Consider the following 106,349-nt stretch of genomic DNA (forward strand, 5'->3'; position numbering starts at 1 on the left):
TGTAGTGGTTCAATGATTCCGGACACCAACGTAGGTGGTAATATCGCCACCATAAACGAGGTGTCTGATGACCAGAAAGCGACGTTCTTTTTCTCCTGAGTTCAAACAGGAAGCAGCCAGCTTGGTGCTGGATCAAGGTTACACGATTCCCCAGGCGAGCGTGTCTCTGGGAATTGGTGAAAGTGCTATCCGGCGCTGGGTTAACCAATTGACCGAGGAGCGTGACGGTGTCACCCCGAAGGGCAAGGCGTTAACCCCGGAGCAGCGCCGTATTCAGGAGCTGGAAGCCCGCTGCAAGCGCCTTGAACAGGAGAAAGACATACTAAAAAAGGCTACCGCTCTCTTGATGTCGGACGACATGAATCGTACGCGCTGATAGACCAGTTGAGTGAGCGAATACCTGTTGAAATGGTCTGCAATGCGTTTGATATCAGTCGTTCTAGTTACTACGAATACCGCCAACGGCGGAACCGTGTGGATGTTGAGCGTCTGGCCCTGAAGGCCCAGGTAAACCGGCTGTTCACGAAGAGCCGCAGCTCTGCCGGCAGCCGGACAATAAAGGGCTTACTCAGCGAAGAAGGCATTGTCGTCGGGCGCTTCAAGGTTCGACGTCTGATGAGCGAGTTGGGGCTGATCTGTAAGCAGCCAGGCCCTCACGCTTACAAGCAGGCCACGGTCGAACGACCGGATATCCCGAACCACCTGGCCCGCGAGTTCACGGTAGACCGGCCCAATCAGGCTTGGTGTGGTGACATCACCTACGTCTGGAGCGGCCAGCGGTGGAGTTATCTGGCTGTCGTGCTGGATCTGTATGCTCGCCGCGTTGTTGGTTGGGCGTTGTCATCCAGTCCGGATGCAGATCTGGTCGTCAAAGCTCTGGACCACGCCTGGGAACTGCGCGGTCACCCAGAGAAAGTTATGTTCCATTCGGACCAGGGAAGCCAGTATGCAAGCCGTAAGTTCCGTCAGAGACTATGGCGCTATCGAATGACACAAAGCATGAGCCGACGTGGCAACTGCTGGGACAACGCACCGATGGAGAGGCTGTTCAGGAGCCTGAAATCTGAGTGGATACCGGCCTTGGGATATCGGAACCTGCCTGAGGCCAAAAAAGATGTTGGTGGCTATCTGATGGACTACTACAACCGGCAACGACCTCACACGTTCAACGGTGGTATTTCTCCCGTTGCCGCTGAGGAAAACCTTAAAATACTGTCCGGGATTAGTTGACCACTACACGGCCTCATAAAACTGCGCTCACAGCTTAGTACACAACGAGTTTCTTCGGCGTATTTGAATGCGGCTTGGCAATCGGAGTCTTTGAACGAGGCTTCACGGTATTTTTCGTAGGCTGCCAAAGACTCGAAGGTGAATAACGCGATAGCAATATTGTTGGCACCCTCGGACGGCAGAAAATACCCATGATGCTGACCGCCGAATTTCTGGACCAAGGGTATCCACATTTTCGAGTAGCGCTCGAACTCGGCGGCTTTGTAGGGATCTATAACGTACTTTAAGTAGCAGGTAACCACTTGAACTACCTTTCAGTTGACCTTGTAACGCCAACGTTTAGCGGCGCCCATGTAGCGCAGCGAAATGGGCGTCCGGTGGAGGGCCAAAGGCCCGGAACGAACTACAACGACTGGTTATGCTTTTAAATCTGAGCTTAACGTGAGGTGGTAAATTTCTATTCGCTACGGAAACGCGCCTCAAATGCCTTTGACCCCATGCCAAGCGATACTGAAAAATAAACAAAAGCTAAAAGAGAGGCTAAAGCGTAATCCTCAGAAAATATCGTTTTCCCGACAGCAATCGCCATCACCGCAGTAAATATTCTTACCCATGGCCTCGAAACGAGGACTCCACCACAAGTCTTGCACTGATAATCCTTTACTACATAAGGCCGGATGGAGAGTTTGGCATGACAATTCGGGCACTTCATAAAAGTCCTTAGCAAAATTTGACTCGCAACTCAAGCAACCGAATTACCCTCTCCTAATCAATCGGCAGCGGTCACGAAAGTTCCCCGTTAGTATTTTGTGCATAACGCTGGCGTAACGGGCCGATTTGTGGAGCGGCAGCGGAACAAAGCGGTCCCGTTGACGCGCTTGGTTATGTGGTGACTTACTCCCAACCTCAACCGATGACGGACAATTACCAGCCATCAATCGGTATACCGTGCTTCTCAATATAATCTCGACTGTCACGATTATAGCGTTCAGTGATTTCACGGTAATGCTCTGGGTGTGTTTCTATTTCTGAGGCCTCGTAACGCCCCACCTCAATCGCATTTTCCGCGCCGTTCATGATCCAGACAACCACCGTGCCGCCCGGCGCCAGACCAAACGTCAGGTCGTTGAGAGGCATGTCAAAGGTTTTACCGTAGCGTTCAATCGGAGCGATTTCTTTCATTTTCTCCTCAATCTCGCGGGCATTCTCAAGCTGGATCAACGCCCGGTAAGATTGCTGCTCAGCAAACGAGAACCACTTGATGAGCACAAGCCCCGGCATTGCCTGCCACTCCGCGTTTTTGCCCGACGGATGTTTCCAACAGCAGGTGATTATCCCGATAGGTGCCCGCCAACCGATTTCCCCCGATACCGATTCCAGGATAAAGGTCTCAACCCACGCATCGTAGTGCTGAGGTACGACAACGGAGATACTTCGGTAAGTAGGGTCTGGGCCATACGCTGGTCCTTCCGATTTGCTCTGATCCGAACACCCCAGTAGCACCAGAACACAGAAGCTAATGGCAAGCGTTTTAACACTCATGGTATTGCCCCTCACTCCATTGCCCTTTATTCGGATGGACAGTTCGACGGCCATACTTGCCGGGCTTGAAAGGGTACAACGGGCCAAGCTGCAGATAGTGATCGGAATGATGAATATATCGCTGTTTCAGTAGCGCGTTAGATTCCGGAGTCATCAATAGCGGGCTGCCATGCCAGACGTGGGCCGCGAGATTTCTGGCGATAGTCATTAGTTCCGGCGGCAAAACCAGCTGAGGGCTTTCCGTAGGTATAGGATCGAATGGCACACCAGCATCCACCGCCAATTTGTGCATCAGATACAGCGGAATACGGGAGTACTCACTAAGAACCTCGCGGTCCAGCCAAAGGCGAAGCGTAATGTCGCCACCACGCAAACCGGGTGGGCGTTCCTGTTCAATTTCAAGTGTGGCGAGTGGGTTCAGTGGCCCGATCCAACCCTCGTGTTTGATCAGCGCACGTTCCTGCAACATGCGGGAGAATTCAAAACTGGCTTCGGGATTGCGGCGATCCTTTCCTTTGACAACCAAGGGCGGACGAACTTCAACCCGTTCTCGAAAGCGATCCGGGTAACCGCCGCCAATATCAGAGTGAACACCCGGAAGCACCCATTCGCTGAAGTGCTCCGGCAAATCGCCGGATTCACCTCGCAGGCTGTTCAGTGAGAAGTTGTGCCGGCGCTCATCCCGCGCGGCAAACTGAACCACCCGTTCAGCATCCTCCGGCCGCAGGTTGACGTTGATGCGTCCGGTTTCTGCATCGTGTGCAGAGAAGTCCAAATTGCCGAGATCGGCAATCCCCGCAACGGTATCGAAAAGACCTACAAAGCGAACGGTGATCTTCTTCGCCCAGGGTATGCCCTGCTGTTTAAACGCGGCGGCCAGCGCACCGCCTTCATCCTGAACTTCCCGGCTGATGAAATGGCGGGCCGTAGCCGCGCCACGGCTGAAGCCGAAAACGTCAAGCACGAGTTCGTCGATGGGGTCACTCACAAAACGGATGATATCAGCCGCCAGCGCCTCGCTGCCTTGGTCAATTTTCTTGAGTATGCCTTGCTCACCAAGTCCAAGCCCCATGCTGGGACCATCATCCGATTCGCCGGACTTGGTGCCAACACCGGAAACGTAGGTCGAGATGCGGTGAGCTTCCTTCCATTCCTCACTCTGGAATTGACCCTGCTGATACATTCGCTCCAGCTTGGAGACATTGGTTTCCGCACTGAGGTAACTGCCTTCCATCACCTGCGACAGTTCGGCACTGCACTCGTCCTCGGAGATGGCCCCAGCCGCATTGGCCGTAAGACAATCGTCCATCTGTCGCTGGTACGTCTGTGTGTTATCGCGGTTGTTGCCGGTGCCATCGAAAAAGATGCCAGCCTCCACCCGGACCTTAGGACGGTTCTCTTCTTCGGGCGAATCCTCTGGCGATTCGTCAGAAACACCTTCGTCAATCAACGCGCCTTTCTGCGCAGCTTTGCGCACAAACTCCTGCGGATCTTTGTCCAGCAACTCTTTGGCGGCAGGGGTAAGCTGGCCTTTGTCATCCAGCGCACCAGCCATGGCGAAGTCCACAACCGGTGCCGTATTCGTGGCGACACCCAAAATCACTCGTGGATTACCGCTGACAATGGAACCACCATGACTGGTGGGGCTGCCAAGGTATGCCACCGGCATACCATCGGCTAACGCCAACGGGTAGCCTTGAGTAATAACCGCACCACAGCCGGTGACATCACCAACGCGAGCGATAGGTTTACCTTCAACAAGGATGCTGGAGCCGTTTGGCATGATGGGGGAAGAGCCGTGCCCTTTGATCGGGCAAACGTGCATATCGCCGACGCAGGCGGCAATCAGATTGCTCATGGTGAGAGTTCCTTTCTGTGATAAGTAGCGTCCTGGCTATCCGTGATTAAACATTGTTCAAAACCGGCAATTTTAGCATGGTTGGCACCACATAACGCCCGGCTCACGCGCCGGTTTGGAGCCGCGAAGCGGCGGAAAATCGGTCGCTGTGCAGCCGCTGGTTATGCCCTATGTCCGATTTCGGATACAGCAGTCCACGGACGAATATTCTTCAACTGATCCTCTAGGGCATCTTCGGCAATCTCAGTGTCATAGGCTGCCTGAGCTCGCAACCAGTAGCCGTTAGACAAACCAAAGAAACGACAGAGCCGCAGGTCCGTGTCGGCGGTAATCGAACGTTTTCCCGCAATGATCTGGCCTATTCTCTGGGCAGGCACCCCGATTTCTTTGGCCAGGCGGTACTGAGAAATGCCCATCGGCTCCAGAAAATCTTCTTTGAGCAACTCGCCTGGTGTAACAGCGTCAATGTTGCGCATGAGCCACCTCCTAATGGTAATCAACAATTTCGACATCTTCCGCGCCGGCCTTGGTCCAGCGGAAGCAAACCCGGAACTGCCTGTTGATTCGAATGCTGTGCTGACCTTGGCGGTCACCATGCAATGGCTCCAACATATTTCCGGGCGGTACTTTGAGATCATCCAGCTGGCTTGCAGCCTGAAGTTGCCGAATTTTCCTCAAGGCAACTCGCTCAAAATTGACGAAGCGTCTGACGCGGCGTCCGCTTGCTAGCTTCTCAGTATCCTTACACTTGAACGATATGATCATGGCTCAATAATGACGGGGTGCGTTATTAACGTCAAGCGTCATTATCTGGCAAATAGATCTGGAGAAAGGCATAACGCTGAGGTAACCGGTGCAGGAGCGCCAGCGGAGGGAACCAAAAGCGGTACGCTTTTGGCGTCCGGTTGACCGCCTTGTTAATGGCCGTTCACCACCGTGGTTGAGCCTGACACCCAGGCCGCATGCCCTCTCCCGGACAGCTTGCACCAACTCGACGGATGGCGAAAGGAACCAGAACGCAAAGGCTACCCGCCCGATTACCGTTTGAGACGGACGGCCCCAAAACTGGGGCACGCCATGAATACCAACACCGCTGGCCATTGTGGCAACCAAACCAGACAGCGAATTTTCCGGCCTTGGCGATCACCAGAGTGAACGAGCGTTGCAACCAAACCCGGTGCCAAGGCCTTTGCACCGCACCCGCCAAAAACTCACAAATGCCGGGCCAATAACAGCTAATTATACGAACGCGTTCGTATATCACCCGTTCGTAAAACTCCATTCGAAAATACTCAAGAAAATACGAGTTTGTTGAATAAAAACAAGCTCTTGAGCGCCACTTACCACGGCTACCGCCGGAGTTATACGCCCCCTCTTGAGCCACTCCTGCTCCCGCCATAGGCGTATAACTCCGCCATTATTTTTCTAACTTCTCAACCCTATCAGATAGTTACCGTCATTTCTCATGTGATTTTTGGAGTTTTGCGAACGCGTTCGTATAACTCCGCCAACATCACTCTCTTGACTTCAACCCAAACCGAAGTACTGTATATAAAAACAGCACTAAAGGATGAATGGATATGGATATCCCCACCCCGATACCTGCACAACCAACCCGTTTTTTGGACAAGGTTCGGAGCTTCATACGCCTGCGGGGCATGGCGTATAAAACAGAGAAAACCTATCTGTTCTGGATTAAACGTTTCATCCGTTTCCATGGCCTCCAGCACCCTGAAGCCATGGGCTCTGGAGAAGTCGAATCGTTTCTGTCTCATCTGGTTTTGCAGGCAAACGCAAGCGCTTCAACCCAGAGAGTCGCTTTGAACGCCTTGGTATTTTTATACCGTGAATTCCTTGGCCAACCTTTGGACGACCTGAAGTTCGAACAGTCCAGAAAGCCGGTGAAGCTTCCAACGGTATTCAGTAAGGAAGAAGCCAGCTCTGTGATTCGCAACCTGGGCGGAGATTACAAGCTTGTTGCCATGCTCCTCTATGGGTCTGGTCTGCGTATCAACGAAGCCCTGCGCCTAAGAGTCAAAGATGTTGATTTTGATATGCAACAGTTGATTGTTCGAGGCGGCAAAGGCTCTAAAGATCGGATTACACTGCTACCGGATCGCCTCATCGAACCGTTAAAGCAACAGATCGATTCCGCGCTGTATTTGCATCAGGCGGATCTCTTGAAGGGATTCGGCTCGGTTTATCTTCCGGCAGGCCTGGACCGCAAATATCCAGGCGCCAGTCAGGAGCCCGCCTGGCAATACATCTTCCCAGCGCAGGAGCTTTCGCGAGATCCTCGCTCTGGCACTCGCCGGCGGCATCACTTGCTCGACCGAACTGTTCAGAAGCACTTTCGCCGGGCTATTCAGGCGGCAGGTATCCGCAAACTCGCGGGTAGTCATACCTTTCGTCATAGTTTTGCTACCCGTTTGCTTGAGGCCGGCTATGATCTCCGCACTATCCAGAAGCTGCTTGGCCACTCGGATGTACGCACTACAGAAATCTACACCCACGTTGTTCGCAAGGGCGGTTTTGGTGTGCGCAGTCCGGTTGATGAAGGCTTCTAGACTCAGGAAGGACCGCGGCGGAAGGCGATTCCGCCGCGTATGAGGTTATTGCATGTCGTTGAAAGCAGCGTCGGTTCTCGCTGCCAGGATGAAGTCGTTCTTGTGCAGGCCGCCGATTTCGTGGCTCCACCAGCTCACTGCAACTTTGCCATATTCCAGAACAACCACCGGGTGATGGTCTTCTTCTTCGGCAAGTTCGCCAATCTTGTTGGTGAACTCCAGGGCCTTCAGAAAGTTTTTAAGTTTGTAGACCTTATGAAGCTGTTCTTCCCCGTCAATTTCCAGAATTTCCCAGTCTGGGACCTCTTTATGCAGCTGCTGCTTTTCTTCCTCGGTCGCCTTGCTTGCGTTCGGGCTGCAAGCTTCACAGCTGTGTGCTTTCAGGTCACTCATTTCAACCTCCATGGTTGATGGCTGTATTACAAGCGTGGGTCGTGCCCTTCGCTTTATCAACCCTTCTCTTGAAATCCGGCGGCTTTCCGAATACTGTATATTTAAACAGTATTTTGAGAGTTTTCATCATGAGCGAGCTTCTGAACACGCTGATGCAGGATGCCCGTGTCTGGCAGGGGCACCGCCACACCCAGACCACACAGCCTGCGCAATCAACCGGTTACCAGGTGCTGGATAACCAGCTCGGAGGCCTGGGCTGGCCCCGGGGTGCCTTGAGCGAATGCCTGCTGGATGCACCGGGTATTGGTGAGCTGCATTTGCTTCTGCCGCTGATGCAACGGGTGTGCGAAGAGGGCAAAAGCGTGTTCTGGCTGAACCCGCCGCATACGCCCTATGCCCCTGCCCTGGCCCGGGAAGGCGTCAACCTGGACCAGGTGGTGCTGATCCATACCGATGATGAGGGCGACTTTTTGTGGACACTGGAGAACTGCCTGCGCTCACCAGTAACAGGCCTGGTAATGGCCTGGCCGGGCAAGCTGGCCTCACGGGAAGTCCGTCGCCTGCAACTGGCCGCCGAAGCCGGGAGCAATGTGTGTGTGCTGTTCCGGGAACGACGTTACGCCGGGCAGAATTCTCCGGCTGCCCTGCGGCTGGAGCTGGAACCGGGGGAGCAGCAGGATCTCAAGGTGAATGTGCTCAAGCGCCGGGGTAGCTGGCCCGGGCAGCGCTGTTCACTGGCCATGGCCCAGCGGGCCGATCTCTCCTTCCGTGAAACCACCCGGGTTGTCCGGGGCCCCTGGTCGGGTTCAACCGGGTAATAACGCTCCATGCTCTGGCTGTATCTGCATTTCCCGCACCTGGTGCTGGACCATATTCGGCGCACCCGTGAAGATGAGGGCGCCCTGGTGGTGGTTGAAGGCTCTGGCCAGAAGGTGATCCAGGCCTGCCCGGACGCCAGGAGCCAGGGTATTCGTAGCGGCATGCGCCTGAAAACCGCCATCAGCCTGGCTCCGGATCTGGGCATGGTGCGGGCCGATGAAACCCAGGAAGCCAGGATTCTGGAAGATCAGGCCCGCTGGCTGTACCGCTATGCGGCCCATATTGTGTTGGTGCCGCCCGATGGTCTGCTGGCCGAAATTGGCAGCCTTCAAAAACTGTATGGCGGGCTGCCCGCCGTTTGGCAAACCGTGGAACAGGGGCTGAATGAGCGCCAGCTGAATGCCTGGATCGGTATTGGCTATACCCCTCTGGCGGCCCGGCTGATTGCCCGCGCCGGCAAGGGGGAATGCACGGCAGACAAGGGCCACATTCTTCGAAGCCTGAGCCAGATGCCCCTGCTGGCAGCGGAATTCAACGAAAAAGCCTGTACCCGGCTGCAGCGCCTGGGGCTGAACACGCTGGGGGAGGTGTTTGATTTACCGCCCGGGGAACTGGCGCGGCGCCTGTCTCCGGAACTGCTGGCTTACATCCAGAAAATCCAGGGCACCCGGCCGGATCCCCGCACACCCTGGCAACCGCCCCACTCGTTCCGGCAACAGGCGGATTTTGTGCAGGAAATAGAACACACCCAGGGGCTGCTGTTTCCGCTCCAGCGCATGCTTGTCGAACTGGAAGAGGATCTGTGCTGGCGCCAGCAGGATACCGACAGCCTGCGGCTGGTTCTGAAGCACCGGCATGCGGAACCAACCCGGCTGCAGATTCGCACATCCGGGCCGGAGCACCGGGCCGATCATTTCTTGAACCTGGTTCGTCTGCGGTTGGAGCAACATTCCCTGAGCGCCCCGGTTATCTCCATGGTTTTGCTGGTGAAGCGTTTCCTGTCACGGGAAGCACCCTCCGGGCAGGATCTGCTGGGTGAAACCCAGGATCTGAATGAAGCCTGGCATACCCTGATCAGCCGGCTGCAGGCGCGCCTGGGCGATCAGGCTCTCAGGCAGCTCTCGCCCCAGGCGGATCATCGTCCCGAACGGGCCTGGTCGGCCTCGGAAGTTCTGCGTAAAACCGGAACGCCGCCAGTACCGGCAGCAGAACTGCCCAGGCGGCCGCTCTGGTTATTGAAAGGCCCGCAACCGCTGACCGAGGCGCCCGTTACCTGGTTTTCCGGGCCTGAGCGCATCAGCGGTGGCTGGTGGGATGGCCAGCGCGTGCACCGGGATTATTACATTGCCCAGTTGAGCAGCGGCCAGTTGGCCTGGGTCTTCCGGGATGCCCGGGAAGGCTGGTTTGTGCATGGGTGGTTTGGCTGATGTCCGGGCAGCAGTATGCAGAGCTGTTTTGCTTCAGCAATTTCACCTTCCTCACCGGGGCCTCTCATCCCCACGAACTGGCTGAGCGAGCGCATGAGCTGGGCTACACCGCCCTGGCCATCACCGATGCCTGCTCCGTTGCCGGCATTCCCCGGGCCTGGGCGGCGCTGGCAGAAAGTCCTGTAAAACTCATTACCGGCAGCTGGTTTGAGTTGTCGGATGCCCCCACCGGCGCCGCTTCTCCTCGCTTTATCCTTCTGGCCCGCACGCGCAAAGGCTATGGCCAGCTTTGCCAGTTGATCACTACCGGCCGCCGGCGGGCTGAGAAAGGCCATTACCAGCTGTATTACCGGGACATTGAAACCCACACCCTGGATGACTGCCTGTGTCTGTGGCTGCCCCCATCGCCTACCGAAGCGGATTCCGATCAGGCGCTGGCCTGCGGCGAGTGGCTGGCCCGACTGTTTGACCCCCGGATCTGGATTGCCGCGGCCCGCACCCTGGAATCCGGCGAGGAGCAGCGGCTGGCACGGATACACTGGCTGGCCGATCAGCTGCGCATTCCCGTGGCTGCCGTGGGCGAGGTGCACATGCACAGCCGGGAGCGCCAGCCGCTGCAGGATGTACTGACAGCCCTGCGCAATCACACCAATCTGGAGAATGCCGGCCACTGCCTGTTCCAGAATGGCGAGCGATACCTGCGCCCCCTGCCCGTTCTGCAACGGCTGTTTCCGGAAGCCTGGCTGCATGAAACCCTGACCATTGCCAACCAGTGCACCTTCGAGCCCGGCAGCCTGCGCTATGAATACCCGCCAGACCTGGTGCCGGAGGACGAGACTCCGGCCGGCTACCTGAAACGGCTGACCCGCGAAGGCGAGCGCCGGCGTTACCCGGATGGCACACCACTGCAGGTTCAGAGCCTGATCCGCAAGGAGCTGGGCCTGATCTCGGAGATGAACTACGAGCATTACTTCCTCACCATCCACGATATTGTCGACTTTGCCCGCAGCCGGGGGATTCTCTGCCAGGGGCGGGGGTCGGCAGCAAACTCTGCGGTTTGTTATTGCCTGGGCATCACCGAGGTGAACCCGGCCCGGGTGGAACTGCTGTTCGAGCGGTTTATTTCCAAAGACCGAAACGAACCGCCCGATATCGATGTGGATTTCGAGCACGAACGTCGTGAAGAGGTTATCCAGTATATCTACCGGCGTTATACCCGTGAGCGCGCCGCCCTGGCTGCCACGGTGATCCGTTACCGGCCCAAAAGCGCCATTCGGGATGTCGGCAAGGCCCTGGGGTTTGATCCGGCCCTGGTGGAACAGCTGCTGGAAGGCATCGACTGGCGGGACAAGGCCACCAACTGGCGCCAGCAGATTCTCGACAAGAAAATCACCCGCAACCCACAGGTGGCGGACCAGTTCTTCACCCTAGTGAATACCCTGCTGAGCTTCCCCCGACATCTGTCCCAGCACGTGGGCGGTTTCGTGATCAGCGCCGGGCCACTGGCCGAACTGGTGCCAGTGGAGAACGCTGCCATGGCCGACCGCACCGTAATCCAGTGGGACAAGGACGACCTTGAGAGCCTGGGGCTGATGAAGGTGGATGTGCTGGCCCTTGGCATGCTCTCCGCCATTCGAAAAGCGCTGGAACTGATCAGCGATGAAAAAGGCCAGCCTTTCCGGATACAGGACATTCCCCAGGAAGACCGTGACACCTACGCCATGCTTCAGACAGGCGACAGCATCGGCGTATTCCAGGTGGAATCCCGGGCCCAGATCAACATGCTGCCCCGCCTGAAACCGGAAACCTATTACGATCTGGTGATTGAGGTGGCCATCGTTCGGCCGGGCCCCATCCAGGGTGACATGGTGCACCCGTACCTGCGCCGAAAGCACGGCCTGGAGCCGGTGGATTACCCGAACGATGCCGTGCGCAAGGTGCTGGAGCGCACCCTCGGTGTGCCCATCTTCCAGGAACAGGTGATCAAACTGGCCATGGTGGCGGCCGGCTTCTCCGCCGGCGAAGCCGACCAGTTGCGCCGGGCCATGGCGGCCTGGAAATCCCACGGCGACCTGACCCCGTTCCGGGAAAAGCTAGTCACCGGTATGCTCGAACGTGGTCACGATGCCGACTTCGCCGAACGGCTGTACCAGCAAATCTGCGGCTTTGGCGGCTATGGCTTCCCCGAATCCCACGCCGCCAGCTTTGCCCTGCTTGTCTACGTCTCCGCCTGGATCAAACGGCACTATCCGGCGGCCTTTTACTGTGCCCTGCTTAACAGCCAGCCCATGGGGTTCTATTCGCCTTCACAACTGGTGCAGGACGCCCGCCGGCACAATGTCACCGTGCTGCCGCCGGATGTAAATGCCAGCCAGTGGGACCACAACCTGCAAGACGAAGACCGCCATCTGCGACTGGGCCTGAGGATTATCCAGGGTCTGTCCGTTAGCGGCGCCGAGCGTATCCACCAGAACCGGCCAGCCGAGGGCTACCGCTCTGCCAGCGAGCTTCGCCGCCTGGCCACCCTGAACCAGCGGGATATGGAACTCCTCGCCGGCGCCAACGCCATGCCGGGCTTCACCGCCAACCGCCACCAGGCGTACTGGCAACTGCTCGACCATGAACAACCTGCGGAGCTGTTCGCTCAGGAGACGGCGGTCGATTATCAACCGGACTACTGTGAGCAATTGCCGGAACCCTCCGAAGGCCAGAACGTGCTGGCCGACTACGCCAGCCAGGGCCTCACCCTGCAGCGTCATCCGCTAGCGTTATTGCGGGAACAGGGCCACCTGAAGTTCTGTCTCAGCGCCGAACAGCTCAAATCCACCAAAGCCGGCATCCCTGTCCAGGTCGCCGGCCTGGTCACCGGCCGCCAACGTCCCGGCTCCGCTTCCGGCGTTACCTTCGTCACCCTGGAAGACGAAACCGGTAATGTGAACGTGGTGGTGTGGCTGGAAACGGCACGGCGACAGCGCAAGCCGTTACTGACTGCCCGATTGCTGCATGTGATGGGAGTGCTGGAGCGACAGGGGGACATTGTGCATGTGATGGCAGGTCGGCTTTCGGACCTCAGCCACCTGATTCAGTCGTTACCCGTGAATTCCAGGAATTTTCATTAGACACAAAAAAACCCCGCACAGAGGCGGGGTTTTTTGTACTGCGGTGAACAAATCAGCCAAGAAGCTTGATCATTACACCCGCAGCAACCGCAGAGCCGATAACGCCAGCCACGTTCGGGCCCATGGCGTGCATCAGCAGGAAGTTCTGCGGGTTGGCTTCCAGGCCCACCTTGTTGGAGACCCGCGCTGCCATCGGCACCGCAGATACACCGGCAGAACCGATCAGCGGGTTGATCTGCTCTTTGCTCAGCTTGTTCATCAGCTTCGCCATCAGAACACCCGAGGCAGTACCCACACCGAAGGCCACGATACCCAGGCCCAAGATACCCAGGGTCTGGGCGTCCAGGAACTTGTCTGCCATCAGTTTGGAACCAACGGACAGGCCAAGGAAAATGGTCACGATGTTAATCAGCGCGTTCTGGGCCGTGTCGCTCAAACGCTCGACCACGCCACATTCACGCATCAGGTTACCGAAGGTGAACATACCCAGCAGCGGCGCTGCATCCGGCAGGAACAGAACGACCGCAATCAGAACCACCAGCGGGAAAATGATCTTTTCCTGCTTGCTGACAGGGCGCAGCTGCGTCATCTTGATCTTGCGCTCTTCAGCGGAGGTCAGTGCTTTCATGATCGGCGGCTGGATCATCGGCACCAGTGCCATGTAAGCGTAGGCAGAGACCGCAATGGCACCCAGCAAGTGCGGGGCCAGAACACTGGAGACATAGATGGAAGTCGGGCCATCTGCACCACCAATGATACCGATAGCGGCGGCTTCCAGAATGTTGAACTCCAGAACACCGGTCCAGTCCAGCAGCGCAGCACCAATGACAGTACCGAAGATACCGAACTGGGCAGCGGCACCCAGCAGCAGGGTCTTGGGGTTAGCCAGCAACGGACCGAAGTCGGTCATCGCGCCCACACCCATGAAGATCAACAGCGGACCAACCGTACTGCCAATGATCACGGAGTAGAAGTTATAGAGCATGCCATTGCCGTAACCGAAATCCTGGGCCAGGGAGTTGGCCATCGCCATTTCGGAGTAGCTGGCCTCTTTTACGGCCACCTTGAAGGCGTCTTTCAACTCTGGCGTCACCGCCTGCCCGACCTGGTAGGCCACATCCAGAGGTGCGGCCAGAGCAGCCAGAATCTGAGTTGACTCTTCCTTCAGGGCAAAATGGATGGCATTTTCCGCCGCAGTCAGGGCAAGGCCTGCCTCCGGAATATTCGCCAGGATGCCGCCGAACCCGATGGGTACCAGAAGCAACGGCTCAAATTTCTTGTTAATCGCAAGATAGAGAAGCAAGAGGCCGATGGCGATCATGATCACCTGGCCGATCTCGATGTTGAACAGGCCACTACCTGTCCAGAGTGTCATTAATTTATCCATGGAATGCTGGCCCTTATGCGATTGTCAGCATTTCGTCATCAGGGGAGACGGCATCACCGACCTTGATGAAGACTTCGCCGATTGTGCCGGCTTTTGGCGCGCGAACCTCGGTTTCCATTTTCATGGCCTCGAGGATAATCATCACATCGCCCTCTTCCACGGTGTCACCCGGAGAAACCAGAACCTTGAAGATGTTGCCGCCCAGCGGTGCAACCACAGGCTCGCCTTCACCCGCTGCAGGTGCCGGAGCCGAGGAAGCAGCCGGTGCGGAAGCGGCACCGCCCTCGCCCTGGATCTGGCTGATCTCGCCACCTTCGGAAACGGCAACCACAAACTTCTTGCCATTCACTTCAACGGTGTAGGTCTCAGGGCCTTCAGATTTCGCGGCCGGAGCAGCGCTTTCAGCGGTCGGAACCGGCTCGAACGCATCCGGGTTGTCACGGTTTTCCAGGAACTTCAGGCCGATCTGCGGGAACAGCGCGTAGGTGAGAACGTCGTCTTCAACGTTGTCAGACAGTTTGATACCCTTCTCGTCGGCCAGCTTCTTGAGTTCGTCAGTCAGCTTGTCCATTTCCGGCTCAAGTAGATCCGCCGGACGACAGGTCACAGGCTCTTTGCCATCCAGAACACGCTCCTGCAGTTCCTTGTTCATCGGCGCCGGTGCAGCACCGTACTCGCCTTTCAGGATCGCAGAGGTTTCTTTGGAGATGGACTTGTAGCGCTCGCCGGTCAGAACGTTCAGTACCGCCTGGGTACCGACGATCTGGGACGTCGGGGTTACCAGCGGGATGAAGCCCAGGTCTTCGCGAACCTTGGGAATCTCGTCCAGAACCTGGTCGAACTTGTCGCTGGCGTTCTGCTCACGCAGCTGGTTTTCCATGTTGGTGAGCATGCCACCCGGTACCTGGGCAATCAGGATGCGGGAATCGGTGCCACGCAGGCTGCCTTCGAATTTCGCGTACTTCTTGCGCACCTGGCGGAAGTAGCTGGCGATTTCCTCAAGCAGGTTGAGGTCCAGGCCGGTGTCACGGTCTGTACCCTCCAGGATCGCAACCACGGCTTCTGTGGGCGAGTGGCCGTAGGTCATGCTCATGGAGGAAATGGCCGTATCCACGTTATCGATACCGGCCTCCGCAGCCTTGATGGCGGTAGCGGTCGACATGCCGGTGGTGGCGTGACACTGCATGTGGATCGGAATATCCAGCTCTTTCTTCAGACGGCTGACCAAATCATAGGCCACGTAAGGCTTGAGGATACCGGCCATGTCCTTGATCGCAATGGAATCCGCACCCATGTCGGCAACTTCTTTCGCCAGCTCTACCCACATCTCGATGGTGTGCACCGGGCTGGTGGTGTAGGCAATGGTGCCCTGGGCATGCTTGCCGGTCTTGCGGACGGCTTTAATGGCACGATCCAGGTTACGGGGATCATTCATCGCGTCGAAAATACGGAATACGTCAACGCCATTTTCAGCGGCACGTTCACAGAAACGGTCCACCACATCATCCGCATAATGACGATAGCCCAGCAGGTTCTGACCGCGCAGCAGCATCTGCTGCTGGGTGTTGGGCATGGCTTTTTTCAGCTCGCGGATGCGCTCCCAGGGATCTTCGCCCAGGTAGCGAATGCAGGAATCAAAGGTAGCGCCGCCCCAGGATTCCAGGGACCAGAAACCGACCTTGTCGAGTTTCTCGGCAATTGGCAGCATGTCATCCAGCCGCATACGGGTGGCAAGCAGGGACTGGTGGGCGTCACGCAGGATAACGTCCGTAATCCCCAGCGGTTTCTTTGTGTCAGTCATCGTGTCAGCCTTCTGTTTAAAGGTTCTAGTCTTTTACCGGTTCACTTCTTGTGGCGGGACCGGAATTGTGCAATCGCCTTCTTGATGGCCTCGGCGGTGTCAGGGTCAACCGACGCGGGCGCCTTCGGCTTGGCACGTGGCGTTTTGGCCGGGGTTGCCGGCTCTGGCGGCGCAAACCGTCCTATGAGCTTGGACATGAGGAGTGTCGCGAACACCAGAATAATGAGGAACACGAATACAAACCCCATTCCGGCAATCATCAGATCGACGGCTTGTGACATCAGGTCATTCATATCGAACAGCTACCTGTATTGATTTATATTTCTCCCGATCTGTGCCCGGACTGACCAGTTAGACTAAGGTCTAACACGCTTCCGCGACAATTCGGGGGGCAAAATCCTGCGTAATTTACCGTTTTCAGGGTGCCCGGGCAACCTGAATGCAAAAATCTATACGGGGTTTCCGAGCGTCGCGGTCCGAAAAGACACGCATTTATACAGACGAAGCAATTCTCATTCAGGCATATCGAACGCGTATTTTCCGCCCCTTGACCTTGCCACTTTCGAGCCTGGCCAATGCCTTAGCTGCAAGCGACTTCTCTACCGCGACAAAACACTGATGATCAAACAGATCAATCTTGCCGACAGCTTTGCCAGGCAGGCCTGCTTCGCCCGTCAGGGCACCCAGGACATCGCCGGGACGAACCTTGTCTTTGCGACCACCGGCAATGCACAGGGTCTTCATGGCGGGCACGACCGGTTTCAGCGGCGTCGCCAGGAGTTTCTCTGTGTCTCCCCATGTCACGCTGCGGCCTCTTTCGGACTCGATGCGGGTAATCTTGTGCCCCTGGGCCGGCGTGCAGAAGGTAACAGCATGACCCCGCTCCCCTGCCCGGCCGGTGCGCCCGATCCGATGGGTATGCACTTCGGGATCCCGCGCGGGCTCGGCGTTGATAACCAGGGGCAGAGACTTTATGTCGAGGCCACGGGCAGCCACGTCGGTGGCAACCAGGATGGAGCAGCTCTGATTGCCAAAGCGCACGAGCACGCTGTCTCGATCCCGTTGCTCCAGATCGCCATGCAAAGGCAGCGCAGAGAAACCCCGCTCACCGAGTTCCGCCGCCATGTCGTCGCACTGCTGTTTGGTGGTACAGAAAACGATGCAGGACTCGGGCTGACGCTCGGAAAGCAGCGCTACGATGGCATCCGATTTGGACTGTGGCGACACTTCGTAGAACAGCTCTTCAATGTCCGGGTTGTCACCGGTGTCCTCGGCCCGAACGTCTACCGGGCTTTTCTGGTACTGCTTACTCAATTCACGGATGGGCGCCGGCCAGGTCGCCGAAAACATCATGGTCTGGCGTGATGGCGGAGTCTGGGACAGGATGTCTTCCATCGCTTCCTGAAAACCCATATCCAGCATTCGGTCCGCCTCATCAAGCACCACGGTTTTAAGCCGCGCCAGCGAGAGGGTCTGCTTGCGCAGGTGGTCCTGAATCCTGCCCGGGGTACCCACAACAATATGAGCGCCATGGCTCAGGGACCCGATCTGGGGACCGATGGCAACACCGCCGCACAAAGTCAGCACCTTGATATTGTCCCGGGCCCGCGCCAGCTCACGGATAGCTTTGGCGACCTGGTCTGCCAGCTCGCGGGTCGGGCACAGCACGAGCGCCTGAACCGCAAACAGTCGGGGATTGAGCCGCTCAACCAGGCTGATGCCAAACGCCGCCGTTTTTCCGCTACCGGTTTTGGCCATAGCAATGATGTCTTTTCCCGCCAGCCCAGGGGCAATGGCCTTCGCCTGAATCTCCGTGGGTTGGGCAAACCCCAGCTGGTTAAGGTTCGAGCACATGGCGGTAGACAGGCCAAAGTCGTTAAAAGAAGACATAGAAGAAAATCCCGGATTCAGCGGAAGCTGGTTATGAAGGCAATAATGAGGGCGTATACTAGGCCGAAATGATACCAGAATCTGCAACGAAAGAACGGAGTTACTGATGGCATCCCTGCAGGATCAATTGCTGAAGGCCGGCCTTGCCGACGAGAAAAAAGCCAAGGCCATTCGCAGCGAAAAACGGAAGAAAAGAAAGCAGCAACCCAAGGGTGCTGTGGAAGTTAACGAGGCCGAGATCCGTGCACGTCAGGCCCGTGAGGAAAAAGCAGAGCGGGATCGCCAACTCAACCTGGAGCGCCAGCGCGCTGCCGAAAAGAAAGCCATCCAGGCCCAGATCCGGCAATTGGTAGAAACCAACCGGCTGGACCGAAGCCGCGGCGAAACCTCCTATCAGTTTGTTCATGACAAAAAGATCAAGAAGCTCTTCGTAGACGACACTATGGTCGATCAGCTATCCCGCGGCCGCCTGGCAATTGTTTTCGTGAACGATAACTACGAGATTGTGGCGGAAGGTGTTGCCCGAAAAATCATGGAGCGGGATGAGAGCGCCGTGGTGGTACTTCATGATCGCAAACAGGACGATGCAGGCGAGGATGATCCTTACGCAGGCTACGAAATCCCTGATGATCTGATGTGGTAACGCACTACTCAACCGCAGATACACCCTTTTGGTACTACATGCACCCGGGAAATACATAGGTACTACTCATAACCCCAAAACTTCTGACTTGGCCTATACTTTAGTTATATCCATAGAACGAAGGGGATTAACCATGAGAGTGAAAAAATCATTGAGCTTGATAGCTGGCGCCACGTTACTGGCGTCTTTGGCCAGTATGCCGGTTGCCGCCCAATCGGACGACCAGGTTTTCGGACGGGAACTGATGACCCAGCAAGAGCTGCAACAGCACCGGGAAACCATGCGCAACCTGAACACCGACGCCGAGCGTGCGAAGTACCGCCAGCTGCACCATGAACGGATGATGGAACGAGCCAGAGAGCGTGGCGTTGAGCTCAGAAACGGCATGGGACAGGGTTCCGGACAAGGCATGGGTAAAGGCCAGGGCATGGGCCAGGGTATGGGGCAGAAAAACGGCCAGGGTATGGGCCAGCAAAATGGACAGGGCGCCGGGGGTGGCGGTAACGGCAAGAATCAGCAGTATAAGATGAAAGGCTCGAACAGCCAGTAGTCGGACATTGCTGTTCAGGGCCACAAAAAAATCGGGGCTGATTGTCAGCCCCGATTTTTATTTGCGCCTTTTACCTCGAGATTATTCAGGCATTGCGTAGACGCTTACGCGCCCACAAGCCGCCCATCGCCATCAGCACCAGGCCCGGCAGAACCGGATCGAACGGAGCACCTGGTTTGCCTGCGGTGCAACCAAAGATGGTACCGCCGCCACTACTGGACGCTGCAGTGGGCTCTTCAGGCTCGGGTTCAACCGGAGTATCTGGAATCATCGGATCATCAACTGCACCATTCAGACCGGTAACCCTGAACGTGAAGCTACAAGTCGTACTCACACCATCACCGGTACAGGTTGGCCAATTGGCAGCCGCGCCCACTGAAATTGTGGGGTTGATATTGACGTTGGCGAGATCTTCAATCGGGCCTTGAACATAACCGGCAACGCGTTCATATGCCGCTTCATCAGCCAGAATCGTCGCGTTTACAGCCTCAACAGTTTCGAACGAACCGTCTGCCAACTCATACAACCCATCCTCACCCTCATCAGACCTCCATGTAGCGTAGAGGGAGCCGTCTGAAGTATTGAGCACTTTCGGAGGTTGATTAGCCCACTCGGCGAAGGCATCAATGGCTACAGCCTCGCCATCGATCAGGACTTTGAAACCCTCGCCCGTATTGTTGTAATCGGCAACATACAGGCCAGCAGCAGAAGACTGATTCAATGAAATTGCATCAGGTACAGTATCTTGGGCATCCCCCTCACCCAAGGTATCCACAATTGGCCCTACATCGTCGGCTACGCTCGGGTCGAAGTTAATGCTGTTGGGATCCCATCGATCAGCGAGAGTATCTACCGTATTGTCGCCATTGGCATCTACCTCAACTGTCGTACTAAAGACTTTTTCATAAGTCTGCCAATCCGGCGCGGAAGCCGTTCCGGCGTTATAAGCCAGAAGGATCGAGTCGTTGGCCGGATTACCATCGTGATCAATAAACCATCCCGTGGGCGTTTCGCTCAGCGTCCGCCAATCACCAAACAAAGAACTGTACTGCGTGGCAATGGTGCCATTGGTTTCAAGCACATCTCCATCATCAGCCGTAGCAAGCGATTCAGTAAATGGAGCAACCTCGGTGCTGAAGAAAGGCAATCCCTCAACTTTACTACCGCCGAAAAGGCCGCCGGGGTACTTACCAACAGGCCCGATACTCAGTTTAGCGCCATCTGCAAAGCCGAAACCCAGACCATCACCAACAGATGAACGCATAAACTCGCTTCCAACCCCAAAACCGAGCTCGAAACGGATCGCATTCAAATCACCGCCAACCGAATTGGAGGCGTCGGTAAGATTGGAAAACTTGCCAATCACCCGATAGAGACTTACCGAATCATCGGCTGACACATCGACAACAATGTCGATGGGACCATTGGTTTCGGTTGTTTTAAGCTTGAAACGCTTTCCGGAATCAGGCGGGGCTGTACAGTTGTCGCCGGGGGCACGATCGGGCTGAGCCATCAGGCAACCGGCAAAATCGTATGTCTGCAGGGCGGTGAACGGCTCGTTATAGACCTTGATCCCCAACCCTACATTGCCAAAATCGTTAACCGGATCGAGCCACCCAAAGCTGGCAGTTCCCTCTGTATCGGTATACACCAAGGTTTTACCTTCAACCGGTGGAACCGCAAGGTTTTCTTCGTTCACTCCCTCCATCGTTGCCGCAACAGCCACACACGGCAGGCCAATCATGGAACAAAACACGGCGCTAGCAAGTCGATGTCTCGCAAAATCATTTTTTTAGTAGTCATAATGCTTTCCCTAATGCAGTTCAGAAAATCCAAAACATAGAGCAGTTCAAGATTACCGTTCATTCACAATCGTAAAGCACAAAAACCGATAAGCAAATGCTTTTTAGTTACAACTAGTAGAACAATCTAGCACGAACAGTTCTCATGCTTTTGCCAGAAGCGCAAAGCTGCAACATCGCGATCGGCCGTATACCCAGCCATGAGGCGCCCACGAACAGGAATCTCAAGACAATTACCTGTGAAAGAAAACTCCATTACACCGCTCGCAGTTGCAGCCAGTCGTTCCTGTCTAGCCACCGAATCGATAGGTGTGACTTTTTGTCGCACCCTCAAAGCCGAGCAGACCTGAATACCAATCAGGCAGTGTTCACCTTCGAGTCCTTGTAGGCTCACTGCTTAATGATTTTATATTTCGGAGAATTGCTGCATTTCCGTATCAAATAAACTCGTCCAGAAACTATCTGTTACGGTATGCCTCTGGATTCTTTTGATAAAAGCGGCCTTAATAGCTGCAAATAAAAGATTCCAAATTTCCTCGGTGTATCAATTTCGTTTGCTGCCTCGCGCTAAAAATGAGGCAAAACCACGCTTTGATGCTGCCCTCAAGCAAGTAAGGAAAACCATGACAGTCTCGAGCTTCCTCACCAACATGACCATCCGGACCAGATTGGCTGGCGGCTTTGCGGTTCTCCTGCTGCTGACCATCGTAGTGGGATTGGTAGGTGATCGGGCCCTGGAGAGCTATGGCCAACGTTCGAACATTGTTGCCATGCTCGGGCAGGTAAACACCAACCTGACCGAAGCCCGGGTTGAGGAGAAGAACTTTCTGCTGACCGGTGAGGCGCAGGCTGTTGCCCGGACTCAGGCCCAGGGCGACCGGGTTCTGGAGCTGACCAATGAGATCAAGCCGCTGCTCGCAGTCGCCAAGGATATTGAAACCTTGGGCCAGATCCAGGCAGACGTAAAACAATACCAGCGGCTCATGGGCGAGGTTGAAACCAACATTGGTGAACGGGAGGCAGCGCTCGAGCGCCTTGAAACCAGTGCCCGCATCTTCGGATCTTCTTTGAAGGCCCACAGCTCTCTGTTCTTCGCTTCAGCCATTTTCGAGGATATGCGTCGCTCTGAACGCAAGTTCCTGATCGAACATGATGACGCCAGCGTCAAGGCTTATCTCGATGATGCGAAAAGAGTCCAGGGCCCGCTGAAATCAGCGGCGATCACGACCGAGGAAAAAGACCAGATCAATGCTGCGCTGAAGACCTATGTCAATGAATTTCAAACGGTCGTGGATCTCACCAACTCCGGAAAACAGCTGTCGGATGATATGGTCAGCACAGCTCGCAGTGCCATCGAATCGGCAAATAACCTTCGGGCACTTCAGACTGAGAAAATGGAGGCTGATCGTGAGCAGGCTTCCTGGTTGATCTTCGGCGCGACCGGTATCGCCCTTATTCTTGGCATCCTGATGGCCCTACTCATTACCCGCGCCATCGTCTCCCCTGTTAACCAGGCAGTGAGCATCGCCTCCGAGGTGGCTTCTGGCAACCTGACCGTGGATATCAAGGCCAGCGGTACCAACGAGATCGGACGACTGATGGCTGCCCTGGCTACCATGGTGACCAGCCTCCGGGAATTGGTAAGAAGTATTGAGTCGGGGGCCTCCAATATTGCAGCCTCGGCAGAAGAACTCTCAACTGTTACCAGCCAGACCAGCGATGGCATCAATCGTCAGAAGCAGGAAACCGATCAGGTTGCTACCGCCATGAACGAAATGACCGCAACCGTTGGTGAGATCGCCCGCAGCGCCGAACAGGCCTTTTCCGTGGCCGCCGATGCGGCCAGCCAGGCCAGCGACGGTGAGCGGGAAGTCCGCGCGACCGTAGATCAGGTCAACAATCTGGCACGGGAAGTCAGCCAGAGCATGGAGACCATCCAGGGACTCCAGAAAGAAACCGCGAACATCGGCACCGTTCTGGATGTGATCAAATCCGTCGCCGAGCAGACCAACCTGCTGGCGCTGAACGCCGCTATCGAGGCAGCGCGGGCTGGTGAGCAGGGTCGCGGCTTTGCCGTGGTGGCCGACGAGGTGCGCTCTCTCGCACAGCGGACACAATCATCGGCCCAGGAAATCGAGACTCTGGTAACGTCACTTCAGAACAGCGCCGGTGACTCGGTGTCCGCGATGGAGTCCAGCACCACCATGGCCTCGAACACCCTTGAACGTGCCACGGCAACCGGAACGACCATTGAGCGCATTGCCCGTGCTGTAGAGGAGATCAAACAGTACAACAGTCAGATTGCCACAGCTTCCGAACAACAGACTTCGGTGGCCGAGGAAATCAACCAGAACATTACCAGCATTCGGGATGTTACGGATCAGTCCGCCGCCTCATCGAACCAGACCGCCAGCTCGAGCAGCGAACTGGCAAGGCTGGGCAGCGACCTGCAGAACCTTGTTTCACGTTTCAGGCTGTAATTGAACAGCCTGCTGCCTAATCATCCCGATTCCAGTACACCCGAACGAGGTTCGATTCCTTGGTGTACTGGATGTCCAGATTACGGTCGTACGCTCGCTCAATAGCCTCCCCGGTGCCCCGGGGTAGATGCAGATCGGTGAATTTCACCACCAGCTCTCCCTCTGGACCGTCTTCCACACTCATAAGACGTTTCATCGGGTGCTCGAGCTTTTCTTCCTGGACCTTGTTGTGGATGAGTTTCAGGATTGCATCTCGATGCTTACCCAGAAAGCCCCCGGAGAGAGTCAGTATTCCAGCTGGCATATTATCCCGGATTCGCTCACAAGCCGGACACATAAGCTCGTTAAGCTCGCCTGCGGGTGGCGTTGCCCACTGCCAGCGCCCTTTATGGAAAGCTGCACCGCACTCGGAGCATATCGCTGGCTCCTTGGGCTTGGATCTGGCTACGTATGGATCGTGAATCTCTTCTTTGAGAAGCCGGTCATCCCGTCCGTGGCCAGCTGCAACACTGTCTTTGCCGCTCATGCCCTCACTCCTTTCCCTGATGACGGAATCTGGTCGTTCATTGCAGCCCGTGACGGTCAAAAATTTCCCTGACCTCACGTTCGGTCTCTGCAGGCACGATGACCTTGACCAGCTTGGCGTCTTCGTCGATGTAGATGTTATCCCGGGGAATGCCGGTCGCAATCAAGTCATCCCAGGTATTCTTGGCCTGGTCGCGATCCCGATAGGCGCCGTTTACTGTTTTGCTCATGAGTGAAACCTCCTGTTTGATTTCGATTTCCTTACATCTGAAAGAATAGGCAGGGAGGGTGGAGCTGTGCAAATATTGATCAACCGGAAATTGACGGAGAGCAAGACTGGAAGGCTAAAGCAAAACGCCCCAGCCTGTGGGGTGCACAAACTGAGGCGCTTTGGACTTTATTTGGCACGGCTGGGAGGATTATTCGGGCCTTTGGCCCTCACCCCTTCGGGGTCGCCGTCGCATTGCTCCGGCGTTCCTCAACCCACTGCGTGGGTTTCGGTCGAACCTCTTATCGGTTCAAATCCTCCCAGCTATACAAAGCAAAACGCCTCAGCCTGTGAGGTTCACAAACTGAGGCATCTTGATCTTAATATGGCGCGGCTGGGAGGATTCGAACCTCCGACCGCCTGGTTCGTAGCCAGGTACTCTATCCAGCTGAGCTACAGCCGCTTAAAACTTGTGGCAGGTTGATCGATGGCGCGGCTGGGAGGATTCGAACCTCCGACCGCCTGGTTCGTAGCCAGGTACTCTATCCAGCTGAGCTACAGCCGCACATTGATCACTTGCTGTGGTTGAGTGCTACTTCAACCTGTCTCTCTTTCCTCAAAAAGGAAATGGCGGAGAGGGAGGGATTCGAACCCTCGGTACGATTGCTCGTACGGTTCCTTAGCAGGGAACTGGTTTCAGCCACTCACCCACCTCTCCTTGAGAACGGGGCGTATACTACCATAATTTTTCTGTTTTCATAGGGTTGACACGAGATTTTTCGGGCCCGTTTCCCCACACCATCAAAAAAGCCGTTCAGGTTTCCCTTGAACGGCTTTCTGACTCTCAGCTGTTGCCGGGCTCGGGCTCTTCAGAGCCTTTTTCCGACTGAATCCGCTGGTAGATTTCTTCACGGTGTACCGCGACTTCTTTCGGGGCATTGACGCCAATGCGCACCTGATTGCCTTTCACTCCCAGGACGGTGACGGTGATATCGTCGCCGACCATCAGAGTTTCGCCCACGCGGCGAGTCAAAATCAACATATCCCTTACTCCCTATCCAGAGCTACCTGTTCCGATAAATGGTTTTTTGATCTATTTATTGCTTTTATAGTGGGATCACTTACTGATCTGTAGACGCACATTCCCTTATACGGTGCACGTTTGTCATAGGCTCAGTATATGACGCCCTTTTTTCGGAGGCCCCGCAGACCGACCTTTTATCTGCGGTTTTCAGGCCTCTTCCGATACCGCGGGCTTGTCCAGTTCAAATGCACTGTGAAGTGCGCGAACCGCAAGCTCAAGGTATTTCTCGTCGATCACCACGGAAATCTTGATTTCTGATGTGGAGATCATCTGGATATTGATTCCCTCGTTGGACAGCGCCTCGAACATCTGAGTGGCCACACCAGCGTGAGAACGCATACCGACACCCACGATACTGACTTTGGCAATCTTGCTGTCACCGGCCACTTCACGAGCACCCAGTTCGTCAGCAACACGCTGAAGCACTTCTTTCGCACGCTTGAAATCATTGCGATGGACGGTGAACGTGAAGGCTGTGCGGTTATCCTCACCCACGTTCTGCACGATCATATCCACTTCGATATTGGCGTCACTCACCGGCTTCAGAATACGCAGCGCGCTGCCCGGGGTATCCGGTACGCCGGCAATGGTCAGTTTGGCTTCATCACGGTTAAAAGCGATGCCGGAAACAACCGGTTGTTCCATGGCGTTTTCATCCTCAAGAGTAATCAGGGTGCCCTCGCCTTCCTGGAAGCTGGAAAGAACCCTTAATGGAACGTTGTATTTACCTGCAAATTCTACAGAGCGGATCTGGAGCACTTTCGAACCCAGACTCGCCATTTCAAGCATTTCCTCGAACGTAATCCGTTCAAGCCTGCGCGCAGTGTCGACAACCCTTGGGTCGGTTGTGTAGACACCGTCAACGTCAGTGTAGATCTGGCATTCGTCTGCCCTGAGCGCTGCCGCCAGAGCCACCGCTGTGGTATCGGAGCCGCCACGCCCGAGCGTAGTGATGTTTCCACTCTCGTCTATGCCCTGGAATCCGGCAACCACAACCACTCGACCAGCATCCAGATCTTCGCGCATGCGCTGCTCATCGATCTGTTTGATCCGCGCCTTGGTATGGCTGCTGTCGGTCAGGATGCGCACCTGAGAACCGGTGTAGGACCGTGCTTCACAACCGAGCTTCTGCAGCGCCATGGACAGGAGCGCAATGGTTACCTGCTCACCAGTGGATACCAGCACATCCATCTCACGCGGTGTCGGCTCCTCCATGATGTTGTTGGCCAGGGCGATCAGCCGGTTGGTTTCACCGCTCATGGCGGAAACCACGACAACAACATCATGACCTTCCTTCCGAAAACGGCTCACCTTCTCGGCTACCGCTTCAATACGCTCGGTTGTTCCAACCGATGTGCCACCAAATTTCTGAACCAACAGAGCCATTATTTTCCCAATATCCGAAACGGGGACTCACAGCGGAGTGACACTCCGCCACTAAGAAGAAACGGGCGGGATTATAAACCCCAGCCCGCCGACAAAAACAGTTGCTTAAGCGATATTTTTCTCGACCCAGCCGGCAACACCCGCCAGGGCATCCTCCAGCTTGGATGGATCGTTGCCACCACCCTGAGCCATGTCGGGTCGCCCCCCGCCCTTGCCATCGACCTGCGCGGCCAGATGCTTCATGAGGTCCCCGGCCTTGATCCGGCCCGTGGCCGATTTTGTAACACCGGCAACCAGAGTCACCTTGCCATCTTCCACGCTGGCCAGAACCACAACGCCCTCGCCCAGCTTGTTCTTCAGCTGATCGGCCGTTTCCATCAGGGCCTTGCGGTCAGCACCTTCCAACTCGGAAGCCACCACCTTGAGCCCGCCGACGTCGACAGCGGTGCTGGCCAGATCGGTACCGGCCGAGGAAGCAAGTTTTGCCTTCAGCGCGCCCACTTCCTTCTCAAGCTGACGGTTGCGGTCAATCGTCTGCTGGACCTTTTCAATGACCGACTCGCGGGAGCCTTTCACCAGACGGGCCGCCTCGCGAAGGGTACGCTCGGTGCCGTCGATCCAGTCCAGCGCGCCCATGCCGGTAACGGCTTCGATACGACGGACGCCGGATGAGATGCCACTTTCAGAGGTAATACGGAAAAGGCCAATGTCCCCGGTACGGGAAACGTGCGTACCACCACACAGTTCAACGGAGTAATTGTCGGTACCCATGCTGAGTACCCGAACCACATCCCCGTACTTTTCCCCGAACAGCGCCATGGCACCCTTTTCCTGGGCCTTTTCCATGTCGGTAATTTCGGTCTGGACCGGGCTGTTTTCCAGGATCTGCTCGTTCACCTGGCGCTCAATCTCGCGAAGCTGCTCCGGAGTAACGGCCTCGAAATGGGAGAAATCGAAACGCAGTTTATCCGGGTCCACCAGTGAACCTTTCTGGCTAACGTGCTCACCCAGTACCTTGCGCAGGGCCGCGTGCAGTAGGTGCGTAGCGGAGTGGTTACGCTTGGTTCGCTCGCGACGGGCGTGATCAATCCGCGCATCGACTTCCAGCCCCGGAAACAGCTCGCCCTCGATCAGGGTGCCAAGGTGCAGGTGGTTATCCCCCTCCTTGCGGGTATCCGTTACCTTGAACCGGCCGCCGCTCCAGGTCAGCAGACCAGTATCGCCGACCTGGCCACCAGACTCGGCATAGAACGGCGTACGTTCGAGCACCACAACGGCCTCATCACCGGCTTCGGCGGTCTTTTCCTCGCCGTTCACGATGACTGCACGGATTTTCTCGTGGCCGTCAATGTGCTCGTAACCGGTGAACTCGGTCTTGCCCTCAAGCTGCAGGCCCGCGGCGTTGTAGTCGATGCCGAATTTGCTGGCTGCCCGGGCGCGCTCGCGCTGACCTTCCATCGCCTTCTCATAACCTTCGTAATCCAGCGTCAGGCCTCGTTCGCGAGCGATGTCGTTGGTCAGGTCGACCGGGAAACCATAGGTGTCATAAAGCGTGAAGATTGTCTCGCCCGGAATCTCGGCACCCTTGAGTTCGGCAATGTCCTGCTCAAGCAGACGCAAACCCTTGTCCAGCGTCTTGGCAAACTGCTCCTCTTCCTGCAGCAGAACCTTTTCAATCTGTTTGCGGCTGCTGACCAGCTGCGGGAAGGCCTCGCCCATCAGCTCGCACAGTGCACCGGTGAGTTTGTAGAAAAACGGCCCGGTTGCACCCAGCTTGTTGCCATGGCGTGCCGCGCGGCGAATGATACGGCGCAGCACAAAACCGCGCCCCTCGTTTGAGGGCATGACGCCGTCCGCGATCAGGAAGGCGCAGGAACGGATGTGGTCCGCGACCACACGCAAAGATGCTTCCGTGGTTGCGGCACCGCCCAGAATCTGTGAGGCGGCTGCCAGCAAATCCTGGAACAGATCAATTTCATAGTTGCTGTGAACACCCTGCAGAACCGCCGTGATGCGCTCCAGACCCATGCCAGTGTCAACAGACGGCTTGGGCAGCTTCAACATCTCACCGTCAGCGGTGCGGTTGTACTGCATGAACACCACGTTCCAGATTTCGATGTAGCGGTCACCGTCCTCTTCCGGTGATCCGGGGGGACCACCAGCAACATCCGGGCCGTGATCGTAGAAGATTTCGGTGCAGGGACCGCAGGGACCGGTGTCCCCCATCTGCCAGAAGTTGTCTGAGGCGTAACGGCCGCCTTTGTTATCGCCGATACGGACGATACGGTCTGCCGGCACGCCGATTTCCTTGTTCCAGATGTCGAAGGCTTCGTCGTCTTCCGCGTAAACGGTAACCCAGAGTTTCTCCTGGGGCAGGTTCAGCCAGTTCTCGCCTGTCAGGAATGTCCAGGCGTAGTTGATGGCTTCCCGCTTGAAGTAATCACCGAAGCTGAAGTTGCCCAGCATCTCGAAGAAGGTGTGGTGACGGGCGGTGTAACCGACGTTTTCGAGGTCGTTGTGCTTGCCGCCAGCGCGGACACATTTCTGGGACGAGGTTGCCCGGGTGTAGTCGCGCTCTTCACGACCCAGGAACAGGTCCTTGAACTGGTTCATTCCCGCATTCGTAAACAACAATGTGGGGTCGTCCGCAGGTACCAGCGAACTACTTGGAACAATGGTGTGACCTTGCTGCTTGAAATAATCGAGGAATGCCTGTCGCAACTCTGCGGTTTTCATAGCCCTTTGATACCTTTCCAGAAACCCGACGGAAATGCCGCCCGGTCCGCGATTGAATACGGATACTTACATGCTTGTGCAAATCCGCTACTCTAGCACACGCCGAGAACAGGAAAAACGTGAAACATCACAGGAGATTCCATGCCCCGACGCTTCCATGACGCCGAGGAACTATTCCCACCAGCCACCGCCCTCAAACGTGCCCTTGCCATTATTTACGACGGTTTGATCAGCATTGCCGTGCTGCTTGTCGCTACCTGGGGATACACCATGGTGGCTGGCTGGATCACCGGCTGGGACAGGTACGAACAGATGGCCGAGGCAGGCCAGCTTTCCGGGGACCCGGGGCTGACGTTCACGTTGTTCCTGATCCTTTACCTTTTCTTTGCCTATTTCTGGACGCGCATTGGCCAGACCCTGGGGATGCAGGTCTGGCGGATTCGAATTGAAAACATTGATGGTACTTCGGTGAGCTGGAGCAAGGCGCTCAGGCGTTACGTGACGGCGGCGGCTGTGATCTTCCTGACACTTCTGGGCAGCTACTACCTCGGAGCTGCCACCCTGTTTCTGGGTATCCCGGCTATTGTTGCGCTGTTCTATCCGATCAATGGTCTGTCAATTACCGACCGCCTCTCTGACAGCGTGGTTGTATCCATACCCAAAGAAGCGACCAAAAAGTAATGGTTTAGCCGGCGGGATAGCAGGCCTGGTCAACCAGCCCGCCGCATCAGGATGCCACCAGCCACGGCGCTTACCGCGATGGGCACCAGCACCGCAAGCATTGGGTTGAACCCGTATACAAGGCTCATTGGCCCAAGAAAATCCTGCATATATTTGAACAGAAGCCCCACCAACAGCCCGGTAAAAACCCGGAATCCCATGGTGACCGAGCGCAATGGCCCAAAGATGAAGGATATTGCCACCAGCACCATGACCGCCGTTCCCAGAGGCATGAGCGCCTTCTTCCAGAACGCCAGCCAGTAGCGGGAGGCGTTCAGGCTTTGCTCGCCAAGATAGGTGGCGTATGTGTAGAGTCCGGTCATCGAAAGATTCTCGGGCTTCACGATCAACACGCTGAGAACGCCGGGCGAGAGGCCGGTTTCCCAGCGCAGGGTCCGTTCGTCAACGCGTACTGTCCGATCATCCTCGAAGCTCGTGGTGCGAACATTCTCCAGCAACCAGTAGTCGCCCTGATAAATCGCTCGCTCCGCAAAACTTGCGGCCAGCAGCTGCCGATCATCATCAAACTGGAAACGCGATACCCCATGCAGGACGCCATTCGGTTGCACGGCATTCAGATGGATGTATGAATCCCCTTCCTTGTGCCAGACCCCCGAAGCCGACGCCACGTTGCTACCGGCGCCCAATGCCACCGCCTTGTAACTCTGGGCCACGCGCTCGGCAGGCGGAGCCAGATATTCACCTATCAATACACCCATAACCACGATAACCAGCGCCGGCTTCATTGCGGACCAGACAATACGCTTGAGCGATACGCCGGCAGCCCGCACAACCGTCAACTCCGAGGAACTGGCCATAGAACCCAGGCCCACCAGGCAGCCCATGAAGGCACCCAGCGGCAGATAATCGTAGATTCGTCTTGGCAGGGTCAGAAAGACATACCAGAGTGCGTCCAGGATCTGGTAGTTGTTGCGGATGTCATCCAGTTCAGCGATGAACGCAAAAATGAGATCAAGGGACAACACCACCATCATCACGAGGAACATCGCGCCGCCAACCGAGCGCATTACATACCCGTCAATCTTGCGCACGAGCACCCCCATCCCGAATCAGGCGCCGGCGGTACAACCACGCTGGGCCGAACTGAAGCCATAGCCCAAAGCCGAGGAACAACGCGTGGACCCAGAGCATGCCCAGCCATTCCGGGACCTTGCCGGCCGCCAGCCAGTCCCGGGCTACAATGAGTAGGCCCAGATAAGTTATGTAGACAAGCATTGCCGGTAACAGATGAAAGAACCGGCCCTGGCGTGGATTCACGCGGCTCAGCCTCACTGCCAGCAACGTTACGATTGGCACGATGAGCGGCAGCGAAAATCGCCAGTGCAGCAACGCACGATCTTCCAGGCGGTCTGACTGCATCAGGCTCCAGGTACTGGCGCCCTCTTCCCGCTGCTTGGTGCCAGCCTCGCCGCCCTCGATCTTCAGACCGTAGGCTTCGAAATCGATCACATTGTAATTCAACTGGCCCGCGGCGCCCTCAAAGCGACCACCGTTTTCCAGAATGAGAAAACGGCTGCCGGTTTCCGGATCGATCAGCTGGGAGCCGGAATCTGCGGTTATGATCGTCAGGCCACGCCCGTCCGGTGCGTACTCGGCGATAAAAACGCCCTGCAACTGGCGTTTATCTTCACTCAAAGCCTCGGTGTAGGTCACCCGTCCGCCAGAGGAAAAATCCTGGAAGCGCCCGGGCGCAAGCATTTCAAACTCGGTTGCCTTTCTTTGTTCGTTCAGAATTTCCTGAACCTGATTCATTCCCCAGGGCGACACGTAAAGACTCATGGCACCGACAATGATCATCACTGGCAGACTGCCCAGAAGCGTTTTTCCCAACAATGCCTTGTCACTCACCCCACAGGCGGACAGGACCGTCATTTCGCTTTCGAGATACATACGCCCATAGGCGAGCAGGATGCCGATGAACAGCCCGAGGGGCAGAATCAGCTCAAGAAAACCCGGAAACCGGAAGGCCATGATCTCCAGCAGCACACCGGCCGAAATGCTGCCCTGGGCCGCACTGTCGAGATATTTCAGGAAACGGCCGCTCATGAACACCAGCAGCAGGATGCCCGAAACGGCAACCATGCTGATCATGATCTGGCGTATGAGGTAACGGAAAATGATGCTCAAATCGGTCTCTCTGGCGGTATCCGCTGAAACGTGGAGGTCGCTGGGAACTGCGCGTATTCTATGTAACCTTGGTGCCGAATGACAGAGTAGCGGTATTACACCGGCATGAAGGCACAGACAGGCACGGAAGCGGCGCCAATCGCTTGATAATTTCCCCGCAAGCCCCAATGCTAGACTAGATCACAATCAAGAACGATTCCCGCCGCCGGCGGGAGCCTCGTGAACAATCAACAGGAGTTGCCATGAATTTCAGCCTGAGCAGTAAAGCCATCGCCAGCACCAAAGCAGACTGTCTCGTAGTTGGCTTGCCTGAGAAAAGCACCTGGCCCGATTCGACGAATCAGGCCGATGAGGCTCTGGGCGGGATGATCAAGACACTCCAGAAGGCCGGTGACCTGTCCGGCAAGAATGCCACGACGCTGACCATTCCCCTGACCGATCAGCCCTGGACTCGCCTGCTTGTGGTTGGCACTGGCAAGGATGAAGATCGCAGCCCCGCCAACTACCGTAAAGCGTTGATCGCGATGATGACCGCGCTCAAGGACGGTCCGTCCAAAAGCGTCGCGATCGCCCTCGCAGATACCCCTGTAACCGGCGAAGAAGCTGTGAGTTCTGAAGCAGCCCGCCTCAGCCTGATTGGCCGGACCCTTGAAGATCAGCTTTACACCTTCAGCGACTTCAAGAGCGAAAAACCCGCCGCCCGGAAGCTCAACAAAGCTATTGTGCATGCCTCCAGTGCCGGCAAGGCCCTCAAGGATGCCTTCAACCTCGGCCTGGCCACCGGCCGTGGTATGAATCTCACCCGGGATCTGGGCAACACCCCGCCCAACATCTGCCACCCGGAATGGCTGGCTCAGCAAGCCAAGAAGCTGGCCAAGGATTACGACTGCATCAAGACCGAAGTGCTTGACGAAAAGCAGATGGAAAAGATGGGCATGAACACCATCCTGGCCGTGGGCAAAGGCAGCACCCAACCGCCGCGACTGATCGTGATGGAATACCGTGGTGGCAAGGCCAAGGACAAGCCCCACGTACTTGTGGGCAAAGGTATCACCTTCGACACCGGCGGTATCAGCCTCAAGCCCGGCGAGGGCATGGATGAAATGAAGTACGACATGGGCGGCTCCGCCAGTGTCTTCGGCGCCATGAAAGTGCTCGCCGAAACCCAACCCAAGATCAACGTGGTGGCTGTGATTGCCGCAGCAGAGAACATGCCGGATGGCGGCGCTTCCCGCCCTGGCGACATCGTGACCACGCTCTCCGGCATGACTGTTGAAATCCTCAACACCGACGCCGAGGGGCGCCTGGTATTGTGCGATGCCCTCACCTACGTGAAGAAGTTTGACCCGGCCGCCGTCATCGATCTGGCGACCCTGACCGGCGCCTGCATCATTGCACTTGGCAATCACGCCACCGGCCTGCTGGCCAACAACGATGAACTTGCCAACGAGCTTCTTGCCGCCGGCGAGCGTGCCGGTGACCGGGCATGGCGCCTACCGCTCTGGGACGAATACCAGAGCCAGCTCGACAGCAACTTTGCCGACATGGCCAACATCGGTGGCCGCCCTGCCGGGACCATAACAGCGGCCTGTTTCCTTTCCCGCTTTGCCAAGGACTATCGCTGGGCGCACCTGGACATCGCCGGCACCGCCTGGCACTCCGGCAAAGCCAAGGGCTCATCCGGTCGCCCGGTGCCCATGCTGGTCGACTACCTGATGTCCCATGCAGGAAAGTAAGCCCTCCAGCTCCTCGGAGACCGGCAGCCCAGCTGCCGGCCACTCCGGACAGGAAGACCGGAACCAGCGCTACTGGTTTCACATCCTTGCCCAGAACACGCCCGCCGCCCGCAATCTCCACGCTGCAAAACTCGTGGACAAAGCCTGGCAGCAGGGCGACCGCGTGTGCGTCGTGTGCGATACCATGCAACACGCAGAAGAGCTGGACGACCTGCTCTGGAACTTCAGCCCGGACGCATTCATCCCCCATAGCGTTGTTCCGGACTCTGCCACAACCTGCTCCGATCCCGTTGGCATTCTGCTTTGCCCGCCGGCGCCAGAGGATTGGGATACCGTGATCATTCTCTCCGCAACCTTGCCGGCGGATGCCGACCGGTTCAAGCGACTGGCCCTGGTTGCCCATAACGACCCGAATGTTCTTAATCAGGCGCGGTCACACTTCAAGCAATTGCGGGCACTGGGGATTGAACCCCGGGTGCATGATCAGAGGAAGCGTTAGGTTCGCCGCAAACAGGGCGACCATGTATAATCGTGCGTCTCAATTTTCCCTTGTGAATCAACCAACGGTCACTGCAGAACCCCATGGAAAAAACCTACCAGCCAGAAAACATCGAGCGCCAGTGGTACGAAAACTGGGAATCCAAAGGGTACTTCCGCCCCAGCGGTGAAGGCCAGTCCTACAGCATCGCGATCCCGCCGCCCAACGTAACCGGCAGCCTGCACATGGGCCACGCGTTCCAGCACACCATCATGGACACCCTCACCCGCTTCAAGCGCATGCAGGGCCGTAACGCACTGTGGACGGTTGGTACCGACCACGCCGGCATTGCCACCCAGATGGTGGTTGAGCGCAAACTCGCTGCGGAAGAGGACAAGACCCGCCACGATCTAGGCCGGGAAGAATTCATCAAGCGCATCTGGGACTGGAAAGAGCACTCCGGGGGCACCATCACCCGCCAGATCCGCCGCCTTGGCAATTCCGTGAACTGGGACAACGAACGCTTCACCATGGACGACGGCTTCTACAAAGCCGTTCAGGAAGTGTTTATCCGCCTGTACGACGAGGGACTTGTCTATCGCGGCAAGCGGTTGGTGAACTGGGACCCGAAACTGCACACCGCCATCTCCGATCTGGAAGTGGAAAACAAGGAAGAAAAAGGCTTTTTCTGGCACCTGCGTTACCCGCTGGCTGACGGCACGCAAACCCAGGATGGCAAGGATTACCTGATCGTAGCCACTACCCGGCCGGAAACCATGCTCGGTGACACGGCCGTGGCCGTGCATCCGGAAGACGAGCGTTATCAGCACCTGATTGGCAAGCACGTGATGCTGCCGCTGGTGAACCGCCGTATCCCCATCGTTGCCGACCATCACGCCGATCCGGAGAAAGGCTCCGGTTGCGTGAAGATCACCCCGGCCCACGACTTCAACGACTATGCCGTGGGCAAGCGCAACAACCTGCCGATGATTAACGTCATGACCCAGGACGCCAACATCCGGGACGTGGCCGAGGTGTTCAATGCCGACGGCACCGAAAACACCGAACTCGACGGCACCATGCCGGGCGCCTACGCTGGCCTGACCCGCGAAGCGGCGCGCAAGCAAATTGTTGCCGATATGGAGGCCGAGGGGCTGGTCGAGAATATCGAGGACCATGTGCTCAGCGTCCCCCGCGGTGACCGGTCGGGCCTGATTATCGAGCCCATGCTCACCGACCAGTGGTTTGCCGATGCCAAGACCCTGGCCAAGCCGGCCATTGAAGCGGTGGAAGACGGTCGTATCCAGTTCGTACCCAAGCAGTACGAGAATATGTACTTCGCCTGGATGCGCGATATCCAGGATTGGTGTATCTCGCGCCAGCTCTGGTGGGGCCACCGCATTCCGGCCTGGTACGACGCCGACGGCAATATCTACGTGGGCCGCAGCGAAGATGAAGTGCGCCAGAAGCACAACCTGGACGCCAATGTCGCCCTCGAGCAGGATGAAGACGTTCTTGATACGTGGTTCAGCTCTGCCCTGTGGACGTTCGGCACCCTGGGTTGGCCAGAGATCACCGAGCGCCTGAAAACCTTCCATCCGACCGACGTGCTGGTCACCGGCTTCGACATCATCTTCTTCTGGGTAGCCCGGATGATCATGATGACCATGCACTTTATGAAGAACGAAGACGGCACCCCCCAGGTACCCTTCCATACCGTCTATGTCACCGGCCTTATCCGTGATGAGCACGGCGACAAGATGTCCAAGTCCAAGGGTAACGTGATCGACCCGCTGGACATGATCGATGGCATCAGCCTGGATGACCTGCTGGAGAAACGAACCGGCAACCTGATGCAGCCCAAGCTGGCCGAGAAAATCGGCAAGCGCACCAAGAAGGAATTCCCGGAGGGCATCACCGCCCACGGCACCGATGCCCTGCGCTTCACCCTTGCCGCCATGGCAACGACCGGCCGCGACATCAACTGGGATATGAAGCGCCTGGAAGGCTACCGCAACTTCTGTAACAAGCTCTGGAACGCAGCCCGCTACGTGTTGATGAACACCGAAGGCGAAGACTGTGGCGTGAATGACGAGCCCGTGGAACTGTCTCTGGCAGACCGCTGGATCATCAGCGAGCTGCAGAGCTGCGAGCAGGACGTGATCCGTCACCTGGACCAGTACCGCTTCGATCTGGCGGCCTACGCGCTCTATGAGTTCATCTGGAACGAATACTGCGACTGGTATCTGGAGCTGTCCAAGCCTGTGCTCAGTGATGAAGACGCCAGTGCCGAAGCCAAACGTGGCACCCGTCGCACCCTGGTGCGCGTACTGGAATCCGTTCTGCGCCTGGCGCACCCGATGATGCCGTTTATCACCGAGGAAATCTGGCAGCGGATCGCGCCCCTGGCCGGCAAGACTGGCGACAGCATCATGCTGCAGGCCTACCCGCAACCGGATGCCACCAAGCAGGATTCAGCGGTTACCGCTGATATTGAATGGCTCAAGGGGGTGATCGTTGCCGTGCGGAACATCCGGGGCGAAATGAACATCTCGCCGGCGAAGAAGATCCCGGTATTGCTGCGTGGCAAAGACGCCGAGGATCAGCGCCGCATGAATGACAATCGCCAGTTCCTGAGTTCCCTGGCCAAGCTGGAGAGCCTGGACTGGTTTGAGGGTGACAAAGCCCCCATGTCTGCCACCCAACTGGTGGGAGACATGGAAGTACTGGTTCCCATGGCCGGCCTGATTGACAAGGAAGCCGAACTCAAGCGTCTGGACAAGGAGCTGGAACGCCTGCAGAAAGAGATCGGTCGCCTGGAGGGTAAACTGGGTAACGAGAAGTTCACGGCCAAGGCTCCGGCCGAGGTGGTCGAGAAGGAACAGGAAAAACTCCGGGACGCCCAAAGCAGCCAGGCCCGCCTGAGCCAGCAAAGGGCCGATATCGAGGCCATGTAACCGGCATGATCGGTATTCTCGGTGCAGGCTCTCTGGGAAGGCTCTGGGGCGCAATGCTACCCAACGGTTGCGTTGCCTTCGTCGCCAAACCGGGCGAGCCCACCGACTCAAGCGTCGATTACCGTTTCCGGCCCTTTGAGGGGCCGGAATCCTCCATACAGATTCCCTTCCTCACGACCGGCGACACGCCGGACCTGATGCTGGTGACAACCAAGGCCGGTGATACCCTGAGCGCTGTAGCAGGCGTGATCGACCAATTACCCGTTGATATCCCCATCCTGCTTTTCCAGAACGGACTGGGCAGCCAGCAAGCTGTCGCCGAGCGGTGGCCGGAGCGCCCGATCCTGGCCGCAACCACCACCGAGGGCGCAAATCGACCTGAACCGGGGCTTCTCGTCCATGCCGGTACCGGCGATACCTGGGTGGGTCCGCTGACGGAGCAGGCCAGATTCTCGGTGGACCGCGCGGTCGCCATGCTGGAAGACTCCGGCCTGGCCATCCATCGGGAGCCGGCCATCCTTCAGCGACTCTGGCAGAAACTGATCGTCAATGCGGGCATCAATCCCTACACCGCCATCCTGAACTGCCCCAATGGCGACATCCTGTCTGCAGGGCTATATCAGAACACCATCGACGAGCTTTGCCGGGAACTATCAGAGCTGATGAGCGCCGCCGCCCAGATCACGGAAACACCGGATTCCCTGCGCCAACGCATTGAACAGGTCGCTCAAAACACCGCGGGTAACACATCGTCCATGCGTGCCGATGTTCTCCGCAAACGCCAAACCGAGATAGACTTTATCAACGGGTATCTGGCAAAACTAGGAAAAGAACTCGGTATCGACACGCCGGTGAACCAAATGCTGACCGAACGGGTACAACAACTGTCGTCACATTAACAGGAGCAGACTGATGGGCAACCGCCTTTCCAAGATTTACACCCGTACCGGAGACGATGGCTCCACGGGCCTGGCCGATGGCAACCGGATTGCCAAGAATGCCCAGCGAGTTGAAGCCATGGGCACCGCTGATGAACTCAACTGCCATATCGGGTTGCTAATCGAAACCCTGGACAGCGACGACGAACTGGTGGAGAGCCTGCGCCGCATTCAGCACCATCTGTTTGACCTGGGGGGCGAATTTGCCATCCCCGGCAGCCGTGTGATTGGTGACGAACACATCGAATGGCTGGAGGGCACCCTGGACCGGCACAACGAAGGCCTGCCACCGCTGAAGAATTTTGTCCTGCCCGGAGGCAGTCCCGGCGCCGCCCAATGTCACCTTGCCCGGGCGGTCTGCCGTCGTGCAGAGCGGGTTGTCGTCGCCCTCGGCCATGAGGACTCTATCAACACCGCTTCCCGACACTACCTGAACCGTCTATCGGATCTGTTGTTTGTCATCGCCCGCGTACTGGCCCGGCGCGAGGGTGGCGAAGAGATTCTCTGGGAACAAAAAAAATCCGGCCTCTAAGGGCCGGATTTTTTATGCGCCTGATCGCGCGCAAAGGTCGCACCGATCAGACCTTGAAGGCTTCCACCAGACGCTGAAGCGACGCTGTCAGTTGCGACATTTCTCTGGAAGAACCCAGGGTTTCTTCAGCATTGGCGGCGGTTTTCTGGCCCAGCTCGCCAATCTGCTCAACGTTCGAGTTCACGTTTTTCGCGACGGCAGACTGCTCTTCGGCGGCCTGGGCGATCTGGTGACTCATATCCACGATCACGGAGATGCCCTTGGCGATTCTATCCAGGGCCTCTGTCACCTCTCCGGACTTCTGCACCGTTGCCTCGGTCACGTCCCGGCTGTTGGTCATGGCCGACACCGCGTCTTTGACGCCGCTCTGGAGCCGGGAAATCATGCCTTCGATTTCTTCCGTCGATTTGTGCGTGCGCTGTGACAGCGAGCGAACCTCATCGGCAACCACCGCGAAACCACGCCCCTGCTCCCCGGCCCGGGCCGCCTCGATCGCGGCGTTCAGGGCGAGCAGGTTGGTCTGCTCGGCGATGGCCTTGATCTCGACCAGCACCTGACTGATGTTGTCACTGTCCTTGCTGACCCGGTTGATCACTTCCACCGCGCCTGAGATTTCACCCGCCAGCTTGTTGATGGTTTCAACCGTGTCGGCCACCACGCCCCGGCCGGTTTCTGTGTCCTGTTCGGCATTGCTCGCGCTGTCCGCAACCCGGTGCGCGCTTTCGGTGACTTCATGAACCGCCTCAACCATCTGGTTCATGGCTTCATTGATCTGGCCGCTTTCTTCCATCTGACGCGCAACCGCTTCGCTATTGGCCGCAGCGGTGTCATTGACCCGGGTGGCCTGCTGGTCTACGTCCGCCGTCGTCCGGCTGACAGAGCGGATCAGCTCGGCAATCCGGTCGGTCATGTTATTGAATTCCGTCGTCAACTCGCCCAGCTCATCGCGGTTGCGCAAACTGATGTGCGTGGTCATGTCGCCGGCGGCAACGTTCCGTGCGGCTTCGCTGAAGCGGTTGATGGCGGTACGTACGGACATGAAGAAGCCGATGTAGAGATAGACAACCACAAGCAGCACGGCGATCAGGGCAACCACAATCAGGCGACGCTGGTTGATCTCACTCTCGAGCCGTGCGCGCAGGTTCGAGTCGACCACGCTGAAGGCAGCCGTCTTGACGTCGTCGTAGTGGGCCAACTGCCTGGACATCAGATCGTCGTATTCGGTCCAGGGCATTTCCAGACGCATTGGCGTTATCACGTTCAGATCCAGATGATCCCGAACCACCATCAAACTCTCGTCAACCCGTTGAATGGCGTTGCCCGCCTGATTGGCGAGGGCCGGCGATGCTTCAGAAGCAAGAGCCAAGGCCGGCGAAAGCAAGGAGGTGCGATTGGTCAACTGGTCATAGATTTCGTTCAGGGTTTCGCTCAGGGCGTAACCTACCTGCCCCTCGACCAGTGCGAAGATTCCGTAGGATTTTGCCCGACCGATCACGGTGCGTGCAGCCGGGAGAGAGTCCTGGACCAGGCCCAGAATCAACTGGTTTTCTCTTGAGGCCCCCTGCCCCAAACCAGAGATTTCAATGGTGGCCGAAAGCAGCGCCTGTGCCTTCTGGACGAATTCCTGATAATACTTGAACTGAGGATCGAAGCTGCCCTGATAATTGTCATCGGCCCGCAATGCTTCCCACTCCTGGCGAAGGCCTTCAACCTGATCGGCCCAGGAGCCAGTCGTATCGAACGAGCGCTCTTCTGCGGTCAGAGCCGCCAAAAGGCTATCAATCTCAGTGGCCGCTTCTTCGGAAACTGCGGTAATGGCACTCTCATCCTTGATGATCGCCGGTGAGCGATAGTCTCGATAATCCATCGCCGCATCCACCAGCCGATCCACTTGCTGGAGTTGCTCCAGCCCCTCGACACCCCGGGTCATGGTCTGAACCGAGCGATTCAGCTCGGAAATGGCAAGCCAGGACAGCCCGCCAATTGGTAAAAGGAACAGAATGCTGATGAGACTGAACTTGTAGACCATCGGCAGCCGGTTCATCAGGGCAATGGCAGGATTAATGAGTTGCTTCACAGGGACCCTCGTGCTGGCAAATAACCACTGAACGTTAATTCTTTTCTTCTATTGCCGCCTAAAGTCTTAAAAACTTAAGCTTTATTTGTTGTTAAACTGTAATGTTTTATAAAATCCGGGCTAAACGACGCCGGAAATAACCAGCAGGGCGACTATGCATATCCATACCAGCATGCTTCTGTTCAGCAGATCCCTTACCGCTCGCAGACTCCTTCCCCCAAACGCTGTCCACTCATCCGGGTGAATCCGGGAAAACCTCGCTGGATCCAGTGCATACCCGGTTAACGACCCGTTGGCCGAAATCATGAGTACCTCGCCCGCTTTTTTGGAGATTCCGGTCAGAGTCTGGCGAGTTTCACGCAGCCAGCCGGCCAGATCTCCGGCAATTCCGAACGTTAACGACAAAAGCCTGGCAGGAATCCAGCCGGCAAGGTCGGACATTTTTGCAAACCTGGGCCTGGCCGGCGCCTGCGGCCATTGCTCGGCGAGCGCTACCAGCCCACGCGCCAGGACCGCGAGACCGATACCGCCAACCACATACCAGAAAGCCACCAGAAAAAAGCGCTGGAACACCGAAACCATCAGTGCCTTGGACAGGGAGAGGTGCATGGCCTCGGGAGACACTGCGGCTCCCCGTTCATCGGCCGGAAGAAGGTCTTTCACATGATGCCAGGCCGACTGCATGTCTCCCCGGTGCCACGCCTCCGCATAGGCCCGCAGTACCTGTCGCCAGCCCGGCGTTCCCATAAGGACGACCAGCACCAGGAACTCCAGCGGGTAAGCCGCCATTCTCCAGCCAGAAGACACCAGCAGGTATTCCGCAAGCCCCAGTATCAGGGCCGGCAACAGGACCAGTGCCAGCCCGGTCGCTATCCCCGATTCATGGCCCGCCCTGACCCGGCTGCCGTAGCGGAACCAACGACGCCAGACCTCATCGCCAGACAGCATGTCCAGGGAATCCAGACGCCTGCGTACCATGTAGGCCAGAAGAAACACAACAAATACCATTCAGACGTTCCTCCCCGATCCTCGGACTATTTCCAGGGCTGACCGGAAATACCGCCAGTCAAAAGCCGGGCCGGGATCGCTCTTCCTGCCGGGCGCAATGTCGCAGTGCCCGGTAATCCGATTGGCCGTGATATCCGGCCAGGCCGTCATAATCAGGTCCGCCACTTTCGCCAGCATGCGATATTGCTCGGTGGTGTAAGGGGTGTCGTCGGTCCCTTCCAGCTCAATCCCGATGGAAAAATCATTGCATTCCTCCTGCCCTTCAAAACACGATCGGCCGGCATGCCAGGCCCGATCAAGCAGGCTGACAAACTGCACCAGCGCGCCATCGCGGCGAATCAGCAGGTGCGCAGACACCTGGACGCCCTCGATAGTCTTGAAGTAGGGGTGCGCAGAATGGTCGAGTTGGTTGCAGAAGAAGTCTTCTATTTCGCGGCCACCAAACTGGCCCGGAGGCAGGCTGATATTGTGGACGACCAGAAGAGAGATGCCCGCTCCATCCGGACGAGGCCCGAAATTCGGCGAAGGGGTCCAGCGGGCGAAGGAAATCCGCCCGGTTTCGCGAAGCGAATTTCCATCGATACCGGAGGCGGTAGGGCGTTCGGAAAAAACGTCTGAATCGGGCAAAGTAATTCCAAAAGTTTCAGAGCATTACAGCCTCTGATTGAATCACAAAGTTGCCACGGTTGCTACGAATCAGTCCTTGCGGCTGCTGCGCAGGTTGTCGATGATCGACTCCAGTGCCCGGTCGAAGATCAGACCATCATCCAGCATGCTGATTTTCCCGGATTCCATGTCGGCGGCCAGTTCCTGACGCAGATACTCTGCCACCTTCGCGCCACTGCGATTCACAAAGATATATTTGCCAGTAGCCTTGATAAAGGCCGCAAGCTTACAGCGCACCCGGGTTTCGTCGCGGGTAAGTTCAATCCAGGAACCCACACGCAGGCTTTCGGCCTTTGACAGCCACTCTGGAGATACTGAAGCAGTCTGCGTTTCAGCGTCCGCCTGGGAGGCAGCCTCGCTGACCACAGAAACAGGCACTTCAGGCTCGGCCGGCGCGGGCGTTGCTTTGACAGCGTCTTCGGCCGCCGGCTCAGGGGGCTCGACGGGCTGCTCAGCAGCGGGTTCCGGAACGAGCAGATCCTCTGGTTCCGAAGGTGATTCCGGCCTGGACGGAGCCGTCACCAATCGCTGGAAAACGTCCACATGGGCAAGTTCAAGGTCGCGAATGGCCGCATCGGTGGCAAACGGGTCCCAGGAAATATCCTGCAGTGCCTTGCGAAGGTCGTCCACAATGGCCGGTATTGCCCTTAGCAGATCTGACCTGGTGGTATCAGTGACCGGGCGCGGATCCACACTCCAGACCAACTGCTCGGTCAGGTTCCGGGCGTGCTGCCACCGGTCGCTTTCCTCGCCCTCCCGGAGGACAACCCATTGCAGGTACCGGGTCCAGGCTTCGCTCAGGAGGCCGGCAACCGGTTCGGGTACGTCCCGCTGCTCTGTCAGCTCCTTAACCAGGCCTTCCGCCGCCTGGGACGCCCGCTCCTGTCGAGCCCGCCCTTCTTCAGCATCCCGAAGACGTTGCTCGACGAGCTCACGACGTCGGCGATCGAGATCCATGAAGTGGCTGAAATCTTTCAACAACTCCTCAAACAGAGAGACGTTGGTAGTGAACTCTGTCAGAACCCGATCTACCACCGATTCGATTTTGTCCCGAAGCGGGTCTCTTTGCCCGGCCTTCTTCTCGGTCCAGCCAATGGCCGAAAGTGCCAGCTCGTTAAGCAGTTTTCGAACCGGGTGACCGCCCCGGTTGAAAAAGTTCTTGTCACTAAGCGCCACTTTCAGCACCGGAATCTGCAGGCGCCCGATCAATGCTTTCATCACCGGATGCAGTTGGCGATCTTCCAGAATAAAGTCGAACAGCATGGAAACCAGATTGATCACGTCACTGTCGACCTGCCCAACGCTCAGGCTATTGCCATCGCCGGAACGCAGGATGGGTTGAAGCTGCTCGTTCAGAGGTACAACGGTACCTTCACCCCATTGCCTGCTGCTCGACTGCGCTTCAGTCAAACGGGCCATGAGCCTGTCGGTATCAATGTAGCTTTCGCCGACCGGGGATCCGCCAGTGACAGCATTGGACTCACCGCGATGCAACAGCGCGCTGAGCTCCGAGAAAGTAGCCTGTGACTGAGACATACCCTGACCCTGGCTGGCAGAATCCGCCCGGCCGCTGGCACTGGTCGGCACTGAACTCTCTCCTGACCCACGCTGACCGGAGCGGGAGGGCACCTTGCCGGTGGGCGGTCGTTTCATGTCAGGCATTACGCCTTCACTGATCAAGGTGCGATTGGCTTCTTTGTAGAAATCACCGAGGGTATCGGCAAGCAGGCGATCAAACAGCTTCAGAACCACCAGCTTGGCCCGGATATCAATGTCGAGGTCTGCACAGGCCTCGGCAACACCGCCACAGATGATTTCAGGGCTCAGCGGCATTTGTGCGTCTTTCAGCTCGATGCCCGGCACCAGATGCCCGACCCGGACGGTAAGCAGACGGATCTGTTCGGTATAACGGTTCCGGAGTTTATTTATGAGATTGTCGACTGCCACCTGCTGCTCAAGCTGGGAATGGTCAACGAGGCTGAGAGAGTCCTCGTCAACTTCATCCAGGGACCTGGCACTTTGCTGGGGCTGGAACCTGCCGATTTCATTGAAAGCCTGGCTGACATACTGGAGGATCGAGACCACCATGGCCTTGCGACGAAGCCTGAGCTCCCGCATGGCATCAAAGTAGGCGGTCTGGTCGAGGTTGGAGCCGGCTCTGTCGGCGAGTTCAAACAGGGCATCATCGGCACGATCGAAAAAACTGGCAAGAACGGACTTGAGGGACTGACCCGATGCGTCACGCAGGCGCACAAGGGACGCAGGCAAAGAAAACCGGGCGGGCGGTTTCTGGCCTGAAAAGCTGACAACCTTGTTATCGTGCACCATCTCGCTGCTCCGCCTTGTATTACACAATTGCCTGTTTATTTCTCCACTTCACATGATACGAGCTGCCCACGTCAGGTTGTGTCAGAATTTGTCACCTTTTGTGTAGACCTGACGTGCATCACAGTTTAGCAGCCCTGCCCCAAGAGTTTGGCGATTCACCAGCGGCGCTTTAGAATTGGCAGCCTGAAACGCCGACAACCCACTGCACCGGACTTTTTGCCCTATGATTGCCCCTGAACTCCTCCGCCAGGCCAGAATTGAAAACGTTGCCCAGAGTCTGCGGGAGGACATCGGCGATGGCGACATCACGGCCAGACTGATACCCGCCGACAAACAGGCAACAGGGCGGGTAATTACGCGGGAAACCGCCATCGTCGCGGGCAGGGAGTGGGTGGACGAGGTTTTCCGACAGGTGGATCCGGCCGTTGAGCTCGACTGGCAGGTTGCCGATGGCGAGACCGTGTCGCCGGATCAGGTGCTGTTTACCATGCAGGGTTCGGCACGAAGCCTGCTAAGCTCCGAACGCGCGGCTCTGAACTGGCTCCAGTCCCTGTCTGGCGTTGCGACCGCCTGCGCAGGCTATGCCGCCCGGGTTGCACACACCGGTGTTCGACTGCTGGATACCCGTAAAACCCTGCCCGGTCTGCGCCTGGCCCAGAAATACGCTGTAACCTGTGGCGGCTGCTTCAATCACCGGATCGGGCTGTGGGATGCCTTCCTGATCAAGGAAAATCACATTGCCGCCTGCGGCTCCATTGCCCTGGCCATTGAAGCCGCCCACCGGATTGCACCGGGCAAACCGGTGGAGGTGGAAACCGAGAACCTTGACGAGCTGGAACAGGCCCTTCTAGCGGGTGCAGACATCATCATGCTGGATGAGTTCTCACTTGAAGACATGCGGACCGCGGTCGCTACCACGGGTGGCAAAGCAAAGCTGGAAGCATCCGGGGGAATCAATGCCGACACCTTGGTGCCGATCGCCGAAACCGGCGTGGACTTCATCTCGATTGGCGCGCTGACCAAGGATTTGAAGGCTGTCGACCTGTCAATGAGACTGGACTGATCACTCCCCGCTAAGCAGGCGGTCGATCACCTCCAGCTCCCGAACCAGCCTGCTACCGGACTCCGGTCGCCCCCGGAAATGCTCTTCGGCCATCGGCGCTATGCCGGAGGCCGAGGGCAACGGGTGGTCATTTTCGATAATGATCTTCATTCTTTCCACAAAAACAAATTGCAGCCACTGGGTAAATTCCAGCGTATCGATGCAAAAGGGCTGCGCACTCTGGAACGCCTCGTCCGGTGGCGGCTCTGACTCCCAGAGCCCCAGCTGCCGCAACTCCATCTCAATGTTCAGAAGGCAGTCCGCAACCTGCCCGACCGGGTTACCGGATTCGGTCATATCAGTCTCGCTTCAATCGTTAAGCGGCTCAAGCTCCACGGTTTCGCCATGCAGAACCCGGAACAGGTCCTCGTACTGGCGCGTCAGCGGGTGCTTGGGTGCCATGTGAATCAGGGGCTGCCGGCTCTGGTGGGACTCTTTCATCTTCACGGAACTCGAGAGACGCACAGGCAAAACCGGCAAGCCCTCCTCGGTAAGCTCCCTGACCAGCTGCTTGGGCAGGCTGGCCCGCGGCTGGAACTGGTTGGCAACAATCCCTTCGACAACAAGATCCTCGTTGTGGTCTTCCTGCAGATCACGAATCTCGTTGAGGATGTTGTACAGCGCCTGACGGGAAAAATCGTCACAGTCGAAGGGTATCAGGCAGCGCTGGGCTGCAATCAGGGCAGACCGGGTATAGAAATTGAGCGCCGGCGCGGTATCGATGTAGATCGCATCGAAGGATTCACCCAGTTTTTTCAGGGCTTCCCTCAGCTTGTATATCTTGTGCTTGGCCTCCAGCTTGCGCTCGAGAAAATCCAGCTCCGGGCTGGAGGGCATCACAAACAGGTTCTTGAACGGTGAGGCATGGACAAATTCGTCCGGACGGCGATTGAACACGGTAAAGGCCACCGTCTGCTCCAGCATATCCGCCACGGTGTCCTTGAGCTCGCTGGCAGGCTTGCCCAGCAGATAATGGGTGGAGTTTCCCTGCGGATCAAGATCCACGACCAGGGTTCGCTTTCCACGAGCGGCGCTGATAGCTGCGAGATTGCACGTGATACTGGACTTACCGACACCGCCTTTCTGGTTGAATACCACCCGTCTCATTTTGCCTCTCCCTTGATGAATCCGTTATCGATTTCTGCCCTGCGATGAACCCATTCCAACTCACCACCCCATCACTGTCTTCACAAACGGGATAGTAAGCCGTCGCTGTGCCTGAAGTGAATTTTCATCCAGTATATCCAGAATCCCCAGCAAATCACCGAGCCTTCGGGGCGCCCGACGCATTATATAGCTGGCCACATCATCCGCCATCACCAGGCCACGTTTCTCGGCACGGGCTCTGAGAATGGTCAGGCGATCCTCATCCCGGTAAATACCCAACTGGATGATCAGCCCGTGACTGAGTCTGGAGACCAGATCCGGCAATTCAAAAGGCAGACTGGCCGGCAAATCGGCCAGACTCACCACCAAAAGGCCGCCTCGATCGAGAATCCGGTTATAGAGATGAAAAATGGCCTCTTCCCAGAACCGCTGGCCTGCGATGCGGTCGACATCGTCAAGACAGACGATCTCATGAGTCTCAAGCCCCGACAAGGCATCGGGACCAAAAGGCTCTAGCTCTGCGATGCTGATACACACCGCTGCTCTGCCCTGCTTTTCGCCCAGGTGGCACACTGCCTGTAGAAGATGGCTCTTGCCGGTATCGGCATCACCGCACAGAACAACGACAGGCATATCATCAGGTTGCTGACAAACGCTTTCAAGACGCTGGGCTGCGCTCGTGTTCCGGTCGCCATGGAAATTGTCGAATCGGGCGTCGTCACGCAGCTTGACCCCGAGCACCAACTGGGATGCGGTCATGGCCGGGTAGCCCTCCAGGCCCGCAAGCCCCACACAAACAGGTAATGCCCCCCGCTGAACACAGTGGAAACAGCCACCAGGATAATGCCGGCATCCACCACCCAGGGCTGCATCGGCAGGTCCGCCAGAAGCACGATGATGGCCAGGGCTACAAGAATCTGGATAAACGTATTGATCTTGCCGGGAATGCTGGGCTCCATATCGTATCGACCAACCTTGTAGTGGTAGGCCAGAGCGCCGACCACAATCAGCAGGTCACGCCCCAACACCAGCAGAAACAGCCACACGGGCAGAACAGCAGTGAGAGTAAGCATCAGGTACGCGGTGATCAACAAGGCCTTGTCGGCGAGAGGATCTGCAATTGCACCAAGCCTGGAACGCCAATTGAAATGGCGGGCAAGGAAGCCGTCAACCGCGTCTGTGCCGGCGGCCAGAAAGAATATCAGCAACGCTCGGCGATAATCTCCGATCAGTAACGCTCCCGCGAAGGGAGCGATCAGAAGAATGCGCAGGAACGTCAGGGCATTGGGAATCCAGCGCCAGCGGTGCAAATTCAAAAGACTCCCTCCGGTTACACCTTATTCGCCGCCATCGCTCCCGATGACAGAAGACGGTTGCCAACGATAATACAGAACCTGGTACAGGGATTCGAACGCCTCCCTGGCATCTTCCTCATCGACGGGCACCGGCTGATAGGTAAACAGGGCAGTCTCTTCAGACGCCTCCGCAGAGGTTTGCTGATCCGGGCCAGCCGGCTGCGATTCCTTGCTCTCGGGCGCCTCTTGCGGGTTCGGCCCAGGCGAAGCCACCTGGCCCTCTGCTGTACGGGCGGTAACCGGAGGTTCTGCCGGAACGTCGGCCTCCATTGGAACGAAGCGCGGATCCAGGGCGATGTACTCCCGCAGCTGGTCCAGCTCACCGGAGAAAGCCACCCGCAGGGTCAGTTGTTCGTCCCGTACCCGATGGGCACCAACGCTAACCACGGGGGTCAGTCCTTCCAGCACCTTATTGGCGCCGGCATAGTCTTCAAGCGACGTAACGCCACGAAGCACAATGTCCACCTGGGGCGAATCGCCCACTTCCGATGCAGCAACCGCGTATCGGCTGGCGTATAGCTCCGCCCAGCGGTTTATCGTCGCCTCCGCCAGCGCTTCCGGGGTATCGGCGGTTACCGACTCTTCCCCGGCATTCATGGCCATACCATCGAAGACCCAGCCGGCACGCCATTGCCCGCCAGCACGGCTGACCCGCACCAAAGCGAGCACATCATGGTCCAGATTCCCGGATGCAGACTTCACCCGACCAATAAACTGCCCCCAGATATCCGAGAGCAATTCGCGGTCAGAGCTGAAATCTGACGGGGGCAGCGCCACGGGCAAGCCACGCTTTCTGGCCGCCTCATCGAACGCAGCCCTCCAGGCTCCTGCGTCTTCCTGACCAGAGCCGGCCCCGGGCCGTGTTACGAGTGTTCTCGATCCACGATCCTCGGCAGCAATCCAGGCCAGCGTGAGCGGTCTGTTGGCACCCCACACCGGCGCATCAATTGCAGCCAGCGCGCGATTCACGCCAACCGCTCCGAAGGACATGCTCAGAACACTCTGCCCGGACTCGCCACGGGCAACCTGATAGGAAAGCAGTAACGACTCGGCATCGGACAGCAGGGCTTCAACGCCCTCCATCGCCAGTACGTCTCGGGTACCGGAAACCCTTACCAGTACCTGGCTCAGCCCGTCTGCATATCCCTGGGCGAGTTGACCCGGCGAGGACCCTTCCACTGGCACCTTTGCCGAATAGAGACCGGAAACCGTCACGGCACTCGCCTGAGCGGAAAACCCAGACAGCAGAACGGTGAACAACGCAACTACCCACGTCCCGGATAAAGACCTGTGTGCCGGCTTTTGCCCTGATACTGACATGAAACACCCTGCAATTCGCATGAATGGCGCATAGGATACACCATGCCCCAAGGTGTGAGTAGCGGCCCCGGATTTCGGAAAAGCAATATACATTTGGAGCGCCACACCGCACCTGTTAAAATCCGCCGCCTGACCCACTGGCCAACGGTTAAGTACACCATGAGCGAACAGAAGCCCTCCCTGACCTACCGCGATGCTGGCGTTGATATTGATGCCGGCAATGAACTCGTCAGCCGAATCAAGGACACCGCCGCGCGCACCCGCCGCCCCGAGGTTCTTGGCGGTCTCGGCGGCTTCGGCGCCATGGTCTCCATCCCCGCCGGATATAACGAACCGGTTCTGGTTTCCGGCACCGACGGAGTGGGCACAAAGCTCAGACTGGCCATGCAACTGGACAAGCACGACAGCATCGGCATCGATCTGGTCGCCATGTGCGTGAACGATCTGGTTGTCGGCGGCGCTGAACCGCTTTTCTTCCTCGACTACTACGCGACCGGCAAGCTGAACGTAGACGTTGCCACACAGGTGGTTGCCGGGATCGGCGAGGGCTGCGAGCAGGCTGGCTGTGCGCTGGTCGGCGGCGAAACCGCTGAAATGCCGGGCATGTACGAAGGCGACGACTACGATCTGGCTGGCTTCTGCGTAGGCGTTGCCGAACGCAGCGAGATTATTGACGGCGGCCGCGTCCAGGCCGGAGACGTGCTGATTGCCCTGGGCTCTTCCGGCCCTCACTCCAACGGCTACTCCCTGATCCGGAAAATTCTGGAAGTCAGCAACGCTGACCTCGAGCAGCCAATGGGCGATACCACCCTGGCCAACGCCTTGATGGCACCGACTCGAATCTACGTAAAGAATCTTCTGCAGCTGATTCGCGAAGTCGACGTTCGTGCCCTCTCCCACATCACTGGTGGTGGCCTGCCGGAAAATATTCCCAGGGTGCTGCCGAACGGCACCATCGCTGCCATCGATACCAACAGCTGGTCATTGCCCCCGGTATTCCAGTGGCTCAAGGACAACGGCGGCGTTGCCAGTGAAGAGATGTACCGCACCTTTAACTGTGGTATCGGCATGATTGTCTGCGTGCCTGCCAACCAGAAGGAGCTGGCCCTGGATACCCTGAAAGCACTGGGCGAACATGCCTGGCAGGTAGGCCTGATCGAACGTGCCGATGACGAACAGGCAGATGCCTGCGTTCGCTATGCACCGGGGCTGCTGTCGGCATGAAGGCAGATCAGACCCCGTTACCGAAAATCCTGGTGCTCGCATCCGGAAGCGGCACCAACCTTCAGGCACTGATTGACGCCAGCCGGGAGCGGGATTTTCCCGGGCAGATCATTGCCGTTGGCTGCAACCAGCCCGGCGCGTTTGCCCTTGAGCGCGCGGCCCAGGCAAATATCGAGACCTTTGTGGTAAACCACAAGAATTTCGAATCCCGGGATGAGTTTGATGCCTCCCTGATGGCGGAAATCCTCCGATACAATCCGGATCTGATTGTCCTGGCAGGCTTCATGCGCATTCTGACCACGGATTTTGTTCGGGCATTCCGGGGTAAGATGCTGAACATTCACCCGTCCCTGTTGCCGAAGTACACCGGGCTGAATACTCACCGTCGTGCACTGGAAGCGGGCGATACCGTACATGGCGTTTCCATCCACTTCGTTACCGAAGAGCTGGATGGTGGCCCCGTGATTGCCCAAGCAGAAGTGGCGATTGTTTCCGATGACACGCCAGAAAGCCTCGCGGAGAAGGTGCAGGCCAAGGAACACATCCTCTACCCCATTGTTGTGCGCTGGTTCTGTGAGGGCCGGATTCAACTGGGTAGCGATTATGTGTTGTTCGACGGCGAACCCTTGAACGCTCCGATGCGCTTGCCGGACAACTGAGGCATCGCCTGAACGAATTGTCATCCCCGCATCCTGCCCGAGCAGCTACACTGTCGCCATTGATGACGGTAATTGTTCGGGTTTAACAAGATGCTTTCACGACGTCTCATCAGATTTGGTTGCGCCGCACTGCTGGCCTGTCTCGGCATTCTCGCCGGACCGGTCACACTGCATGCCGAGACCGAAGCGGACCTGACCCCCTTCGAGGCCAGCTATACCGCAGCCATGGAGAAGGGTCTCTCTCTCAATGGCACCGCAAAACGCACACTCTCCTCCCAGGGCAACGATGTCTGGCTGTACCGCACGGATGTCGACTCCTTCATTGTCAGCATCGATGAATCGCTGGTATTCCGCTGGGAGGACGGGCACGTCATACCCATGCGATACCGATACCGCTTATCCGGTTTCCTGATCAGCGACCGCAAGAACTCTATCGACTTCGACTGGTCCGCAGGCATGGCAACCGGCGAATACAAGGGAAAGCCCTTCGAACTGGCGCTGGAAGAAGGCCTGCTGGATCCGCTGGGCTACCAGCTTCAGCTGCACCAGGACATCAAGAATGGCAAGCGGGAAATGACCTATCGGGTGCTCGACGGTAATTCTATCGACACCGATCGCTTCGCGGTGATCAATGGCGAGAATATGAGCACCGGCAACAAACAGAGCGCCACCCTGAAGGCGGAGAAGGTTCGCGAGGATTCCAAGCGCCAGACGCTGATGTGGTTCTCGCCGGAGCAGAATTTCCTGCTAGTCCGCCTCAGGCAGGTTGAGCCGGACGGCAGCACCTACGAATTGAAACTCAAGGAAGCAGAGTTCGAGCGCTAGACCTCACGCCCGGCCTCGCGCCACACGGCCTTGACCTCATCGGCAATGATCCGGAGGCCCTCGGCAACCCGATCGTCGTCCTGGGAGTAGGTCACGCGCAGACACTCATGCCGGTGCCTCCAGCCATCTTCCGGTAATCCGGGAAAGAAATAGTGTCCGGAAACGACCAGAACCCCTCGGCTCTTCAACCGCTGATACAGCTCAAGGCTGCAGATCGGCAGATCCGGGAACCAGAGCCACAGGAACATGGCGCCCTCGGGCTTGTGCACATACCAGCGGCAGCTGTCCTCTCCCATGGCCTCCCGGAACGCGGATACCGCCCGTTCCATCTTCGCCTTGTAGAACGGGCAAACCACATCCCTGCTCAGGGACAATATTTCGCCGGAACGAACCAGAGGCTCGGCCAGCATGGCGCCAAAACTGCCCGTGGCCAGGTTCATAATGGCATTAATGCCTGACAACGCCTTGATCACCGGCTCGGCGGCAATCACGATTCCGGTCCGCGCTGCCGGCAAACCAAGCTTCGAGAGGCTCAGGCAGAGGATGATCTGGTCGTTCCAGGTGGGTGTTGCATCAACGAACAGCAAGCTCGGAAATGGTGTGCCATACGCGCCATCGACGATCAGTGGTATGTCGTGTTGGCGGGCGAGCTCTTCAAGCCGGGCAAGCTCTTCGTCAGTAACGACGTTACCGGTCGGATTGGTGGGACGTGACACACAGATAGCGCCGGTCTCACCGGTAACCTCTACGGCATCAAAATCCACCCGGTATTTGAACTCGTGGGCGTCGGTGAACGAGATGTCCGGCTGCACCGCATGGAACAGGCCCGGTTCAATGCCAGCGTCAGCGTAGCCGATGTACTCGGGCGCAAGCGGCAAAAGAATATGCTTGCGGTTACCGTCGCCGTAGTCTCCGCCAAACATGTTGAACAACATGAAGAAGGCCGCCTGGCTGCCGTTGGTCAGGGCGATATTCTCAGGTTTCAGGCCCCAGCCATATTCGCGGTTGAGCAGCTCGGCGAGCGAGGCGATAAACTGCTTTTCCCCCTGAGGCGGATCGTAGATGCCGACCAGACGGCGAACATCGCCCTCGTTACGACTCATATCCGCGAGAATTTCCTGTACTCTCTGCTGGATCTCGGGAATATGCCCGGGATTTCCCCCGCCCATCATGATCATGTCGTCGCCGGATGCCATGGCGTTACCCAGGTCATCCATGAGGGACGTGATACCGGCATCGGCGGTGAACTTGCGACCAAAAGCAGAGAGTTTCATGGGATAAAATCCATCTGACCTATTCTGAATACAGCGGGTAATACCGAAAGTGTAGCTTGCTCGCTCCCCAACGTTTATTCGGTGAGCGAAATGCCAAGGTTACTGACGCCCTCGTTGGCTGCATCCTCCCGGAGACGGGCCACGAACTGATCGGTTGGCGTGCGTTGGCGCTTCAGCTCCAGGATCAGGTCCCGCTGGAAGGTTTTGTCTTCTTTCATCAACGGGTGATGATCAAGCAGACGGACGAGCTCGCCTTCCTCGAGGTCTTCCCCTTCGGACAGCTCAATAAAGTTCATCACGGTTCCGGTCGCCATCTGTGACGCATCGGTAGCGCGGTGTTTGGAGGGGTTCAGGCGGTTCAGCAGAGCCTGCTCCAGTAGCTGACAGAAGTCGAAGGCCGGGTAAACACCGTAGGCGTCGTAGGCGTCCACGTCCGGCGACAGGGTTTCCAGTTTGGCGAGCAACTGCGGGATCGCCGATTCGGAGACGTCTTTTTGGAGCAAGTCCCAGCCAAGATCGAGAAGCTGGCGCATTTTGGCACCGGTCTTCAGGCCCATGGCATCGGCAAACAGGGCGTAGTTCGGGAATGAGCGCTCAGCCAGAGCGAGCAGGAAGGCGCATTCGCGCCATCCCTGCAGTTGTGAAACGGCTTTCAGGAACTGGTTGGCGTTCATGTCCTGGGCAGGGTCACGCCGGTCTGGCCAAGATATTTGCCACCCCGGTCTTTGTAGCTGGTTTCACAGATCTCGTCGGATTCAAAGAAGAGCATCTGGGCGACGCCTTCGTTGGCGTAGATCTTCGCCGGCAGGTTGGTGGTGTTAGAGAATTCCAGCGTAACCTGGCCTTCCCATTCTGGCTCCAGCGGGGTGACGTTGACGATGATGCCGCAACGCGCATAGGTGGACTTGCCCAGGCAGATGGTCAGGACGCTTCGTGGAATGCGGAAGTATTCAACGGTGCGGGCCAGTGCAAAGGAGTTCGGCGGAATGATGCAGACGTCGCCGGTGTAGTTGACGAAGCTGTTTTCGTCGAAGTTCTTCGGGTCCACGGTGGCGGAGTGGACGTTGGTGAAGATTTTGAATTCGTTGCTGCAGCGTACGTCGTAGCCGTAGCTGGAGGTGCCGTAGGAGATCACGCGGCCTTTTTCGGTTTCACGAACCTGTCCGCTTTCGAACGGTTCGATCATGCCGTGTTGTTCGGACATCCGGCGAATCCACTTGTCGGATTTGATGCTCATTGGCGAAGTCTCGTATCCACTGGGAAAATTGGGGCGTAGTTTACCTTTTCCCTTGGGGTCTGTCGAAGGCTGTCGAGTCTTTACTTCTGGGGCTGCGGCTGCGTGTTCGGACCTCAGAATTGGCGGGCTGCGCTCATAGGAGCAGCCTTCCAAAAACCGCTACGAGCACATCCATGTGCGCTTGGCGAAGGCCATCCATGGCCTTCGACATTTTTGGAAGGCTGCCCCTAAGACCGCGAACTAACTTCGGAGTGAAACGCCGCAAACCTTGAGACGTTGTCAGTGCTCCGTGACTGAAACGCTTGAGATCGAACCGGAAAGGTTCCGCTCCCGAGTGGACAGTTCAGCCCCTACCCTTCTGGCGATGTCGCGATAACGGCGAGCCACTTCGGAGTCCGGTTCGGCGATCACTGAGGGGCTGCCGCCGTCGGTCTGTTCGCGGATGGTCATGTGCAGGGGCAGTTGGCCCAGGAGTGTTGTGTCGTATTCCTGGGCGATGCGTTCACCGCCGCCGTGGCCGAAGAGGGGTTCTTCGTGGCCGCAATTGCTGCAGATGTGGACGCTCATGTTTTCGACCACGCCAAGCACCGGGATGTCGACTTTGCGGAACATTTCGATGCCTTTCTTGCCGTCCAGGAGGGCGATGTCCTGGGGCGTGGTGACGATGACGGCGCCGGTTACAGGGACTTTCTGAGCCAGGGTGAGCTGGATGTCGCCGGTGCCAGGGGGCATGTCGACGATGAGGTAGTCGAGTTCGTCCCAGAGGGTCTGCTGGAGCAGTTGCATCACGGCGCCGCTGACCATGGGGCCGCGCCAGACCATTGGGGTTTTCTCGGTAACGACAAAAGCCATGGAATTGGCCTGGAGGCCATGGGCGTCCATGGGGACGAAGTATTTGTTTTCGCGGGTGTCCGGGCGTTTGCCTTCGGGCACGCCGAGCATCATGCCGATGCTGGGGCCGTAGATGTCGGCGTCGAGGATGCCAACCCGTGCGCCTTCGGCCTGGAGCGCCAAAGCCAGGTTGACGGCGGTGGTGGATTTGCCGACGCCACCCTTGCCCGACGCGACAGCGATGATGTTTTTCACGCCGGGTACTGAGGGCAGGTCTTTCTGGACTTTGTAGGAGTGGATTTTCTGGCCCACGTGGACGTCCACATTTTCGACACCGTCGACGTCTTCCAGAGCATTACCGACAAGCTGCTTGAGGGCACCTGCAATGCCTTTCGAGGGGTATGGCAGCTCGACCATAAGGGTGACGTTTCCGCGCTCGTCGGCGTTCAGGGATTTTACGGCACCCAGTTGGAAGAGGTCCTTGTTGAGGTAAGGATCACGGTACTCGCGAACCGCTGATTGCAGGGCCTGCTCAGAAATCTGTGTCATCGGGTTCTCCGGAATAAGCTCATGCTCGATTGTAAGCACGGAAACAGGTGATTCGGGTGAAAATTATCTGCTCGGAAGGTATCATCTGTGCCCGTTTCTGACCATATGGGGTCTTTAACTGGGGCAATCAATCAAGACAGCCACCAGTTCCCCGTTTTGTCTTTCCAACCCGTGTCAACATAAGGTTCGGACATCACCATGACGCAAGCGAGCAAGCAACAGCGCGATATTCTGGTTACCAGCGCCCTGCCGTACGCCAACGGCCCTATCCATCTGGGGCACCTGCTGGAATACATTCAGACCGACATCTGGGTGCGTTATCAGAAGATGCGTGGCCAGAATTGTTACTACGTTTGCGCCGATGATGCCCATGGCACTGCCATCATGCTTCGTGCCGAGCGGGAAGGCATTACCTCCGAGCAGCTGATCGACCGGATCCGCGAGGAGCATCAGGAGGACTTCGCCGGGTTCCACATCCGGTTCGACAACTATTACACCACCCATTCCGAAGAGAACCGTTATTTCTCGGAATATATTTACCGTCAGCTCCAGGAAAACGGGCACATTGCCACGCGCAAGATCACCCAGTCCTACGACCCTGAAAAGAACATGTTCCTGGCGGACCGGTTCATCAAGGGCACCTGCCCCAAGTGCAAGACCGAGGACCAGTACGGGGATAACTGCGAGGCCTGTGGCGCAACCTACACGCCGGCCGAGCTGATTAATCCGCGCTCGGCGGTTTCCGGCGCCACACCGATCGAGAAAGAATCCGAGCACTATTTCTTCAAGCTGCCGGATTTCCAGGATTTCCTCGCCAAGTGGACCCGCAGCGGCACGCTGCAACCCCAGGTGGCCAACAAGCTGGCGGAATGGCTGGACGCCGGCCTGCAGGAGTGGGACATCAGCCGTGATGCGCCCTACTTCGGTTTCGAGATTCCGGACGCGCCCGGCAAATACTTCTACGTATGGTTGGATGCGCCGATCGGCTACCTTGCCAGCTTCAAGAACCTCTGCAACCGGGAAGGCATCGATTTCGAGCACTTCTGGAAGGCCGATTCCACCGCCGAGGTCTACCACTTCATCGGCAAAGACATTATCAACTTCCACGCGCTGTTCTGGCCGTCCATGCTGCACGATGCGGGCTTCCGCACACCGACCGCAGTCTGGGCCCACGGATTTGTCACCGTTAACGGGAAGAAAATGTCCAAATCCCGCGGCACGTTCATCATGGCGCGCACTTACCTGGATCATCTGAACCCCGAATACCTGCGCTACTACTTCGCCGCCAAGCTGACCGGCAGCGTGGATGACATGGACCTGAACCTGGAAGACTTTGCTGCCCGGGTGAACTCGGATCTGGTGGGCAAGGTGGTAAACATTGCCAGCCGCAGTGCCGGTTTCATTACCAAGCGCTTCGACGGCCAGCTTGGCCAGGTCACCGAGCACGCCAAACTGAAGGAATTCATCGAGGCCGGCAAGGAAATCGAGGAATACTACGAGTCCCGCGAATTCGGCCGCGCGATGCGACGGATCATGGAGCTTGCAGACATTGCCAACCAGTACGTCAATGATGAGCAGCCGTGGGTGATCGCCAAGCAGGAAGGCCAGGACGAGAATCTCCAGGCCATCTGCACCAACGCCATCAACATGTTCCATCTTCTGATGACCTATCTGGCACCGGTGCTGCCGGAGACCGCCAAGGCCTCCGAGGCTTTCCTGAATGCACCGCTGGACTGGAACAATCGGAGCGAACGCCTGGAGAACCACGGCATCAACAAGTTCAAGCCGTTGATGAACCGTGTGGATATGGCCCAGATCGAGAAAATGCTGGATTCCTCCAAGGAGGAGTTGCCCGCAGCGACCGGAAAACCAGCACCCGCTGCCAATCTTGAACCCATCGCCGATGAAATAGAATTTGGCGATTTCGCGAAAGTGGATCTTCGGGTCGTTAAAATTGTCAAGGCAGAGCATGTGGAAGGTGCCGACAAGCTTCTTCGCCTCACCCTTGACATAGGGCATGGCGAGCGCAACGTGTTTGCTGGTATCAAGTCAGCCTACAAGCCGGAAGATCTAGAGGGACGCCTGACCGTCATGGTCGCCAACCTCAAGCCGCGGAAGATGAAGTTCGGAATGTCCGAGGGTATGGTTCTGGCGGCCGGCCCGGGAGGCAAGGACATCTTTATCCTGTCTCCGGATTCGGGCGCCACGCCCGGCATGCGGATTATGTAAGGGCGACCGGGCTGAGCGCTGACAGGTGCCAATGGAGCAAGGTAAATGACCGAATATCTGCTGATTCTGGTCAGCACCATTCTGGTGAACAATTTTGTACTGGTTCAGTTCCTGGGCCTGTGCCCCTTTATGGGCGTATCCGGAAAACTGGAGACGGCCATGGGGATGTCCCTGGCCACCACGTTCGTTCTGACCCTGGCTTCGGTGTGCAGTTACCTTGCCTATACCTACCTGCTCGAGCCGCTGGACCTCGCGTTCCTCAGAACCATCACCTTTATCCTTGTGATTGCCGTGGTGGTTCAGTTCACCGAGATGGTGGTGCGTAAAACCAGCCCGTTGCTTTACCGGGTATTGGGCATCTTCCTTCCGTTGATCACCACGAATTGCGCGGTGCTGGGCGTCGCCCTGCTTAACATCAACAAGAACAACAACTTCGTTGAGTCCGTGTTGTATGGATTTGGTGCAGCAGCGGGCTTCTCGATGGTTCTGGTGCTGTTCGCCGCCATGCGTGAGCGCATCGCCGTGTCCGATGTGCCGGTGGCCTTTCGCGGTGCTGCCATCGGGCTGGTGACAGCCGGGTTGATGGCCCTGGCTTTCCTGGGCTTTGGCGGCCTGGTCAGCGTTTGATCGGCCGGCGGGATTAGGAGTAACAGGTTATGTGGACAAGCGTTCTTGTTGCCGTTGTGGTGCTTCTGGCCCTGGCCGTTGTTTTCGGCGGCCTGCTCGGATTTGCGGCCGAACGGTTCAGGGTGGAGGGCAACCCGCTGGTGGATCAGATTGACGCCCTTCTTCCCCAGACCCAGTGTGGCCAGTGCGGCTATCCCGGTTGCCGGCCCTACGCCGAATCCATTGCCGAGGGGGGGCCGATCAACAAATGCCCGCCGGGCGGCGAGTCTACCATCAAGGCACTGGCAGACCTGCTGGATGTGGAACCGGAACCCCTGGATGCCGAACACGGCGTTGAACAGGTCAAACGGGTTGCGGTGATTCGTGAGGACGAATGCATTGGTTGCACCAAGTGCATCCAGGCCTGCCCCGTGGACGCCATTCTTGGCGCCGCCAAGCACATGCATACGGTCATTGAGAGCGAATGCACCGGCTGCGATCTGTGTGTTGATCCCTGCCCGGTGGACTGCATCGACATGGTGACGGTGGAACCCGATATTCGTACCTGGACCTGGACACCGCCCAAGTCCGGACTCATTGCCACCGATCGCCAGGGAGCCAGTGCCTGATGACTCAACTCTGGGATTTCTCCGGCGGCATCCATCCTCCGGAACACAAAGACATCTCAACCGCGCGTCCGATTCGCGATGCCGGCATGCCTGCCCAGTTGGTTCTGCCACTTCAGCAGCACATCGGTGATCCGGCGGAGGCCATTGTTGAGGTCGGCGAGCGGGTCTTGAAGGGCCAGAAAATTGCCGACGTTAAAACTGGCATGGGCGTTCCCGTTCATGCACCGACATCCGGAGTGATCGAGAGCATCGCCGACTTCCCTGTCCCCCATCCCTCAGGTATGGCGGACCGGTGCATCACCCTGAAACCGGATGGCGAGGACCAATGGTGCCAGCGCAGTCCAGTGGCGGATTATCGTTCTCTGGAGCGCGACGAGGTTCTGCAAATTATCCGTGATGCCGGTATTTCCGGTATGGGTGGAGCCGGCTTTCCCACCAATATCAAACTCCGGCCACCAAGGGATCGCAAGGTCAGCACGCTCATTCTGAACGGCGCAGAATGCGAGCCCTATATCACCGCTGATGACATGACCATGCGGGAAAAGGCCGACGAGGTGGTTGCCGGGCTGAAAATCATGGCGTGGATTCTGCGCCCCGAGCGTTGCGTGATCGGTATTGAGGACAACAAACCCGAAGCCATTGCCGCGCTGCGAAAAGCCACCGAAGGCACCCAGACCGAAATTGCGGTTGTTCCCACCAAGTATCCCTCAGGTGGCGAGAAACAGCTGATCCAGATACTGACCGGCATGGAAGTGCCCAGCGGCGGAATTCCCGCTGATATCGGCGTGATGTGCCAGAACATCGGAACCGCCGTTGCCGTGGCAAATGCGGTCCTGGAGGGTACGCCGCTGATTTCCCGAATCGTTACCATCACGGGGGAAGCCGTTCGGGAACCGGGCAACTTCGAAACGCTTATTGGCACACCGATTGAGCATCTGCTCGGGCAGGCTGGTGTTAACCAGGATGCGGTCAGCCGCCTGGTGCTTGGCGGCCCCATGATGGGTTACACACTCACGACCGAAGCGGTACCGGTCATCAAGACCACCAACTGCGTGATTGCGGCAACGGCAGCTGAACTGCCGGCACCACCACCGGAACAACCCTGCATCCGGTGTGGCCAGTGCGCCGAAGCCTGCCCCATGGAGCTGTTGCCGCAGCAACTTTTCTGGCACGCCAAGGCCACCGAATTTGAAAAGGCGGAGCACCTGAACCTGTTTGACTGCATAGAATGTGGCGCCTGTTCCTATGTTTGCCCGAGTTCGATTCCGCTGGTTCAGTACTATCGGTTCGCCAAGGGTGAAATCCGTGCCCAACAGGCAGAACAGTTGAAAGCCGACCGGGCCCGGGAACGCTTCGAGGCACGCCAGGAACGCCTCGAGCGCGAGCAACAGGAGAAAGAACTGAGGCGCAAGGAGCGGGCGCAGGCCGCAGCCGAAGCAGCCGCGAAAAAACAGGCAGAGGCGGAGAAAGCGGCCGCCGAAGGTCAGGCTGTTGACGAACGTGCCGCCAAGTCGGCGCTTGTGGAGCAGGCCCTGGCCCGTAAGAAAGCAAAGGCACAAGCGTCCCAGTCGCCTGCCCCCAGTGCACCGCCGACCGAAGAAAAGCCCGACATCGAGGCCCTTGAGAAGCAGCTGGAGCAGGCCAGGTCCAAGCTGGAAACCATGCAAGGCATGCTTGATGACGCCAAAGCCCAGCAGGCAGACAACGTCGAGAAGCTGGAGAGGGCCGTGGCCAAGAATCACGATCGGGTGCAAAGAGCGGAAGAGGCGCTGTCTGAGGCCAGAGAAAAGCTGGCCGCCGGTCCGACTGAATCCCAGACAACCCACTAAACGAGATCAGGCAACACATCCATGGCATTTGTTCAGCAGTCATCGCCACACGCCCACAAGGCCCGGCCAACATCCCGCGTGATGTTATGGGTGCTTATTGCGGCCTTGCCTGGCCTGTTGGCCCAGACGCTATTCTTCGGCTGGGGCAACCTGATCAACGTGGTCTTCTGTATTGCCCTGGCGATCGCCTCTGAAGCTGCCCTGCTCAAGCTCAGAAAAAAGCCGGTTGCCTTCTTCATCAAAGACAATACCGCCGCCGTCACCGGCCTTCTGTTGGCTCTGTCGCTGCCCCAGTTTGCGCCCTGGTGGGTATCTGCGGTCGCAGTGATCTCGGCTATCGTTGTGGCCAAACAACTCTATGGCGGGCTGGGCTCAAATCCTTTCAACCCTGCCATGGTTGGTTACGCCCTGGTTCTGGTGTCTTTTCCGGTTGCGATGACAACGAACTGGGCAGAGCCCGCCATGCTCTGGGACGGTGCTCCGGGCTTTGGCGAGACCCTGGCAACCATAGCCTCCGGCCAGCAAACAGCGGTCGATGGCTGGACAATGGCAACGCCTCTTGACGAGTACAAACACAAGATCACCACCCACACAGCAACCGAGGTGCTGAACCACCCAACGTTTGGTGAGGGTATCGCCAGAGGCTGGGAATGGGTCAATGCGGCATTTCTGGCAGGAGGCCTTCTGCTCATCGCCCTGCGGATCATTACCTGGCACATTCCGGCAGGATTTCTTGGTGGGATGATCGTAATGAGCCTGGCCTTTGGCAACAATGCCGACCTCTATGCACCACTATCCCTGCATCTGCTTGCAGGCGGGACCATGCTCGGTGCCTTTTTTATCGCTACCGACCCGGTGTCAGCAGCTACGAGCCACCAGGGGAAACTCATCTATGGAGCGGGAATTGGCATTCTGATCTACCTGATCCGCACCTGGGGCAATTATCCCGACGCCGTGGCGTTCAGCGTTCTGCTGATGAATTTTGCCGTTCCTTTCATTGATCATTACACACCTCCACGCACTTACGGCCACCACAAGGCCCGTCGGGGTGTACCGGGGAGCCAGGGGTAATCATGGCTGCAGTTGCAAAGTCCATCCGCCGCAGCGCCATCGGGCTCGGCCTGTTCGCCGTGATCACCGGCGGCACCATTGCCGTAACCCAGGTGGCCACGGAAGAGCGGATTCGTGAACAGGCCGCCCGCGCAGAGGCCCAGGCCCTGTATGAAATCATTCCCGAAAGCCGGCACAACAACGACCTGCTCAGGGATACGGTACAGTTGCCTGCCAGTGAGCGCCTGGCACAGCCCGGCCCTCTGAACGTCTGGGTAGCTCGACAGAACGAGCAGCCCATTGGCATGATAATGCCCGTGGTGGCACCCGACGGGTATTCCGGCAAGATTCAACTCCTCGTGGGAGTGGACATGACGGGGACCATTCTCGGAGTGAGGGTAACCAGTCACAAGGAAACGCCGGGGCTGGGAGACCAGATCGAAACCCGCAAATCCGACTGGATCAAGAGTTTCGATGGCCGCTCGCTGGGCAAACCGCCGCACCGGGAGTGGAACGTTAAAAAGAATGGTGGAGAATTCGATCAGTTCACAGGCGCGACCATCACGCCAAGGGCTGTAGTGAAAGCGGTTCAGAAAGCGCTGATCTATTTTCGGGAAAACCGTCAGATTATCCGGGAGCGGCTCAACGAAGAGCCGTCACCGAGAGACAAGATCCTGAACCCTGAAGCGATTGCCGGCGAATCGTCCAACACGGAGCATTCCTGATCATGGCAACCAAATCATCGAGCGAAATCATCCGCGACGGGCTCTGGGACAACAACCCGGCCCTCGTCCAGGTGCTTGGGCTCTGCCCGCTTCTGGCCGTGACCAGTACCGTTGTTAATGCCATCGGGCTGGGGCTGGCTACACTCATGGTGCTCATGGGGTCCAATCTTGCGGTGTCACTGATTCGCAATTTCGTAAGCGAGTCTGTGCGCCTGCCCGCATTCGTCATGATCATCGCTTCATTCGTAACCTGCGCGGAATTGCTCATGCAGGCCTTTACCTATGAGCTGTATCTGATTCTTGGCATCTTCATTCCACTGATCGTCACCAACTGCGCCATCCTCGGCCGGGCTGACGCTTTTGCTTCCAGAAATCCACCACTTCCGGCACTGCTGGATGGCGCGATGATGGGCCTTGGCTTTCTGGCGGTGCTGGTGGTTCTGGGCGGCCTTCGGGAACTCATCGGACAGGGCACTCTGTTTGTGGACATGCACCTGCTGCTGGGCCCCGTTGCTGCCGATTGGGTGATCCGCCCCTTCGACAACTACCCGGATATGCTGTTCATGATTCTTCCGCCCGGCGCCTTTATCGGGCTAGGACTGCTGATCGCGCTCAAAAATGGTATCGACAACCATCTGGAAGAGCGCCGCAAGGCACATGAACCAGCGCCTGTAGCAGCAGGCAGCAAGCGGGTCCGGGTTACCGGGAACGCATCCTGAGTCCGCACTTGCACAAGACTGAGAGCTGATGAACAAACAGAAACGCATTGAGATCTTCACCCGCCTCAGGGAGGCCAACCCCAACCCGACTACCGAGCTGAACTATTCCAGCCCGTTCGAGCTGCTGATTGCCGTTATTCTTTCGGCCCAGGCCACGGATGTGGGTGTCAACAAGGCTACTGACAAGCTGTTCCCGGTCGCCAACACCCCAGAGGCCATCCTGGCCCTGGGAGTCGATGGCCTGAAGGAGTACATCAAGACCATTGGCCTGTTTAACAGCAAGGCCGAGAACGTGATCAAGACCTGTCGAATCCTGATTGAGAAACACGGCGGCCAGGTGCCGGAGCGGCGGGAGGATCTGGAGGCGTTGCCCGGGGTCGGTCGCAAAACCGCAAACGTGGTCTTGAACACCGCCTTCGGCCACATGGCCATGGCGGTGGACACTCACATCTATCGCGTGTCGAACCGCACCGGCATTGCGCCCGGCAAGAACGTTCTGGAGGTGGAGAACCGGTTGATGCGCCTGGTGCCAAAAGAATTCCTGCTGGACGCGCACCACTGGCTCATTCTGCACGGGCGCTATACCTGTACCGCCCGGAAACCGAAATGCGGCGCCTGTATCATTGAGGACCTTTGCGAGTTCAAGCAGAAACGGGACTATCTCTGAATCCGGGGCGTAAAAAAGCCGGCATCTTGCCGGCTTTTTGTTTCAGATGCCAAGCCGCGGTTAGCGCTGACCGAGCATTTTCTCCTTCAGATCCTTCTGAGCCGGCTTATCGGACAGCCAGATTCCGAACAGGGCCTTTTTAAAGGCCAGATCGCCAACCGTGTCCTTGTGCTCGCCGTTCTTGAGAACCCGCACGCCTTCGCCCGGCAGATACACCAGATCGAAAACGTCACCCTCGGTGATTTCTTCCTGGAAGACCGCCATAAACTGGTCCACATCCTCCTGGATAGAAGCCATATCGCCGTCGGTGGAGGCCTCGAAACCTTCCAGGGTGGCTTCTGTCATGCGTTCGCTGGTAATCATGCCGGAGATGATGTGCAGAGTGATGGCCTGGGGCTCATCTGCGTTAATTACGGCCTCACCATCGTCGATGGTCTCGGGAACGTACAGACCGCCGACATACAGGTCCATGAACCATTTCGAACGGGTACCTGCGCCATTAAGCGTGAGTTCGGTATCCATGGCGGAATAGGTATCCGGAACATCAACACCTTCCACGGTGAGGGCGGCGGCTGGAGCAGACAGCAGGGCCGTCAGCGTCAGAGACGCAAAACCGGTTGTAAGAGCCTTCTTCATAGTCCTTTCCTTTTCGATCGTTATTATTGACGTGTTTCATTCGTGCACCGGGTTTCGACACCCTTATCCCCGCCCGGTCACGGCATTCTATCAACGGCGCTGGCGGGCGGGACGCGCCCTGGTTCTCATTTGGGACGATCCTGAAACACAAAAAAGCCGGCCAGGATTCCCTGGCCGGCTTTGGATCGAAAGAAAAGAAAGACGTTACTTGAACAGCAGGTTTCCGGACAGGCCTTCCTTCTCCAGGATCTCACGAAGACGACGAAGCGCCTCGACCTGGATCTGTCTTACTCGCTCACGGGTCAGACCAATCTCCTGACCGACTTCCTCCAGCGTGCTTACCGGGTAGCCCCGCAGGCCAAAACGGCGTGACAGAACTTCTTGCTGCTTGTCGCTTAGCTGATCAATCCACTTCTCCAGGCAGGAACACATATTGTTGTACTGCAGGAGATCCGCCGGATCCGAAGCCCCTTCATCCGCTACGGTATCCAGAAGCGACTTTTCGCCACCGGCACCAATGGGCGTGTCCATGGAAGCGACGCGCTCATTGAGACCCAACATCCGCTTGACGTCGGCCACGGGCTTATCGACCATTCTGGCGATTTCCTCCGCCGAGGGCTCATGATCCAGTTTCTGGGTCAGTTCCCGCGCTGCACGGAGATACAGATTGAGTTCCTTGACCACATGAATCGGCAGACGGATGGTGCGGGTCTGATTCATGATGGCCCGCTCAATGGTCTGGCGAATCCACCAAGTGGCGTAGGTGGAGAATCGGAAACCCCGCTCCGGATCAAACTTTTCCACCGCCCTGATCAGGCCAAGGTTGCCCTCTTCGATCAGGTCCAGCAGGGTCAGCCCGCGGTTCACGTAACGTCGTGCGATCTTCACCACAAGGCGAAGGTTGCTCTCGATCATCCGTTTACGGCCGGACTCCTCTCCCTTGCGTGCCAGACGGGCAAAATAGACCTCTTCTTCCGGCGTAAGCAGGGGGGAAAAACCAATTTCGTTGAGATACAGCTGAGTGGCATCCAGCTGCTTTTGACTGGTGAAATAACGTCCCTGGGTGGGGATGTCCTCTTCTACTTCGGCCACTTCTTCGGTGGGCTCTTTTTCAACTTTCTCTTCTGCTAACAACTGATCCTCGGCATCGTCCATGTCCGATACACGATCAATGATGATGTCTTCTTGCTCTGCTGACATTTGTCTTGCCCCGCCTCTCAATAATCCTGGATGTTCGTCCGATACTTCTTGTTATTGCGGACGTCTTTGTCTTCACGCTTTTTTCTTCAGGACATTTTGTTGGTCGGCCTGTCATGGCCTTTACCGTTCTTGTTTTTCTTGCGAACGCGGTGTTTTGTCAGTGCCAGGGTGTGCGATCAGGGCAGCCTGCTGACTGCGTCATTCATTAGCGCGGCGGCAGATAATGGACTGGGTCAACCGGATTGCCATTTTTGCGAATTTCAAAATGCAACATGGGTCGTTCAGCGCCACTGCTACCGAGCTCTGCGATCACCTGCCCGGCTTTCACGTCCTCCCCTTCCTGCACCAGAATCTTCCGGTTATGAGCGTAAGCACTTAAATAGTGCTCGTTGTGATTCACGATAATCAGGTTGCCGTATCCAAGCAACCCGTTGCCGGCATAGACCACATTCCCGGTCGCCGCAGCTCTTACAGCATCCCCGGCTTGCCCGGCAATATCAATACCTTTATTGACTTTTCCGGATGTTGAATATCCAGCAATTACAGTGCCAACGTGAGGCCAGCGCCATTCAATCCGGGCCACAGTCTGGGTCTGGGAAGCGAGCGGCGCGCCCTTGTTAGCTGCTCTCGTCACCGCAGGTTTGGGTGCCGTGGCGGCTGTCTGTTTTGGAGGCGAAGCACGACTTGCCGTTCTCGGCGGTTGCGATCCAGACGGCTTTTTTGCAGCTGTAGTCTGACTGCCCGAGGTTACACTTCCGCGAAGATCCAGACGAATCACCTGACCCGCTTTGAGATTCCAGGGCGGACCAATGCCATTGGCGTCGCCAAGCTCGCGGTAGTCCCGACCATACCGCCAGGCTATGCTGTAAAGGGTTTCGCCGGGTTTGACGACGTGGCGGCCCCAATAGACCGGGGGATTGTAAATGTCATCCTGGTAGAGTGCCGGCGTGTTACAGCCGGAAAGTAGCAGCAGGGCCATGAGGGGCAGGAGTGCAAGGCGGCTGGCCAGCACCTTTTTCGCGGGGCGATCAGGCTCTGAGGCACCGGACGGGAACCGCGGGGACGCCGGTGAAACGGCATTGATGAGCCCACGCATGAATCTCACAGGAATAAAACTGACCCAGTTATGAAAAATCCGTATAACCGCTGTCGGTTGTCGAAGCAGTTTCTAAAGTTTTTATAGTAACTTGCTAATATATTGCACATTTTTCTCGCGAAGCCAAGTTACTAACCGACCTCCCTTGTTACCTCCAGAAACATCCGTTTTGTGCGTTAGGTAACACTCTTCGCACACAGTCGCCTCAAATCACCTCGATGGTGCGACCTCTCCATGCCGGGAACCGAGCCACTCCACCAGCAGAACGAGGGCAAAACCGGCCGCCGCCATGAGCAGGGCAAATAGCACCTGGGGATCCTGGCCGGCCTGCTCTGCAAAGGTAGAGGGCCAGATACTCGTCTCATTCAGGGGAACTTGTTCACCGGAGCTGTTGATACGCCAACTGAGAGTCTCCTTCCAGGGCCAAACCTTGTTGAGCGCTCCGATCATGAAGCCGGTGAGCAAGGCGAGCACGAGATCATGAAAATGGTGGAACGCCCAGGTGATCAGGCGGGCGATGGATAAAAGACCCACCACGCAACCTGCCATAAACAGAAGCAGAATGCCCGCGTCCAACGATTTGATCGCGGCGAGCACGGGCGCATACATACCAATAATCACCAGGATAAAGCTGCCCGAGATGCCAGGAAGAATCATGGCGCAGATGGCCAGCGCTCCGGCACCAAAGAACGCCAGAGTAGAAGGCGCGACTTCGCTGGCAGACAGGGTGGTTATCCACCACGCGATAACAATGCCGAACAACAGCGGAACCAGCAGTGCGGGCTTGTAGTGTCGCACCTGGCGCCCGACATGCCACACCGAAGCGACGATCAATCCAAAGAAAAAGCTCCAGATCAGGATCGGGTAGGCCACCAGCATATAGCTGATCCCAGATGCCAGGGTAGCAATACTGGTCAGGACGCCCGCCAGCAAGGCGACCAGAAAAGTTCCGTCACAGGCATGCCAGAACCGGCTGAACCGGCCGCGAATCAAGTCATGGAAAACTGCTCCCGGAACCGCGTTGATAGCTTCCAGGAGGCGGAAATAGATACCGGTGATGAAGGCAATGGTACCACCGGAAACCCCTGGAACAATATCAGCGGCACCCATGGCGATTCCCCGAAGAAACACGGCTGCAGGGTGGTGGCTGCGTGCAATATCGCTGTCCAGGTTTGGTTTACTTTCTGAAGAGTCGACCATGATTATCGGACAACCCCGCCCAGAAGCGGCACAAACCGGACCGGTTCCAGCTCCTTGTGATCAAAGCGATCTCCCCGCCGGGTTACCTGCACCAGCACCTGATTCTCCTCACCGACAGGGGCAATCAACACGCCACCGTCTGCCAGTTGGGCGAGCAATTCGGCTGGAACTTCAATGGGCGCTGCGGTCACGATAATACCGTCGAAAGGGCCACGTTCAGGCCAGCCCATGCCACCATCAGCATGTTTCAGGAACACGTTTCTGGCGTTCAGTTGTCGCAACCGGTCCCGGGCCCTGTCCTGAAGCGCCTTGATACGCTCGACGCTGTAGATTTCGGCGAACAGACGGGATAGCACAGAGGTCTGGTAACCGGACCCGGTGCCAAGCTCCAGGACCCGTGAGGGCCCGTGGGCAAGCATTAATTCAGTCATGCGGGCCACTATGTAGGGCTGTGACAAGGTTTGGCCGTAGCCAATCGGTAGCGATGTATCTTCGTAGGCCCTATGGGAAAGCGCCTCATCCAGGAAAATGTGCCGTGGCACCTCTCCCATAATCTCAAGTACCCGGTCCGACTCGATGCCGGCTTCCCTGAGGCGCTGAACCAGTCGCATCCGGGTGCGTCGGGAGGTCATCCCGATGCCTTCGAGCTGCGCTGTCATCCCCGCCCCTCCAGCGAAACCTCCAGGGTATCGACCCAATCCCGGAGCCGTGAGAGCGCCTCATGCCGGGTCATGTCGATGTGAACCGGGGTAACCGAGACATAACCTTCACGTACGGCATTGAAATCAGTGCCGGGACCGGCGTCACCGCCGACACCTGCCGCCCCGATCCAGTAACGCTCTTTGCCGCGAGGACAGGTCATCGGGACGGCACCCTCTGCCCGTTCCCGGTGGCCGAGGCGCGTCACCCGAATGCCAGCCAGTTCCTCCCAGGGAACATCCGGGACATTCACGTTGAGAATGGAGCGAGGCCCCAGCACCAGGGGACGCTCGTTCTCGAGCAGCACCCGGACAACCCGGGCGGCGGTCTCGTAGTGAAAGTGGCCATCGTTGACAAGGGAGACGGCAATGGCGGGAAGTCCGAGGTGGCGACCCTCGGTTGCCGCAGCAACGGTACCGGAGTAGATAATGTCGTCGCCTAGGTTGGCGTGGGTGTTGATACCCGACACCACCCTGTCGAACGGCTCACGGAACAATCCGTTCACCGCCAGATGGACGCAGTCGGTCGGTGTTCCATCGACCGAACGAAAACCGTTGGGATGTTCCTCAACCGTCAGGGGGCGATTGAGCGTCAGGGCGTTACTGGCGCCGCTGTGATCCCGGTCAGGCGCCACGACCTCAAGCTCACCCAGTCCTTTTAAGCCATCAAACAGGGCTATAAGCCCCGGTGAATGAACGCCGTCATCATTCGACAACAGAATACGCACAGTGTTCTCCGCTAGCCTTGTTGTTCGTTGTGTCGGCCGAGGCTCATGTCCTCAAGCTCGAAAATATCACTCAAAATCGTTGTCGCGTACTGGCCGGGCGAAAGAAAAAACGCCAGCTCCAGACAGTCCTCAGCGACCCACTGCCAGGAGAGGCTCTCCGGTTTTACCGCCAATGGCCTTCGCTCCGGTTTCATCCGGGTGACCGAAAACAGGGCGGCCAACTCCGGGGTTTGCGCGACAATGCCTCGCTCGAAGGTTTCCAGGGGCCCGCAAGCGGTGGTGCCGCCGTCACCCCACAGTGGACCTGTCGCTCCTGCCTCGGCCCAGCTGCCATCGTCTACCCGAGCTGCCAGCACCTCATTGAACAGCCAGGAGCGCGCTGCCGAAAAATACAATACGTTTTTCGAGCCGTCGCTGCCAGCTCGCTTTTTGCCACCCCGGCCTTTTCCACCGGACCGGCCACGTCGGTTCAGGGTAGCGGGATCAAGATGCACCGCTCGGTCAAGGTTAGCGCCATCATTGCCAAACCGTTGGGGGCCAAAGTAGTTTGGAGCCCCAATATCGCCCAGACGCTCCAGCGCTCGGTCAATAACCTGGTGCTCACCGGAGACGGCCCTCAGGGTAATCGTGAAGCCATTACCCCTGTGCTCCCCGCGCCGCAATTTCCGCGCCTGCCGCGAAGCCGCCAGAACCGGCCAGCGTAGGCCAATCTCCCGGATCAGAGCGGTGTCCTGATCCTCGTTTCCGGGACGGTACAGACTGAACCACTGGCGGGTCACAGCATGCCTATCCTTGAGCCCACAGAAACCGACATCAAAGTGACGACACCCGGCGATCCTGGCCAATTCGCGGGCAACATACTCTGTGTTATCACCCACTTTCTCCAGTTTCAAACAAAGATGCTCGCCACTGCCTGCGATTACATCTCCGTCGACGGCCGGGCCGCTTTCCGGCAGCTCCAGCAATTCGTCGACAATGAAATCGCCCGGGGCGGTTTTCAGGCGGCCAGAGGCAATACGACTGCCGCCGGAGGTTGGCCAGTCAAGGCGCCAGTTGCTCAAGATTCCACCGGTTCAAGCAGGCAGATCGCCTGGCAGGCAATGCCTTCCCCGCGCCCGGTAAAACCCAGCTTTTCCGTGGTGGTGGCTTTCACGCTGACACGACTGGCCGGCACGCCCAGATCTTCGGCAATGTTCAAACGGATGGCATCGATATGGGGTGCCATCTTGGGGGCCTGGGCAATGATTGTGGTATCCACGTTAACGACGGAGAAGCCCTCGTCCCGGACCCGGTTCACAACCCGACGCAAAAGGTCCCTGCTGTCGGCCCCTGCCCACTCGTCACTGGTGTCCGGGAAGAAATGCCCGATGTCGCCAAGCGCGGCAGCGCCCAGCAATGCATCTGCCAACGCATGCAGCAGGACATCACCATCAGAATGGGCCTTGAGCCCGTGGGAATGCGGAATGCTTACGCCGCCAATAATCACAGAGTCGCCTTCGCAGAAGGCGTGGACATCGAAGCCCTGACCAATACGCATAATGTGCTCCGGAACACTCCGAAAGTTCAGAATTGGCTCAGAATGAAGCCTGCCAGTGCCAGATCGGCGGGCACGGTGATCTTGATATTGTCCGGCCGCCCTTCAACCAGCACCGGCATGTTACCGGAAAACTCCACCGCGGAGGACTCATCGGTCACCGGAAGCTCTCGGGCAAGAGCTGCCTCCAGAGAATCAACAAGAACACGATAGCGAAACATCTGGGGCGTCAGAGCCCGCCACAACCCCGTGCGATCAACGGTCTCAATCACTTCCGGAAGCTCAGCAGTAACGGCTTTCTTTAAAGTGTCGGCAACCGGCGAGGCAAGCAGCCCCCCGACAGGATGGCTGTAGAGCCGGTCAATCAGATTTGAAAGATCCCGGGTATCAAGGCAGGGCCTCGCCGCATCGTGCACCAGAACCCAGTCGTCATCTTTCACCTGTTCCGCCATGGCGTGCAGCGCCGACAACACCGAACCAGCTCTTTCGGAACCGCCGGTACAGGTCTGGATTCGGCTATCGCCGCTGGCTTCGGTATCCGGCCACCAATGGTCGGCCGGGTGCAATGGCACCATGCAGCCGGAAAAAGGCGCGGAATCCATGAGTCGGGAAAGGGTGATGTCGAGAATGAAACGCTCGCCAATCCGAAGGTACTGTTTCGGTTGCTCAGCCTGCATACGCTGGCCGATGCCGGCGGCAGGAACAATCAGCCAGAGTCTCGGGGAAGGCATAGACAATCAGTTTTCAACAACCAGGAAAAAGGTCTCGTCGTCTCTTATCAGGCCGAGGTTCATTCTGGCCCGTTCTTCAACGGCGCCCTGCTCGTTACGCAGATTCCTGACTTCCGCATAGAGACGTTCATTGCGGGTAGCCAGCTCGGCATTTTCTTCACGTTGCTCGGCAATGGACTGCTCCAGAGCCCATACCTGCGCAAAGCTGCCCTCCCCGACCCACAGGCGCACCTGCAGCAGGAGAATCACAACCACCATTAAGGTCCAGAGCAACTTCATTGCCGATTCCGTTCAAAATTCAATCAATCAAAATACCAACGCCGGACGTTGAGTATAGACCTTAGAGTAGATTAGCAACAAATTCTTCTAACTGCCTGTACAAAAAGGCCATCATGTCCGGAATTTCGCCCAGAACACGATGGCCTTAACAGTTTTTCGCCAATTACCGGCCAGACACTCTGCCAGAACCGGTGGGATCAGTCGATCAGCCCTGCCCTTTGATTTCGCTCAGGCCGCGGTAAGGCGCCTTACCGTCCAGCGCTTCTTCGATGCGCAGCAGCTGGTTGTACTTGGCAACACGATCCGAACGGCACAGGGAACCGGTCTTGATCTGGCCGGCGCAGGTCGCCACCGCCAGATCGGCAATGGTGGTGTCCTCGGTTTCACCGGAACGATGTGAAATCACGGCAGTGAAACCGGCATCCTGGGCCATCTTGATGGCATCGAGGGTTTCGCTCAGGCTGCCGATCTGGTTGAACTTGATCAGGATGGAGTTACCCACGCCCTTCTCGATACCCTGCTTCAGGATTTTGGTGTTGGTCACAAACAGGTCGTCACCGACCAGTTGAACCTTGGCGCCCAGTTTGTCGGTCAGCACCTTCCAGCCATCCCAGTCGCTCTCGTCCATGCCGTCTTCAATGGAGACAATCGGATATCGCTCACACAGACCTGCCAGGTAATCGGCAAAGCCCTCGGAATCGAAGCTCTTGCCTTCGCCGGACAGCTGGTACTGGCCATCCTTGTAGAATTCGGAAGATGCACAGTCCAGGGCGAGGGTCACATCGGTACCAAGCTTGTAACCGGCCTTCTCGACCGCTTCCTGGATAACCGCCAGCGCCGCTTCGTTGGAGGGCAGGTTGGGAGCAAAACCACCCTCATCACCAACCGCTGTGTTCAGGCCCTGGGCCTTCAGCACTTTTTTCAGGCTGTGAAAAATCTCCGCGCCAACCCGCAGGGCTTCAGAGAAGCTCTTGGCGGAAACCGGCTGAACCATGAACTCCTGGATATCAACGTTGTTATCCGCGTGCTCACCACCGTTCAGAATGTTCATCATCGGCACCGGCATGGAGAACTGGCCGGAGGTACCGTTGATGTCTGCAATGTGTGCATACAGTGGCTTGCCCAGGGAGATAGCTGCAGCCTTCGCCGCCGCCAGGGAAACTGCCAGGATGGCGTTGGCGCCCAGGTTGGCCTTGTTCTCGGTACCGTCGAGGTCCAGCATGATCTGATCCAGAGCACGCTGATCAGCTGCATCTTTGCCTACCAGTGCATCACGGATCTTGCTGTTCACGGCTTCTACAGCCTTAAGAACACCCTTGCCAAGGTAACGGGAAGCGTCACCATCACGCAGTTCCAGGGCTTCCCGGGAACCCGTGGAGGCACCAGAAGGCGCGCAGGCGCTGCCGACGGTGCCGTCTTCGAGGATAACGTCGGCTTCTACTGTCGGGTTACCGCGGGAATCCAGAACCTCACGGCCCTTGATGTTGGCAATCTTGGTCATTCTTCTCTGTCTCCAAGTTCATGTTCAAATTCGGGAGTCAGAGCGAGAGGGAACGGCCCTCTACATTTTCGCAGGGCCGTTCCCGCTCGCTCCCATAGTCCGCGTAAAACGCCAACACCGCCAATCAGGCGGTGTCGATAGATTTAAAGCTTTTTACCAGATCATCCACAGCTTTCACCCGCTGCAGGAAGGGCTCAAGCTGGCTCAGCCGCAAAGCGCAGGGGCCATCGCACTTGGCTTTGTCCGGGTCCGGATGGGCCTCCAGGAACAAACCGGCCAACCCCTGGGACATACCCGCCAGCGCCAGGTCAGTCACCTGGGCACGTCGGCCACCGGCCGAATCCGCGCGTCCGCCGGGCATTTGCAGGGAGTGGGTCACATCGAACATCACCGGTACGTTCATGGCTTTCATGATGCCAAAGCCCAGCATGTCGACAACCAGGTTGTTGTAGCCGAAGCTGCTGCCCCGCTCACACAGGATCACCTTGTCGTTGCCGGCTTCCTCGCACTTGGTGATGATGTGCTTCATTTCCTGGGGAGCCAGGAACTGGGCCTTCTTGATGTTGATCACCGCACCGGTTTTCGCCATGGCGACCACCAGGTCGGTCTGGCGGCTCAGGAAAGCCGGCAGCTGGATGATGTCGCATACCTGCGCTGCGGGAGCGGCCTGGGCCGGCTCGTGGACGTCCGAAATAATGGGAACACCAAACTTGCTTTTGATGTCCGCCAGAATCTGCAGCCCTTTCTCAAGGCCTGGACCACGAAACGAATTCACCGACGAACGGTTGGCCTTATCAAACGACGCCTTGAAAACGTAGGGAATGCCGAGCTTGCCGGTGGCCTCAACGTAGGCCTCGGCAACCTCCATGGCCAGCTCCGGCGACTCAAGGACGTTCATGCCACCAAAGAGCACAAACGGTTTGTCGTTGGCGACGTCGATTCCCGAAACGTTTACAGTGCTCTGCGCCATGCTCAGGATCCTTTCTTACAGGCCAGTGCTGCCTCAACAAAGCCTTTGAACAGCGGGTGGCCGTCCCTGGGTGTGGAGGTAAATTCCGGATGGAACTGACAGGCGACAAACCAGGGATGATCCGGCGCTTCAACCACTTCGACCAGACGACCATCGGTCGAACGACCTGAGATCTGAAGACCGGCCTCTTCCAACTTTGGCAGGAAGTGGTTGTTGACCTCGTAACGATGGCGATGACGCTCGCGAATGGTTTTCTTGCCATAGCAGTTGGCAATGGTGGAACCTTCGGTAAGCACGCAATCCTGGGCGCCGAGACGCATGGTCCCGCCAAGATCAGATTCTTCCGTACGCTCTTCGCGCTCTCCGGTGGAATCCAGCCATTCGGTGATCAGGCCCACCACCGGCTCCGGCGTGTGCTCGCGGAATTCTGTGCTGTGAGCGTCGGTCAGACCGGCCACGTTCCGCGCGTATTCAATTACAGCAACCTGCATACCCAGGCAGATGCCAAGGTAAGGCACCTTGTTCTCACGGGCATACTGAACCGTGCGGATCTTGCCTTCCACGCCGCGCTCACCGAAACCGCCCGGCACCAGAATCGCGTCGGCACTGGCCAGCGCACCGGTGCCATCACGCTCGATGTCTTCGGAATCGATGTAGTTGATATTGACCTTGGTGCGGGTCTTGATGCCGGCGTGCAGCAGGGATTCGATCAGCGACTTGTACGCGTCGAGAAGCTCCATGTACTTGCCAACCATGGCAATGGTCACTTCCTGCTCGGGATTCATCAGTGATTCAACAACGTTGTCCCACTCACTGAGGTCCGCAGGACGTGCATCCAGGCCGAATCGTTCGATAACGAGCTGATCCAGGCCATGCTCATAGAGCATGCGAGGAATGGCGTAAATGGATTTGGCATCCTGGAGAGGAATAACGGCCCGCTCTTCGACGTTGGTGAACAGGGCAATCTTGCGACGTGAACTGGCGTCCACCTCGTGCTCGGAGCGGCACAGCAGGATATCCGGCTGCAGACCGATAGAGCGCATTTCCTTGACCGAGTGCTGGGTGGGCTTGGTCTTGATCTCACCCGCAGTGGCAATGTACGGAACCAGGGTCAGGTGCATGAAAAGTGCACGTTGGGGACCGACTTCAACCTTCAGTTGCCGGCAGGCTTCGAGGAACGGCAGGGATTCAATATCGCCTACCGTGCCACCAATCTCGATCAGCGCTACGTCGGCGCCAGCGGCACCTTCAACGACCCGGCGCTTGATCTCGTCAGTGATGTGGGGGATTACCTGCACAGTTCCGCCCAGGTAGTCGCCACGGCGCTCCTTGCGGATTACTTCCTCGTACACCCGACCGGTGGTGAAGTTGTTGCGCTTGCTCATCGGGGAGCGGATGAAGCGCTCGTAGTGGCCCAGATCGAGGTCTGTTTCCGCGCCATCCTCGGTGACAAAAACCTCACCGTGCTGGAACGGGCTCATGGTGCCGGGGTCCACGTTGATGTACGGGTCCAGCTTGAGAATAGTGACCTTCAGGCCGCGTGCCTCGAGGATCGCAGCCAGAGAGGCTGATGCGATACCTTTCCCCAAGGAGGACACGACACCGCCGGTGACGAAAATATAACGCGTCATGCAGATTCCGTGATTGTCTGGTTCGGTGAAGGAGGGAGATTGTCATCTCAAGATGGGACGCCAGACTACCAGAAAGGCCCCATTGACTCAATCACATTCCCGCTCTATGACCAGCCGCCAACCGGCGGCATGGGCGCCTCCCGAGTATTGTTCAGAACACCATAAATCGCCAATGGCAATGAGCTCTGCTGCGCCCTCTGAACCCGCGAAAACCAGCGGCAGACGGGCCCTTTCCCAGGGTGGAACGCCGACTTCCTGCAGCCATTTCTTGAGCGAACGGGACGGCCCATCGGGACGGAAACGGACCCGCTCGCCACCCTGCCTCGTAAATATCCGTATTGGCGGCAACGACTGTTCCGGGGTAACGACAGATTCCAACCTGAGGGACCACTCTCCCCACGCGACACCATCCCCCGGCTCGAGATCGACCGGAGCGTCCGGTAAAGGGCCGCGGTCGGGAACGAGGCAAAGATCACCCTGGAAACGCCGCAGACTGAAACCGTCGGACCGGAACTCCGGCTCCCGATCCTCTGCGGCAAACAGCAGGTCCCGAATGACCTGCTGCCAGTCACCAGGGGTGGGCGCATGAAACCCGCGTTCCCGTGCCCACCAACGTAGCAGATTCTTCTGCTCCGCCAGAGGCAGTGTTTTCAGGCCATCAACGGGGAGACGGTCCCGGTCGCCGCCGATTGCCTGCCACTGCAAAGCGGCCAGTTTGCGGTTCAGCGCTTCGCTCTCGCCACAGGATTCCGCCGTGTGCCGCAGCCTGCGATTCAACCCCGGCCAGCGATCCCGCAAGAGCGGCAACACAGTGTGACGGAGAAAATTCCGGTCAAATCGCTGGTCGGTATTGCTGGGGTCATCAACCCATGACAGGCCAGCGACCCGGGCCCAGCGCTCGAGTTCGGCCCTCTCAAACCCGAGCAGGGGCCGGACGAGGGTCGCGGTGCCCAGCTCACGACTGGCCGGCATGCCCGCGAGCCCGGCCACACCGCTGCCCCTGAGCATCCGGAACAGAACGGTTTCCGCCTGGTCATCCCCATGGTGAGCCATCAAGACCAGGTCGCCCTTCCCGACCAGCGCCTCGAGGGCGGCATAGCGGGCCTTGCGGGCAGCTTCCTCTATACCCGCACCCGAGCTACGACCACCATCGACGGTTACCCGCTCAACCACAAGCGGCACGCCAAGTCGCTCACATTCACCGCGACAGAACGACTCGGTATCCGATGCATTGGGTTGAAGCTGATGATTGATATGGATCGCCCGGACAGCGCCGGAACAGCCATGGCAGTGGGCTGCCAGGTGCAATAACAGGGTGGAATCGAGGCCGCCGCTCAGGGCGACCCAAAGACGGGTGTGATCGGGGAGTTCTCTGACCGGGGCACACAGGGCCTCCGGCCAGTGGAATCCGGAACCGGGCTCAGCGCCCGGTGTCATAGCGGGTCAGCCGCTCGTAGCGGCGGGATACCAGCTCATCCAGTGGCAGGCGGCTGAGCTCAGCGACGCCTTTCGCCAGAACCTCTTTGAGGGATTCCGACATTTTTTCAGGGTTGCGGTGAGCACCGCCGAGGGGCTCGGTTACCACGTTATCCGCCAGCCCCAGATCTTTGAGCCGGTCAGCCGTAACACCCATGGCCTCCGCCGCCTGGGCAGCGTATTCGGCACTTTTCCAGAGGATCGACGCACAGCCCTCTGGGGAAATCACCGCGTAGGTGGAATACTGCAGCATGTTCAGCTGGTCACAGACACCGATGGCCAACGCGCCACCGGAACCGCCCTCACCGATCACCGTGGAGATAATGGGTGTCTTGAGGCGGGACATCACGGCCAGGTTGAAGGCAATGGCCTCACTCTGCCCACGCTCTTCCGCACCAATGCCGGGATAGGCACCCGGCGTGTCGATGAACGTGAGAATGGGCATCTTGAACCGCTCGGCCATTTCCATCAGGCGCAGGGCCTTGCGATAGCCCTCAGGGCGCGGCATACCAAAGTTGCGCTTTACCTTGTCCCGCACTTCCCGGCCCTTCTGATGACCAATCACCATTACCGGCTTGTCGTCCAGCCGGGCAGTACCCCCTACGATCGCCAGGTCGTCTGCATAACGGCGATCACCGTGCAGTTCATCGAAATCCTCAAACATGGATTCGATGTAGTCCAGGGTGTAGGGCCTGCGGGGATGGCGAGCCAGTCGGGCAACGTCCCAGGGCTTGAGATCGGAGAAAATGCTCTCTGTGAGGCTGACGCTCTTTTTCTTCAGCCGGGTGATCTCGTCGGTGATATTGATGTCGGTGTCATTGCCAACCATCCGAAGCTCTTCAATCTTGGCTTCCAGGTCGGCGATTGGCTGTTCGAAATCCAGATAGTTAGGGTTCATGATGTTCCATCATTTTTTGCCAGGCGGGAAAATGCTCCGCCAAACCAGAATTTACACAAAGATAGCAGCGCCCGGTCAGTGGCTAAAGCGGACATTGGTATGAGTCCGCTATCTGACAAACTTTTAATTTTCAGCTTACTCAATCATAGACCAGTTCTACCGACTGGTCGCCTACGAGGTAACGGAGCTCCAGTAGCAGGTTGTCATCCGGCTGCACCCGCCAGGATTCACCCAGCTCGATTCGGGTGGACGCCTCGGGGCTGCTGTACTCAATCCAGACCGGACTGCCATCACAGCGGAACGGCCTCAGGGTGGTGTCCAGTTTCTCCAGCAGTCCGTTCTGCAGCTGATCGGCGTGCAGGTTGAGCTTCAACCCACGGCTAAACTGCTGACGAGCGCTCGCGACATCCATCACCGAGCTCACCCGCATCTTCATCTGGCCGGAATAGTCGTCGTGGCTAACCTGCCCTTCCACGACAATCACCTGGTCAGATTGCAACAGTTCCCGGTTCTCAAAGAAGGCTTCCGAGAACAGGGTCGCCTCTATCCGCGCACTCCTGTCGTCCAGGGTGATGAAACACATGGTGGAACCGGTGCGGGTTTTCATGGTGCGCTGGGCAACCACCAACCCGGCGACGCGCTGGGGTGACTTGTTCGGCTTCAGATCGGCGATGGAGGACCGGACAAACCGCCGAACCTCTTTCTCGTATTCATCAAACGGGTGGCCGGTGAGGTAAAGCCCCAGGGTATCTTTCTCCCCTTTCAGCCGCTGTTTTTCGGGCCACTCGCGCATGCCGGCCACGTCCTCGTAGGGATCGCCACCGTCACCGGCCTCGAGCATTTCGCCGAACATATCCATCATGCCGACGGACTCGTTACGGGATTGCTGGCCGGCCTGCTGCACGGCCTTATCGATGCTGGCCATCAACTGAGCCCGGCTGGCGCCAAGCTTGTCCATGGCGCCGCACCGGATCAGCGCTTCCATGGCGCGCTTGTTGACCTTTTTCAGGTCAATGCGTCGGCAAAAATCGAAAATATCCTGATAGGGCTCGCCATCGCCACGACCTTCCACGATGCTCTGAATCGGGCCCTCGCCCAGGCCTTTGATAGCACCGAGGCCATAAACAATCTGGCCTTCGTCGTTGACGGTAAAGGTGTATTCCGAACGGCTGACGTCTGGCACCAGAAGATCCAGCTTCATGTTCCGGCACTCTTCCACCAGCGTGACCACCTTGTCGGTGTTCTGCATATCGGCAGTCAGTACCGCGGCCATGAATTCTGCCGGGTAATGGGCTTTCAGCCAGAGTGTCTGGTAGGACACCAGTGCATAGGCGGCGGAGTGGGATTTGTTGAAGCCATAGCCGGCAAACTTCTCTACCAGGTCAAAGATGTTTTCGGCCAGGGTCGTGTTGATCCCGTTCTGCTCACAGCCATCCAGGAAAAACTGCTTCTGCTTGGCCATTTCCTCGGGCTTTTTCTTGCCCATGGCGCGTCGCAGCATGTCCGCATTACCAAGGGTATAACCGGCCATCACCTGGGCGATCTGCATGACCTGCTCCTGGTACAGGATAACCCCGTAGGTGGGCTCCAGAACCGGCTTGAGGCCTTCGTACTGGTAATCCGGATGCGGGAAGGACATGGGTTGGCGGCCGTGCTTACGGTCGATAAAGTCGTCCACCATGCCCGATTGCAGCGGCCCCGGCCGGAACAGGGCCACGAGGGCGATCATGTCTTCGAGGGAGTCCGGTTGGAGACGGCGAATCAGGTCTTTCATGCCCCGGGATTCCAGCTGGAACACCGCCGTGGTTTCCGCTTTCTTGAGCATGTCGAACGAGGGCACGTCATCCAGCGGAATCTCGTTGATGTCGAGCGGCTGCATGCCCTTCTTTTCCCGGCGCGGATTGATCATGTTCAGCGCCCACTTGATGATCGTAAGCGTCCGCAGGCCCAGGAAGTCGAACTTCACCAGGCCGGCGTCTTCCACGTCGCCCTTGTCAAACTGGGTCACCAGGCTTCCGCCCTCGTCGTCGCAGTACAGGGGCGAAAAATCGGTGATCTTGGTAGGCGCGATCACCACGCCGCCGGCGTGTTTACCGGCGTTCCTGCACACGCCCTCGAGCTTCAGGGCCATTTCCCAGATTTCCTGGGCTTCCTCGTCGTTCTCAAGAAACTCGACCAGCTGTGGCTCCTGCTCCAGAGCCTTCTCCAGGGTCATGCCCGGCTCGAACGGGATCATTTTGGACAGCTTGTCGGCCAGGCCATAGGATTTGCCCTGCACCCGGGCAACATCCCGCACAACCGCCTTCGCGGCCATGGTGCCGAAGGTAATGATCTGCGACACCGCCTCTCGACCGTATTTCTGGGCGGTGTATTCGATCACCCGGTCCCGGCCCTCCATGCAAAAGTCGACGTCAAAGTCGGGCATGGAAACCCGTTCCGGGTTCAGGAACCGCTCGAACAGCAGGTCATATTCTAGTGGATCCAGGTCAGTGATCAGCTGGGCGTAGGCCACCAGCGAGCCGGCACCGGAACCCCGGCCCGGCCCCACGGGCACACCGTTGTTCTTGGCCCACTTGATGAAGTCCATCACGATCAGGAAGTAGCCCGGGAACCCCATCTGGATGATGATATCCAGCTCGAAGTTCAGGCGCTTGTAGTAGGCCTCGCGTTTGGCATCGTATTCCGGATCGTCCTTGCTGAGGGTCTTGGCCAGCCGCTCTTCCAGCCCCTCCTCGGAGACCTTCCGGAAATAGTCGTCCATGGTCATGCCATCGGGAATCGGGTAATTGGGCAGGAAATACTCACCCATCCGAACCTTCACCGAGCAACGCCGGGCAATCTCCACGGTGTTCTCGATTGCTTCCGGGATGTCGCTGAACAGCTCGATCATCTCATCGGCGCTGCGCAGGTACTGCTGGTCACTGAACCGGCGATCACGGCGCGGATCATCCAGGGTACGACTCTCACCGATACAGACCCTGGCCTCGTGAGCCTCAAAGTCTTCCGCCTCCAGGAAGTGCACATCGTTAGTGGCAACCACCGGAAGGCCAAGAGCACCGGCCAGCTCAACACTCAGGTGCAGGCAGTCTTCGTCTCCTGGACGACCGGTGCGCTGTAACTCGAGGTAGTAGCTATCCGGGTACAAATCCATCCAGTAACGGGCGCGCTCGCGGGCCAGTTCCGGTTTGCCCGCCATCAAAGCCTTGCCCACATCGCCCATTCTAGAACCAGAGAGCGCAATCAAACCGTTCGGCCGAGCCTCAAGCCACTTGCGCTGGATGATCGGCTTGCCAAACCGCTGCCCCTCGGTATACCCCAGGGAAATGATTTCGGTGAGGTTGAGATAACCGTCGTTATCTCGCGCCAACAGCGTAATGCGGAACGGATTCTCGGGCTCGTCCGGATTTTCCAGCCACAGATCGGCGCCAATGATGGGCTTGACGCCCGCGCCCATGGCCGCCTTGTAAAAGCGAACCAGCGAGCACATGTTGGATTGCTCGGTAAGGCCAACAGCCGGCATGCCCAGCTCGGCAACGCGCTTGATCAGCGGTTTAACCCTGACCAGGCCATCCACCATGGAGTATTCGGAATGGACGCGGAGGTGTACAAAAGTCTGCGACATAACGTCAGGTTATTCCTGCTGTGTAATTCAGTTGGGGCGGCCGGCTCAACCGCCGATCACGGCCCGGAGTTCTTCTTCGGTCTGGGGTCCAAAACGGGTCTCTACCAGATCGCCGCCCGGATTAACCAGAAAAGTGGCAGGCAGCGCGACCGGTAATTTCCAGCCGAAACCCGGCCCTGGATCGTCCGCCAGCATGGTAAATTCAATGCCCATACGCTCGCCCAGTTCGACCAATGCGTCGCCCCGCACCCCATCAAAATTGACGGCGAGTACGGTAATGTCGGGCGCCTTGTCCAGCTCATTGAGCTCGGGAATTTCTTCGAGGCACGGTTTGCACCACTCCGCCCAGTAGTTAACCAACACCCACTGGCCGCGCAAGGTGTCCCAGTTCAGTTTTGTGCCTTCTGCCCGCTCAAGCTCGATTTTCTGGCAGCCGGACATCGCCAGAATGAGCAGCGCCACGGCCAGAACACGCAGGCCGGAACGCCTACGGACAGAATCAGGGTACTGCACTGGAAAACCTCCTGTTAGACTACCGGCCACAGAAATCGTGGACTCCATTCAGACAATCAGGCACGAAGATGACAGAACCCACCCGGATTTTCCACAACCCTCGCTGCTCGAAATCCCGCCAAACCCTTGAACTGCTTACCGAACGGGGAATTGAGCCAGAGATTATACGCTACCTGGAAACACCACCGACAGAGCAGGAGCTCAAGGATATCCTGAACGCACTGGATCTTCGCCCCCGCGAACTGATGCGCACGAAAGAAAAAGAGTATAAAGAACAGGGCCTGAACAGCCCCGACCTGAGCGACGAACAACTCATCGCCGCGATGGTAGCAACACCGAAACTGATTGAACGACCGATTGTGACCGCCAACGGCAAAGCAGCACTTGGCCGGCCACCGGAAAACGTTCTCTCGATCCTGTAACGCCCAACAATCTCCTCCAGCCAGATCAGAAGGATCTCTGAAGATGTCCGATCAATTGCCCTATGTTCTCGTGCTATTTTACAGCCGCACAGGCCAGACTGCGGAGCTGGCCAGCCAGATTGGTCGTGGCGTGGCCCGGGTAACAGGCATGGAAGCGAGGTTGCGGGCGGTACCGCCGGTTTCACCGGACACGGAAGCGTCCCTGCCCGCAGTTCCGGACTCTGGAGCGCCTTACGCCAGCAAATCCGATCTCGCAAATTGCGCCGGCCTGGCCATCGGCAGCCCCACCCGCTTTGGCAACATGGCAGCGCCCCTGAAGCATTTCCTCGACACGACCGGCGACCTCTGGCTGAGCGGAACCCTGGAAGGCAAACCGGCGGGCGCGTTTACCTCTACCGGCAGCCTCCATGGCGGGCAGGAAACGACTCTCATGACCATGATGATGCCGCTGCTGCATCATGGCATGGTGGTCTGTGGTCTCCCCTACTCGGAGAAGAGTCTCGGCGAAACGGACACCGGTGGCACACCCTACGGCCCTACCCACTGGGCCGGAACCGGCGAACAGCAACCCCTGAGCACGCATGAGAAAGCCCTGTGCCAGGCCTTCGGCGAACGTCTGGCGCGACTGGCGCTGAAACTCGCTGACTGATACGCGACCGGGCGCAGGACGTACTTTGCTTTACACTTACCGACTCCGGAACACACTATGCTGAACAACCCGAAGGCCCGCATCACTGTGCGGGCGACGATCGCCCTTTACATCGGCGTGCTTGCCACCCTGCTGATTACCACGTTCTACCCGGCTCCCGTCGAGGGTGTTTCAATACCCCTGATGCTGGCGGTGAAACTGGTCCCGCTTCTGCCCTTTGCGGTCACGGTCTTTCGCGGTCACAATCGGGGCTATATCTGGATGTCCTTCGTGGTGATCTTCTACTTCACTCAGGCCGTTGTTTCGGCATGGCTGAGCGAAGGCGCCCCGGGGCCGGTCATTTTGACGGTACTGACCTTCCTGTTGTTCACTGTTGCCATGATTCACCTGAAGGTGAACCGGCCGGTGGCAGACGGAAACACACCCTGAAGACCTGGAACTGACCCTCTATGGCTGACACAAGCAACTCCGGAACGGTGCAGCGGCCACCCGCGCCGCCCAGAAGTACCCTGACCCTGAGAGATGTTTGCACCGCGCTTGTTACCAGCGGGGAAATCAGCCAGGAAGACGCAGAGCGGGTGTTGTCGGCCAACCTGGGCGCGGCAACCGGCGACGGACAGAAAGGCAGGCGCCACCCGCTGGAACTGGTGGCGATTGCCGCGCTGACCAGCCAGAAGAGCGGTCGTACCCTGGATCTGGATCGGCTGACTCACTGGCTGGCCGACTGGGCGGGGCAACCCTATTACCATATTGATCCCCTCAAGATCGACACACCCGCCATTGCCCGGGTGATGTCTTACGCCTTTGCGCAGCGCCATGGCATCCTGGCCGTTGAGATCGGAGCCGATGAGGTGCTGATCGCCAGCACAGAACCTTTCAAGAGCGATTGGGTGCAGAACCTTCAACAGGCCGTTCGCAAGGATATCCGGCGCGTTGTCGCCAATCCCGAGGATATCCGCCGGTACACCGTGGAGTTCTACCAGCTCGCCAATTCCGTCAGCAAGGCCAGCGGCAGCCAGGGCCCGGGCGTTGCCGGCAACCAGAATTTCGAGCAGCTGCTCGATCTTGGCGCCAGCGAACACCCGGACGCCAATGACCAGCACGTCGTCAAGATTGTCGATTGGTTGCTCCAGTACGCCTTCGACCAGCGCGCCTCGGATATTCACATAGAGCCCCGCCGCACGGTCACCCAGGTCCGGTTCCGGATCGACGGCGTTCTGCACAACGTTTATGAGTTCCCCGAGCATGTGGGCGTGGCGGTGACCAGTCGCCTCAAGATCCTCGGTCGCCTGAATGTGGCGGAAAAACGCCGCCCCCAGGACGGTCGTATCAAGACCCGCAAACCCGACAACCGGGAGGTGGAACTGCGTCTGGCCACCATGCCGACTGCCTTTGGCGAAAAGATGGTCATGCGGATCTTTGATCCAGACGTGCTTTTGAAGTCCTACGAGCAACTGGGATTCGGCAAGGAAGACCGCCAGCGCTGGCAGGAAATCACATCCCGCCCGCACGGCATCGTCCTTGTCACCGGGCCCACTGGCTCCGGCAAGACCACGACCCTGTATTCGACCCTGAAACAGATTGCATCGCCCGAGCTGAACGTCTGCACCATCGAGGATCCCATCGAAATGGTGGAGCCGGCGTTCAACCAGATGCAGGTTCAGACCAATATCGACCTGACCTTTGCAGCCGGCGTAAGGGCGCTGCTGCGTCAGGACCCGGATATCATCATGATCGGCGAGATCCGCGACCTGGAAACGGCGGAAATGGCCGTGCAGGCTGCCCTGACAGGCCACCTGGTGCTATCGACCCTGCATACTAATGACGCCCCGAGTGCGATCACCCGGATGATGGAACTGGGCATTCCGCCTTACCTGATTCGGGCAACGGTACTGGGCGTGATGGCACAACGGCTTGCCCGAACTCTGTGCCCCCATTGCAAGGCGCCCGGGCCCGCGGACGAACAGGCGTGGCAGACCCTCACCCGGCCCTGGAAAGCGCCGGTTCCAAAGCAGTTCTATCAGCCCGTGGGTTGCCTGGAATGCCGGAACACAGGGTATCTTGGCCGCGCAGGGGTTTATGAAATTATGACGCTGTCAGGCGCATTGCTACGACAGATCACCGATCATTGCGAGCTGGAGCAGCTGAGGCTGGATGCCTACAAGGAAGGCATGAAATCCCTGCGCTTGAGTGGTGCACAGAAAGTGGCCGCCGGCCAGACAACGGTGGAAGAGATTCTGAGGGTGACGCCGGAAAGCCAGCGCTGAATGAGGGTCAGGCTCCCGGGCGCAATCCGCACTGGCCCAGTAATTCCTGCCATGCTTTGGTGTGAGCCATCATGGCCACGTCCAGTTCCCGCCACAGGCTGGCCTCGGCGCTCTGTGAGAGATGCCGCTCATACCAGCCGGCGAAACTTTCTGGCATGACCGCCCGCTGCATTTCCGCCAACTGCTCGAACGGCTCGATGAGCGCCACCCGTCCCTGGGTCACAGTGCTCATATAGGGTTGGATCTTTTCGATATAAATACTGAAAAACATACTCTGAACAATATCCGACTGGTTGTTCGGCTGGCCGTTAATACACAGAGGCTTGCCTTCAATTCTCTGCCTGAGCAATGCCGTCCCGTCCTTCAGCCTTGCAGTCAGAAGAAGCGCGCTGTTGATCAACTGACCGGCGCGGTATTCTGCCTGCCAGCGCTGATGAACGTCGCCGGCAAAGTCGAGGGAAACCGCCAGATCTTCAGAGTACAAACGGGCCACTGCTGCGTTCAGGCTGTCGATATCAAGGGCGAGATCAGACACCGGATTGCCCTCTGGCGCGACGGGATAGTAGCCCTTGGCCAGGGTAAACAGCTTTTCGATTTCTTCGACGCCCCAGGTGGCATTCCAGATAGCAATGGGCAGGGATTCAAGCTTGCTCTCGATACCACCGACAAGCTCTTCGGCGAACTCCTCATCTTCTATATCCGGCAGACAGTCCCTGGCCGCTTCGATAAACCGGATTTCATAACGAAGGCGGTTCAGGGGCTGCATAACCCGCCCCATCACCGAGTTTTTCTCACCAACAACGTACTGGAGTTCACAGCCGTAGAGCGATAGAAAATCGAGCATTCCCATGTCCAGTTCGGGCATGGTCAGCACACGGTCACGGCGGCGGGGAAGCTGGCTGGCGGAGGGAATGTCAGAAAACTCGGGATCGGCTTCCAACACGCGGGCCACCCGCTCCACATACTCGTCCATCATGGGACGCGCATCCGAGAACGGGTCGCAACCGGCAATAAGCACGGCGAGAACCGGCGCAAAGATTCTGCAAATTCCGGTTCCGGGCATTCATTCCTCCTGCGATGGCGTTAAAAAGCCCCGGGCCTAGCGCTTTTGCAGCAGGGTATCGACCTCCGCAAAATCACTGGCAACGAAACGTTCGGTTTCCGGCAGATCTCCCTCGCGAACAAGCCAGGCAGTTTGCATGCCGGCTTCCTCGGCTGCCTCCAGTTCAGCTTCCACATCAGACAGGAACAGCACCGTGCAGGCCTCGACGCCCAACTCAGACAGAATATTCCGGTATGAAACGGTCTCTTTCTTGCCACCGATACGGGTATCGAAATAGCCCGAGAAAAACGGCGTAAAATCGCCTTCCGTGGTAAAACCGAAAATCAGCTTCTGGGCTTTCACCGAACCTGATGAATATACGAACAAACGCAGCCCCCGATCATGCCAGCGTTGAAGGTAGTCGGCTGCGTCAGCATAGATGTGACCTTTCAGCTCTCCCTGCTGATATCCCTGCTCCCAGACCATGCCCTGCAGCGTCTTAAGAGAGGTTTCCTTGCGGTCTTCCCTGATCCAGGTTTCAAGCACTTGGATCAGCCCTTCGACATCCTCACGCGCAACGCCTGAAACCTCGGCCACTGCGTCCAGTTGCTCAGACACAGCCGGGCTGTCCTGATGCTGTTCACGGACAAAACGCGGCAGGTGCTCGCTGGCATAGGGAAACAGGACATCGTGCACAAACGAAATAGAGCTGGTGGTGCCTTCGATATCCGTGAGCACAACCCGGATCATTCGGCCGCTCCTGCCAGCGCCTCATAGCGAGGCAGGCGACCGGCGATGTCTTCACCGGTAAAGTCCGCCACCCAGCCCTCGGGGTTGGTGAACAGGCGAATGCAGGTAAACGCAGGCTCCGGGCCCATATCAAACCAGTGACGAGTGCCATCGGGCACACTGATCAGATCGTTTTTCTGGCACAGCACGGCGAAAACCTCGTTGCCGAAGTGCAGGTAAAACAGACCCTGGCCACGGACAAAGAAACGAACTTCGTCTTCACTGTGGGTGTGCTCATCCAGAAACTTTTGCCGGAACGCGTCTTTCTGCGGATTGTCCGGGTTCAGGCTGATCACATCCGCGGTCTGAAAACCACATTCGTGCTTCAGTTTCGAGACTTCCTCGCTGTAGGCCTCAAGGATGTCTTCCTGGGATGCGTCAGCCGGCAGATCTTTCGTTGGCCACTGCTCATAGCGCACACCGTGGCGGGCCAGAAGCTCCCGTATTTCTTCAGGATTCCCGGTCACTTTGCGTGCCTTTTCGGGCTGGCTCTGGTCGAAAATACTCAGGGTAGTCATGGGCGAACCCTCATGGTTTCAAGCTCACATTCAAACAGGAATTCAAAGGCCTCGACATGGCGCAGGCAATCGGCCATGGTTTTGCCCCAGGTGTACAGGCCATGGCCACGAATCAGGTAGCCTGGCTGTTCCGGATGCTCCCGGAACCATTCGCGAGTTTGCTCCGCCAACGCGTCGATGTCCTGGGTGTTGTCGAACACCGGAACCGTCAGGACTGATTCGTGGGTCTCAACGCCGGTAAACGCCTTCTGCAGCTCATAGCCTTCCAGCGCCAGTGGCTGGCCGGGCTCAAGCAGACGACTGAGCACCGTTGCCTTCACCGAGTGGGTATGCAGAACCGCGCCCACCTCGGGAAAGACCTCATACAGCACCGTATGCAGCCTTGTTTCTGCAGAGGAGCGACAGTCGCTCTGTACCGGCCGGCCGGCCAGATCGACCACCATGACATCACCCGCCCCCAGCTGCCCCTTGTGACGGCCTGAAACAGTAATGGCGATGTGTTCGGCATCGATGCGGGCAGAATAGTTACTGCTGGTTGCGGGCGACCAACCCTGCTGGTACAGGAATCGACCGGCTTGCACAATCGCATCCGCGGCGACGGCGTATCGGGTTACATCAAACACGAGTTCTCTCCCGGGTTTCAGAGCGCTTGGGACACTCCCATGGGCGCCATTATAGGGACGAACCAGCTCCTCGCAAATGATGCCGTGCGGCAATCAGATCGGCGACAATGGAGACAGCAATTTCTGCCGGTGTCTTGCTCGGAATATCAACACCAATGGGAGCTCGCAGGCGTTCGAGTGCCTCTTTTTCAAGCCCCAGAGATGCCAATCGTTCCCGCCGGGCTTCCGAAGTTCTTTTCGACCCCATTGCGCCTATGTAAAAGGCACTGGAGTGAAGAGCTGCAAGCAACCCCATATCGTCGATGCGCGGATCATGGGCGAGGGCCAGAATACCGGACCAGGCGTCGCCAAACTGTGTCGAAATCAGATCATCGGGCAGGCGCCGGTCCAGGGGAATCCCTTCAAAACTCCAGCCGGCGGCGAAGGCCTCCCTCGGCTCACAGAGGGTGACAGCAAAATCCGCCGCGGTCGCGAATTCAAAAACGTAACGGGCGACTTCGCCCGCACCGATCAGCAACAGCCGGCACTCGGGCTGCAAAGCATGAAGAAGCTGTTCACCGTCGAAGTGGACCGCGTTACCGGCCCGGGAGACAGAATGCTCCAGCGTCGGAGCCCCGTTTATCGGCACGCGACGAACCACCGGTTCGCGATCGCGCAAGGCAGCCGCCAATGCCTGAACGTGATCGAGACCCATCTGGCCCCGGAAGGGTTCAATCAGAAGCCGTATCCGGCCACCGCAAGGCAGCTGGAAATGATCCCGGTCATCATCGGTGATTCCATAATCAACGAAAACCGGATGTTCCGGCCCGTCTTCCGCTGTGCGCCGGAGCAGATCCTCTTCCAGACAGCCACCGGACACCGACCCGCTCCAGTGACCGGATTCTGCAATCGCCAGCCAGGAGCCGACCGGACGCGGCGAGGAGCCCCAGGTGTCCACTATGGTGCAAAGCCAGGCTCTCTGACCTTCCGCCAGCCAGTGAGACATTCTGTCTAATACGGTCTGGCGGCCAGTAGCGACCGAATAGGCGACGCTTGAATCAGGCATTGGCTCTCAATGGCAGGCTACGCTGCCGCTTTCCATTGAGCGCAAACAGGGCATTACCCAGGGCCGGGATCACCGGCGGCACGCCAGGCTCGCCGACTCCGGTCGGCGACTCGCTGCTTGCAACAATATCCACCAATACCTCAGGACGCTCGTACTGCCTCATTAGGGGGTAGTCGTGGAAATTGCTCTGCTGGACCTCGCCATTCTCCAGCGTGATTTCTCCATAAAGTGCCGCGGTCAGCCCAAACAGGATACCGCCCTCGATCTGGTCCTCCACGATACGGGGGTTAACGACCTGGCCGCAGTCCACCGAACAGGTGACCTTGTATACCCGGATCGCACCATTCTCGACTCCGGCTTCCACCACCTGGGCAACGTACGTTCCGAAACTCCGGAACAGGGCGAGCCCCCGGGCCCGCCCTTCTGGCACAGGCGACTGCCAGTCGGCCAGCCTGGCAACCCGGTCAAGCACTTCAAGGTGCCTCGGCTCGTGGGCAATAAGGCGACGACGGAACTGGTAAGGATCCTCACCTGCCTCATGGGCAAGTTCGTCCATGAAAGTTTCGACGGCAAACCCGTTGTGGGAAAAACCTACCGAACGCCACCAGGTAATCGGAATGCCGGGATCGGTGTGGGTATGACGGATATCAATATTGGGGACCCGGTAGGGGTATTCGATAGCCCCCTCAATCGCGGAGTGATCTTTCGGCGTGGCAATGCCTTCGGCCATTAGCCCGACTGAGCCAAGTGTGTCGTACATGAATTTTGGCGCCCAGGGATACTGGGCAGGGGCCGCATTGCGGACATACCAGTCCAGGATCTGAGGACCAACAATCTGGTGATGCCAGCCCGTCAGCTCAGCACCAGACAGGCTGGCTTTCATACGGTGCAGCATGGCAGGGCGATAGAGATCGTGACGGGTGTCCTCTTCACGGGACCAGATGACCTTAACCGGCCGTCCGACCCGATAGGCCACTGCCGCCGCTTCTTCGATATAGTCCTGAGTCAGTCGACGGCCAAAACCGCCGCCGAGAAAGGTCGTATTGATAGTGATATCGTCGGGGCCAAGATTGGTCACCCGGGCTGCTGCTATCCGGCCAAGGTCCGGCGCCTGTGTAGGGGCCCACACCTCCATGCCGTCCTCTCGGTACCAGGCCGTGGCACTCATGGGCTCCAATGTCGCGTGGGCCAGGTAGGGCTGGGCATATTCCGCTTCCACCACCCGGTCGCCCTCCTCCATGGAACTGGCAAAACTGCCCTCACTACGCTCGGACTCTCCGGGATCGTCATCGGCGGCGGCGCGGTAGGAGTCGAACACGTCGCCCGTAGACAGAGACACGGCATCCGAAAAATCCCAGTCTATCTTGAGCGCGTCCTGAGCCTTCCGGGCACGCCAGTATTTGTCGGCAACAACGGCCACGCCACGCTCGATCTCAAAAACATCAAGCACACCCGTCATTGCACGGACCTGATCAGCGTTGAAGTCCCGAACGCGGCCGCCGCGTCGGGGAGAGCGTGAAACAACGCCGTACACCATGTCCGGAAGATCGACATCAATCCCGTAAACTGCGGTTCCCGTGGACTTCGCCCGGGCATCGAGTTTGCCTCGCTGCTTGCCAATGTATTTCCATTCGCTCTGCGGCTTGAGCGCTATGTCACCACGCAGCACTTCTTTGGCGGCCAACTCAACCAACTGGCCATAGGCCATGGAGTCGATACCGTTCGGGTGCACCACCCTGCCTTCACTGGCGCGACATTCGGTTGCTTCGACGTTCCATACACGTGCTGCCGCCATAACCAGCATTTGCCGGGCTTCCGCTCCGGCCGTTCGAAGCGGCTCCCAACTGGTCGCAACACTGGTGCTACCGCCTGTCAGTTGAAGCTTGTACAGAGGATTTCGATACTCCGGCGCCACAGGTGCAAAGCGTGGGGTGATCCGCTCCGGCTGGATTTCCAGCTCTTCGGCAATCAAAGTGGTCAACCCGGTGTAAGTTCCTTGCCCCATTTCGACCCGGGCCAGGGTGAAGAAGACTTCATCATCGGCAGTCAGTTCCAGCCAGGCATCGGGACGCCATTCGCCCGTGTCCGGCTCATACCCCGTCTGGATTCCCGCGCAGCCCGGCAACGTTATTGAAACCATGAGGCTCCCGGAGGCCCCGGCACTGACCTTGAGGAAATTTCGTCGATTCATCGCCATGTTATGCGGCCCCTCCCTGAGCGCCGTCTGACGTATCAGCGACGACGGATTCCACGGCTGCAATGATCCGCGAGTAGGTGCCGCATCGGCAAAGATTGCCTGTCATGGCCGCAACAATTTCCTCACGTGAAGGCGCCGGATTGCTGGCCAGAAGGTGGGCCGCACTCATGATCTGGCCCGACTGGCAGTAGCCGCATTGAGGAACGCCGTGTTCTATCCAGGCATCCTGCAGTGCATGAAGACGACTTCCCTCCCCCAGGCCTTCAATCGTAACCACATCACCACCCGCGGCCATTTCGACCGGTGTCGAGCAGGAGCGCACAGGCTGCCCGTTCAGGTGAACTGTGCAGGCACCACAGAGGCCCGCGCCGCAACCGAATTTAGTTCCCTTGAGCCCCAGCTCATCACGCAATACCCATAGAAGAGGCGTATCCCCTTCAATGTTCAGCGACCGCTCGTCGCCATTGACTGTCAGGCTCACGGCCATCCCAACCCTCTCCTTTACCTGTCTCCGGTGTTGTTTCCGGCTTTATTATTGTCGCTACCCCTATGGCAGATACCAGAGTCCTATCTGACGACTTCTTCGCCATCCTTGTTAACCCAGATCTTGCGTTCGCCGGACTCCATCTTGCCGTTTGAGTCCCAGACCTCCCGATCCGTTGTGGCCTCTTCAACCTTGCCGTTGTCGTTCCAGATAACTCGATCCTTACAGCCCGCCAGTGCCAGTACGGCGAATACAACCAATACAGCTTTTTTCACGACGATAACCTCCGTTCAGCCGCCACCGCGGCTCGTGTTAAGGAATACCTGGGATTGGCAGCCCTAACGGCTGCCGTGGAGTTCACGATTATGCTGCTTATCCCGGTCACTCTTTCGCACCATGACATAAACAGCCCCCGTACCACCATGGTGTTTCTGGGCCGAATGAAAGGCCAGGACATCGTCCAGCTCCGGCAACCATTTGGCGAGGTAGCTTTTCAACTGGGCGATACCATCAGGATTACGCTCGCCCTTGCCATGAAGAATGATGACCGACCGCAGGCCATAGCGCACGCAATCACCGATGAACCTGAAGACTTCGCGACGGGACTGCTCAACGGTCATACGGTGCAGATCAAGGCGCGCTTCGATCGGATACTGGCCCAGCCGGAGCTTTCGAAATACGCCGTGCTGGATGCCTGGCCGCTGCCAGCTCAGGATATCGTGGGCCGTAAGCGGCTCTACCATGTCGGAAGTCAGGGGATTGGTGTCCCGCGCGGGCTTTTCAACAGCCGCCCGCTGACGTTCCAGATGACCTGGCGTCAGTTCCCGGGGCGTTGTCACCTCGGCCCGGTTGGGCTTGCGGATACGCCGGACGTCTTTCATTTCCTCAAGGAAGCTGAGGCGCTCTTCTTTGGTAGTCATGGCGTTACAATTAATGACCTGTTTCAGAGACCGACTTTACCACCTGGGTAACCGGCCTTAAAGAAAACTGATCTATGTCAGACTTATTGCGACCAAAATCGTAGGGCAACAGATGCTTTGGCTACACTACACTTCAGACGGACAATAATAACCAGCGAGTGACGACGGACATGGCCTCAGCGCACCAGGAAAATGACCGCCCGCAGAACATCCGCGCCATCATGACGTTTTTGCGGGAACACGCGCCTTTCTCCAGCATGGATGACTCCCATCTTGCGCATTTCGCGGAGAACGCCTCCATCCAGTTCTACGCCGATGGCGATATCGTGCTGTCTCCGGATCAGGATGTCGTTAAACGATTTTACGTGGTCAAACAGGGGCGGATTCGTGGCGAGCGCCACAACGACAAAGAAGACCGCACGGAAACGACCTTCGAGATCAGCCAAGGCGAGTGCTTTCCCCTCGCCGCCATGATCGGCGAACGGCCAACCAGAACCCTGCATCGGGCAGACGGCGACACCTTCTGCCTCAGCATCGGGCAGACAGCGTTCGTTACACTCTTTGCTGAAAGCGAACCTTTCCGGGATTTTTGCCTGCGGGGCGTCAGCAGCCTGCTCGATCAGGTGAACCGGCGCATACAGTCAAGTGCCATGGCCTCAATCGGGTCCAGCACGTCCCTCGATACGCCACTTGAACGCTATGCCCTGCGCAATCCGATTGTCTGCTCGCCCGATCTGCCGGTGCGTAAAGCCGTGGCCCGAATGCACGAAAACAACGTCGGCAGCATTATCGTTACCGATGAAAACCGTATCCCGACCGGCATTTTCACACTGCGGGACCTTCGCACCATGATCGCCGAGGGCACCGGCCCCCTGGATACACCCATACAGCAGGTAATGACCAAGAATCCCTGCTGCCTTCCCTCCCATGCGGATGCGTTCGAAGCTGCCATGCTGATGGCGGAGCATCATTTTGCGCATCTTTGCGTCATCGACGATGACCGTAAACTGATTGGCGTGGTTTCGGAACGAGACCTGTTCTCCCTGCAGCGCGTGGACCTGGTAAACCTTGCCCGCACCATTGGCACGGCCACCCACCTGCGCACCCTGGTCAGCCTGCGAACAGACGTATCACGCCTGGTGGATGCGATGCTCGCCCACGGCGCCGACTCCGGGCAGGTGGTCAAGATCATCACCACGCTCAATGATGTAACCGTCAGACGGGTCCTGGAACTGAACATCAAGAAGAACGACCCGGGCATTCCCTTCACCTGGCTGACGTTTGGCAGCGAGGGCCGCCAGGAGCAGACCCTGCTGACCGACCAGGACAACGGCATACTGTTCCAGACGCCGGAAGGGATGACCGCCGAACAGGTCCGGGAAAAGCTGTTGCCCTTTGCGCGAAAGGTAAACGACGAACTGGCCGAATGTGGCTTCACCCTGTGCAAGGGCAACATCATGGCCAGTAACCCGAAACTCTGCTTGAGCGACAAGGAGTGGGACGACTGGTTTATCCGGTTCATTGATGCCTCCACACCCCAGAACCTGGTGTATTCCTCAATTTTTCTTGATATGAGGGCTATCTACGGTCCAACCGAGCCGCTGAACGATCTTCTGGACAAGATCCTCACGCGGATCCGGAAAAACGCCCTGTTCCAGAAAATGCTTGCCGGGAATGCGTTCCAGCGGAAGCCGCCGCTCACCATGTTCCGCAATTTCCGCTATATATCCGAGGGCAACAAGCACTCACTGGACCTCAAGCGTCAGGGCCTGGCGCCGTTTGTTGAGGCAGTGCGGGTTTTCGCCCTGGCGAATGGCGTTGAGACCGCGAACACGCTGGAGCGCATGGATGAGCTGGCGAAAAAGGGCGTCTTCGATCCGAAAGATGCCAACGCCTGGAAGGAAGGTTATAGCCTGATCCAGGCGATCCGCATGCGGGCCCACCAGGAAATGCTGGCAAAGGGAGAGGAGCTCACCAACTACATCGATCCCGACGATCTGAACCCACTCGACCGTCGAATCCTGCGGGAATCTTTCAGGCAGGCGCAGCGGTTGCAACAAAAACTCGAAGTTACCTACCAACTCTGACCTTCAGGCGCGAGACATGCTGGAACAGATCAAACAATGGATTGAGCATCGCCGGGGCGGAAAAATCGGCAGCCACGATCCTGGCAATCTGCCCAACCCGAAAACGCCAGGAGAACAGTTGCTTACGGACTGCCGTCTGATCGTGCTGGATCTTGAAACCACGGGACTGAACCCCTCCAAGGACGAGGTGATCGCTATCGGGGCCGTCGCCATCCGCGGCGGCATTATCCATCTGGGCGACCAGTTCGACCTGATTCTCAGGCGTCCGGAGCTCGACATCCGCGAAACCGTGCTCATTCACGGGATCGGGCCCGAGGCGCTGACCCAGGGGCACGAAATCGAGGATGCCCTTCTTTATCTTCTTGAGTGGATGAACGGCGACCCTATCCTGGCCTACCACTCGGCGTTCGATCAAAAATTTCTGGAAAAGACCCTGAAGGCGCAGCTTGGCTATACCCAGCCTCATACCTGGATGGACGTGGCCGACTTGATGCCTGCATTTTTTCCAAACACCAAGACCGGTGGCAAAGGACTCGACAACTGGGCCGATTATTTCGGCCTTGAAGTCAGCGAACGTCACCACGCCGCTTCCGATGCTCTCGCTACAGCCGAACTTACCCTGGTCGCACTTAATAAGGCGCGGTCGGAAGGGGTAAAAACTCTCAAAGGGCTTTACGACAAGCTCCATTACCATCGGCGCCTGCAAAACATGCATCGTTTCTGAATCGATGCCTGGCGGAACATCGCATTTATAGACCGACGTCACGCCAAATTACTGAGAATTAGACCTTTTGCCAATATCTATAAATCGCTTGACCAGTAAAGTCAGTAGGGACAACTAGTCGGAGAAGTACTTATATGAATAATAAATTCTCTAACAGAAGTGCCTCACCAAAAACCCACCCAACCTCCACAACAACAAAACAGGAGTGATCCTATGTCAGCAGGTCATAGCTACGATGCTGAAGCGTACTGGAAGGCGAATCTGCGCCTGATATTCGGGAGCCTGATAGTCTGGGCCCTGGTATCTTACGGCTTTGCAATTCTGCTCCGTCCGATGCTTGCCGGTATTCCGATTGGTGGTACTGATCTGGGCTTCTGGTTTGCCCAGCAAGGTTCCATCCTCACGTTCATCGCTCTGATCTTCCACTACGCGTGGCGCATGAACAAGATCGATGAAAAATTCGGCGTGCACGAGGAGTAAGAACGAATGAGCCAATTTGCCATTAACATCATTTTCGTAGGGGGCTCATTCCTCCTCTACATCGCAATTGCTATCTGGGCCAAGGCCGGAAGCACGAGTGACTTCTACGTTGCCGGCGGCGGTGTTCATCCGATCACCAACGGCGCAGCAATCGGCGCCGACTGGATGTCCGCGGCATCGTTTATCTCCATGGCAGGTCTGATTGCTGCCGGTGGCTACGCCAACTCCACCTTCCTTATGGGCTGGACTGGCGGTTACGTTCTGCTGGCCATGCTGCTGGCTCCGTACCTGCGGAAGTTTGGCAAGTTTACGGTTCCCGAGTTTATCGGCGACCGTTTCTACAGCAAGAATGCCCGCCTCGTAGCGGTTATCTGCCTGATCGTAGCGTCTGTTACCTACGTTATCGGCCAGATGGCTGGTGCTGGTGTTGCCTTCTCCCGCTTCCTGGAAGTTGATTCCACCGTTGGCCTCATGATCGCGGCTGTCGTGGTCTTCATCTACGCAGTTATGGGTGGCATGAAGGGTATCACCTACACCCAGGTGGCACAGTACTGCGTGCTGATCATTGCCTACACCATTCCTGCTGTGTTCATCTCTCTGCAGCTGACCGGTAACCCGATTCCAGGTCTGGGTCTGTTCTCGACTCACGTGGATTCCGGCATGCCGATCCTCAGCAAGCTGAACCAGGTTATCACCGACCTCGGCTTCAATGAGTACACCGCCGATATCGACAACAAACTGAACATGGTTCTGTTTACCCTGTCGCTGATGATCGGTACTGCAGGCCTGCCACACGTTATCATCCGCTTCTTCACCGTACCCAAGGTGGCTGACGCACGCTGGTCCGCAGGCTGGGCTCTGGTATTCATCGCCCTGCTGTACCTGACTGCGCCGGCGGTTGCTTCCATGGCTCGCTTGAACCTGATGACCACCATCTACCCGGACGGCACCTCAGCGGAGCCCATCCAGTACGATGAGCGTCCGAACTGGATCAAGGAGTGGGAAGTAACTGGTCTTATCCAGTTCACCGACAAGAACGAAGACGGCCGTATCCAGCTTTACAACGACAGCGAAGCCTTCGCGCCTACGGCTGAAGCCCGCGGCTGGAACGGCAATGAGCTGGTCGTTAACCGGGATATCCTGGTACTGGCCAACCCGGAAATCGCCAACCTGCCAGGCTGGGTCATCGGTCTGATCGCAGCGGGTGGTCTCGCAGCAGCACTGTCCACAGCGGCCGGTCTGTTGCTGGCGATCTCCTCGGCGGTCAGTCACGACCTGATCAAGGGTTCCATTAATCCGGCGATTTCGGAGAAAGGCGAGCTGCTCGCAGCACGGATATCGATGGCCGTTGCGATCGTTGTTGCCACCTACCTTGGGGCGAACCCTCCAGGCTTTGCGGCACAGGTCGTTGCCCTGCCCTTCGGTATCGCGGCAGCATCCCTGTTCCCGGCGCTGATGATGGGCATCTTCTCCAAGCGCGTGAACAATACCGGTGCCATCGCTGGTATGCTGAGCGGTCTGACGTTCACCCTGGTATACATCTTCGTGTACAAGGGCTGGCTGTTCATCCCGGGTACAGCTAACCTGCCAGACACTCCTGAAAACTGGGTGCTGGGCATCTCCCCGCTGTCAATCGGCGCGGTTGGTGCAATCGTCAACTTTGCGGTAGCCTTCATTGTATCCAACGCAACTGAAGAACCGCCCGTTGAGATTCAGGAACTGGTTGAAAGCGTCCGTTACCCACGTGGTGCCGGTCAGGCTCAAGACCACTAAGCAACATCTCAGCCTGATTTGTTCGATGAACTGACAGGTTGATACTGAACGGGCTTCCTCAATGAGGAAGCCCGTTCTTTTTTGAGGAAGTCATAATATGCTCTGGACATTTGTCGCTACTGTAGTTTGCGGCCTTGGCGCTGCTGGTATTGCACTGGGTATTCGCGCCGCCACTCGAAACAAAGCCCCGAAGTGGATCATCCCCGTTTTTGCCGGCGCGGGCATGCTCGGCTATCTCATTTACATGGAATACACCTGGTTCGACCAGAAAGAAGCACGTCTGCCGGACGAAGCGGTGGTTGTGAGCACCGAATCCGACGGCATCCTGTGGCGCCCATGGACCTTCGTGCTCCCTTACGTCACCGCATTTTCCACGGTCGACACCAAAAGTATCAGCCGTGATACCAGCAGCGAAGACATCGTCCGGTTTACCCTCTATCGCTTCGAGCAGAAGATGACAGACGCGGTTTCTCATCGCGTTCACATCATTAACTGTGCGACCCGGGAACTGGTACCTCTGGGATCTGACGGAAGCCCGCGAGTGGATAACCTTAAACTGCTCGAGCCCGGAGACCCCCTGTATGAAACCGTCTGCGCCGAGTGATAACTCGTTAGCGTGATGCACCAACCTGCTGATACTGTCGGGAACGCGTAACCATGATTAGTGCCTGGCTGCTGGTCCTCATTTCCATCACCTACATCTCGATCCTGTTCGTGATCGCCTGGGCCGGCGACAAACACCCCGGGTTATATCGCAGGCGCCTGGCACGCACGCACATATACGCACTCTCCCTGGCAGTCTACTTCACCTCCTGGACTTTCTACGGCGCCGTTGGACGCGCCACCCAGGAGGGTCTGGGGTTTCTCCCCATCTACCTCGGGCCCTTGCTGGTCTTCGTGTTCGGTGCGCCCTTGCTGCGCCGGATCATCTATATCAGCAAGCGCAATAACAGTACCTCCATTGCCGACTTCATCGCCTCCCGGTATGGCAAATCCCAGCTCCTGGCCGCAATGATTGCAACCTTTGCCCTGATCGGCAGTGTTCCCTACATTGCGTTGCAACTGAAAGCCATTGCAATGGGCTTCAACGTGCTCTCGGCTACCGGAACAGGCTATGAAGAGCTGAGCACGGCGGCCTGGAGTGACTCCGCGTGGTACATCACCCTTGCCCTGGCGGTCTTTACCGTTCTGTTCGGTACCCGACACCTGGAATCCACCGAGCATCATCGGGGCATGATCCAGGCCGTGGCCTTCGAATCACTGATCAAGCTCGTGGCTTTCGTCGCTGTGGGGCTGTTCGTTGGCTACGGGCTCTATGGCGGGTTTGGCGATCTGTTTGAACGGGCTCGGGACGCCGACCTGATCGGCACCCTGACCACCGATGGTATCGAAGCGCCGGCATTCATTACCCAGACACTCATTGCCATGCTCGCGATCATCTGCCTGCCCCGGCAATTTCATGTCATGGTGGTTGAAAATACCGATCATCGGGACTTCGAGATTGCCCGCTGGGCTATGCCGATCTACCTGATCGTAGCCAGCGCCTTTGTGCTTCCTATTGCCGCTGCGGGCCTGCTGTCGCCCGAGGCCTCTGCTGGAAATCCTGACATCCTGATACTGCAGCTGCCGATCATGGCAGGCGAGGAATGGCTGGCCATACTGGCGTTCCTCGGTGGCGGGTCAGCGGCTGCAGCCATGGTAATCGTGTGCTCAGTGGCGATTGCCACCATGGTCAGCAACGAGATCATCATGCCGGCCCTGCTGAAATTTTTCCGACCAGGCATGAACCGGCGCACGGACCTCAGCTACCTGCTCCTGAGTATCCGCCGGGTCGCTATCTTTGTGGTGCTGCTCACCGCCTATGGTTTTTATCGGATGGCCGGCGAAGACTACAGCCTGACGGCCTTCGGCCTGCTGTCATTTGCGGCAGCGGCGCAGTTCGGGCCGGCGCTGGTAGGCGGCATTATCTGGCGCCGGGGCAATTACATGGGCGCCGTCTGGGGCCTTGGCCTTGGTTTCCTGATGTGGTGTTACACCCTGCTACTGCCGGCACTGGCCACCACCGGTTGGGTCAACGACACACTGATTGAGCAGGGAATCTGGGGACTGAACTGGACGCGCCCCACTGCCCTGTTCGGGTCCGAGCTGGACCAGACCAGTCACGGCATTATCTGGAGCCTCGGCATCAACACTTTGGTGTACATCGTACTTTCGATGCTGACCCGTCAACGTGTCCGAGAGAAGATCCAGATTGCCTCCTTCTTCCACGATCCGCAGCCCAAAGCGGAGACCGCGCAGCATCAGAGCTGGCAGGGCGAAATACTGACATCCGACCTCCAGGCGCTAACCGACCGGTTCATGGGTGAAGAACGCTCGGAAACCATTTTCCGGAATTACGAACGCCGCAACGCCATCCGTTTGCACCCGCACCGCCCGGCATCGGCGCACCTGATGAAATACATCGAGCGCCAACTGGCCTCGGTGATCGGCGCCTCCACCGCCAGGGTGGTCCTGGAATCGACCCTCACCGGCCGGGACATGCAGATCGAGGATGTGGTCAGCATCGTCGACGAAGCGTCCCAGGCCATGACCTTCAGCCGGGAGTTGCTCCAGTCAGCGATTGAAAATATCAGTCTGGGCGTGTCTGTGGTTAACCACCAGCAGCAACTGGTGGTCTGGAACCACCGATATCTGGAACTGTTCACCTACCCGAAGGGCTTCGTCAGGGTCGGTCGGCCTGTTGAAGATCTGATGCGCTATAACCTTACCAATGCCAATCTATCTGCCCGCCGGATTGATGAGATCGTCGTCGATCGCTGCACGAGCATGCGGGAGGGACGGCCGATGTCCTACGAGCGCCAGAGACCGGATGGTACGGTGTTACGCATCGATGGCAGCCCGATACCTGGTGGTGGCTATGTCACCACGTTCCAGGACATCACGGCCATGCGCAGAACCGAGCAGGCCCTCAAGGAGACCAACATCTACCTCGAGCAGCGGGTCAAGGAGCGCACCCAGGAGCTTCAGGTCATCAATGAGCAGATGCTGAAGGCCAAATCGGTGGCAGAACAGGCGAACCAGAGCAAGACACGCTTCCTAGCCTCTGCCAGCCACGACCTTCTCCAGCCCCTGAACGCAGCCAGACTGTTTACCTCTGCTCTCGCCGGGAAAGCAGATGACGGCGAGATGAAAGATCTCGTGGACCACATCGACAGCTCTCTCGGGGCTGCCGAGGAAATCATCAGCACCCTGCTGGATATTTCAAAGCTGGACGCGGGTGCGTTGGAGCCCGATATCGGGGTCTTCCCCGTGAACGAGATCATGCGCCACCTGGCAACCGACTTTTCAGCAATCGCCAAGGACCAGAACCTGGAGCTGCACGTTGTGCCCAGCACGGCCTGGATCCGATCCGATTCCAAATTGCTGCGTCGTGTGGTCCAGAATTTCCTGTCCAACGCCATACGTTACACGCCGGAAGGCAAGATTCTGCTCGGGTGCCGGCGTCTGAAAGGCTATATTCGTATAGAAGTCTGGGATACCGGTCCCGGTATACCCGAGGACCAGCTGGCACACATTTTCGAGGAATTTCGTCGGTTTCAGCATGGCCGGGATAAAAAGGGCCTGGGGCTCGGTCTCGCCATCGTTGACCGTATCAGCGGCATGCTGAACCACCCGGTCAGCGTCCATTCCGTCCAGGGCCGAGGCAGTGTCTTCGGTATCACCGTGCCAACAGCGGCTCCGGAACAGAACGAGACCACCGCTGCCAAGCCCGCATCGGGCTCACGCAGGGTATCCAACCTCGGAGGCCTGCATTTCCTGTGCATCGATAACGATCCGGCTATCCTGCAGGGCATGGTCGCGTTGCTTGGGAACTGGAAATGTGACGTAACGGCCGCCGAAAGCCTGGAAGACGCCATGGAAAAACTGGAAGGGAATCGGCCTGATATTATACTTGCCGATTATCAGCTAGATGATAACAAGAACGGCCTCGATGCCATGGACAGCATTCGCGGTGCTCTTAATGCCAACATCCCGGGCATACTCATCACCGGTTATATGGCGCCTGAAGTTCGGGAGGATGCCATCAACCGGGGCTACCAGATTCTCTACAAACCGGTGAAACCGGCTGCACTGAGGGCACTGGTTAACAAGCTACTGAAACAGAAGCGCTCATGACCGACACCAAAGCGGACGCCAATCCTTTCGGCAAACTCAACTATCTCGTGATCGATGACTTCGAAAATTTCCGGTTGTCCATTCGCCAGATGTTGCGCAGTTGTGGCGCTGACTCTATCGAGCTGGTCTCCAATGCCAGTCAGGCCATCCAGCACTGTACCTACAATCACGTGGATGTCGTGTTGTGCGACTTCAACCTGGGAGAGGGCAAGAATGGCCAGCATATCCTCGAGGACCTCCGGTATAAAAAATTACTGAAGCGCTCATCCCTGTTCCTCATGGTAACAGCGGAGACTTCCAAGGAAATGGTCATGGGGGCGAGGGAGTACCAGCCCGATGCCTATCTGACCAAGCCCATCAACCGGGCTGTACTCGAGAAACGTCTTAGCGCCCTGATCAGCCAGCGCAACACACTCATGCCCATCAATCGGGAAATCGACCGGGAAAACTACCCGGAAGCCATTTCGCTCTGTCTCCAAATGCTGCCCCGGCAGCCACGTTACAAGACCTGGTTAATGAAAACCCTGGGCGACCTGTATTTCCAGCTCGGGGACCTGGCGCACGCGCTCAAAACCTTCGATGACGTTCTTGCACAACGGGAATTGTCCTGGGCAAGGCTCGGACGCTGCAAAGTCCTGCTCGCCAATCGAAGCTTCGACCAGGCTGTTGAAGGCCTGCGAGAGCTTATTGCAAATCATCCGGACTACATGGAGGCCTATGACCTTCTGGCAGAGGGGTTCGAACGGCAGGGCCGGCCGACACAGGCACAGCAGGTACTGGAGAAAGCCATAGAGCATTCCCCCAATGCCCTACTTCGGCAAAAGCATCTTGCACAGCTGGCCGGCTCCAACCAAGATCTCGAAACATCATCCGAGGCCTGGCAGCGCACAATAGAGCTTGGCACCCACTCGATTCACGACAATTCAGAGCATTACCTCGCCTTGGGCCAGGCACTTTCCGACCTCAGCGAGGGCAATCTTGAAGAAGAAGGCAAAGAAAAAGCCAGGGAAGCACTGACCGTTCTCAAGAAGATGGAAAAACGATTCGAGGCCGAGGAAGGTATCAGTTTGCGGAGCCAGATCGTCCAGTGCCGGGTTTATGCGGGACAGAGTCAGGATAAAGAGGCGACCGAAATCCTCGAGAGGATCAGACCGAAACTCGACAATGCCGCAGCCCTGGATGCCGCAACGGGTCTTGATTACGCCAAGACCCTGTTTCGACTCGGACATGAAAGCGACGCCAAAGCGCTATTACGAGAGATGTCAGAGCGGTTCAGCAACGAGCCTGACATACTTCAGAAGATTGAAAGCCTCCTTGATGAGCCCGTAGGGTTCCGGCAGAAAATCAAAGCCCGAACCCTCAACCGGGATGGCATAAAAGCGTTCGAAGCCGGGAACCTGCAAGAAGCCGTGGAGATCTTTTCAAAGGCTCTGGAAATCGTCCCGGACCACGCTGCCCTGAACCTTAACCTGGTTCAGGTGCTGATGAAGGAGAATGACAACAGTCCCGGTAACGCTGAGCTCCTCAAACGCTGCCAGACTTGCCTGGATCGCCTTGCAGGACTGCCGGAGCAACACCGCCAACATCGGCGCTATATCGCCTTACAACAAAAACTGAAGGGGCTGATGGTATGAAAGACCAGAATATCGATTTTTCCATGGTGCTTGCCTCAGCCGTTCACGATATGAAGAACTCGCTTGGCATGCTCCTTAATTCCCTCGACGAGCTTCGCAGCGAGCACGAGGAAAGCCTCGGGGAATCTTCCCGCTTCAATACCTTGCAGTACGAAGCCGAACGGATGCACAACGATCTGGTGCAACTCCTTGGTATCTACCGGCTTGGCGAGAACAACCTCTCGGCACACATTGAGGAGCACTTTGTGCCGGATTTCCTCTCGGAACACCTGGCCAGACACAACCCTCTTCTGCAAGGGCTCGGCATTGATGTTTCCGTGGACGCTGAGGACATAAACGGCTTTTTCGACGAGGATCTGTTGACCGGTGTACTCAATAACACCATCAACAATGCCATCCGCTATACCCGCAGCAGAATCCGGCTTACCGCTGGTGAGAGAGACGGTTATCTGGTGATCGGTGTTGAAGACGATGGCAAGGGCTATCCCGACAGCATGCAGCACACGGGAACACTCAACTTCAAATCCCTTGATTTCAAGAGTGGCAGTACCAGCCTCGGGCTGTTCTTCGCCTCATCCGTTGCCAGACTGCACAGTGAGGGAAAGCGAAGTGGGTCGATAAAACTCCACAACGGTGGAAGCCTCGGTGGTGGTGTGTTTGAGATCTGGCTGCCCTGATCCAGGTCTTTTCTGAAGGCAATAAAAAACCCCAGCATCGAGGATGCTGGGGTTTTTGGTATTAGGAGCCTGACGATGACCTACTCTCACATGGGCAACGCCACACTACCATCGGCGCTGGTCTGTTTCACTTCTGAGTTCGGGATGGGATCAGGTG

95 protein-coding genes, 3 tRNA genes, 1 rRNA gene and 1 pseudogene are annotated in these 106,349 nt (G+C 57.7%); 38 read left to right on the forward strand and 62 right to left on the reverse strand.

Annotated features, from left to right (window positions below; translation table 11 throughout):
- Positions 1 to 67: 67 nt before the first annotated feature.
- A protein-coding gene (locus tag AC13E3_RS15390) for an IS3 family transposase (RefSeq protein WP_085986438.1) occupies positions 68 to 1,230 on the forward strand; the annotation gives its coding sequence in 2 pieces (ribosomal slippage) (positions 68 to 323 and positions 323 to 1,230; 1,164 coding nt in all).
- On the opposite strand, the gene AC13E3_RS15395 is transcribed toward AC13E3_RS15390, so the two are convergent.
- From AC13E3_RS15395 to AC13E3_RS15420, 6 genes and pseudogenes are all read right to left on the reverse strand, one after another.
- A complete protein-coding gene (locus AC13E3_RS15395; RefSeq protein WP_482902198.1) occupies positions 1,158 to 1,532 on the reverse strand; it encodes an NIPSNAP family protein in 375 nt (124 codons plus the stop codon). The two genes, AC13E3_RS15390 and AC13E3_RS15395, sit on opposite strands and share 73 nt — an antisense overlap.
- Before the next feature lie 622 nt (positions 1,533 to 2,154).
- Complete coding sequence (locus tag AC13E3_RS15400; protein ID WP_075267703.1) at positions 2,155 to 2,772, reverse strand: DUF2931 family protein; 618 nt, start codon at positions 2,770 to 2,772, stop codon at positions 2,155 to 2,157.
- On the reverse strand, positions 2,762 to 4,441 hold the full coding sequence (locus AC13E3_RS15405) for a T6SS phospholipase effector Tle1-like catalytic domain-containing protein (protein WP_482902215.1): 1,680 nt from the start codon (positions 4,439 to 4,441) through the stop codon (positions 2,762 to 2,764). Before AC13E3_RS15405 ends, AC13E3_RS15400 begins: the two co-directional genes overlap by 11 nt.
- 42 nt (positions 4,442 to 4,483) lie before the next feature.
- A pseudogene (locus tag AC13E3_RS15410) lies at positions 4,484 to 4,642 on the reverse strand (PAAR domain-containing protein); the annotation flags it as partial.
- Positions 4,643 to 4,791: 149 nt separating this feature from the next.
- On the reverse strand, positions 4,792 to 5,106 hold the full coding sequence (locus AC13E3_RS15415; protein ID WP_200365435.1) for a HigA family addiction module antitoxin: 315 nt from the start codon (positions 5,104 to 5,106) through the stop codon (positions 4,792 to 4,794).
- A gap of 10 nt (positions 5,107 to 5,116) precedes the next feature.
- Positions 5,117 to 5,395, reverse strand: coding sequence for a type II toxin-antitoxin system RelE/ParE family toxin (locus AC13E3_RS15420; protein WP_349557827.1), 279 nt, complete (start codon positions 5,393 to 5,395; stop codon positions 5,117 to 5,119).
- A gap of 815 nt (positions 5,396 to 6,210) precedes the next feature.
- Here AC13E3_RS15420 and AC13E3_RS15425 point away from each other — a divergent pair.
- Positions 6,211 to 7,197: an integron integrase gene (locus AC13E3_RS15425; protein ID WP_405419159.1), complete on the forward strand. Its 987-nt coding sequence runs from the start codon at positions 6,211 to 6,213 to the stop codon at positions 7,195 to 7,197.
- Between the two features lie 45 nt (positions 7,198 to 7,242).
- Here AC13E3_RS15425 and AC13E3_RS15430 read toward each other — a convergent pair whose 3' ends face one another.
- Complete coding sequence (locus AC13E3_RS15430; protein ID WP_104271417.1) at positions 7,243 to 7,590, reverse strand: 4a-hydroxytetrahydrobiopterin dehydratase; 348 nt, start codon at positions 7,588 to 7,590, stop codon at positions 7,243 to 7,245.
- 128 nt (positions 7,591 to 7,718) lie between these two features.
- On the opposite strand from AC13E3_RS15430, the gene imuA reads away from it, so the two are divergent.
- The 3 genes from imuA to AC13E3_RS15445 are packed head-to-tail and all read left to right on the forward strand — an operon-like array spanning position 7,719 to position 12,955.
- Complete coding sequence (gene imuA / locus AC13E3_RS15435; protein ID WP_092031874.1) at positions 7,719 to 8,408, forward strand: translesion DNA synthesis-associated protein ImuA; 690 nt, start codon at positions 7,719 to 7,721, stop codon at positions 8,406 to 8,408.
- Positions 8,409 to 8,417: 9 nt separating this feature from the next.
- A complete protein-coding gene (locus AC13E3_RS15440; RefSeq protein ID WP_273017863.1) occupies positions 8,418 to 9,836 on the forward strand; it encodes a DNA polymerase Y family protein in 1,419 nt (472 codons plus the stop codon).
- Entirely contained in the window at positions 9,836 to 12,955 is a 3,120-nt protein-coding gene (locus AC13E3_RS15445; RefSeq protein ID WP_053114932.1) for an error-prone DNA polymerase, read from the forward strand. The genes AC13E3_RS15440 and AC13E3_RS15445 overlap by 1 nt, the downstream gene beginning before the upstream one ends.
- Positions 12,956 to 13,007: 52 nt before the next feature.
- Here the strand turns inward: AC13E3_RS15445 and AC13E3_RS15450 are convergent, their stop codons facing one another.
- From AC13E3_RS15450 to dbpA, 4 genes are all read right to left on the reverse strand, one after another.
- Positions 13,008 to 14,342, reverse strand: a complete 1,335-nt coding sequence (locus AC13E3_RS15450; RefSeq protein WP_053114931.1) for a sodium ion-translocating decarboxylase subunit beta — start codon at positions 14,340 to 14,342, stop codon at positions 13,008 to 13,010.
- A 13-nt stretch (positions 14,343 to 14,355) separates the two neighbouring features.
- Positions 14,356 to 16,143, reverse strand: coding sequence for a sodium-extruding oxaloacetate decarboxylase subunit alpha (oadA, locus tag AC13E3_RS15455; RefSeq protein ID WP_053114930.1), 1,788 nt, complete (start codon positions 16,141 to 16,143; stop codon positions 14,356 to 14,358).
- A gap of 41 nt (positions 16,144 to 16,184) precedes the next feature.
- Positions 16,185 to 16,436 (reverse strand): OadG family protein, encoded by a 252-nt coding sequence (locus tag AC13E3_RS15460; RefSeq protein ID WP_008172126.1) that lies wholly within the window; start codon positions 16,434 to 16,436, stop codon positions 16,185 to 16,187.
- 223 nt (positions 16,437 to 16,659) lie between these two features.
- On the reverse strand, positions 16,660 to 18,033 hold the full coding sequence (gene dbpA / locus AC13E3_RS15465; RefSeq protein WP_482902199.1) for an ATP-dependent RNA helicase DbpA: 1,374 nt from the start codon (positions 18,031 to 18,033) through the stop codon (positions 16,660 to 16,662).
- Between the two features lie 106 nt (positions 18,034 to 18,139).
- Here dbpA and AC13E3_RS15470 point away from each other — a divergent pair, with 106 nt between their 5' ends.
- Together AC13E3_RS15470 and AC13E3_RS15475 are read left to right on the forward strand one after the other, a co-directional pair.
- The gene (locus tag AC13E3_RS15470) at positions 18,140 to 18,676 is read left to right on the forward strand and encodes a DUF2058 domain-containing protein (RefSeq protein WP_014576759.1); all 537 of its coding nucleotides are present in this window, start codon (positions 18,140 to 18,142) and stop codon (positions 18,674 to 18,676) included.
- A gap of 133 nt (positions 18,677 to 18,809) precedes the next feature.
- Positions 18,810 to 19,226 carry a hypothetical protein gene (locus tag AC13E3_RS15475; protein WP_139216035.1) on the forward strand — a complete coding sequence of 139 codons (417 nt, stop codon included), beginning with the start codon at positions 18,810 to 18,812 and terminating at the stop codon, positions 19,224 to 19,226.
- An 85-nt stretch (positions 19,227 to 19,311) separates the two neighbouring features.
- On the opposite strand, the gene AC13E3_RS15480 is transcribed toward AC13E3_RS15475, so the two are convergent.
- Positions 19,312 to 20,925 (reverse strand): choice-of-anchor F family protein, encoded by a 1,614-nt coding sequence (locus tag AC13E3_RS15480; RefSeq protein WP_482902200.1) that lies wholly within the window; start codon positions 20,923 to 20,925, stop codon positions 19,312 to 19,314.
- Between the two features lie 726 nt (positions 20,926 to 21,651).
- Here AC13E3_RS15480 and AC13E3_RS15485 point away from each other — a divergent pair.
- A complete protein-coding gene (locus tag AC13E3_RS15485) occupies positions 21,652 to 23,508 on the forward strand; it encodes a HAMP domain-containing methyl-accepting chemotaxis protein (RefSeq protein ID WP_053114927.1) in 1,857 nt (618 codons plus the stop codon).
- A 16-nt stretch (positions 23,509 to 23,524) separates the two neighbouring features.
- Here the strand turns inward: AC13E3_RS15485 and AC13E3_RS15490 are convergent, their stop codons facing one another.
- From AC13E3_RS15490 to alaS, 8 genes are all read right to left on the reverse strand, one after another.
- Entirely contained in the window at positions 23,525 to 24,034 is a 510-nt protein-coding gene (locus AC13E3_RS15490; RefSeq protein ID WP_482902201.1) for a BCAM0308 family protein, read from the reverse strand.
- 37 nt (positions 24,035 to 24,071) lie between these two features.
- Positions 24,072 to 24,263, reverse strand: a complete 192-nt coding sequence (locus AC13E3_RS15495) for an SPOR domain-containing protein (protein ID WP_053114925.1) — start codon at positions 24,261 to 24,263, stop codon at positions 24,072 to 24,074.
- Positions 24,264 to 24,627: 364 nt separating this feature from the next.
- Positions 24,628 to 24,704, reverse strand: a tRNA-Arg gene (locus AC13E3_RS15500).
- A 25-nt stretch (positions 24,705 to 24,729) separates the two neighbouring features.
- Positions 24,730 to 24,806: transfer RNA gene (locus AC13E3_RS15505), tRNA-Arg, on the reverse strand.
- A gap of 63 nt (positions 24,807 to 24,869) precedes the next feature.
- Positions 24,870 to 24,959: transfer RNA gene (locus AC13E3_RS15510), tRNA-Ser, on the reverse strand.
- Positions 24,960 to 25,085: 126 nt separating this feature from the next.
- Complete coding sequence (gene csrA, locus AC13E3_RS15515; RefSeq protein ID WP_008172808.1) at positions 25,086 to 25,283, reverse strand: carbon storage regulator CsrA; 198 nt, start codon at positions 25,281 to 25,283, stop codon at positions 25,086 to 25,088.
- A 189-nt stretch (positions 25,284 to 25,472) separates the two neighbouring features.
- On the reverse strand, positions 25,473 to 26,711 hold the full coding sequence (locus AC13E3_RS15520) for an aspartate kinase (protein WP_014576751.1): 1,239 nt from the start codon (positions 26,709 to 26,711) through the stop codon (positions 25,473 to 25,475).
- Between the two features lie 105 nt (positions 26,712 to 26,816).
- Positions 26,817 to 29,447, reverse strand: a complete 2,631-nt coding sequence (gene alaS / locus AC13E3_RS15525) for an alanine--tRNA ligase (protein ID WP_008172812.1) — start codon at positions 29,445 to 29,447, stop codon at positions 26,817 to 26,819.
- Between the two features lie 141 nt (positions 29,448 to 29,588).
- Here alaS and AC13E3_RS15530 point away from each other — a divergent pair, with 141 nt between their 5' ends.
- Entirely contained in the window at positions 29,589 to 30,128 is a 540-nt protein-coding gene (locus tag AC13E3_RS15530; RefSeq protein ID WP_008172814.1) for an RDD family protein, read from the forward strand.
- A 29-nt stretch (positions 30,129 to 30,157) separates the two neighbouring features.
- On the opposite strand, the gene lptG is transcribed toward AC13E3_RS15530, so the two are convergent.
- Positions 30,158 to 31,219, reverse strand: a complete 1,062-nt coding sequence (lptG, locus tag AC13E3_RS15535) for an LPS export ABC transporter permease LptG (RefSeq protein ID WP_421862776.1) — start codon at positions 31,217 to 31,219, stop codon at positions 30,158 to 30,160.
- On the reverse strand, positions 31,206 to 32,315 hold the full coding sequence (gene lptF, locus AC13E3_RS15540; protein ID WP_008172817.1) for an LPS export ABC transporter permease LptF: 1,110 nt from the start codon (positions 32,313 to 32,315) through the stop codon (positions 31,206 to 31,208). The genes lptG and lptF overlap by 14 nt, the downstream gene beginning before the upstream one ends.
- A gap of 242 nt (positions 32,316 to 32,557) precedes the next feature.
- Between lptF and AC13E3_RS15545 the strand changes: the two genes are divergently transcribed.
- From AC13E3_RS15545 to AC13E3_RS15565, 5 genes are all read left to right on the forward strand, one after another.
- Entirely contained in the window at positions 32,558 to 34,051 is a 1,494-nt protein-coding gene (locus tag AC13E3_RS15545) for a leucyl aminopeptidase (protein WP_482902202.1), read from the forward strand.
- On the forward strand, positions 34,038 to 34,550 hold the full coding sequence (locus AC13E3_RS15550) for a DNA polymerase III subunit chi (protein WP_008172819.1): 513 nt from the start codon (positions 34,038 to 34,040) through the stop codon (positions 34,548 to 34,550). The genes AC13E3_RS15545 and AC13E3_RS15550 overlap by 14 nt, the downstream gene beginning before the upstream one ends.
- An 83-nt stretch (positions 34,551 to 34,633) precedes the next feature.
- Positions 34,634 to 37,486 (forward strand): valine--tRNA ligase, encoded by a 2,853-nt coding sequence (locus tag AC13E3_RS15555; RefSeq protein ID WP_482902203.1) that lies wholly within the window; start codon positions 34,634 to 34,636, stop codon positions 37,484 to 37,486.
- A 5-nt stretch (positions 37,487 to 37,491) separates the two neighbouring features.
- Positions 37,492 to 38,385 (forward strand): ketopantoate reductase family protein, encoded by an 894-nt coding sequence (locus AC13E3_RS15560; RefSeq protein WP_053114922.1) that lies wholly within the window; start codon positions 37,492 to 37,494, stop codon positions 38,383 to 38,385.
- Between the two features lie 13 nt (positions 38,386 to 38,398).
- Complete coding sequence (locus AC13E3_RS15565; protein ID WP_014576743.1) at positions 38,399 to 38,956, forward strand: cob(I)yrinic acid a,c-diamide adenosyltransferase; 558 nt, start codon at positions 38,399 to 38,401, stop codon at positions 38,954 to 38,956.
- Positions 38,957 to 39,002: 46 nt separating this feature from the next.
- On the opposite strand, the gene AC13E3_RS15570 is transcribed toward AC13E3_RS15565, so the two are convergent.
- The 4 genes from AC13E3_RS15570 to AC13E3_RS15585 form a co-directional block, all read right to left on the reverse strand.
- The gene (locus AC13E3_RS15570) at positions 39,003 to 41,033 is read right to left on the reverse strand and encodes a methyl-accepting chemotaxis protein (protein ID WP_405419130.1); all 2,031 of its coding nucleotides are present in this window, start codon (positions 41,031 to 41,033) and stop codon (positions 39,003 to 39,005) included.
- A 120-nt stretch (positions 41,034 to 41,153) separates the two neighbouring features.
- Positions 41,154 to 42,041: a histidine kinase gene (locus tag AC13E3_RS15575; RefSeq protein WP_482902204.1), complete on the reverse strand. Its 888-nt coding sequence runs from the start codon at positions 42,039 to 42,041 to the stop codon at positions 41,154 to 41,156.
- The gene (gene ampD / locus AC13E3_RS15580) at positions 42,042 to 42,623 is read right to left on the reverse strand and encodes a 1,6-anhydro-N-acetylmuramyl-L-alanine amidase AmpD (protein WP_228732831.1); all 582 of its coding nucleotides are present in this window, start codon (positions 42,621 to 42,623) and stop codon (positions 42,042 to 42,044) included.
- 114 nt (positions 42,624 to 42,737) lie between these two features.
- Positions 42,738 to 45,035 (reverse strand): DUF1631 domain-containing protein, encoded by a 2,298-nt coding sequence (locus AC13E3_RS15585; protein ID WP_405419127.1) that lies wholly within the window; start codon positions 45,033 to 45,035, stop codon positions 42,738 to 42,740.
- A gap of 223 nt (positions 45,036 to 45,258) precedes the next feature.
- Here AC13E3_RS15585 and nadC point away from each other — a divergent pair, with 223 nt between their 5' ends.
- Positions 45,259 to 46,098, forward strand: a complete 840-nt coding sequence (gene nadC / locus AC13E3_RS15590; protein ID WP_219119829.1) for a carboxylating nicotinate-nucleotide diphosphorylase — start codon at positions 45,259 to 45,261, stop codon at positions 46,096 to 46,098.
- Here nadC and AC13E3_RS15595 read toward each other — a convergent pair whose 3' ends face one another.
- From AC13E3_RS15595 to AC13E3_RS15615, 5 genes are read right to left on the reverse strand one after another with little or no spacing between them, the layout of a single operon-like run.
- Positions 46,099 to 46,434, reverse strand: coding sequence for a YqcC family protein (locus AC13E3_RS15595; protein ID WP_008172829.1), 336 nt, complete (start codon positions 46,432 to 46,434; stop codon positions 46,099 to 46,101). It abuts the gene before it with no gap.
- A 12-nt stretch (positions 46,435 to 46,446) separates the two neighbouring features.
- Positions 46,447 to 47,244 (reverse strand): ParA family protein, encoded by a 798-nt coding sequence (locus AC13E3_RS15600; protein ID WP_008172831.1) that lies wholly within the window; start codon positions 47,242 to 47,244, stop codon positions 46,447 to 46,449.
- Positions 47,245 to 47,304: 60 nt separating this feature from the next.
- Positions 47,305 to 48,003, reverse strand: coding sequence for a DnaA regulatory inactivator Hda (gene hda, locus AC13E3_RS15605; RefSeq protein WP_482902205.1), 699 nt, complete (start codon positions 48,001 to 48,003; stop codon positions 47,305 to 47,307).
- Positions 48,000 to 48,560, reverse strand: a complete 561-nt coding sequence (locus AC13E3_RS15610; RefSeq protein WP_169702144.1) for a CDP-alcohol phosphatidyltransferase family protein — start codon at positions 48,558 to 48,560, stop codon at positions 48,000 to 48,002. The genes hda and AC13E3_RS15610 overlap by 4 nt, the downstream gene beginning before the upstream one ends.
- A 21-nt stretch (positions 48,561 to 48,581) precedes the next feature.
- Positions 48,582 to 49,859 carry a DUF2066 domain-containing protein gene (locus AC13E3_RS15615; RefSeq protein WP_082814033.1) on the reverse strand — a complete coding sequence of 426 codons (1,278 nt, stop codon included), beginning with the start codon at positions 49,857 to 49,859 and terminating at the stop codon, positions 48,582 to 48,584.
- A 219-nt stretch (positions 49,860 to 50,078) separates the two neighbouring features.
- Here AC13E3_RS15615 and purM point away from each other — a divergent pair, with 219 nt between their 5' ends.
- The 3 genes from purM to AC13E3_RS15630 all read left to right on the forward strand — a co-directional run bounded on the left by purM (position 50,079) and on the right by AC13E3_RS15630 (position 52,627).
- The gene (purM, locus tag AC13E3_RS15620) at positions 50,079 to 51,143 is read left to right on the forward strand and encodes a phosphoribosylformylglycinamidine cyclo-ligase (protein WP_039881976.1); all 1,065 of its coding nucleotides are present in this window, start codon (positions 50,079 to 50,081) and stop codon (positions 51,141 to 51,143) included.
- On the forward strand, positions 51,140 to 51,802 hold the full coding sequence (gene purN / locus AC13E3_RS15625; RefSeq protein ID WP_014576731.1) for a phosphoribosylglycinamide formyltransferase: 663 nt from the start codon (positions 51,140 to 51,142) through the stop codon (positions 51,800 to 51,802). The genes purM and purN overlap by 4 nt, the downstream gene beginning before the upstream one ends.
- A 90-nt stretch (positions 51,803 to 51,892) precedes the next feature.
- A complete protein-coding gene (locus tag AC13E3_RS15630) occupies positions 51,893 to 52,627 on the forward strand; it encodes a DUF3108 domain-containing protein (RefSeq protein ID WP_041645147.1) in 735 nt (244 codons plus the stop codon).
- Here the strand turns inward: AC13E3_RS15630 and AC13E3_RS15635 are convergent.
- The 4 genes from AC13E3_RS15635 to apbC all read right to left on the reverse strand — a co-directional run bounded on the left by AC13E3_RS15635 (position 52,624) and on the right by apbC (position 56,518).
- Positions 52,624 to 53,901 (reverse strand): valine--pyruvate transaminase, encoded by a 1,278-nt coding sequence (locus AC13E3_RS15635; RefSeq protein ID WP_053114916.1) that lies wholly within the window; start codon positions 53,899 to 53,901, stop codon positions 52,624 to 52,626. The genes AC13E3_RS15630 and AC13E3_RS15635 overlap by 4 nt on opposite strands.
- A 74-nt stretch (positions 53,902 to 53,975) precedes the next feature.
- Positions 53,976 to 54,575 (reverse strand): YjaG family protein, encoded by a 600-nt coding sequence (locus tag AC13E3_RS15640; protein WP_273071032.1) that lies wholly within the window; start codon positions 54,573 to 54,575, stop codon positions 53,976 to 53,978.
- Positions 54,572 to 55,138, reverse strand: a complete 567-nt coding sequence (gene dcd, locus AC13E3_RS15645; protein WP_008172848.1) for a dCTP deaminase — start codon at positions 55,136 to 55,138, stop codon at positions 54,572 to 54,574. Before dcd ends, AC13E3_RS15640 begins: the two co-directional genes overlap by 4 nt.
- A 279-nt stretch (positions 55,139 to 55,417) precedes the next feature.
- Positions 55,418 to 56,518, reverse strand: a complete 1,101-nt coding sequence (gene apbC / locus AC13E3_RS15650) for an iron-sulfur cluster carrier protein ApbC (RefSeq protein ID WP_482902206.1) — start codon at positions 56,516 to 56,518, stop codon at positions 55,418 to 55,420.
- Between the two features lie 198 nt (positions 56,519 to 56,716).
- Between apbC and metG the strand changes: the two genes are divergently transcribed.
- From metG to nth, 8 genes are read left to right on the forward strand one after another with little or no spacing between them, the layout of a single operon-like run.
- Complete coding sequence (gene metG, locus AC13E3_RS15655; protein WP_108019079.1) at positions 56,717 to 58,747, forward strand: methionine--tRNA ligase; 2,031 nt, start codon at positions 56,717 to 56,719, stop codon at positions 58,745 to 58,747.
- 45 nt (positions 58,748 to 58,792) lie between these two features.
- Positions 58,793 to 59,374: an electron transport complex subunit RsxA gene (rsxA, locus tag AC13E3_RS15660; RefSeq protein WP_014576726.1), complete on the forward strand. Its 582-nt coding sequence runs from the start codon at positions 58,793 to 58,795 to the stop codon at positions 59,372 to 59,374.
- Positions 59,375 to 59,403: 29 nt separating this feature from the next.
- The gene (gene rsxB / locus AC13E3_RS15665; RefSeq protein WP_088557582.1) at positions 59,404 to 59,982 is read left to right on the forward strand and encodes an electron transport complex subunit RsxB; all 579 of its coding nucleotides are present in this window, start codon (positions 59,404 to 59,406) and stop codon (positions 59,980 to 59,982) included.
- Entirely contained in the window at positions 59,982 to 61,811 is a 1,830-nt protein-coding gene (gene rsxC / locus AC13E3_RS15670; RefSeq protein WP_008172859.1) for an electron transport complex subunit RsxC, read from the forward strand. Before rsxB ends, rsxC begins: the two co-directional genes overlap by 1 nt.
- 21 nt (positions 61,812 to 61,832) lie before the next feature.
- On the forward strand, positions 61,833 to 62,882 hold the full coding sequence (rsxD, locus tag AC13E3_RS15675) for an electron transport complex subunit RsxD (protein WP_474546535.1): 1,050 nt from the start codon (positions 61,833 to 61,835) through the stop codon (positions 62,880 to 62,882).
- 2 nt (positions 62,883 to 62,884) lie between these two features.
- Positions 62,885 to 63,586, forward strand: coding sequence for an electron transport complex subunit RsxG (gene rsxG, locus AC13E3_RS15680; RefSeq protein ID WP_008172863.1), 702 nt, complete (start codon positions 62,885 to 62,887; stop codon positions 63,584 to 63,586).
- A 2-nt stretch (positions 63,587 to 63,588) separates the two neighbouring features.
- Entirely contained in the window at positions 63,589 to 64,305 is a 717-nt protein-coding gene (locus AC13E3_RS15685) for an electron transport complex subunit E (RefSeq protein WP_482902207.1), read from the forward strand.
- A gap of 28 nt (positions 64,306 to 64,333) precedes the next feature.
- The gene (nth, locus tag AC13E3_RS15690; protein WP_008172868.1) at positions 64,334 to 64,972 is read left to right on the forward strand and encodes an endonuclease III; all 639 of its coding nucleotides are present in this window, start codon (positions 64,334 to 64,336) and stop codon (positions 64,970 to 64,972) included.
- 60 nt (positions 64,973 to 65,032) lie between these two features.
- On the opposite strand, the gene AC13E3_RS15695 is transcribed toward nth, so the two are convergent.
- From AC13E3_RS15695 to AC13E3_RS15775, 17 genes are all read right to left on the reverse strand, one after another.
- The gene (locus AC13E3_RS15695; protein ID WP_338355055.1) at positions 65,033 to 65,608 is read right to left on the reverse strand and encodes a chalcone isomerase family protein; all 576 of its coding nucleotides are present in this window, start codon (positions 65,606 to 65,608) and stop codon (positions 65,033 to 65,035) included.
- A 204-nt stretch (positions 65,609 to 65,812) separates the two neighbouring features.
- Positions 65,813 to 66,808 carry an RNA polymerase sigma factor RpoS gene (rpoS, locus tag AC13E3_RS15700; protein WP_482902208.1) on the reverse strand — a complete coding sequence of 332 codons (996 nt, stop codon included), beginning with the start codon at positions 66,806 to 66,808 and terminating at the stop codon, positions 65,813 to 65,815.
- Between the two features lie 205 nt (positions 66,809 to 67,013).
- On the reverse strand, positions 67,014 to 67,904 hold the full coding sequence (locus tag AC13E3_RS15705) for a peptidoglycan DD-metalloendopeptidase family protein (protein ID WP_008172873.1): 891 nt from the start codon (positions 67,902 to 67,904) through the stop codon (positions 67,014 to 67,016).
- 210 nt (positions 67,905 to 68,114) lie between these two features.
- Positions 68,115 to 69,104: a polyprenyl-phosphate transporter gene (locus AC13E3_RS15710; RefSeq protein ID WP_062784895.1), complete on the reverse strand. Its 990-nt coding sequence runs from the start codon at positions 69,102 to 69,104 to the stop codon at positions 68,115 to 68,117.
- 2 nt (positions 69,105 to 69,106) lie between these two features.
- Positions 69,107 to 69,763, reverse strand: coding sequence for a protein-L-isoaspartate(D-aspartate) O-methyltransferase (locus AC13E3_RS15715; RefSeq protein WP_014576717.1), 657 nt, complete (start codon positions 69,761 to 69,763; stop codon positions 69,107 to 69,109).
- A complete protein-coding gene (gene surE, locus AC13E3_RS15720; RefSeq protein ID WP_008172880.1) occupies positions 69,760 to 70,530 on the reverse strand; it encodes a 5'/3'-nucleotidase SurE in 771 nt (256 codons plus the stop codon). The genes AC13E3_RS15715 and surE overlap by 4 nt, the downstream gene beginning before the upstream one ends.
- An 11-nt stretch (positions 70,531 to 70,541) precedes the next feature.
- Entirely contained in the window at positions 70,542 to 71,591 is a 1,050-nt protein-coding gene (truD, locus tag AC13E3_RS15725; RefSeq protein ID WP_482902209.1) for a tRNA pseudouridine(13) synthase TruD, read from the reverse strand.
- Positions 71,588 to 72,067, reverse strand: a complete 480-nt coding sequence (ispF, locus tag AC13E3_RS15730) for a 2-C-methyl-D-erythritol 2,4-cyclodiphosphate synthase (RefSeq protein WP_008172883.1) — start codon at positions 72,065 to 72,067, stop codon at positions 71,588 to 71,590. Before ispF ends, truD begins: the two co-directional genes overlap by 4 nt.
- Positions 72,068 to 72,093: 26 nt before the next feature.
- The gene (gene ispD / locus AC13E3_RS15735) at positions 72,094 to 72,795 is read right to left on the reverse strand and encodes a 2-C-methyl-D-erythritol 4-phosphate cytidylyltransferase (RefSeq protein WP_482902210.1); all 702 of its coding nucleotides are present in this window, start codon (positions 72,793 to 72,795) and stop codon (positions 72,094 to 72,096) included.
- A gap of 6 nt (positions 72,796 to 72,801) precedes the next feature.
- Positions 72,802 to 73,074 carry a septum formation initiator family protein gene (locus AC13E3_RS15740; protein WP_008172887.1) on the reverse strand — a complete coding sequence of 91 codons (273 nt, stop codon included), beginning with the start codon at positions 73,072 to 73,074 and terminating at the stop codon, positions 72,802 to 72,804.
- A 205-nt stretch (positions 73,075 to 73,279) separates the two neighbouring features.
- Positions 73,280 to 74,575 carry a phosphopyruvate hydratase gene (gene eno, locus AC13E3_RS15745; RefSeq protein WP_008172888.1) on the reverse strand — a complete coding sequence of 432 codons (1,296 nt, stop codon included), beginning with the start codon at positions 74,573 to 74,575 and terminating at the stop codon, positions 73,280 to 73,282.
- 124 nt (positions 74,576 to 74,699) lie between these two features.
- Positions 74,700 to 75,545, reverse strand: a complete 846-nt coding sequence (kdsA, locus tag AC13E3_RS15750; protein ID WP_424006552.1) for a 3-deoxy-8-phosphooctulonate synthase — start codon at positions 75,543 to 75,545, stop codon at positions 74,700 to 74,702.
- A 2-nt stretch (positions 75,546 to 75,547) separates the two neighbouring features.
- A complete protein-coding gene (locus tag AC13E3_RS15755; RefSeq protein ID WP_008172892.1) occupies positions 75,548 to 77,176 on the reverse strand; it encodes a CTP synthase in 1,629 nt (542 codons plus the stop codon).
- A gap of 87 nt (positions 77,177 to 77,263) precedes the next feature.
- Positions 77,264 to 78,613, reverse strand: coding sequence for a tRNA lysidine(34) synthetase TilS (gene tilS, locus AC13E3_RS15760; protein WP_482902211.1), 1,350 nt, complete (start codon positions 78,611 to 78,613; stop codon positions 77,264 to 77,266).
- Positions 78,597 to 79,550 (reverse strand): acetyl-CoA carboxylase carboxyl transferase subunit alpha, encoded by a 954-nt coding sequence (gene accA, locus AC13E3_RS15765; RefSeq protein WP_008172897.1) that lies wholly within the window; start codon positions 79,548 to 79,550, stop codon positions 78,597 to 78,599. The genes tilS and accA overlap by 17 nt, the downstream gene beginning before the upstream one ends.
- Positions 79,551 to 79,689: 139 nt before the next feature.
- Positions 79,690 to 83,172, reverse strand: coding sequence for a DNA polymerase III subunit alpha (gene dnaE, locus AC13E3_RS15770; RefSeq protein ID WP_062784907.1), 3,483 nt, complete (start codon positions 83,170 to 83,172; stop codon positions 79,690 to 79,692).
- Between the two features lie 45 nt (positions 83,173 to 83,217).
- Positions 83,218 to 83,685, reverse strand: coding sequence for a TlpA family protein disulfide reductase (locus AC13E3_RS15775; RefSeq protein ID WP_104271467.1), 468 nt, complete (start codon positions 83,683 to 83,685; stop codon positions 83,218 to 83,220).
- Between the two features lie 68 nt (positions 83,686 to 83,753).
- Between AC13E3_RS15775 and arsC the strand changes: the two genes are divergently transcribed.
- Genes arsC through tfpB form a run of 4 tightly spaced genes read left to right on the forward strand, consistent with a single transcriptional unit; the run spans position 83,754 to position 87,023 of the window.
- On the forward strand, positions 83,754 to 84,107 hold the full coding sequence (gene arsC / locus AC13E3_RS15780) for an arsenate reductase (glutaredoxin) (RefSeq protein ID WP_008172904.1): 354 nt from the start codon (positions 83,754 to 83,756) through the stop codon (positions 84,105 to 84,107).
- A 43-nt stretch (positions 84,108 to 84,150) separates the two neighbouring features.
- The gene (gene wrbA, locus AC13E3_RS15785) at positions 84,151 to 84,756 is read left to right on the forward strand and encodes an NAD(P)H:quinone oxidoreductase (RefSeq protein ID WP_008172906.1); all 606 of its coding nucleotides are present in this window, start codon (positions 84,151 to 84,153) and stop codon (positions 84,754 to 84,756) included.
- 57 nt (positions 84,757 to 84,813) lie between these two features.
- Positions 84,814 to 85,185 (forward strand): DUF2069 domain-containing protein, encoded by a 372-nt coding sequence (locus tag AC13E3_RS15790; RefSeq protein WP_008172908.1) that lies wholly within the window; start codon positions 84,814 to 84,816, stop codon positions 85,183 to 85,185.
- Between the two features lie 20 nt (positions 85,186 to 85,205).
- Positions 85,206 to 87,023: a type IV pilus assembly ATPase TfpB gene (tfpB, locus tag AC13E3_RS15795; RefSeq protein ID WP_482902212.1), complete on the forward strand. Its 1,818-nt coding sequence runs from the start codon at positions 85,206 to 85,208 to the stop codon at positions 87,021 to 87,023.
- Positions 87,024 to 87,030: 7 nt separating this feature from the next.
- Here the strand turns inward: tfpB and AC13E3_RS15800 are convergent, their stop codons facing one another.
- The 9 genes from AC13E3_RS15800 to smrA all read right to left on the reverse strand — a co-directional run bounded on the left by AC13E3_RS15800 (position 87,031) and on the right by smrA (position 94,641).
- Positions 87,031 to 88,086, reverse strand: a complete 1,056-nt coding sequence (locus tag AC13E3_RS15800) for a DUF3080 domain-containing protein (RefSeq protein WP_092031932.1) — start codon at positions 88,084 to 88,086, stop codon at positions 87,031 to 87,033.
- 36 nt (positions 88,087 to 88,122) lie between these two features.
- Positions 88,123 to 88,815: an acireductone synthase gene (gene mtnC, locus AC13E3_RS15805; protein ID WP_053114902.1), complete on the reverse strand. Its 693-nt coding sequence runs from the start codon at positions 88,813 to 88,815 to the stop codon at positions 88,123 to 88,125.
- Positions 88,812 to 89,372 carry a 1,2-dihydroxy-3-keto-5-methylthiopentene dioxygenase gene (locus AC13E3_RS15810; RefSeq protein WP_008172914.1) on the reverse strand — a complete coding sequence of 187 codons (561 nt, stop codon included), beginning with the start codon at positions 89,370 to 89,372 and terminating at the stop codon, positions 88,812 to 88,814. The genes mtnC and AC13E3_RS15810 overlap by 4 nt, the downstream gene beginning before the upstream one ends.
- On the reverse strand, positions 89,369 to 89,995 hold the full coding sequence (locus tag AC13E3_RS15815; protein ID WP_053114901.1) for a methylthioribulose 1-phosphate dehydratase: 627 nt from the start codon (positions 89,993 to 89,995) through the stop codon (positions 89,369 to 89,371). The genes AC13E3_RS15810 and AC13E3_RS15815 overlap by 4 nt, the downstream gene beginning before the upstream one ends.
- Positions 89,996 to 90,044: 49 nt before the next feature.
- Entirely contained in the window at positions 90,045 to 91,040 is a 996-nt protein-coding gene (locus AC13E3_RS15820; protein WP_482902213.1) for an XdhC family protein, read from the reverse strand.
- A complete protein-coding gene (locus AC13E3_RS15825; protein WP_405419093.1) occupies positions 91,033 to 93,237 on the reverse strand; it encodes a xanthine dehydrogenase family protein molybdopterin-binding subunit in 2,205 nt (734 codons plus the stop codon). The genes AC13E3_RS15820 and AC13E3_RS15825 overlap by 8 nt, the downstream gene beginning before the upstream one ends.
- Position 93,238: 1 nt before the next feature.
- Positions 93,239 to 93,724, reverse strand: coding sequence for a (2Fe-2S)-binding protein (locus tag AC13E3_RS15830; RefSeq protein WP_053114899.1), 486 nt, complete (start codon positions 93,722 to 93,724; stop codon positions 93,239 to 93,241).
- An 80-nt stretch (positions 93,725 to 93,804) separates the two neighbouring features.
- Positions 93,805 to 93,996, reverse strand: a complete 192-nt coding sequence (locus AC13E3_RS15835) for a membrane lipoprotein lipid attachment site-containing protein (RefSeq protein WP_008172919.1) — start codon at positions 93,994 to 93,996, stop codon at positions 93,805 to 93,807.
- A gap of 63 nt (positions 93,997 to 94,059) precedes the next feature.
- On the reverse strand, positions 94,060 to 94,641 hold the full coding sequence (gene smrA / locus AC13E3_RS15840) for a DNA endonuclease SmrA (protein ID WP_008172920.1): 582 nt from the start codon (positions 94,639 to 94,641) through the stop codon (positions 94,060 to 94,062).
- Positions 94,642 to 94,811: 170 nt separating this feature from the next.
- Between smrA and AC13E3_RS15845 the strand changes: the two genes are divergently transcribed.
- From AC13E3_RS15845 to AC13E3_RS15880, 8 genes are all read left to right on the forward strand, one after another.
- Positions 94,812 to 96,728 carry a putative nucleotidyltransferase substrate binding domain-containing protein gene (locus AC13E3_RS15845; protein ID WP_014576697.1) on the forward strand — a complete coding sequence of 639 codons (1,917 nt, stop codon included), beginning with the start codon at positions 94,812 to 94,814 and terminating at the stop codon, positions 96,726 to 96,728.
- 16 nt (positions 96,729 to 96,744) lie between these two features.
- Entirely contained in the window at positions 96,745 to 97,452 is a 708-nt protein-coding gene (locus tag AC13E3_RS15850; protein ID WP_008172922.1) for a 3'-5' exonuclease, read from the forward strand.
- A gap of 213 nt (positions 97,453 to 97,665) precedes the next feature.
- Positions 97,666 to 97,932: a DUF4212 domain-containing protein gene (locus AC13E3_RS15855; RefSeq protein ID WP_008172923.1), complete on the forward strand. Its 267-nt coding sequence runs from the start codon at positions 97,666 to 97,668 to the stop codon at positions 97,930 to 97,932.
- Between the two features lie 6 nt (positions 97,933 to 97,938).
- A complete protein-coding gene (locus AC13E3_RS15860; protein ID WP_482902214.1) occupies positions 97,939 to 99,705 on the forward strand; it encodes a sodium:solute symporter family protein in 1,767 nt (588 codons plus the stop codon).
- A 97-nt stretch (positions 99,706 to 99,802) separates the two neighbouring features.
- A complete protein-coding gene (locus AC13E3_RS15865) occupies positions 99,803 to 100,309 on the forward strand; it encodes a hypothetical protein (protein ID WP_405419089.1) in 507 nt (168 codons plus the stop codon).
- Between the two features lie 53 nt (positions 100,310 to 100,362).
- Positions 100,363 to 103,881, forward strand: a complete 3,519-nt coding sequence (locus AC13E3_RS15870) for a hybrid sensor histidine kinase/response regulator (RefSeq protein WP_008172926.1) — start codon at positions 100,363 to 100,365, stop codon at positions 103,879 to 103,881.
- The gene (locus tag AC13E3_RS15875; protein ID WP_405419086.1) at positions 103,878 to 105,515 is read left to right on the forward strand and encodes a tetratricopeptide repeat protein; all 1,638 of its coding nucleotides are present in this window, start codon (positions 103,878 to 103,880) and stop codon (positions 105,513 to 105,515) included. Before AC13E3_RS15870 ends, AC13E3_RS15875 begins: the two co-directional genes overlap by 4 nt.
- Positions 105,512 to 106,192 (forward strand): sensor histidine kinase, encoded by a 681-nt coding sequence (locus AC13E3_RS15880; protein ID WP_008172928.1) that lies wholly within the window; start codon positions 105,512 to 105,514, stop codon positions 106,190 to 106,192. The genes AC13E3_RS15875 and AC13E3_RS15880 overlap by 4 nt, the downstream gene beginning before the upstream one ends.
- Before the next feature lie 67 nt (positions 106,193 to 106,259).
- Here the strand turns inward: AC13E3_RS15880 and rrf are convergent.
- Positions 106,260 to 106,349, reverse strand: a 5S ribosomal RNA gene (rrf, locus tag AC13E3_RS15885); the annotation flags it as partial.

This window comes from Marinobacter sp. L-80, assembly GCF_056859395.1.

What these genes read in the sequence shown, in the direction of transcription:
- AC13E3_RS15400 (WP_075267703.1), bottom strand. Translation starts at nt 2,772, where the DNA reads ATGAGTGTTAAAACGCTTGCCATTAGCTTCTGTGTTCTGGTGCTACTG.
- AC13E3_RS15405 (WP_482902215.1), bottom strand. Translation starts at nt 4,441, where the DNA reads ATGCCGGTGGCATACCTTGGCAGCCCCACCAGTCATGGTGGTTCCATT.
- AC13E3_RS15415 (WP_200365435.1), bottom strand. Translation starts at nt 5,106, where the DNA reads ATGCGCAACATTGACGCTGTTACACCAGGCGAGTTGCTCAAAGAAGAT.
- AC13E3_RS15420 (WP_349557827.1), bottom strand. Translation starts at nt 5,395, where the DNA reads ATGATCATATCGTTCAAGTGTAAGGATACTGAGAAGCTAGCAAGCGGA.
- AC13E3_RS15425 (WP_405419159.1), top strand. Translation starts at nt 6,211, where the DNA reads ATGGATATCCCCACCCCGATACCTGCACAACCAACCCGTTTTTTGGAC.
- AC13E3_RS15430 (WP_104271417.1), bottom strand. Translation starts at nt 7,590, where the DNA reads ATGAGTGACCTGAAAGCACACAGCTGTGAAGCTTGCAGCCCGAACGCA.
- imuA (WP_092031874.1), top strand. Translation starts at nt 7,719, where the DNA reads ATGAGCGAGCTTCTGAACACGCTGATGCAGGATGCCCGTGTCTGGCAG.
- AC13E3_RS15440 (WP_273017863.1), top strand. Translation starts at nt 8,418, where the DNA reads ATGCTCTGGCTGTATCTGCATTTCCCGCACCTGGTGCTGGACCATATT.
- AC13E3_RS15445 (WP_053114932.1), top strand. Translation starts at nt 9,836, where the DNA reads ATGTCCGGGCAGCAGTATGCAGAGCTGTTTTGCTTCAGCAATTTCACC.
- AC13E3_RS15450 (WP_053114931.1), bottom strand. Translation starts at nt 14,342, where the DNA reads ATGGATAAATTAATGACACTCTGGACAGGTAGTGGCCTGTTCAACATC.
- oadA (WP_053114930.1), bottom strand. Translation starts at nt 16,143, where the DNA reads ATGACTGACACAAAGAAACCGCTGGGGATTACGGACGTTATCCTGCGT.
- AC13E3_RS15460 (WP_008172126.1), bottom strand. Translation starts at nt 16,436, where the DNA reads ATGAATGACCTGATGTCACAAGCCGTCGATCTGATGATTGCCGGAATG.
- dbpA (WP_482902199.1), bottom strand. Translation starts at nt 18,033, where the DNA reads ATGTCTTCTTTTAACGACTTTGGCCTGTCTACCGCCATGTGCTCGAAC.
- AC13E3_RS15470 (WP_014576759.1), top strand. Translation starts at nt 18,140, where the DNA reads ATGGCATCCCTGCAGGATCAATTGCTGAAGGCCGGCCTTGCCGACGAG.
- AC13E3_RS15475 (WP_139216035.1), top strand. Translation starts at nt 18,810, where the DNA reads ATGAGAGTGAAAAAATCATTGAGCTTGATAGCTGGCGCCACGTTACTG.
- AC13E3_RS15485 (WP_053114927.1), top strand. Translation starts at nt 21,652, where the DNA reads ATGACAGTCTCGAGCTTCCTCACCAACATGACCATCCGGACCAGATTG.
- AC13E3_RS15490 (WP_482902201.1), bottom strand. Translation starts at nt 24,034, where the DNA reads ATGAGCGGCAAAGACAGTGTTGCAGCTGGCCACGGACGGGATGACCGG.
- AC13E3_RS15495 (WP_053114925.1), bottom strand. Translation starts at nt 24,263, where the DNA reads ATGAGCAAAACAGTAAACGGCGCCTATCGGGATCGCGACCAGGCCAAG.
- csrA (WP_008172808.1), bottom strand. Translation starts at nt 25,283, where the DNA reads ATGTTGATTTTGACTCGCCGCGTGGGCGAAACTCTGATGGTCGGCGAC.
- AC13E3_RS15520 (WP_014576751.1), bottom strand. Translation starts at nt 26,711, where the DNA reads ATGGCTCTGTTGGTTCAGAAATTTGGTGGCACATCGGTTGGAACAACC.
- alaS (WP_008172812.1), bottom strand. Translation starts at nt 29,447, where the DNA reads ATGAAAACCGCAGAGTTGCGACAGGCATTCCTCGATTATTTCAAGCAG.
- AC13E3_RS15530 (WP_008172814.1), top strand. Translation starts at nt 29,589, where the DNA reads ATGCCCCGACGCTTCCATGACGCCGAGGAACTATTCCCACCAGCCACC.
- AC13E3_RS15545 (WP_482902202.1), top strand. Translation starts at nt 32,558, where the DNA reads ATGAATTTCAGCCTGAGCAGTAAAGCCATCGCCAGCACCAAAGCAGAC.
- AC13E3_RS15550 (WP_008172819.1), top strand. Translation starts at nt 34,038, where the DNA reads ATGCAGGAAAGTAAGCCCTCCAGCTCCTCGGAGACCGGCAGCCCAGCT.
- AC13E3_RS15555 (WP_482902203.1), top strand. Translation starts at nt 34,634, where the DNA reads ATGGAAAAAACCTACCAGCCAGAAAACATCGAGCGCCAGTGGTACGAA.
- AC13E3_RS15560 (WP_053114922.1), top strand. Translation starts at nt 37,492, where the DNA reads ATGATCGGTATTCTCGGTGCAGGCTCTCTGGGAAGGCTCTGGGGCGCA.
- AC13E3_RS15565 (WP_014576743.1), top strand. Translation starts at nt 38,399, where the DNA reads ATGGGCAACCGCCTTTCCAAGATTTACACCCGTACCGGAGACGATGGC.
- AC13E3_RS15575 (WP_482902204.1), bottom strand. Translation starts at nt 42,041, where the DNA reads ATGGTATTTGTTGTGTTTCTTCTGGCCTACATGGTACGCAGGCGTCTG.
- AC13E3_RS15585 (WP_405419127.1), bottom strand. Translation starts at nt 45,035, where the DNA reads ATGGTGCACGATAACAAGGTTGTCAGCTTTTCAGGCCAGAAACCGCCC.
- nadC (WP_219119829.1), top strand. Translation starts at nt 45,259, where the DNA reads ATGATTGCCCCTGAACTCCTCCGCCAGGCCAGAATTGAAAACGTTGCC.
- AC13E3_RS15595 (WP_008172829.1), bottom strand. Translation starts at nt 46,434, where the DNA reads ATGACCGAATCCGGTAACCCGGTCGGGCAGGTTGCGGACTGCCTTCTG.
- AC13E3_RS15600 (WP_008172831.1), bottom strand. Translation starts at nt 47,244, where the DNA reads ATGAGACGGGTGGTATTCAACCAGAAAGGCGGTGTCGGTAAGTCCAGT.
- hda (WP_482902205.1), bottom strand. Translation starts at nt 48,003, where the DNA reads ATGACCGCATCCCAGTTGGTGCTCGGGGTCAAGCTGCGTGACGACGCC.
- purM (WP_039881976.1), top strand. Translation starts at nt 50,079, where the DNA reads ATGAGCGAACAGAAGCCCTCCCTGACCTACCGCGATGCTGGCGTTGAT.
- purN (WP_014576731.1), top strand. Translation starts at nt 51,140, where the DNA reads ATGAAGGCAGATCAGACCCCGTTACCGAAAATCCTGGTGCTCGCATCC.
- AC13E3_RS15630 (WP_041645147.1), top strand. Translation starts at nt 51,893, where the DNA reads ATGCTTTCACGACGTCTCATCAGATTTGGTTGCGCCGCACTGCTGGCC.
- AC13E3_RS15635 (WP_053114916.1), bottom strand. Translation starts at nt 53,901, where the DNA reads ATGAAACTCTCTGCTTTTGGTCGCAAGTTCACCGCCGATGCCGGTATC.
- AC13E3_RS15640 (WP_273071032.1), bottom strand. Translation starts at nt 54,575, where the DNA reads ATGAACGCCAACCAGTTCCTGAAAGCCGTTTCACAACTGCAGGGATGG.
- dcd (WP_008172848.1), bottom strand. Translation starts at nt 55,138, where the DNA reads ATGAGCATCAAATCCGACAAGTGGATTCGCCGGATGTCCGAACAACAC.
- apbC (WP_482902206.1), bottom strand. Translation starts at nt 56,518, where the DNA reads ATGACACAGATTTCTGAGCAGGCCCTGCAATCAGCGGTTCGCGAGTAC.
- metG (WP_108019079.1), top strand. Translation starts at nt 56,717, where the DNA reads ATGACGCAAGCGAGCAAGCAACAGCGCGATATTCTGGTTACCAGCGCC.
- rsxA (WP_014576726.1), top strand. Translation starts at nt 58,793, where the DNA reads ATGACCGAATATCTGCTGATTCTGGTCAGCACCATTCTGGTGAACAAT.
- rsxB (WP_088557582.1), top strand. Translation starts at nt 59,404, where the DNA reads ATGTGGACAAGCGTTCTTGTTGCCGTTGTGGTGCTTCTGGCCCTGGCC.
- rsxC (WP_008172859.1), top strand. Translation starts at nt 59,982, where the DNA reads ATGACTCAACTCTGGGATTTCTCCGGCGGCATCCATCCTCCGGAACAC.
- rsxD (WP_474546535.1), top strand. Translation starts at nt 61,833, where the DNA reads ATGGCATTTGTTCAGCAGTCATCGCCACACGCCCACAAGGCCCGGCCA.
- rsxG (WP_008172863.1), top strand. Translation starts at nt 62,885, where the DNA reads ATGGCTGCAGTTGCAAAGTCCATCCGCCGCAGCGCCATCGGGCTCGGC.
- AC13E3_RS15685 (WP_482902207.1), top strand. Translation starts at nt 63,589, where the DNA reads ATGGCAACCAAATCATCGAGCGAAATCATCCGCGACGGGCTCTGGGAC.
- nth (WP_008172868.1), top strand. Translation starts at nt 64,334, where the DNA reads ATGAACAAACAGAAACGCATTGAGATCTTCACCCGCCTCAGGGAGGCC.
- AC13E3_RS15695 (WP_338355055.1), bottom strand. Translation starts at nt 65,608, where the DNA reads ATGAAGAAGGCTCTTACAACCGGTTTTGCGTCTCTGACGCTGACGGCC.
- rpoS (WP_482902208.1), bottom strand. Translation starts at nt 66,808, where the DNA reads ATGTCAGCAGAGCAAGAAGACATCATCATTGATCGTGTATCGGACATG.
- AC13E3_RS15705 (WP_008172873.1), bottom strand. Translation starts at nt 67,904, where the DNA reads ATGCGTGGGCTCATCAATGCCGTTTCACCGGCGTCCCCGCGGTTCCCG.
- AC13E3_RS15710 (WP_062784895.1), bottom strand. Translation starts at nt 69,104, where the DNA reads ATGGTCGACTCTTCAGAAAGTAAACCAAACCTGGACAGCGATATTGCA.
- AC13E3_RS15715 (WP_014576717.1), bottom strand. Translation starts at nt 69,763, where the DNA reads ATGACAGCGCAGCTCGAAGGCATCGGGATGACCTCCCGACGCACCCGG.
- ispF (WP_008172883.1), bottom strand. Translation starts at nt 72,067, where the DNA reads ATGCGTATTGGTCAGGGCTTCGATGTCCACGCCTTCTGCGAAGGCGAC.
- ispD (WP_482902210.1), bottom strand. Translation starts at nt 72,795, where the DNA reads ATGCCTTCCCCGAGACTCTGGCTGATTGTTCCTGCCGCCGGCATCGGC.
- AC13E3_RS15740 (WP_008172887.1), bottom strand. Translation starts at nt 73,074, where the DNA reads ATGAAGTTGCTCTGGACCTTAATGGTGGTTGTGATTCTCCTGCTGCAG.
- eno (WP_008172888.1), bottom strand. Translation starts at nt 74,575, where the DNA reads ATGACCAAGATTGCCAACATCAAGGGCCGTGAGGTTCTGGATTCCCGC.
- kdsA (WP_424006552.1), bottom strand. Translation starts at nt 75,545, where the DNA reads ATGGCGCAGAGCACTGTAAACGTTTCGGGAATCGACGTCGCCAACGAC.
- AC13E3_RS15755 (WP_008172892.1), bottom strand. Translation starts at nt 77,176, where the DNA reads ATGACGCGTTATATTTTCGTCACCGGCGGTGTCGTGTCCTCCTTGGGG.
- tilS (WP_482902211.1), bottom strand. Translation starts at nt 78,613, where the DNA reads ATGACACCGGGCGCTGAGCCCGGTTCCGGATTCCACTGGCCGGAGGCC.
- accA (WP_008172897.1), bottom strand. Translation starts at nt 79,550, where the DNA reads ATGAACCCTAACTATCTGGATTTCGAACAGCCAATCGCCGACCTGGAA.
- dnaE (WP_062784907.1), bottom strand. Translation starts at nt 83,172, where the DNA reads ATGTCGCAGACTTTTGTACACCTCCGCGTCCATTCCGAATACTCCATG.
- arsC (WP_008172904.1), top strand. Translation starts at nt 83,754, where the DNA reads ATGACAGAACCCACCCGGATTTTCCACAACCCTCGCTGCTCGAAATCC.
- wrbA (WP_008172906.1), top strand. Translation starts at nt 84,151, where the DNA reads ATGTCCGATCAATTGCCCTATGTTCTCGTGCTATTTTACAGCCGCACA.
- AC13E3_RS15790 (WP_008172908.1), top strand. Translation starts at nt 84,814, where the DNA reads ATGCTGAACAACCCGAAGGCCCGCATCACTGTGCGGGCGACGATCGCC.
- tfpB (WP_482902212.1), top strand. Translation starts at nt 85,206, where the DNA reads ATGGCTGACACAAGCAACTCCGGAACGGTGCAGCGGCCACCCGCGCCG.
- AC13E3_RS15800 (WP_092031932.1), bottom strand. Translation starts at nt 88,086, where the DNA reads ATGCCCGGAACCGGAATTTGCAGAATCTTTGCGCCGGTTCTCGCCGTG.
- mtnC (WP_053114902.1), bottom strand. Translation starts at nt 88,815, where the DNA reads ATGATCCGGGTTGTGCTCACGGATATCGAAGGCACCACCAGCTCTATT.
- AC13E3_RS15810 (WP_008172914.1), bottom strand. Translation starts at nt 89,372, where the DNA reads ATGACTACCCTGAGTATTTTCGACCAGAGCCAGCCCGAAAAGGCACGC.
- AC13E3_RS15820 (WP_482902213.1), bottom strand. Translation starts at nt 91,040, where the DNA reads ATGCCTGATTCAAGCGTCGCCTATTCGGTCGCTACTGGCCGCCAGACC.
- AC13E3_RS15825 (WP_405419093.1), bottom strand. Translation starts at nt 93,237, where the DNA reads ATGGCGATGAATCGACGAAATTTCCTCAAGGTCAGTGCCGGGGCCTCC.
- AC13E3_RS15830 (WP_053114899.1), bottom strand. Translation starts at nt 93,724, where the DNA reads ATGGCCGTGAGCCTGACAGTCAATGGCGACGAGCGGTCGCTGAACATT.
- smrA (WP_008172920.1), bottom strand. Translation starts at nt 94,641, where the DNA reads ATGACTACCAAAGAAGAGCGCCTCAGCTTCCTTGAGGAAATGAAAGAC.
- AC13E3_RS15845 (WP_014576697.1), top strand. Translation starts at nt 94,812, where the DNA reads ATGGCCTCAGCGCACCAGGAAAATGACCGCCCGCAGAACATCCGCGCC.
- AC13E3_RS15850 (WP_008172922.1), top strand. Translation starts at nt 96,745, where the DNA reads ATGCTGGAACAGATCAAACAATGGATTGAGCATCGCCGGGGCGGAAAA.
- AC13E3_RS15855 (WP_008172923.1), top strand. Translation starts at nt 97,666, where the DNA reads ATGTCAGCAGGTCATAGCTACGATGCTGAAGCGTACTGGAAGGCGAAT.
- AC13E3_RS15860 (WP_482902214.1), top strand. Translation starts at nt 97,939, where the DNA reads ATGAGCCAATTTGCCATTAACATCATTTTCGTAGGGGGCTCATTCCTC.
- AC13E3_RS15865 (WP_405419089.1), top strand. Translation starts at nt 99,803, where the DNA reads ATGCTCTGGACATTTGTCGCTACTGTAGTTTGCGGCCTTGGCGCTGCT.
- AC13E3_RS15870 (WP_008172926.1), top strand. Translation starts at nt 100,363, where the DNA reads ATGATTAGTGCCTGGCTGCTGGTCCTCATTTCCATCACCTACATCTCG.
- AC13E3_RS15875 (WP_405419086.1), top strand. Translation starts at nt 103,878, where the DNA reads ATGACCGACACCAAAGCGGACGCCAATCCTTTCGGCAAACTCAACTAT.
- AC13E3_RS15880 (WP_008172928.1), top strand. Translation starts at nt 105,512, where the DNA reads ATGAAAGACCAGAATATCGATTTTTCCATGGTGCTTGCCTCAGCCGTT.